General features: G+C 73.1%; 99 protein-coding genes, 1 tRNA gene and 2 pseudogenes (1 of these 102 cut by a window edge). 35 read left to right on the forward strand and 67 right to left on the reverse strand.

The window, feature by feature from the left end; genetic code table 11:
• Positions 1-461 precede the first annotated feature (461 nt).
• The 6 genes from proC to ACIQUR_RS15285 form a co-directional block, all read right to left on the reverse strand.
• The gene (proC, locus tag ACIQUR_RS15260) at positions 462-1,271 is read right to left on the reverse strand and encodes a pyrroline-5-carboxylate reductase (protein ID WP_399946565.1); all 810 of its coding nucleotides are present in this window, start codon (positions 1,269-1,271) and stop codon (positions 462-464) included.
• Between the two features lie 152 nt (positions 1,272-1,423).
• The gene (locus ACIQUR_RS15265) at positions 1,424-2,161 is read right to left on the reverse strand and encodes an ABC transporter permease (protein ID WP_403663967.1); all 738 of its coding nucleotides are present in this window, start codon (positions 2,159-2,161) and stop codon (positions 1,424-1,426) included.
• On the reverse strand, positions 2,158-2,937 hold the full coding sequence (locus ACIQUR_RS15270; protein WP_403664852.1) for an ABC transporter ATP-binding protein: 780 nt from the start codon (positions 2,935-2,937) through the stop codon (positions 2,158-2,160). Before ACIQUR_RS15270 ends, ACIQUR_RS15265 begins: the two co-directional genes overlap by 4 nt.
• 893 nt (positions 2,938-3,830) lie before the next feature.
• Complete coding sequence (locus ACIQUR_RS15275) at positions 3,831-4,640, reverse strand: nucleotidyltransferase domain-containing protein (protein WP_403663969.1); 810 nt, start codon at positions 4,638-4,640, stop codon at positions 3,831-3,833.
• Positions 4,641-4,891: 251 nt separating this feature from the next.
• Complete coding sequence (locus ACIQUR_RS15280; protein WP_403663972.1) at positions 4,892-5,404, reverse strand: hypothetical protein; 513 nt, start codon at positions 5,402-5,404, stop codon at positions 4,892-4,894.
• A 54-nt stretch (positions 5,405-5,458) separates the two neighbouring features.
• Positions 5,459-5,740, reverse strand: a complete 282-nt coding sequence (locus tag ACIQUR_RS15285; protein ID WP_403663975.1) for an SH3 domain-containing protein — start codon at positions 5,738-5,740, stop codon at positions 5,459-5,461.
• 86 nt (positions 5,741-5,826) lie between these two features.
• On the opposite strand from ACIQUR_RS15285, the gene ACIQUR_RS15290 reads away from it, so the two are divergent.
• Positions 5,827-8,088, forward strand: coding sequence for a PQQ-binding-like beta-propeller repeat protein (locus ACIQUR_RS15290; RefSeq protein ID WP_403663978.1), 2,262 nt, complete (start codon positions 5,827-5,829; stop codon positions 8,086-8,088).
• Between the two features lie 98 nt (positions 8,089-8,186).
• Here the strand turns inward: ACIQUR_RS15290 and ilvD are convergent, their stop codons facing one another.
• From ilvD to ACIQUR_RS15310, 4 genes are all read right to left on the reverse strand, one after another.
• Positions 8,187-10,037 carry a dihydroxy-acid dehydratase gene (gene ilvD / locus ACIQUR_RS15295; protein WP_403663981.1) on the reverse strand — a complete coding sequence of 617 codons (1,851 nt, stop codon included), beginning with the start codon at positions 10,035-10,037 and terminating at the stop codon, positions 8,187-8,189.
• Positions 10,038-10,170: 133 nt separating this feature from the next.
• Positions 10,171-10,803 carry a TetR family transcriptional regulator gene (locus tag ACIQUR_RS15300; RefSeq protein ID WP_403663984.1) on the reverse strand — a complete coding sequence of 211 codons (633 nt, stop codon included), beginning with the start codon at positions 10,801-10,803 and terminating at the stop codon, positions 10,171-10,173.
• Complete coding sequence (locus ACIQUR_RS15305; RefSeq protein ID WP_399946594.1) at positions 10,800-11,624, reverse strand: sugar phosphate isomerase/epimerase family protein; 825 nt, start codon at positions 11,622-11,624, stop codon at positions 10,800-10,802. The genes ACIQUR_RS15300 and ACIQUR_RS15305 overlap by 4 nt, the downstream gene beginning before the upstream one ends.
• A 157-nt stretch (positions 11,625-11,781) precedes the next feature.
• Positions 11,782-12,708, reverse strand: coding sequence for a Ppx/GppA family phosphatase (locus ACIQUR_RS15310; protein ID WP_403663988.1), 927 nt, complete (start codon positions 12,706-12,708; stop codon positions 11,782-11,784).
• A 28-nt stretch (positions 12,709-12,736) separates the two neighbouring features.
• On the opposite strand from ACIQUR_RS15310, the gene ACIQUR_RS15315 reads away from it, so the two are divergent.
• A complete protein-coding gene (locus ACIQUR_RS15315; protein ID WP_403664854.1) occupies positions 12,737-13,579 on the forward strand; it encodes a hypothetical protein in 843 nt (280 codons plus the stop codon).
• Positions 13,580-13,619: 40 nt separating this feature from the next.
• Here ACIQUR_RS15315 and ACIQUR_RS15320 read toward each other — a convergent pair whose 3' ends face one another.
• Positions 13,620-15,344, reverse strand: coding sequence for a hypothetical protein (locus ACIQUR_RS15320; RefSeq protein ID WP_403663991.1), 1,725 nt, complete (start codon positions 15,342-15,344; stop codon positions 13,620-13,622).
• A gap of 170 nt (positions 15,345-15,514) precedes the next feature.
• Here ACIQUR_RS15320 and radA point away from each other — a divergent pair, with 170 nt between their 5' ends.
• Both radA and disA read left to right on the forward strand, forming a co-directional pair.
• A complete protein-coding gene (gene radA, locus ACIQUR_RS15325) occupies positions 15,515-16,921 on the forward strand; it encodes a DNA repair protein RadA (protein ID WP_403663994.1) in 1,407 nt (468 codons plus the stop codon).
• Between the two features lie 123 nt (positions 16,922-17,044).
• Positions 17,045-18,169, forward strand: a complete 1,125-nt coding sequence (gene disA, locus ACIQUR_RS15330; RefSeq protein WP_403663997.1) for a DNA integrity scanning diadenylate cyclase DisA — start codon at positions 17,045-17,047, stop codon at positions 18,167-18,169.
• Between the two features lie 253 nt (positions 18,170-18,422).
• Here the strand turns inward: disA and ACIQUR_RS15335 are convergent, their stop codons facing one another.
• Positions 18,423-19,232, reverse strand: a complete 810-nt coding sequence (locus tag ACIQUR_RS15335) for a hypothetical protein (protein WP_403664000.1) — start codon at positions 19,230-19,232, stop codon at positions 18,423-18,425.
• A gap of 160 nt (positions 19,233-19,392) precedes the next feature.
• Between ACIQUR_RS15335 and ACIQUR_RS15340 the strand changes: the two genes are divergently transcribed.
• The 6 genes from ACIQUR_RS15340 to cseC all read left to right on the forward strand — a co-directional run bounded on the left by ACIQUR_RS15340 (position 19,393) and on the right by cseC (position 24,485).
• The gene (locus ACIQUR_RS15340) at positions 19,393-20,004 is read left to right on the forward strand and encodes a phosphatase PAP2 family protein (RefSeq protein WP_403664002.1); all 612 of its coding nucleotides are present in this window, start codon (positions 19,393-19,395) and stop codon (positions 20,002-20,004) included.
• A 23-nt stretch (positions 20,005-20,027) separates the two neighbouring features.
• Positions 20,028-20,987: an A/G-specific adenine glycosylase gene (locus tag ACIQUR_RS15345; protein ID WP_403664005.1), complete on the forward strand. Its 960-nt coding sequence runs from the start codon at positions 20,028-20,030 to the stop codon at positions 20,985-20,987.
• Between the two features lie 192 nt (positions 20,988-21,179).
• Entirely contained in the window at positions 21,180-21,740 is a 561-nt protein-coding gene (locus tag ACIQUR_RS15350; RefSeq protein WP_403664008.1) for a SigE family RNA polymerase sigma factor, read from the forward strand.
• Positions 21,728-22,393, forward strand: coding sequence for a hypothetical protein (locus tag ACIQUR_RS15355; protein WP_403664011.1), 666 nt, complete (start codon positions 21,728-21,730; stop codon positions 22,391-22,393). Before ACIQUR_RS15350 ends, ACIQUR_RS15355 begins: the two co-directional genes overlap by 13 nt.
• A 9-nt stretch (positions 22,394-22,402) precedes the next feature.
• Entirely contained in the window at positions 22,403-23,104 is a 702-nt protein-coding gene (cseB, locus tag ACIQUR_RS15360) for a two-component system response regulator CseB (RefSeq protein WP_403664014.1), read from the forward strand.
• A 64-nt stretch (positions 23,105-23,168) separates the two neighbouring features.
• The gene (gene cseC / locus ACIQUR_RS15365) at positions 23,169-24,485 is read left to right on the forward strand and encodes a two-component system sensor histidine kinase CseC (RefSeq protein WP_403664017.1); all 1,317 of its coding nucleotides are present in this window, start codon (positions 23,169-23,171) and stop codon (positions 24,483-24,485) included.
• A 205-nt stretch (positions 24,486-24,690) separates the two neighbouring features.
• Here the strand turns inward: cseC and ACIQUR_RS15370 are convergent, their stop codons facing one another.
• Positions 24,691-26,289 carry an MDR family MFS transporter gene (locus ACIQUR_RS15370; RefSeq protein WP_403664020.1) on the reverse strand — a complete coding sequence of 533 codons (1,599 nt, stop codon included), beginning with the start codon at positions 26,287-26,289 and terminating at the stop codon, positions 24,691-24,693.
• 100 nt (positions 26,290-26,389) lie between these two features.
• Between ACIQUR_RS15370 and ACIQUR_RS15375 the strand changes: the two genes are divergently transcribed.
• A complete protein-coding gene (locus tag ACIQUR_RS15375; RefSeq protein ID WP_403664023.1) occupies positions 26,390-26,968 on the forward strand; it encodes a TetR/AcrR family transcriptional regulator in 579 nt (192 codons plus the stop codon).
• A gap of 13 nt (positions 26,969-26,981) precedes the next feature.
• On the opposite strand, the gene ACIQUR_RS15380 is transcribed toward ACIQUR_RS15375, so the two are convergent.
• The gene (locus ACIQUR_RS15380; protein ID WP_403664026.1) at positions 26,982-27,671 is read right to left on the reverse strand and encodes a M23 family metallopeptidase; all 690 of its coding nucleotides are present in this window, start codon (positions 27,669-27,671) and stop codon (positions 26,982-26,984) included.
• Between the two features lie 321 nt (positions 27,672-27,992).
• On the opposite strand from ACIQUR_RS15380, the gene ACIQUR_RS15385 reads away from it, so the two are divergent.
• Positions 27,993-31,106 (forward strand): NACHT domain-containing protein, encoded by a 3,114-nt coding sequence (locus ACIQUR_RS15385; RefSeq protein ID WP_403664029.1) that lies wholly within the window; start codon positions 27,993-27,995, stop codon positions 31,104-31,106.
• Positions 31,107-31,173: 67 nt separating this feature from the next.
• Here the strand turns inward: ACIQUR_RS15385 and ACIQUR_RS15390 are convergent, their stop codons facing one another.
• A complete protein-coding gene (locus ACIQUR_RS15390) occupies positions 31,174-33,699 on the reverse strand; it encodes an ATP-dependent Clp protease ATP-binding subunit (protein ID WP_403664032.1) in 2,526 nt (841 codons plus the stop codon).
• A gap of 450 nt (positions 33,700-34,149) precedes the next feature.
• Here ACIQUR_RS15390 and ACIQUR_RS15395 point away from each other — a divergent pair, with 450 nt between their 5' ends.
• Complete coding sequence (locus ACIQUR_RS15395) at positions 34,150-34,749, forward strand: SCO3374 family protein (protein ID WP_403664035.1); 600 nt, start codon at positions 34,150-34,152, stop codon at positions 34,747-34,749.
• On the opposite strand, the gene ACIQUR_RS15400 is transcribed toward ACIQUR_RS15395, so the two are convergent.
• From ACIQUR_RS15400 to ACIQUR_RS15445, 10 genes are all read right to left on the reverse strand, one after another.
• The gene (locus ACIQUR_RS15400; RefSeq protein WP_403664038.1) at positions 34,725-35,066 is read right to left on the reverse strand and encodes an Lsr2 family protein; all 342 of its coding nucleotides are present in this window, start codon (positions 35,064-35,066) and stop codon (positions 34,725-34,727) included. The two genes, ACIQUR_RS15395 and ACIQUR_RS15400, sit on opposite strands and share 25 nt — an antisense overlap.
• Before the next feature lie 176 nt (positions 35,067-35,242).
• On the reverse strand, positions 35,243-35,800 hold the full coding sequence (locus ACIQUR_RS15405; protein ID WP_403664041.1) for an amino-acid N-acetyltransferase: 558 nt from the start codon (positions 35,798-35,800) through the stop codon (positions 35,243-35,245).
• A gap of 9 nt (positions 35,801-35,809) precedes the next feature.
• Positions 35,810-36,247 carry a BlaI/MecI/CopY family transcriptional regulator gene (locus ACIQUR_RS15410; protein WP_403664044.1) on the reverse strand — a complete coding sequence of 146 codons (438 nt, stop codon included), beginning with the start codon at positions 36,245-36,247 and terminating at the stop codon, positions 35,810-35,812.
• A gap of 130 nt (positions 36,248-36,377) precedes the next feature.
• Positions 36,378-36,545, reverse strand: a complete 168-nt coding sequence (locus ACIQUR_RS15415; protein ID WP_399946654.1) for a hypothetical protein — start codon at positions 36,543-36,545, stop codon at positions 36,378-36,380.
• A 13-nt stretch (positions 36,546-36,558) separates the two neighbouring features.
• Complete coding sequence (locus ACIQUR_RS15420) at positions 36,559-37,155, reverse strand: hypothetical protein (protein WP_403664048.1); 597 nt, start codon at positions 37,153-37,155, stop codon at positions 36,559-36,561.
• 100 nt (positions 37,156-37,255) lie between these two features.
• Positions 37,256-38,065, reverse strand: coding sequence for a type III pantothenate kinase (locus ACIQUR_RS15425; protein ID WP_403664051.1), 810 nt, complete (start codon positions 38,063-38,065; stop codon positions 37,256-37,258).
• Complete coding sequence (nadC, locus tag ACIQUR_RS15430; RefSeq protein WP_403664856.1) at positions 38,065-39,039, reverse strand: carboxylating nicotinate-nucleotide diphosphorylase; 975 nt, start codon at positions 39,037-39,039, stop codon at positions 38,065-38,067. The genes ACIQUR_RS15425 and nadC overlap by 1 nt, the downstream gene beginning before the upstream one ends.
• 26 nt (positions 39,040-39,065) lie before the next feature.
• Positions 39,066-40,766, reverse strand: coding sequence for an L-aspartate oxidase (locus ACIQUR_RS15435; RefSeq protein WP_403664054.1), 1,701 nt, complete (start codon positions 40,764-40,766; stop codon positions 39,066-39,068).
• The gene (panC, locus tag ACIQUR_RS15440; protein WP_403664057.1) at positions 40,763-41,764 is read right to left on the reverse strand and encodes a pantoate--beta-alanine ligase; all 1,002 of its coding nucleotides are present in this window, start codon (positions 41,762-41,764) and stop codon (positions 40,763-40,765) included. Before panC ends, ACIQUR_RS15435 begins: the two co-directional genes overlap by 4 nt.
• A complete protein-coding gene (locus ACIQUR_RS15445; protein WP_403664060.1) occupies positions 41,761-42,822 on the reverse strand; it encodes a Rossmann-like and DUF2520 domain-containing protein in 1,062 nt (353 codons plus the stop codon). Before ACIQUR_RS15445 ends, panC begins: the two co-directional genes overlap by 4 nt.
• A gap of 123 nt (positions 42,823-42,945) precedes the next feature.
• On the opposite strand from ACIQUR_RS15445, the gene ACIQUR_RS15450 reads away from it, so the two are divergent.
• Both ACIQUR_RS15450 and ACIQUR_RS15455 read left to right on the forward strand, forming a co-directional pair.
• On the forward strand, positions 42,946-44,139 hold the full coding sequence (locus tag ACIQUR_RS15450) for a threonine aldolase family protein (protein WP_403664063.1): 1,194 nt from the start codon (positions 42,946-42,948) through the stop codon (positions 44,137-44,139).
• A 194-nt stretch (positions 44,140-44,333) separates the two neighbouring features.
• Positions 44,334-45,896, forward strand: coding sequence for a M28 family metallopeptidase (locus tag ACIQUR_RS15455; protein ID WP_403664066.1), 1,563 nt, complete (start codon positions 44,334-44,336; stop codon positions 45,894-45,896).
• 45 nt (positions 45,897-45,941) lie between these two features.
• Here the strand turns inward: ACIQUR_RS15455 and ACIQUR_RS15460 are convergent, their stop codons facing one another.
• Positions 45,942-46,889 (reverse strand): SAM-dependent methyltransferase, encoded by a 948-nt coding sequence (locus tag ACIQUR_RS15460; RefSeq protein WP_403664858.1) that lies wholly within the window; start codon positions 46,887-46,889, stop codon positions 45,942-45,944.
• A gap of 155 nt (positions 46,890-47,044) precedes the next feature.
• Here ACIQUR_RS15460 and ACIQUR_RS15465 point away from each other — a divergent pair, with 155 nt between their 5' ends.
• Positions 47,045-48,250 (forward strand): sensor histidine kinase, encoded by a 1,206-nt coding sequence (locus tag ACIQUR_RS15465; protein ID WP_403664069.1) that lies wholly within the window; start codon positions 47,045-47,047, stop codon positions 48,248-48,250.
• 3 nt (positions 48,251-48,253) lie between these two features.
• The gene (locus ACIQUR_RS15470; RefSeq protein WP_403664072.1) at positions 48,254-48,934 is read left to right on the forward strand and encodes a response regulator; all 681 of its coding nucleotides are present in this window, start codon (positions 48,254-48,256) and stop codon (positions 48,932-48,934) included.
• A gap of 73 nt (positions 48,935-49,007) precedes the next feature.
• Here ACIQUR_RS15470 and ACIQUR_RS15475 read toward each other — a convergent pair whose 3' ends face one another.
• The 3 genes from ACIQUR_RS15475 to ACIQUR_RS15485 form a co-directional block, all read right to left on the reverse strand.
• Positions 49,008-49,619, reverse strand: a complete 612-nt coding sequence (locus ACIQUR_RS15475; RefSeq protein WP_403664075.1) for a hypothetical protein — start codon at positions 49,617-49,619, stop codon at positions 49,008-49,010.
• A 170-nt stretch (positions 49,620-49,789) separates the two neighbouring features.
• Positions 49,790-51,232: a PH domain-containing protein gene (locus ACIQUR_RS15480; protein ID WP_403664078.1), complete on the reverse strand. Its 1,443-nt coding sequence runs from the start codon at positions 51,230-51,232 to the stop codon at positions 49,790-49,792.
• Positions 51,229-51,741, reverse strand: coding sequence for a PH domain-containing protein (locus ACIQUR_RS15485; protein ID WP_403664081.1), 513 nt, complete (start codon positions 51,739-51,741; stop codon positions 51,229-51,231). Before ACIQUR_RS15485 ends, ACIQUR_RS15480 begins: the two co-directional genes overlap by 4 nt.
• 55 nt (positions 51,742-51,796) lie before the next feature.
• On the opposite strand from ACIQUR_RS15485, the gene ACIQUR_RS15490 reads away from it, so the two are divergent.
• Positions 51,797-52,939: an NADH-quinone oxidoreductase subunit D gene (locus ACIQUR_RS15490; protein WP_399946688.1), complete on the forward strand. Its 1,143-nt coding sequence runs from the start codon at positions 51,797-51,799 to the stop codon at positions 52,937-52,939.
• Between the two features lie 53 nt (positions 52,940-52,992).
• Here the strand turns inward: ACIQUR_RS15490 and ACIQUR_RS15495 are convergent, their stop codons facing one another.
• Complete coding sequence (locus ACIQUR_RS15495) at positions 52,993-53,862, reverse strand: NAD(P)-dependent oxidoreductase (protein WP_403664085.1); 870 nt, start codon at positions 53,860-53,862, stop codon at positions 52,993-52,995.
• Between the two features lie 124 nt (positions 53,863-53,986).
• Between ACIQUR_RS15495 and ACIQUR_RS15500 the strand changes: the two genes are divergently transcribed.
• Positions 53,987-54,559, forward strand: coding sequence for a TetR/AcrR family transcriptional regulator (locus ACIQUR_RS15500; RefSeq protein WP_403664088.1), 573 nt, complete (start codon positions 53,987-53,989; stop codon positions 54,557-54,559).
• A 96-nt stretch (positions 54,560-54,655) separates the two neighbouring features.
• Here ACIQUR_RS15500 and ACIQUR_RS15505 read toward each other — a convergent pair whose 3' ends face one another.
• The 4 genes from ACIQUR_RS15505 to ACIQUR_RS15520 form a co-directional block, all read right to left on the reverse strand.
• Positions 54,656-55,672 carry a hypothetical protein gene (locus tag ACIQUR_RS15505; protein WP_403664091.1) on the reverse strand — a complete coding sequence of 339 codons (1,017 nt, stop codon included), beginning with the start codon at positions 55,670-55,672 and terminating at the stop codon, positions 54,656-54,658.
• 153 nt (positions 55,673-55,825) lie between these two features.
• Positions 55,826-56,806 (reverse strand): ABC transporter substrate-binding protein, encoded by a 981-nt coding sequence (locus ACIQUR_RS15510; RefSeq protein ID WP_403664094.1) that lies wholly within the window; start codon positions 56,804-56,806, stop codon positions 55,826-55,828.
• 119 nt (positions 56,807-56,925) lie between these two features.
• On the reverse strand, positions 56,926-57,591 hold the full coding sequence (locus ACIQUR_RS15515) for an ABC transporter permease (protein WP_403664097.1): 666 nt from the start codon (positions 57,589-57,591) through the stop codon (positions 56,926-56,928).
• A gap of 3 nt (positions 57,592-57,594) precedes the next feature.
• Positions 57,595-58,272: an ABC transporter permease gene (locus ACIQUR_RS15520; RefSeq protein WP_403664099.1), complete on the reverse strand. Its 678-nt coding sequence runs from the start codon at positions 58,270-58,272 to the stop codon at positions 57,595-57,597.
• Between the two features lie 121 nt (positions 58,273-58,393).
• On the opposite strand from ACIQUR_RS15520, the gene ACIQUR_RS15525 reads away from it, so the two are divergent.
• Positions 58,394-59,359, forward strand: a complete 966-nt coding sequence (locus ACIQUR_RS15525) for an ABC transporter ATP-binding protein (RefSeq protein ID WP_403664102.1) — start codon at positions 58,394-58,396, stop codon at positions 59,357-59,359.
• A gap of 49 nt (positions 59,360-59,408) precedes the next feature.
• Here ACIQUR_RS15525 and ACIQUR_RS15530 read toward each other — a convergent pair whose 3' ends face one another.
• The gene (locus ACIQUR_RS15530; RefSeq protein WP_403664105.1) at positions 59,409-60,518 is read right to left on the reverse strand and encodes an alpha/beta hydrolase; all 1,110 of its coding nucleotides are present in this window, start codon (positions 60,516-60,518) and stop codon (positions 59,409-59,411) included.
• A 151-nt stretch (positions 60,519-60,669) separates the two neighbouring features.
• Here ACIQUR_RS15530 and ACIQUR_RS15535 point away from each other — a divergent pair, with 151 nt between their 5' ends.
• From ACIQUR_RS15535 to ACIQUR_RS15560, 6 genes are all read left to right on the forward strand, one after another.
• A complete protein-coding gene (locus ACIQUR_RS15535) occupies positions 60,670-62,562 on the forward strand; it encodes a phosphatidylglycerol lysyltransferase domain-containing protein (RefSeq protein ID WP_403664108.1) in 1,893 nt (630 codons plus the stop codon).
• Between the two features lie 74 nt (positions 62,563-62,636).
• Positions 62,637-63,512, forward strand: a complete 876-nt coding sequence (folP, locus tag ACIQUR_RS15540; RefSeq protein ID WP_403664111.1) for a dihydropteroate synthase — start codon at positions 62,637-62,639, stop codon at positions 63,510-63,512.
• The gene (locus ACIQUR_RS15545) at positions 63,509-63,958 is read left to right on the forward strand and encodes a nuclear transport factor 2 family protein (protein ID WP_403664114.1); all 450 of its coding nucleotides are present in this window, start codon (positions 63,509-63,511) and stop codon (positions 63,956-63,958) included. Before folP ends, ACIQUR_RS15545 begins: the two co-directional genes overlap by 4 nt.
• Positions 63,959-64,091: 133 nt before the next feature.
• Complete coding sequence (gene folB / locus ACIQUR_RS15550) at positions 64,092-64,451, forward strand: dihydroneopterin aldolase (protein WP_399946721.1); 360 nt, start codon at positions 64,092-64,094, stop codon at positions 64,449-64,451.
• The gene (gene folK / locus ACIQUR_RS15555; RefSeq protein ID WP_403664118.1) at positions 64,448-65,047 is read left to right on the forward strand and encodes a 2-amino-4-hydroxy-6-hydroxymethyldihydropteridine diphosphokinase; all 600 of its coding nucleotides are present in this window, start codon (positions 64,448-64,450) and stop codon (positions 65,045-65,047) included. The genes folB and folK overlap by 4 nt, the downstream gene beginning before the upstream one ends.
• A 48-nt stretch (positions 65,048-65,095) precedes the next feature.
• Entirely contained in the window at positions 65,096-65,581 is a 486-nt protein-coding gene (locus ACIQUR_RS15560; protein WP_403664121.1) for a DUF3180 domain-containing protein, read from the forward strand.
• Positions 65,582-65,694: 113 nt separating this feature from the next.
• Here ACIQUR_RS15560 and folE read toward each other — a convergent pair whose 3' ends face one another.
• The 6 genes from folE to dacB all read right to left on the reverse strand — a co-directional run bounded on the left by folE (position 65,695) and on the right by dacB (position 73,317).
• On the reverse strand, positions 65,695-66,300 hold the full coding sequence (gene folE, locus ACIQUR_RS15565; protein WP_399946729.1) for a GTP cyclohydrolase I FolE: 606 nt from the start codon (positions 66,298-66,300) through the stop codon (positions 65,695-65,697).
• 100 nt (positions 66,301-66,400) lie between these two features.
• A complete protein-coding gene (gene ftsH / locus ACIQUR_RS15570) occupies positions 66,401-68,425 on the reverse strand; it encodes an ATP-dependent zinc metalloprotease FtsH (RefSeq protein WP_403664125.1) in 2,025 nt (674 codons plus the stop codon).
• Positions 68,426-68,632: 207 nt separating this feature from the next.
• The gene (gene hpt / locus ACIQUR_RS15575; RefSeq protein ID WP_389476676.1) at positions 68,633-69,172 is read right to left on the reverse strand and encodes a hypoxanthine phosphoribosyltransferase; all 540 of its coding nucleotides are present in this window, start codon (positions 69,170-69,172) and stop codon (positions 68,633-68,635) included.
• Positions 69,173-69,247: 75 nt separating this feature from the next.
• Positions 69,248-70,282 (reverse strand): tRNA lysidine(34) synthetase TilS, encoded by a 1,035-nt coding sequence (gene tilS, locus ACIQUR_RS15580; protein ID WP_403664128.1) that lies wholly within the window; start codon positions 70,280-70,282, stop codon positions 69,248-69,250.
• Between the two features lie 237 nt (positions 70,283-70,519).
• Positions 70,520-71,650 carry a zinc-dependent metalloprotease gene (locus ACIQUR_RS15585; protein WP_403664131.1) on the reverse strand — a complete coding sequence of 377 codons (1,131 nt, stop codon included), beginning with the start codon at positions 71,648-71,650 and terminating at the stop codon, positions 70,520-70,522.
• A gap of 47 nt (positions 71,651-71,697) precedes the next feature.
• Entirely contained in the window at positions 71,698-73,317 is a 1,620-nt protein-coding gene (gene dacB / locus ACIQUR_RS15590) for a D-alanyl-D-alanine carboxypeptidase/D-alanyl-D-alanine-endopeptidase (protein WP_403664134.1), read from the reverse strand.
• A 136-nt stretch (positions 73,318-73,453) separates the two neighbouring features.
• Between dacB and ACIQUR_RS15595 the strand changes: the two genes are divergently transcribed.
• Both ACIQUR_RS15595 and ACIQUR_RS15600 read left to right on the forward strand, forming a co-directional pair.
• Entirely contained in the window at positions 73,454-73,945 is a 492-nt protein-coding gene (locus tag ACIQUR_RS15595; RefSeq protein WP_125541818.1) for an inorganic diphosphatase, read from the forward strand.
• A gap of 350 nt (positions 73,946-74,295) precedes the next feature.
• Positions 74,296-75,939, forward strand: a complete 1,644-nt coding sequence (locus tag ACIQUR_RS15600) for a threonine/serine exporter ThrE family protein (protein WP_403664137.1) — start codon at positions 74,296-74,298, stop codon at positions 75,937-75,939.
• Positions 75,940-76,049: 110 nt separating this feature from the next.
• Here the strand turns inward: ACIQUR_RS15600 and ACIQUR_RS15605 are convergent.
• Both ACIQUR_RS15605 and ACIQUR_RS15610 read right to left on the reverse strand, forming a co-directional pair.
• Positions 76,050-76,718, reverse strand: a pseudogene (locus tag ACIQUR_RS15605) (DedA family protein); the annotation flags it as partial.
• Positions 76,719-76,838: 120 nt separating this feature from the next.
• A complete protein-coding gene (locus tag ACIQUR_RS15610; protein WP_403664140.1) occupies positions 76,839-77,597 on the reverse strand; it encodes a MerR family transcriptional regulator in 759 nt (252 codons plus the stop codon).
• Positions 77,598-77,763: 166 nt separating this feature from the next.
• On the opposite strand from ACIQUR_RS15610, the gene ACIQUR_RS15615 reads away from it, so the two are divergent.
• Both ACIQUR_RS15615 and ACIQUR_RS15620 read left to right on the forward strand, forming a co-directional pair.
• Complete coding sequence (locus ACIQUR_RS15615; RefSeq protein ID WP_403664861.1) at positions 77,764-79,083, forward strand: ion channel protein; 1,320 nt, start codon at positions 77,764-77,766, stop codon at positions 79,081-79,083.
• A 23-nt stretch (positions 79,084-79,106) separates the two neighbouring features.
• Positions 79,107-79,748, forward strand: coding sequence for a PadR family transcriptional regulator (locus ACIQUR_RS15620; protein ID WP_403664143.1), 642 nt, complete (start codon positions 79,107-79,109; stop codon positions 79,746-79,748).
• On the opposite strand, the gene ACIQUR_RS15625 is transcribed toward ACIQUR_RS15620, so the two are convergent.
• The 3 genes from ACIQUR_RS15625 to ACIQUR_RS15635 all read right to left on the reverse strand — a co-directional run bounded on the left by ACIQUR_RS15625 (position 79,745) and on the right by ACIQUR_RS15635 (position 82,832).
• On the reverse strand, positions 79,745-80,287 hold the full coding sequence (locus tag ACIQUR_RS15625; RefSeq protein WP_403664146.1) for a DinB family protein: 543 nt from the start codon (positions 80,285-80,287) through the stop codon (positions 79,745-79,747). The two genes, ACIQUR_RS15620 and ACIQUR_RS15625, sit on opposite strands and share 4 nt — an antisense overlap.
• Before the next feature lie 116 nt (positions 80,288-80,403).
• Entirely contained in the window at positions 80,404-81,861 is a 1,458-nt protein-coding gene (locus ACIQUR_RS15630) for an aldehyde dehydrogenase family protein (RefSeq protein WP_403664149.1), read from the reverse strand.
• A 71-nt stretch (positions 81,862-81,932) separates the two neighbouring features.
• A complete protein-coding gene (locus ACIQUR_RS15635) occupies positions 81,933-82,832 on the reverse strand; it encodes a helix-turn-helix domain-containing protein (RefSeq protein ID WP_403664152.1) in 900 nt (299 codons plus the stop codon).
• A 305-nt stretch (positions 82,833-83,137) separates the two neighbouring features.
• Here ACIQUR_RS15635 and ACIQUR_RS15640 point away from each other — a divergent pair, with 305 nt between their 5' ends.
• Positions 83,138-83,665: an ATP-binding protein gene (locus tag ACIQUR_RS15640; protein WP_403664155.1), complete on the forward strand. Its 528-nt coding sequence runs from the start codon at positions 83,138-83,140 to the stop codon at positions 83,663-83,665.
• Positions 83,666-83,771: 106 nt separating this feature from the next.
• On the opposite strand, the gene ACIQUR_RS15645 is transcribed toward ACIQUR_RS15640, so the two are convergent.
• From ACIQUR_RS15645 to ACIQUR_RS15670, 6 genes are all read right to left on the reverse strand, one after another.
• Positions 83,772-84,011, reverse strand: coding sequence for a DUF397 domain-containing protein (locus ACIQUR_RS15645; RefSeq protein ID WP_399946760.1), 240 nt, complete (start codon positions 84,009-84,011; stop codon positions 83,772-83,774).
• Positions 84,012-84,123: 112 nt separating this feature from the next.
• A complete protein-coding gene (gene rpsR, locus ACIQUR_RS15650; protein ID WP_403664158.1) occupies positions 84,124-84,366 on the reverse strand; it encodes a 30S ribosomal protein S18 in 243 nt (80 codons plus the stop codon).
• A 62-nt stretch (positions 84,367-84,428) separates the two neighbouring features.
• Entirely contained in the window at positions 84,429-85,622 is a 1,194-nt protein-coding gene (locus ACIQUR_RS15655; protein WP_403664161.1) for a CobW family GTP-binding protein, read from the reverse strand.
• Positions 85,619-85,882, reverse strand: a complete 264-nt coding sequence (locus ACIQUR_RS15660; protein ID WP_403664164.1) for a type B 50S ribosomal protein L31 — start codon at positions 85,880-85,882, stop codon at positions 85,619-85,621. Before ACIQUR_RS15660 ends, ACIQUR_RS15655 begins: the two co-directional genes overlap by 4 nt.
• A gap of 4 nt (positions 85,883-85,886) precedes the next feature.
• A complete protein-coding gene (gene rpmG, locus ACIQUR_RS15665; protein WP_403664167.1) occupies positions 85,887-86,051 on the reverse strand; it encodes a 50S ribosomal protein L33 in 165 nt (54 codons plus the stop codon).
• A gap of 463 nt (positions 86,052-86,514) precedes the next feature.
• Positions 86,515-88,761 carry an FUSC family protein gene (locus ACIQUR_RS15670; RefSeq protein WP_403664170.1) on the reverse strand — a complete coding sequence of 749 codons (2,247 nt, stop codon included), beginning with the start codon at positions 88,759-88,761 and terminating at the stop codon, positions 86,515-86,517.
• Positions 88,762-88,996: 235 nt separating this feature from the next.
• Between ACIQUR_RS15670 and ACIQUR_RS15675 the strand changes: the two genes are divergently transcribed.
• Together ACIQUR_RS15675 and ACIQUR_RS15680 are read left to right on the forward strand one after the other, a co-directional pair.
• The gene (locus ACIQUR_RS15675) at positions 88,997-89,119 is read left to right on the forward strand and encodes a hypothetical protein (protein WP_403664173.1); all 123 of its coding nucleotides are present in this window, start codon (positions 88,997-88,999) and stop codon (positions 89,117-89,119) included.
• Positions 89,116-89,574 (forward strand): hypothetical protein, encoded by a 459-nt coding sequence (locus ACIQUR_RS15680; protein ID WP_403664176.1) that lies wholly within the window; start codon positions 89,116-89,118, stop codon positions 89,572-89,574. The genes ACIQUR_RS15675 and ACIQUR_RS15680 overlap by 4 nt, the downstream gene beginning before the upstream one ends.
• A gap of 5 nt (positions 89,575-89,579) precedes the next feature.
• On the opposite strand, the gene ACIQUR_RS15685 is transcribed toward ACIQUR_RS15680, so the two are convergent.
• Entirely contained in the window at positions 89,580-90,776 is a 1,197-nt protein-coding gene (locus tag ACIQUR_RS15685; RefSeq protein WP_403664179.1) for a DUF2786 domain-containing protein, read from the reverse strand.
• Between the two features lie 151 nt (positions 90,777-90,927).
• Between ACIQUR_RS15685 and ACIQUR_RS15690 the strand changes: the two genes are divergently transcribed.
• Complete coding sequence (locus ACIQUR_RS15690) at positions 90,928-92,742, forward strand: bifunctional 3'-5' exonuclease/DNA polymerase (RefSeq protein ID WP_403664182.1); 1,815 nt, start codon at positions 90,928-90,930, stop codon at positions 92,740-92,742.
• A 112-nt stretch (positions 92,743-92,854) separates the two neighbouring features.
• On the opposite strand, the gene ACIQUR_RS15695 is transcribed toward ACIQUR_RS15690, so the two are convergent.
• From ACIQUR_RS15695 to bldG, 14 genes are all read right to left on the reverse strand, one after another.
• Positions 92,855-94,081 (reverse strand): hypothetical protein, encoded by a 1,227-nt coding sequence (locus ACIQUR_RS15695; protein ID WP_403664185.1) that lies wholly within the window; start codon positions 94,079-94,081, stop codon positions 92,855-92,857.
• Between the two features lie 69 nt (positions 94,082-94,150).
• Positions 94,151-94,666, reverse strand: coding sequence for a SigE family RNA polymerase sigma factor (locus tag ACIQUR_RS15700; protein WP_403664188.1), 516 nt, complete (start codon positions 94,664-94,666; stop codon positions 94,151-94,153).
• Between the two features lie 120 nt (positions 94,667-94,786).
• Positions 94,787-95,266, reverse strand: a complete 480-nt coding sequence (locus tag ACIQUR_RS15705; RefSeq protein WP_403664191.1) for a GNAT family N-acetyltransferase — start codon at positions 95,264-95,266, stop codon at positions 94,787-94,789.
• A gap of 63 nt (positions 95,267-95,329) precedes the next feature.
• Positions 95,330-95,406, reverse strand: a tRNA-Thr gene (locus ACIQUR_RS15710).
• 114 nt (positions 95,407-95,520) lie between these two features.
• The gene (locus ACIQUR_RS15715; protein ID WP_403664194.1) at positions 95,521-97,089 is read right to left on the reverse strand and encodes an alpha/beta hydrolase; all 1,569 of its coding nucleotides are present in this window, start codon (positions 97,087-97,089) and stop codon (positions 95,521-95,523) included.
• 161 nt (positions 97,090-97,250) lie between these two features.
• Positions 97,251-98,462 (reverse strand): DNA polymerase III subunit delta', encoded by a 1,212-nt coding sequence (locus ACIQUR_RS15720; protein WP_403664197.1) that lies wholly within the window; start codon positions 98,460-98,462, stop codon positions 97,251-97,253.
• Between the two features lie 198 nt (positions 98,463-98,660).
• Positions 98,661-101,957, reverse strand: coding sequence for a dTMP kinase (gene tmk / locus ACIQUR_RS15725; RefSeq protein WP_403664200.1), 3,297 nt, complete (start codon positions 101,955-101,957; stop codon positions 98,661-98,663).
• Positions 101,958-102,109: 152 nt separating this feature from the next.
• Entirely contained in the window at positions 102,110-104,968 is a 2,859-nt protein-coding gene (gene topA, locus ACIQUR_RS15730; RefSeq protein ID WP_403664203.1) for a type I DNA topoisomerase, read from the reverse strand.
• A 187-nt stretch (positions 104,969-105,155) separates the two neighbouring features.
• The gene (locus tag ACIQUR_RS15735) at positions 105,156-105,353 is read right to left on the reverse strand and encodes a hypothetical protein (protein ID WP_403664206.1); all 198 of its coding nucleotides are present in this window, start codon (positions 105,351-105,353) and stop codon (positions 105,156-105,158) included.
• 91 nt (positions 105,354-105,444) lie between these two features.
• Positions 105,445-106,983: a methyltransferase gene (locus ACIQUR_RS15740; RefSeq protein WP_403664209.1), complete on the reverse strand. Its 1,539-nt coding sequence runs from the start codon at positions 106,981-106,983 to the stop codon at positions 105,445-105,447.
• Positions 106,984-107,053: 70 nt separating this feature from the next.
• Positions 107,054-107,620: a small secreted protein gene (locus ACIQUR_RS15745; protein WP_403664212.1), complete on the reverse strand. Its 567-nt coding sequence runs from the start codon at positions 107,618-107,620 to the stop codon at positions 107,054-107,056.
• Positions 107,621-107,745: 125 nt separating this feature from the next.
• Positions 107,746-110,148: a sodium-translocating pyrophosphatase gene (locus tag ACIQUR_RS15750; RefSeq protein ID WP_403664215.1), complete on the reverse strand. Its 2,403-nt coding sequence runs from the start codon at positions 110,146-110,148 to the stop codon at positions 107,746-107,748.
• Between the two features lie 248 nt (positions 110,149-110,396).
• Entirely contained in the window at positions 110,397-110,837 is a 441-nt protein-coding gene (locus ACIQUR_RS15755; protein WP_403664217.1) for an ATP-binding protein, read from the reverse strand.
• An 87-nt stretch (positions 110,838-110,924) separates the two neighbouring features.
• Complete coding sequence (bldG, locus tag ACIQUR_RS15760) at positions 110,925-111,266, reverse strand: anti-sigma factor antagonist BldG (RefSeq protein WP_399946861.1); 342 nt, start codon at positions 111,264-111,266, stop codon at positions 110,925-110,927.
• A gap of 80 nt (positions 111,267-111,346) precedes the next feature.
• Here bldG and ACIQUR_RS15765 point away from each other — a divergent pair.
• A pseudogene (locus ACIQUR_RS15765) lies at positions 111,347-112,279 on the forward strand (DEAD/DEAH box helicase); it runs 1,522 nt beyond the window's last position.

Raw genomic sequence — 112,279 nt, forward strand, 5'->3', positions numbered from 1 at the left:
TTTCCGGGCCCTCCGGGCGCTTCCTTCGTTTCCGACTCTATCAGATCTTTCCGACCCGATTTCCTCGGTGCTTTCCGGTTCCAGCGGCGTTTCCGGCGCTTTTCCCTTTCGGCGTTTCCGACTCTATCAGACTCTTTCGGGCCTGACTCCCAGTCAGCGGGTTTCGCCTTGGGGGCCGTTGGGCCCTTGAGGCGAGTGAGACAGTAGCGGATTCCCGGCCCCCGACCTAATCGGGGGCCGTGTCCTTCGGACACGGATTCCTCATTCGCAAATACGCATGAAAACGAGACGACAAAGTGCGTCGTTCGTTCGAATGGGTGCTTGCGGAATGGCTGCCCGGGGACCGACCGGAGTCGGCGCTCACGTCGGACAACTCGGAGAACACTACGGACCGGGGAGGGGCGTGTCAACCTTCGACAGCCCTTCACCCGGTCCGCGTACAGCCTGGTGGCGCGGGCCCGTCAGCCGTTGCCGGAGGCCAGCTCGCGGCTGCGGTCGCGGGCCGCTTCGAGGGCGGCGATCAGGGCCGCGCGGACGCCGTGGTTCTCCAGCTCCCGGATCGCGTTGATGGTCGTACCGGCCGGGGAGGTCACCGCCTCGCGCAGCTTGACCGGGTGCTCTCCGCTGTCGCGGAGCATCACCGCGGCGCCGATCGCGGCCTGCACGATCAGGTCGTGCGCCTGCGCGCGCGGGAGGCCGAGGAGGATGCCGGCGTCGGTCATCGCCTCGACGAGGAAGTAGAAGTACGCCGGCCCGGACCCGGAGAGGGCGGTGGCGGCGTCCTGCTGGGACTCGGGGACGCGGAGGGTCTTGCCGACCCCGCCGAAGATCTCCTCCGCGTGGGCGAGGTGCTCGGCGGTGGCGTGGCTGCCCGCGGAGATGACGGACATGGCCTCGTCGACCAGGGCGGGCGTGTTGGTCATGACGCGGACGACCGGGGTGCCGGGGGCCAGGCGCTCCTCGAAGAAGGAGGTCGGGATGCCGGCGGCGCCGCTGATGACCAGGCGGTCGGCCGGGATGTGCGGGGCCAGCTCGGTCAGGAGCGTCCCCATGTCCTGCGGCTTGACGGTGAGGATGAGGGTGTCGGCCCGCTTGGCGGCCTCGGCGTTGGAGACCGCCTCCACTCCGTAGCGGGTGCGCAGCTCTTCCGCGCGCTCGGCGCGGCGTGCGGTGACCAGGAGGTGCGAGGCGGGCCAGCCGCCTCGGATCATGCCGCTGAGCAGGGCCTCGCCGATCTTGCCGGTGCCGAGGACTGCGACTGTCTGGGTCATGCGGGCTCACCTCGCCGAACAGGTACTGCACGTGCGCCGTCTGTGCGCTGTGGATGTTGCTCATCCTCGCACCCGGACGCGGGCGTGCGGGGTGGTGTCCGGTGGGTGGGCAGGGCGCGCGGGCCGCGGCGGCGCGGGTCGGTGCCGGGGCGTCAGGGCGTACGCCGGCGCAGGGTCGCGGCGCCCAGCGCGAGGACGAGGAGTGCGCAGCCGGCGACGATCAGGGCGTCCCGTACGAAGTCGGTGGTGACGTCGGTGTGGTGGAGCACCTGGTTCATGCCGTCGACGGCGTACGACATCGGCAGGACGTCGGAGATGGCCTCCAGTACGGGGTGCATGGTGTCGCGGGCGGCGAAGAGTCCGCAGAGGAGCAACTGGGGGAAGATCACCGCCGGCATGAACTGGACCGCCTGGAACTCGGAGGAGGCGAAGGCGGAGACGAACAGGCCGAGGGCGGTGCCGAGGAGCGCGTCGAGCAGGGCGACGAGGAGCAGCAGCCAGGGGGAGCCGACGACGTCGAGGCCGAGGGTCCAGAGGGCGGTGCCGGTGGCGAGGAGGGACTGGGCGATCGCGACGGCGCCGAAGGCGAGGGCGTAGCCGGCGATGAGGTCGCCCTTGGCCAGGGGCATGGCGAGGAGGCGTTCGAGGGTGCCGGAGGTGCGCTCGCGGAGGGTGGCGATCGAGGTCACGAGGAACATCGTGATCAGCGGGAAGATGCCGAGGAGCGAGGCGCCGATGCCGTTGAAGGTGCCGGGGTTGCCGTCGAAGACGTAGCGGAGCAGGACCAGCATCAGGACCGGCACGAGCAGCATCAGGGCGATGGAGCGCGGGTCGTGGCGCAGCTGGCGCAGGACGCGGGCGGCGGTGGCGGTCGTACGGGCGAGGTTCATCGGGTTTCTCCTGCGGCGGCCGCGGCGGCGTCGACGAGGGTGAGGAAGCCTTCTTCGACGGTGTCGGTCTGGGTGCGGGCGCGGAGGGCGTCCGGGGTGTCCTGAGCGAGGATCCGGCCCCCGCGCATGAGGAGCAGGCTGTGGCAGCGCTCGGCCTCGTCCATGACGTGGGAAGAGACGAGGAGGGTGGCGCCGCGCTCGGCGGCGATGCGGTGGAAGAGGCTCCACAGGTCGCGGCGGAGTACGGGGTCCAGGCCGACGGTGGGCTCGTCGAGGACCAGCAGCTCCGGGGTGCCTAGGAGGGCGACGGCGAGCGAGACGCGGCTGCGCTGGCCGCCGGAGAGGTTGCCGGCGAGGGCGTGGGCGTGGCCGGCGAGGTCGACGTCGTGGAGGGCGCGGTCGACGGTGGCGGCGCGGCGGGCGGCGGCTGCGCGGCCGGGGTCGAGGACGGCGGCGAAGTAGTCGAGGTTCTGGCGGACGGTGAGGTCGTCGTAGACGGAGGGCGCCTGGGTGACGTAGCCGATGCGGGAGCGGAGCGCGGGGGCGCCTGCGTCGTCGCCGAGGACCTTGAGGGAGCCGGTGACCTTGTCCTGGGTGCCGACGATCGCCCGCATGAGGGTGGTCTTGCCGCAGCCGGAGGGGCCGAGGAGGCCGGTGATGCGGCCGCGGGGCACGTCGAAGTCGATGCCGTGGAGGACCTCGCGGGTGCCGCGCGTGCAGCGGAGCTGCCGGGCCTGGATGGCGGGGGCCGGGTCACCCTCGGGAGGATTATTCATCATGCGATGAATAATCCTCCCGAGGGTGTGCGGCGTCAAGGAGTGGAGCGGGGTGGCTGGCGGCGCGGGGGGCGCGCAGGCGGCGGGGGCGGGCCCGACAGGCGGCGGGTGGCACCGGCCGGGGAGGTGCCGCGGGGTGGGCCGGACCGGCGGAGATGCCGAGGGGTGGGCTGGGCGCCGCGGGGTGGGCCGGGCCCGCAGAGGTGGCGGGGGCGGTGGCACGACCGCGCAGGCGGCGGGGGGCGGCCTCAGGCGGCGGGCGGCACCGGCCGCGGAGGCGCCGCGGGGTCGGCCGGGTGATCAGCGGGGGCGGAGGGAGCGGTGGGGTGCGCACGGGCTGGTGATCAGTGGCCCCGTGGCAGCCGGCAGGCCAGCGGAGTAGGGGGGAGAGCGGGTTCGGCGGGCCAGGGGAGTCGGCAGGGCGCGGGCGGGCCGGGGTGGCCGGAGCGACCACCGGGCGTGGACGAGCCCCGGTGACCGGAGCGACCACCGGGCGCGGGCAGGCCGGGGTGGCCGGAGCGGCCACGGAGCGCGGACGAACCCCGGTGACCGGAGCAACCACAAGGCGCGGGCAGGCCGGAGTGGCCGGAGCGACCACGGGGCGCGCGGACGAGCCCCGGTGACCGGAGCGACCGCCGGGCGCGGGCGGGCCGGGGTGGCCGGAGCGACCACCGGGCGTGGGCGGGCCCGCCGGGCCGGCCCCGGTGCCGGGGGACGCGGGGAGGGGGGGCGACGGTTCGGCGGCGCGACTTGTGGGCGGCCGGCGGGGTGGTCGTCCGGTCATCCGGCGGGCTGACCGAGGTGCTCGACGGGCGCGCCTGCTGGGCGCGGGGCCGCGCGCGGCGGGTTCATGGCTTCGCCGGCCTGAGGCCCGTCCCCCTCCAGGGGTTCGTTCAGCGGCGCGGGGCGGTGGTGGGGGTCAGGGGGTCGACGGCGCCGTGCCAGGTGCGGGCGTAACCCTCGCGGAGGGGGCCGCCGGTCAGGGCGAGGACCTGGTACGCGGCTTCGAGGAGAGCCTCCGGGTCGCCGTGCTCGCAGAGCAGGCGGTGACCGTTCAGGAGGGCGGCGCCCCGCTCCGGGTCCGCCTCCAGCAGCCGCCGGGGCAGCCACTTGCCGCCACCCGTCCAGGCGCGGTGGTGGTCGAGGAGGAGGTCGGCCGCGGTACCGAGGACGGTGCCGGCCACGGCCAGGCGTTCCACCGGGTCCGTGACGTCGGCGAGGTCGTCCAGGGCGTCGGTGAGCACGTACCGCCGGGTCTCGACGGTCGCCGCGTCGAGGGCGGCCGGGCCCTGGTGGAGTTCGGCCCGCGCGAAGGCCTTGGCCCGGGCGGCCGCACCCGTGCGGTCGGACAGGACCAGGCCCTCGGCGTACATGCGCTGCATGACGCCGCGCCGGGAGGCGAGGTCGGCGGCGAAGATCTCCGCGAGGCCGCCGCGGGTGTGGACGAACAGCTCGACGAGCCGTCCCTCGAAGCGGAGGGTCTCGCGGCGGGTGTCGCCGCCGTCCTCGACGAGGACGGCGAGGTCGAGATCGCTGGTGGGGGTGGCCCGGCCGGCCGCGGTGGACCCGGCCAGGACCACGCCCAGGGCGTCGGGGAACCGTTCGGCGACGAGGCGGCGGGCCTGGTCGACGGCGTGGTGGACGGCGTGGTGGACGGCGGGGTCGACGGGCTGGTGGGCGCTGTCGGCGGCGTGCGGGCTCATGATCGCCAAGCTGCCACGGGTGCCCGTCGCGCCGCGAGTCGTTTCCCGCCCGGGCCGGGGCCGCCACGAAGCATCGGCCCGTGCCGGCCGTGCACCGGTCCGGCGGGAGGTCCGCCGGGGCAAGCGCAGGACCGGCCGGTCCGCGCGGGGGGCCCGGCAGGTGTGCGCGCCCCGGGGCGTGGGGTGGGGCGCGGCCCGGTCCGGCAGGGACCGGGCGCGCGGGCCGCGGGCCCGGCCCGCGGCAGGGGCCGTTACTTCTTGCGCTTCGGCTTGCGGGCGGCCGGGTTGCCCGTGCGGGTGGCCCGGCGGCGGGTGTACTCCGCCTGGGCGCGGTCGTACTCGGTGCGGGCCAGCTTCTCGCCGGGGGCTTCCCCCAGCGAGCGGAGGAAGTACGCGATCAGCGAGCCGATGAAGCCGATCGCCATCAGGCCCTTGAGGGAGCCGTCCTGCGAGCCCGGGACCGCACGGCGGGTGAAGGACTCCCAGGTCTTGCCGAAGGCGATCGCGCTGCACACCGCGAACATCACCACGACGGTCCACGAGACGAACGAGCCCACGTTGCCCAGCTCCAGGCCCTCGTAGGCGAAGCGCAGCAGGAACGCGCCCGCGAAGGCGGCCGTCAGCGAGCCGACGGCGGCACCGACGCGGCGCAGCGCGTAGCCGCCGTCGTGGTTCACCCAGGTGGTGCCGAAGAAGCGGATCCGCTCCGGCTGCGGGCCGGTGGGGGTCGGCTTCTGCGGGGTGTCGTCTCGTTCGTCGCTCACGTCTGCGATTATCCCCCGGCCCCCGTCGGCCCCGCCTGAGCCGAAGGTCACGAGTCAGCCGCAGCGCGGCGCGACGAAGCCGTCGCTGCCGGTCTTCACGTACGCGTCGGAGATGAACTCGCCGTTGGCGATGTTGTCCCAGATGTTGGTGGTGCCGTACGGCCCGGACACGTTGGTGCCGGTGCACTGGCAGTAGATCGACACGGAGGCGCCGTACGCGAGGACGCGGACGATGCTGTAGTTCGTGCCGGGTCCGCTCCGGACGTTGACGCGGTAGCCCGGCGCCACCGGATAGCGCGCCGCAACAGCCTCACCGGACATTCGTGTCTCCCCCATTGCTTCACGGTGCGTGACTCGCGCAGGTTAGCAAGGCTCGACTAGGCTCCACGGCGCGTCGGCGTACGAGCACACGGGGGGTGGGCATGCCGCGCTCGGCCCAACAACCGCAACCAGCTCATCCGGAACCCGAGTTCGCCGGCCAGTACCGGCTGGAGTCGGTCCTGGGCTCGGGCGGCATGGGCGTCGTGCACCTCGCTTCCTCCGCTTCCGGGCTGCGCCTGGCGGTGAAGGTCGTGCACGCGGAGTTCGCGGCGGACCCCGAGTTCAGGGCGCGTTTCCGCCAGGAGGTCACCGCGGCCAGGCGCGTCAGCGGCGCCTTCACCGCGGCCGTGGTGGACGCCGACCCGGAGGCCGAACGGCCCTGGATGGCCACGCTGTTCGTGGACGGTCCCACCCTGGCGGAGCGGGTCAAGCGGAGCCCGCTGACGGCCCCCGAGCTGTGCCGGCTGGGCGCGGGGCTCGCGGAGGCGCTGCGGGACATCCACCGGGCGGGTCTGGTGCACCGGGACCTCAAGCCCAGCAACGTGCTGATGGCGCCCGACGGCCCGAAGGTGATCGACTTCGGCATCTCGCGCCCCTACGACTACGCGAGTGACCTGCGCACCGAGACCGGGAAGCTGATCGGCACCCCGCCCTTCATGGCACCGGAGCAGTTCCAGCGGCCGCGCGAGGTGGGCCCGGCGGCGGACGTGTTCGCGATGGGGGCGGTGCTGGTCCACGCGGCGACCGGGCGGGGGCCGTTCGACTCCGACAGCCCGTACCTGGTGGCGTACCAGGTGGTGCACCACGAGCCGGACCTCGCGGGGGTACCGGAGGAACTGGTTCCGCTGATTTCCGCCTGTCTGGAGAAGGACCCGGCGGAGCGGCCCGCGCTGGACGCGCTGATCGCGCAGCTCCGGTCGGCCGCCTACCCGACCTCCGAGGTGACCCGGGCGTTCATACCGGAACCGCGGCGGCCGGGCGGGGCGCGGGCGGTCGTGGGTCCGGGTCCGGGTCCGCACGTCGGCCGGAGGCCGGGATCCGGCGCCGGCGCGGCGTTCGGTTCCGGTTCCGGTTCCGGTGACGACCCCACGCACTTGCGGAAGCCGGCGGCCGCCCCCCGGCGGGGCCGGCTCGGGCTGCCGCACGGCCGGCGGCGCCGTACCGCGCTCGCCGCGGGGGCGGTGCTCACCGCCGCCGCGGTCGGCCTGGGCGGGTACGCCTGGACGGACGCGATGTCCGGGTCCGCGCCCGGCGCCGGCTCGCCCGGGCGGACCGCCGCCGCGGCCGCCGTCCGCGCCTGGACCGTGACGCCGGCCGGCGGCTCCGGCACCGACACCGGCACGCCGGTCTGCGCGTACGCCGCCCCGCTCGGAGCCCTGCTCTGCAAGGGACCCGGCACGACCGCGGCCCGGCTGGACCCCGCGGACGGCCGGACGCGCTGGTCGGTACCGGCGGCCGGCGGGGTCCTGCGGGCGGAGCTCGACCGGGCGCCGGTCTTCGCGGGCGGCCTGGTGCACACCGTCGCCCCGGGCGGCGGCAGGCTGCAGGCACTGGACCCGGCCACGGGCACCGAGCGCTGGTCCGTGCCGCTGGACGGTCGGACGGTGGTGCACACCGGGGGCTCGCCCGGCACCGTGCTGCTGGCCTCCCCCGAGGGCCGGGTGACCGCGCTGGACCCGGCGACCGGCGGGCGGCGCTGGTCGAAGCGGCTGGGCGGGGTCGGTTCCGCCTGGGCCGCCGGCGAGGGTGCCGGCCCCGCCTTCGTGGTCACGCCGTCCGGCGACGGTACGTCGACCCAGGTACGGGCGGTGGACCCGGCGACCGGCGCGGTGCTGTGGCAGCAGCGCGCGCCGGGGCAGCTGCGGGTCGCCGGGAGCGCGGCCGGGGCGCTGTTCCTGCTGGCCAACGACCTGGCCGACGTCACCGTGGCGGTCGTACGGATCGACGGGCGCACCCGCGAGGTGCGGCGCGTGGCGCTCGCGGCGCGGGTCGACCAGGGCCAGGCCTCGGTGGGCGCGGACGGCACCGTGTACGTGGTGGGCCTCTCGGGCGGGCTCACCGCCGTACGCGTGGAGGCCGGCCGGCGGGGCGAGCTGTGGCGGTACGAGTCGCTGGCCAGCCGGGTCTCTCGGGCGACCGCCGCCGGGGACCGGGTCTACCTCTCGGCGGCGGACGGCCGGCTGATCGCGCTGGACGCGCGGCGCGGCACGCCGGTGGGCCAGACCGGGCCCCGGCTGGGGAAGGGCGCGAACCCCCTGAAGCCGACGCTGGCCGCGCCCGCCGTCACGGGCGACCGGGTCGTGGGCACGGCCCCGGACGGCTCGGTCTTCGCGGTGCCCGCGGCGGATCCCGCGGGCTGGTAGGCCCGGCCCCGCAGCCGAGGGCCGCACGACGGAGCGGGCGGGACCGGCCTCCGGTCCCGCCCGCTCGCGTCATGCCGTGGTGCCGGCCCCCAGCAGGTTCAGCCCAGCTTCGACACGTCCCGGACCGCGCCCTTGTCGGCGCTGGTGGCCATGGCGGCGTACGCGCGCAGGGCCGCCGAGACCGTGCGCTCGCGGTTCTTCGGGGCGTACACGCCGCCCAGCGCCTCGCGGCGGGCGGCCAGCGTGGCCTCGTCGACCAGCAGCTCGATCGAGCGGGTGGGGATGTCGATGCGGATCCGGTCGCCGTCCTCGACCAGGGCGATCGTGCCGCCCGAGGCGGCCTCCGGGGAGGCGTGGCCGATGGACAGGCCCGAGGTGCCGCCGGAGAACCGGCCGTCCGTCACCAGGGCGCAGACCTTGCCGAGGCCGCGGCCCTTGAGGAAGGAGGTCGGGTAGAGCATCTCCTGCATGCCGGGGCCGCCGCGCGGGCCCTCGTAGCGGATGACGACCACGTCACCGGCCTTGACCTGCTTGGTCAGGATCTTCTCGACGGCCTCGTCCTGGGACTCGCAGACCACGGCCGGGCCCTCGAAGGTCCAGATGGACTCGTCGACGCCGGCGGTCTTCACGACGCAGCCGTCCTCGGCGATGTTGCCCTTGAGGACCGCGAGGCCGCCGTCCTTGGAGTACGCGTGCTCGACGGAGCGGATGCAGCCGCCCTCGGCGTCGAGGTCGAGGGACTCCCAGCGCTCGGACTGCGAGAAGGCCGTGGCGGAGCGCTTGCAGCCGGGGGCCGCGTGCCACAGTTCCATCGCCTCGTCGGTCGCGGTGCCGGAGCGGGCGTCCCACTTCGCCAGCCAGTCCTCCAGGCCCTCGGAGTGGACCGTGTTGACGTCCTTGTTGAGCAGGCCGCCGCGGTGCAGTTCGCCGAGGATCGCGGGGATGCCGCCGGCGCGGTGCACGTCCTCCATGTAGTACGTGCCGCCGGGCGCGACGTTCGGGGCGACCTTGGCCAGGCAGGGGACGCGGCGCGAGACGGCGTCGATGTCCTTGAGGTCGTAGTCCAGGCCCGCCTCCTGGGCGGCGGCCAGCAGGTGGAGGATCGTGTTGGTCGAGCCGCCCATCGCGATGTCGAGCGCCATGGCGTTCTCGAAGGCCTCGCGGGTGGCGATGTTGCGGGGCAGGACCGAGTGGTCGTCCTGCTCGTAGTGGCGCTTGGTGATCTCGACGATCGTGCGGCCGGCCTCCTCGTACAGCGCCCGGCGGGCGGTGTGGGTGGCGAGGACGGAGCCGTTGCCGGGCAGGGCCAGGCCGATGGCCTCGGCGAGGCAGTTCATCGAGTTGGCGGTGAACATGCCCGAACAGGAGCCACAGGTCGGACAGGCGTTCTCCTCGATGCGGAGGATGTCCTCGTCGGAGACGTTCTCGTTCGACGCGTCGACCATGGCGTCGATCAGGTCCAGCTTGCGCACGGTGCCGTCGACGAGGGTGGCCTGTCCGGCCTCCATCGGGCCGCCGGAGACGAAGACCACCGGGATGTTGAGGCGCATGGCGGCCATCAGCATGCCGGGGGTGATCTTGTCGCAGTTGGAGATGCAGATCAGGGCGTCGGCGCAGTGCGCCTCGACCATGTACTCGACGCTGTCGGCGATCAGGTCGCGGGACGGCAGCGAGTAGAGCATGCCGGCGTGGCCCATGGCGATGCCGTCGTCGACCGCGATGGTGTTGAACTCGCGCGGGACGGCGCCGGCCGCGCGGATGGCGTCCGAGACGATGCGGCCGACCGGCGCGAGGTGGGTGTGCCCGGGCACGAACTCGGTGAAGGAGTTGGCCACGGCGATGATCGGCTTGCCGATGTCTTCGCTCGCTACGCCCGACGCGCGCATCAGGGCGCGCGCGCCCGCCATGTTGCGGCCGTGGGTGACGGTGCGGGACCTCAGCTCGGGCATCGGGTTCACTCCCCAGTAGCGGCGCAGTCGGAACTGCGGATACGACTGTTACGAGCCTACGCCCCGACTCCAGGATCCGGACAGGGCGTCCGGATGCCGGGATGCCGGGATCACTCCTCGGTCGGCCGCCCCGTCAGGCTTCCGTCAGGTACCGCTGGAGCGTCGGGGCCACCAGGGCGACGATCTGCTCCGGATCGGCGGAGGCGAGGGGCTCGACCTGGACGACGTACCGCAGCATCGCGATGCCGATCATGTGGGAGGCGGCCAGCTCCGCGCGGAAGGTGGGGTCGGGGACCTTCAGGTCGGCGGCCACCCGCTCCAGCAGCTTGCGCAGCACGAGGTTGCGCAGCACCTTGGCCGCCGCCTCGTGCGTGAGGGCCGACCGGATCACGGCCAGCATCGGGGCGCGGGTGACGGGGTTCTCCCAGACGCCGAGGAAGTAGCGGGCCAGCCGCTCGCCGACGCCGTCGGGGCCCTGGCCGAGGATGGCGGGCACGAGCAGGGCGGGCTCGATGCTGGTCTCGACGGCCGCGGCGAACAGCTCGTCCTTGGAGCCGAAGTAGTGGTGGACCAGGGCCGGGTCCACACCCGCGGCCTTGGCGACGCCGCGTACCGAGGTCTTGTCGTACCCGCGCTCGGCGAACTCCTCGCGGGCGGCGAGGCGGATCCGCTCCTGGGTGCCGGGCCCGCTGTCGGCCTCGGCCCGGGAGGGGCGGCCGCGGCGGCGGGGCCGGTCGGGGCCGGTGGTGTCCGAGCCGGTGGTCATGTCCGGGGCACCCGCAGGGCGGAGGCCAGGTGCAGCCGCGTGAAGGCGAGGGCCTCGGCGAGGTCGGCCTCGCGCTCGGCCGCCGACATGGCGCGGCGGGTGTTGACCTCGATGACGACGTGGCCGTCGAAGCCGCCCAGGGCGAGTCGTTCCAGCAGCTCGGCGCAGGGCTGGGTACCGCGGCCGGGGACCAGGTGCTCGTCCTTGGCCGAGCCGTTGCCGTCGGCGAGGTGGACGTGCGCGAGGCGGTCGCCCATCCGGTCGACCATGGCGGTGGCGTCGGAGCGGGCGGTCGCGGTGTGGGAGAGGTCGACGGTGTAGTGGCGGTAGTCGTCCTTGGTGACGTCCCACTCCGGGGCGTACGCGAGCATCTCGCGGTCGCGGTAGCGCCAGGGGTACATGTTCTCGACGGCGAAGCGGACGTCGGTCTCGTCGGCCATGCGCCAGATGCCCTGGACGAAGTCGCGGGCGTACTGGCGCTGCCAGCGGAAGGGCGGGTGGACGACGACCGTGGACGCGCCGAGCTTCTCCGCGGCGGACCGGGCGCGCTGGAGCTTGGTCCAGGGGTCGGTGGACCAGACGCGCTGGGTGATGAGCAGGCAGGGCGCGTGGATCGCGAGGACCGGGATCCGGTGGTAGTCGCTCAGCCGGCGCAGGGCCTCGATGTCCTGGCTGACGGGGTCGGTCCACACCATGACCTCGACGCCGTCGTACCCCAGGCGTGCGGCGACCTCGAAGGCGGTCGCCGTCGACTCCGGGTAGACCGAGGCCGTGGACAGCGCGACCTTCGCGTCCGGGATGCGCACGACTGGTTCTGCCACGGGGACAGGGTACGGGGCCCCGCCGCGCACCGTCGGGGCCACCGCCCGCTTCCGGCCGGACGGTGGCCCGTACGCCCTCACTCGGCCACCCGCGCCCCGCGCCCCACGCCCCGGCGCCGACCCCACGCCCGAGCCCCGAGCCCCGAGCCCCGACGCCCTACGGCAGGTGGTCCAGGCGGCGCAGGATGACGCCCTCCCGCAGGGCCCAGGGACAGATCTCCAGCTCGTCCACGCCGAAGAGGTCCATGGCGCCCTCGGCGACCAGGGCCCCGGCCAGCAGCTGCCCCGCGCGGCCCTCGGAGACGCCCGGGAGCCCGGCGCGCTCGGCGGCGCTCATGGCGGCCAGCCGCGGCACCCACTCCTCCAGGGACTTCCGGGTGAGCTCGCGCTGGACGTACAGGCCCTCGGCCGAGCGGGCGGCTCCGGCGATGCGGGCCAGCTGCTTGAAGGTCTTGGAGGTGGCGACCACGTGGTCCGGGGCGCCGAAGCGGCTGAACTCGCCGACGCTGCGGGCGATCTGGGCCCGTACGTGCCGACGCAGCGCGCGTACGTCCGCCGGGTCCGGCGGGTCGCCCGGCAGCCAGCCGGCGGTGAGGCGCCCGGCGCCCAGCGGGAGGGAGACGGCGCAGTCGGGCTCCTCGTCGATGCCGTACGCGATCTCCAGCGAGCCGCCGCCGATGTCGAGGACCAGCAGCTTCCCCGCGGACCAGCCGAACCAGCGGCGCACGGCCAGGAAGGTGAGGCGGGCCTCGTCGGCGCCGCTGAGCACCTGGAGGTCGATGCCGGTCTCCTCGCGGACCCGGGCCAGCACCTCGTCGGCGTTGGTGGCCTCGCGCACGGCGGAGGTCGCGAAGGGCAGCACGTCCTCGCAGCCCTTGTCCTCGGCCGCCTGGACGGCTCCGGCGATCACGCCGGTCAGCTTGTCGATGCCCTCGGGGCCGATCGCTCCCTCGGGGTCGAGCAGCTCCGCCAGGCGGAGTTCCACCTTGTGCGAGTGCGCGGGCAGCGGGCGCGCGCCGGGGTGCGCGTCCACCACCAGCAGATGGATCGTGTTCGAACCCACATCAAGGACACCGAGTCTCATGGAAGGAACGCTACTGCGATTCGGCCATATGGCCCGCCACCCCGCTTACGCTGGGGTTGTGCCAAATACGAAGAAGGCCAAGAAGCAGGCAAAAGACCCCAAGTCCCAGCAGAAGAAGCGGGACGAGGTCGCTCTGGACTTCCCGCGGGCCTGGGTCGAGTTCCCGGACCCCGCCGACGACGAGCAGGTCTTCCGGTGTGACCTGACCTGGCTGACCTCCCGCTGGACCTGCATCTTCGGCAGCGGCTGCCAGGGCATCCAGGCCGGCCGCGCGGACGACGGCTGCTGCACGCTGGGCGCGCACTTCTCGGACGAGGAGGACGAGCAGCGGGTGGCCGGGCACGTGGCGAGGCTCACTCCCGAACTGTGGCAGTTCCACGACGAGGGAACCCGTACGGGCTGGACCCAGCTCGACGAGGACGGCGACCGGCAGACCCGCCGCTGGGAGGGCTCCTGCATCTTCCAGAACCGCCCCGGCTTCCCCGGCGGCGCGGGCTGCTCGCTGCACATCCTGGCGCTCAGGGAGGGCCGGGAACCGCTGGAGACCAAGCCGGACGTGTGCTGGCAGCTGCCGATCCGGCGGACGTACGACTGGATCGACCGGCCCGACGACACCCGGGTGCTCCAGGTGTCGATCGGCGAGTACGACCGGCGCGGCTGGGGGCCGGGCGGCCACGACCTGCACTGGTGGTGCACCTCGGCGACCTCCGCGCACGGCGCGGGCGAACCGGTGTACGTCACCTACAAGCCCGAGCTGACCGAGCTGATGGGCAAGGAGGGGTACGAGGTGCTGGCCGGGCTGTGCGAGCAGCGGCTGGCCAGTCTCCTGCCGATGGCGCCGCACCCCGCGGACCCGGGCCCGGTCGCCTGACCCGGCCGCCGGGTCCAGGCCCTGCCTTTCGGATCACGGCCTAGTTCCCGCTCGGCTCGCCCGTCGGACCCGGGTCCGAGGGGGAAACCGTTCCTTCTGACGCCGAGGGCGTCGGGGTCGGGGTCGGCGTCGGGGTGTCCGAGGGGGTCGGCGTCGGGCTCGGCGTGGGGCTCGCCGTCGTCGGCGTCGGGGTCGGCGTCGGCGTGGACGGCTTGGGCGCGCCCCGGCCCTCGATCGTGAGGACCGCGCCCGAGGGGTCGACGCCGAGGCGGGAGATCCACTCCCCGGCCGGCTCCAGCGCGTGGTCCACGGTGATCCGTACGGTGAACGTTTCGCCCGGCTCCAGGACGCCCTGGCTCTGGCTGACGCCGAGCCACGGCGAGTCCCACCAGAGCCGCCAGTGGACGGGTGCCCCGCCCGAGGCGCTGAGGATGACCAGGGTGGTGCCGCCCGAGGAGACCGCGTCGACCGAGAGCCGCCCGGGCCCGCGGGTGCCGGGGGCGGTCGGCGGGGCGGTGTCGCCCGGGGTGATGACCTCGACCGACACGTCCGGGGTGCGGGCCCCCGAGGTGAAGCCGGGCGCGGGTCCGCTCCCGGCGTTCCCCGCGTTCTCGTACGTGGAGTAGGCGCCGCCCGCGGTCCGCGTGTGCCCCTCGGCCTCGGCCGCGGAGATGGCGGTGACCCCGGCGGTGCCCTCCCCGGTCAGCGGGGCTCCCCGGTACGCGGCCCAGAGGGCCAGCACCGGCGCGGCGACCACGGTGGCCACCACCGTGGTGGTGACGGCACGGGCGCGCAGCCGGTCCCGGCGGGCGGCCCGGTCCTTGGGGTCCACCGGATATCCCGCGCGGTCGAAGCGCGGGACCGCCGCGCGCCCCCGCGGCACGGTGCGCGAGGCCAGCAGTACGGCCTCCCGGGGTGCGGGCACCAGTGGCAGCGCGGCCGGGCCGAGGGCGGAGCCGGGCCAGGGCCCGCCGGCGCCGACCCGCTCGGCGACGCGGCGGCAGGTGGGGCAGTCGTCGACGTGCCGGACCAGCTCGCTGCGCAGGGCGGTGGAGAGCAGCACCTGGCTGTCGCCGGTGAGCCGGGCGACGCTGGGACAGCTGCCGGTCTCGACCACGGCGAGGGCGGCGCGGGTGCGCTCGACCTCGCAGGCGGCGCCGGCCAGGAGCTCGCGGGCGGCGGCCGGGGCCATGCCGGTCACGGCGGCCACCTCGGAGACGGCGAGGCCGTGGCGGACGGACAGTTCGAGCGCCTCGCGCTGCTCCGGGGTGGTGCCCGCCGCCTCCGGCCAGGCGAGCCGGGCCAGCTCGGCGTGGCGCTGGTCGGCCGGGTCGGGGGCGGGCGGGGGCGTGGCGCCGGCGGGCGGGGGCGTGCTGCCGGGCGCATGGGCGGAGCCTCCGGCCGTGCCGTGCGCCTGTGTGCGCTCCGGCGCACGCCGGGCGCTGTGCGCCCCGGGCCGGACCCGCCGCTGCACCGAGAGCCTCCGCAGGCAGGCCCAGCGGGCCAGCGCGTAGAGCCAGGCGCGGCGCGCGGCCTCGCCCTCGGGACAGCGGCTCGCCTGCCGTTCGGCCACGGCGAGTACGTCGCCCAGCACGGTGGTGGCCGCGTCGTGGTCGCAGAGCACCGAGAGGCAGTAGGTGAACAGGCCGTCGAGGTGCGCCTCGTGGCCGGAGGTGGGCTGCTGCTCCGGCGTGCGGGGCGCGCGCCCGTGCGCCCGGTGTGCGCCGGTGCTCTGGATGGGCTGTGCCTGACTGCTGCTTGTCACCCGGCGACCGTAGAAGCCACGCCGTGGGCGCCCTGGAAGCCTTCAGCAGTTTTAATCCTTACGGGTGAACAGATCCCTCATAAGGGGAGAGACCCCGTGACGTACGGGCCCCGGAGCCCGTTCGGGGGCTGTGGCCGGGGCTTGTCGGAGGGTGCCGATACCGTTGCGGCATGGCTGCCCGTACATCCCGTTCATCCGCCAAGGACCGGCCGTCCTACCGCTGCACCGAGTGCGGCTGGACCACCGCCAAGTGGCTCGGCCGCTGCCCCGAGTGCCAGGCGTGGGGCACGGTCGAGGAGACCGGCGCCCCCGCGGTCCGGACGACGGCGGCGGGCCGGGTCTCGACGGCGGCGGTGCCGATCGGCCAGGTCGACGGCCGGCAGGCGACGGCGCGTACGACGGGCGTGGACGAGCTGGACCGCGTGCTCGGCGGGGGCCTGGTGCCCGGTGCCGTGGTGCTGCTGGCGGGCGAGCCCGGCGTGGGCAAGTCCACGCTGCTGCTGGACGTGGCGGCCAAGGCGGCGAGCGACGCGCACCGCACGCTGTACGTCACGGGCGAGGAGTCGGCGAGCCAGGTGCGGCTGCGCGCCGACCGGATCCACGCCCTGAGCGACCACCTCTACCTGGCGGCGGAGACGGACCTGTCCGCGGTGCTGGGGCACCTGGACGCGGTGAAGCCGTCGCTGCTGATCCTGGACTCGGTGCAGACGGTGGCCTCCCCGGAGATCGACGGCGCGCCGGGCGGCATGGCGCAGGTCCGGGAGGTGGCCGGGGCGCTGATCAGGGCTTCCAAGGAGCGGGGCATGTCCACGCTGCTGGTGGGCCACGTGACGAAGGACGGCGCGATCGCGGGCCCCCGGCTGCTGGAGCACCTGGTGGACGTGGTGCTGCACTTCGAGGGCGACCGGCACGCGCGCCTCCGGCTCGTGCGGGGCGTGAAGAACCGGTACGGCGCGACGGACGAGGTCGGCTGCTTCGAGCTGCACGACGAGGGGATCACCGGCCTGGCCGACCCCAGCGGCCTGTTCCTGACCCGGCGCGACGAGCCGGTCCCCGGCACCTGCCTGACCGTGACGCTGGAGGGCCGCCGGCCGCTGGTGGCCGAGGTGCAGGCGCTCACCGTCGACTCGCAGATCCCGTCGCCCCGGCGGACCACCTCCGGCCTGGAGACCTCCCGGGTGTCGATGATGCTGGCGGTGCTGGAGCAGCGCGGGCGGATCAGCGCCCTGGGCAAGCGGGACATCTACTCGGCCACGGTGGGCGGCGTGAAGCTCTCGGAGCCGGCCGCCGACCTGGCCATCGCGCTGGCCCTGGCCTCGGCGGCGAGCGACACCCCGCTGCCGAAGAACCTGGTGGCCATCGGCGAGGTGGGGCTCGCGGGCGAGGTGCGGCGGGTGACCGGCGTACAGCGGCGGCTGGCGGAGGCGCACCGGCTGGGCTTCACGCACGCGCTGGTGCCGGGCGATCCCGGCAAGGTCCCGCCCGGCATGCGGGTGACGGAGGTGGCGGACATGGGGGACGCGCTGCGGGTGCTGCCCCGCTCGCGGGCGGCCTCTCGGCGGGCGCCCGCCGAGTAGCCGCGGGCTTGAATCGGGTCCCCTCCGGGCAAGGCTCGGGAGGGGCGCGGGACGCGCCGGTAGACTTTGGGCTGGTCCGCCCGGCCATGGCCGGGCGGCGGAACCCGCGACCGGAGGAGTGCAGTGGCAGCCAAGGACGGGGCAGCGGCACCCGGGAAGTCCGGCGCGAGCTCCAAGCACGAAGCGCTCATGCGCGCCTCGCTGAGCGCCGTCGCGCCTGGTCAGCAGCTGCGTGACGGCCTGGAGCGGATCGTCCGCGGCAACACCGGCGGCCTGATCGTCCTCGGTATGGACAAGGCCGTCGAGTCCATGTGCACCGGCGGTTTCGTCCTGGACGTGGAGTTCACGGCGACGCGGCTGCGCGAGCTGTGCAAGCTCGACGGCGCGCTGATCCTCGACAAGGACATCACCAAGATCCTCCGCGCCGGCGTGCAGCTGGTGCCGGACGCGTCGATCCCGACGGAGGAGACCGGCACCCGGCACCGCACCGCGGACCGCGTCTCGAAGCAGTGCGGCTTCCCGGTGGTCTCCGTCTCGCAGTCGATGCGGCTGATCGCCCTGTACGTCGACGGGGAGCGCCGGGTCCTGGAGGAGTCGGGCGCGATCCTGTCCCGGGCGAACCAGGCGCTGGCCACCCTGGAGCGGTACAAGCTCCGGCTGGACGAGGTCGCGGGCACGCTGTCCGCCCTGGAGATCGAGGACCTGGTCACGGTCCGCGACGTCACCGCGGTCGCCCAGCGGCTGGAAATGGTCCGCCGGATCGCGACCGAGATCGCCGAGTACGTGGTGGAGCTGGGCACCGACGGCCGCCTCCTCTCGCTCCAGCTGGACGAGCTGACGGTCGGTGTCGAGCCCGAGCGGGAGCTGGTGATCCGCGACTACGTCCCCGAGCCGACGGCGAAGCGTTCCCGCACGGTGGAGGAGGCGCTGGCCGAGCTGGACTCGCTCACCCACGCGGAGCTGCTGGAACTTCCCATCGTGGCCAAGGCCCTGGGGTACAGCGGCTCCCCCGAGACGCTGGACTCGGCCGTCTCGCCGCGCGGTTACCGGCTGCTGGCCAAGGTGCCGCGGCTGCCGGGCGCGATCATCGAGCGGCTGGTCGAGCACTTCGGCGGGCTGCAGAAGCTGCTGGCGGCGTCCGTGGACGACCTCCAGACCGTCGACGGCGTCGGCGAGGCCCGGGCGCGCAGCGTCCGCGAGGGCCTGTCGCGCCTGGCGGAGTCCTCGATCCTGGAGCGCTACGTCTAGGCCCTGTCTTTCGGATCACGCCGGGCTCGCGGGCCCTGGCACGCACGCTCGCCGCGTTGTCGTCGGTCGCCAACGCTCCGCGTTGACTTCCTCCTCCGCCTTGCGATCGCACGCACCAGACCCCGCTCCCTGATCCGACCTGATCCGAAAGACAGGGCCTAGGCCCCCCGAAGACGACCGCGCGGCCGGCCCCGGACGGGGCCGGCCGCGTTGCGTTCGCTCCCCCGGCGGTCCGGGGTGCCGTCCGGTCCCGTCAGTCCTTCTCCAGGACGAACGAGGTCTGGATGACCGGCAGGCCCGGGGCCTTGACCTCGACCAGGTAGGTGCCGGCCTCGGCCGCGCCCTGCGGCGGTGACGCGCAGGCGGCGGCGTCGCTGCCCTTGCGGTCCCATTCCACCGCGTGCGTGATGCCGGCCTTCGCGGGCACCCGGAAGTAGGCGTTCCCCGCCCCGCTGGGGCAGTCCGCGGAGGACCAGAGGGCCTTGTCGTCGCCGGCCTTCGTGATGGTGAGGACCGCGTGCTTCGGGCCGAGGTCGACCTTGCAGGTGGTGCCCGAGGTGTTGTCGGCGACCAGCTCGAACCGCGGGCGCTCGGTGGGCTCGTACGCGTTCTTCACGCTGCGCACGCTCCACCGGACGGCGCCGGGGGCGCAGTTGGGGAGCGGGGAGGCGGCCGGGACCTGGACCGCGCCGCCGCCGGGGCCGCCGACTCCCGGGTCGCCGTTCTTGCCGGCGCCCTCGTCGGTGCCGGTGCCCGGGTCCGTACCGGGGTCCGATCCGGTCTGGTCGCTCCCGGTGTCGCCGGAGCCGCTGCCGCCCGACTCGCCGCGGCCGCCCGGGTACTGACTGATCGCCGAACCGGACGGGTTCGGCCCCGGGGTGATCGGGTCGTTGGTACGGGTGCCGTTGGGGCCCTTCGCGTCCGTACTCGCCTTGTGGGAACCGGAGCTGACGGCCCATGTGGCGATGATGGCGAGGAGCGCGACGACGGACGCCAGAACGGCCCTCCGTCGCCAGTAGATGGAGGAGGGGAGCGGCCCGACCGGATTGCGCAGAGATCCCACGGAGCGAACTTTACGAGAGATCCGGTCCCGATCCGCGTCCCACCCGCCGCACGCACACGGTGTTTTGGCGATCATCATCCTGCGGTCGGAAAGCGGAACGTAAAAAACCGGTCAACGGTCGGATGCGGGCGTCCATCGGATTTGCGTACTGTCGGTGACCATGGACACCTCCGACCTCTACCGCGACGTCACGGACTTCGCGCGTTCAACCCCCGGCTGGGTGCAGTCGGTCGCCGAGCTGTGGACCGAGGCCGGCATCGTCCTCTTCGGGCTGCTCTTCGTCGCCCTGTGGTGGCGCGCCCGGCCGCTGGACCACCGCGCGCAGGCGCTCGCCGTGCTCGCACCGCTGGCGACGGCGGCCGCGTACGTGGTCTCGGAACTGCTCAAGTCGGTGGTCCAGGAGGAACGTCCCTGCCGGGCGGTGGCGGGGGCGGGGAGCCCTCTCATCAGCTGCCCGCCGTACGGCGACTGGTCCTTTCCCAGCAACCACTCCGCGATAGCCGGCGCCGCCGCGATCGCCCTGGCGGTGGTCGTCCCGCGGCTGGCCCTGCTGACCGTCCCGATGGCACTCCTGATGGCCTTCTCCCGGGTGTTCGTCGGCGTCCACTACCCGCACGACGTGGCCATGGGCCTGCTCTTCGGCGGCTCCGCGGCGGCCCTGCTGATGGCCGTGGCGGCCGTCCCGATGACCCGGGTGGTGGCCTCCGTACGCTCCTCCGGACGCCCGGCGGCTGTCTGGATCACTGGCGCGGGCCCGGCGGGACGCCCCTGAAACGTGCCAGGATGCGGAATGCCATGACTGCCATCACCGCCTCCTCCCCCGGTTCCGTTCCCGTGCCCCCGGCGGCCGGCGGCTCCGCCGCCGCGGACCTGCCCTTCGCACCGGACACCCTGCACGCCCCCGTCATCGACTGGTTCGAGGACAACGCCCGCGACCTGCCCTGGCGGCATCCCGAGGCCGGTCCCTGGGGCGTGATGGTCAGCGAGTTCATGCTCCAGCAGACCCCCGTGGCCCGGGTCCTCCCGGTGTACGAGCAGTGGCTGGCCCGCTGGCCCCGCCCGGCCGACCTGGCCGCCGAGGCTCCCGGCGAGGCCGTCCGCGCCTGGGGACGGCTCGGCTACCCGCGCCGCGCGCTGCGCCTGCACGGTGCGGCCGTCGCCATAACGGAGCGGCACGGGGGCGACGTACCGCGCGACCACGCCCAGCTGCTCGCCCTGCCCGGCATCGGCGAGTACACCGCGGCCGCCGTGGCCTCCTTCGCGTACGGGCAGCGCCACCCGGTGCTCGACACCAACGTCCGGCGGGTCTTCGCCCGGGCCGTGACGGGCACCGAGTACCCGCCCAACGCCACGACGGCCGCCGAACGCCGGCTCGCCCGCGCCCTGCTGCCCGGGGACGAGCCCACGGCCGCGGCCTGGGCGGCGGCCTCCATGGAGCTCGGCGCGCTGGTGTGCACCGCGAAGAGCCCGGCCTGCCCGCGCTGCCCGATCGCGGCGAGCTGCGCCTGGCGGCTGGCCGGCAAGCCCGAGCACCAGGGACCGCCGCGGCGCGGCCAGACGTACGCCGGGACCGACCGGCAGGTGCGCGGCAAGCTCCTCGCGGTGCTGCGCGAGGCGGTCGGGCCGGTGCCGCAGGCCGCGCTCGACGCGGTCTGGGACGAACCCGTGCAACGGGCCCGCGCGCTCGACGGACTGGTCGCCGACGGGCTCGTGGAGCCGCTGGACGGCGGCGCGTACCGGCTGCCGCTGACCTGACCTGCGGGAAGCCGAACCGGAAGGAAATCCTCCGCCCATCCGGGGAAAGCCCAGCTCAGAGGGCTGTTACACAACCTATGGCTTTCCGTGCGCCCACCGAGGTCTGGACCGCACAGCCTCGTGACAACCCGTCCGTAACTTCGAATCCGTAAGCACGGGGAGACGGACGGAACGGAACGGAGGCGGTCTGAGATGGCGCACGGCGAGGTACTCGAGTTCGAAGAGTACGTACGTACCCGCCAGGACGCGCTGCTGCGGAGCGCGCGCCGCCTGGTTCCGGACCCGACCGACGCGCAGGACCTGCTGCAGACCGCGCTGGTCCGCACGTACGGGCGCTGGGACGGGATCGCGGACAAGTCCCTGGCGGACGCGTACCTGCGCCGCGTCATGATCAACACCCGGACCGAGTGGTGGCGGGCGCGCAAGCTCGAAGAGGTCCCGACCGAGCAGCTGCCCGACGCGAGCGTGGAGGACGGCGCCGAGCAGCGCGCGGACCGCGCCCTGCTGATGGACGTCCTCAAGGTGCTCGCGCCCAAGCAGCGCAGTGTCGTGGTGCTGCGACACTGGGAGCAGATGAGCACCGAGGAGACGGCCGCGGCGCTCGGGATGTCTGCGGGAACCGTGAAGAGCACACTGCACCGGGCGCTGGCGCGGCTCCGCCAGGAGCTGGAGAGCCGCAACCTCGACATGCGCGCCCTGGAACGCGGTGACCACTACGTGCGGAGCGAGGGGCGGGAGCGTTGCGCGGCCTGAGTGGCAGAAGCCTCGAACGACGGGGCTCCTTCGCGCTGATGTCGGCGGGGACGATCGTCCTCGCCGGCTCAGTGCTGTTCGTGGTCGGCTGCACCTCGGGGGGCACCGGCCTGAAGGACGAGGGTCCGGCCAGTACGGAGTCGGTGGCGAAGGCCGCTCCGACGCCGCGCTCGTCCGGCGGGTCGCCGCCGGTGAAGAAGGTCGACGCGGTCGCGCTGCTGAAGGCGGACCCGAAGGTGAGCGCGCAGCTCAAGCAGGACCTGAAGCCGTGCGTGGGCAAGCAGTTCCCGGTGGACGTCACCTACGGCAAGGTCACCGGGAACACCTCGGACGACGTGATCGTCAACGTGCTGTCCTGCGCCGACGCGGTGGGGGTGGGCTCCTTCGTGTACCGCCTGGAGGGCGACAAGTACCAGAATGTCTTCGCCGACGAGATGCCTCCGGTCTACGCCGAGATCGACCGGGGAGACCTCGTGCTGACCCGCGAGGTCTACGGCAAGGGCGACTCCATCGCCTACCCGTCCGGGCAGGACGTGCTCACGTACCGCTGGATGGGCGACAAGTTCACCGTGCACGACCGGGTGCACACGGATTTCAGCAACACGGCCGACGGCGGCGGACAGCCCGCCCCGGCCGTCACGTCGAAGGGCTGAGTGCAGCGGATGGCCGAGACCCATGTGCTTTTCGTGGAGGACGACGACGTCATCCGCGAGGCCACGACCCTCGCGCTGGAGCGCGACGGCTTCGTCGTGACCGCCCAGCCCGACGGCCTGGCGGGCCTGGAGTCGTTCCGGGAGAAGCGCCCCGACATCGCGCTCCTCGACGTGATGGTCCCCGGCATGGACGGCGTGAGCCTGTGCCGCCGGATCCGTGACGAGTCCACCGTGCCCGTGATCATGCTGTCGGCGCGCGCCGACTCCATCGACGTGGTGCTGGGCCTCGAAGCGGGCGCGGACGACTACGTCACCAAGCCCTTCGACGGCGCGGTGCTGGTCGCGCGGATCCGCGCGGTGCTGCGCCGCTTCGGGCACGCCGGCGGCGTCGGCGGCGCGGCCGAGGAGGAGCCGGCCGGCGAGCGCGGCGTCCTGTCCTTCGGCGACCTGGAGGTCGACACGGAGGGCATGGAGGTCCACCGCGGCGGCGAGCCCGTGGCCCTGACCCCCACCGAGATGCGGCTCCTGCTGGAGTTCTCCACCGCGCCCGGCACCGTGCTCTCCCGCGACCGGCTGCTGGAGCGGGTCTGGGACTACGACTGGGGCGGCGACACCCGCGTGGTGGACGTCCACGTCCAGCGGCTGCGCACGAAGATCGGCCAGGACCGGATCGAGACGGTCCGGGGATTCGGATACAAGCTGAAGGCATGAGGGGGCACACAGAGCTCGCGTCCTGCCAGGCGCCCCTTCCCGCGTCCTGCCCGGAGCTCACAGGATGAAGCGGTTCACGCTGCGCACGGGAATCCGCTGGAAGATCAGCTTCGCCATCGCCGCCGTGGGCGCGCTGATCGCGATAGCGCTCAGCCTGGTGGTGCACAACGCCGCCCGCGTCTCGATGCTGCAGAGCGCCCGCGAGGTCCAGATGGAGCGGGTGCAGTTCATCGCGAAGAACGCGGAGGTCGTGAAGAAGACCCCGCTCGGCGCCAAGATCGACGACCCGGACCTGCCGCGCGAGCTGCGCGACAAGGTGCGCTCCGGGCGGCGCGGCTCGTACGTGCAGGAGCACGGTGGCGGGGCCGCCCCGGAGGTGTGGGCCGCGGTGCCGCTCGGCAACGGGCAGGTGCTGTCGCTGCACAACTCCTTCCAGGAGAACGCCAACCTGCTGCGGGCCCTCGACGAGGCCCTGGTGGTCGGCTCGGTCGCCGTGGTGGTGGCCGGGTCGGCGCTCGGCGTGCTCATCGGCGGGCAGATCTCGCGCCGGCTGCGCAAGGCCGCGGCCGCCGCGGGCAAGGTCGCCCAGGGGCAGCCCGGCGTACGGGTGCGCGACGCGGTGGGCGGTGTCGTACGGGACGAGACCGACGACCTCGCGCGGGCGGTGGACGCCATGGCCGACGCCCTCCAGCAGCGGCTGGAGGCCGAGCGCCGGGTCACCGCCGACATCGCGCACGAGCTGCGCACCCCGGTCACGGGGCTGCTGACGGCGGCCGAACTGCTGCCGCCCGGCCGTCCGACGGAGCTGGTCCGCGACCGGGCCCAGGCGATGCGGGTGCTGGTCGAGGACGTGCTGGAGGTGGCCCGGCTGGACAGCGCCTCCGAGCGGGCGGAGCTCCAGGACGTGGCGCTGGGCGAGTTCGTGCGGCGGCGGGTCTCGGTGGTCATGCCGGACGCGCGGGTGCGGGTCGTGGCCGACGAGATAGTGGCCACCGATCCGCGGCGCCTGGAGCGGATCCTGGGAAACCTGCTGGCCAACGCGACGCGGTACGGCAAGCCTCCGGTGGAGGTCGACGTGGAGGGCCGGGTGATCCGGGTCCGGGACCACGGGCCCGGCTTCCCGGAGGCGCTGCTCAAGGAGGGCCCGAGCCGGTTCCGTACCGGCTCCTCCGACCGTGCGGGCGTGGGGCACGGGCTGGGGCTGACCATCGCCGCGGGGCAGGCGCGGGTGCTGGGCGCCCGGCTGACGTTCCGGAACGTGGCGGCGCCGGGCGGGATCGAGCGGGAGGGCGCGAGCGCCGGCGCGGTGGCGGTGCTGTGGCTCCCGGAGCACGCGCCGACCTCCACCGGCAGTTTTCCGGTGGTCCGGCTGCCGGAGTAGCGGCGGCGGGGCGACCGGCTGGTCTCCCCCGTACGTACCGGGGTGGGCCCGGTACGTACGGGGGGCGGGCCGGGTGCGCACGGGGGGGGCCGGGTACGGCGGGCCGCCCGCCGGGGCGTACGACGTGAACGGCCCCCGGTGCCCGAGGAAGGGCACCGGGGGCCGTCTCACCAGGGGAGGTGAACCGGGGAGCCGGTCGGTCGGCTCAGTGCGCGACCGGCTGCTTCGCCAGGTCGGCGGCCTCGGCGGGGGCGGCCTTGTCCGGGCCGGCACCGCGGAGCGGGACCTCCTTGACGAACCAGGCGGTGACGAAGCCGATCACCGCGATGGCCGCGCCGAGCAGGAACGCGGAGTGCGTACCCGCGGCGACCGCGTGCTGGTAGGCCTCGCGGACCGCGTCCGGCAGCTTGGCCAGGCTGGCGGCGTCGAGCTGCGCGGAGCCGCCCGTCGCACCCGCACCGGCGGCACCCAGGCGCTCGGTCATGGTGTCCTGGACACGGGTGGTGAACAGCGAGCCCATCAGCGCGACGCCGAAGGAACCGCCCAGCGTGCGGAAGAGGGTGGCGGACGACGAGGCCACGCCCATGTCCTTCATCTCGACGCTGTTCTGGGCGACGAGCATGGTGATCTGCATCAGGAAGCCGAGCCCGGCGCCGAGCACCGCCATGTAGACGCCCGAGACGAGGCGGGAGGTGCCGGTGTCCATCTGCGCGAGCAGGAACAGGCCCACGACCATCAGCGCGCCGCCGGCGATCGGGAAGACCTTGTACTTGCCGCTGTTGGTGGTGACGCGGCCCGCGATCAGCGAGACCACCATCATCGACAGCAGCATCGGCAGGAGCAGCAGGCCCGAGTTGGTGGCGGAGGCGCCCTGCACGGACTGCTGGAACAGCGGCAGGTAGAGGACGCCGCCGAACATCGCGAAGCCGGTCAGGAAGCCGATCACGGACATCAGCGTGAAGTTGCGGCTGCGGAAGATGTGCAGCGGCATGACCGGCTCGGCCGCACGGGTCTGCGAGTACAGGAAGGCCGCGGTGGACACGACGCCGACGGCGATCAGGCCGAGGACCTCGGCGGAGCCCCAGGCGTACTCGGTGCCGCCCCAGGTGGTGACGAGCACGGTCGAGGTGATGGCGACGGTCAGCAGCGCCGCGCCCAGGTAGTCGATCTTGCTCTTGACGGTCTGCTTCGGCAGGTGCAGCACCGCCGTCACCATGGCGAGCGCCACGGCGCCCAGCGGCAGGTTGATGTAGAAGGACCAGCGCCAGCCCATGTGGTCGGTGATGGTGCCGCCGACCAGCGGGCCGCCGATCATGGCGAGTGCCATGACGCCGGCCATCATGCCCTGGTACTTGCCGCGCTCCCGCGGGGGGATGAGGTCGCCGATGATCGCCATGACACCGACCATCAGACCGCCGGCGCCCAGACCCTGGATGGCGCGGAAGCCGATGAGCTGGCCCATGTCCTGGGCCATGCCGCTGAGCACCGAGCCCACCAGGAAGATCACGATCGAGGCGAGGAAGGAGCCCTTGCGGCCGTACATGTCGCCGAGCTTGCCCCAGATGGGGGTGGAGGCGGCGGTGGCCAGCGTGTACGCGGTGACGACCCAGGAGAGGTGCTCCAGGCCGCCGAGCTCACCGACGATGGTCGGCATCGCGGTGCCGATGATCATGTTGTCGAGCATCGCGAGCAGCATCGCGATCATCAGGGCCATCAGGACCACGCGCACGCTGCGTGGCTTGGGAGCGTCTTCCACGGCCGTCGCCGCCGCCCCCGACTCGGTTTTCACTGGAACATCGCTCATGGCCACTCCCCTGGTACTTACTTGCCGACCGGCAAGTTCACTACACTGGGGAAAAGTAGACCCCTAACTAGCCGGGCGTCAAGTAAGTATCGGGAGAGACATGTCCAGCACTCCGCAGCAGCGCCGCGGCAACACGCGCCAGCGCATCCAGGACGTCGCGCTGGAGCTCTTCGCCGAGCAGGGCTACGAGAAGACGTCGCTCCGGGAGATCGCGGAGCGGCTGGAGGTCACGAAGGCGGCGCTCTACTACCACTTCAAGACCAAGGAAGAGATCCTGATCAGCATCTTCGAGGACCTGACCAGGCCCATCGACGAGCTGATCGCCTGGGCCGGCGAGCAGCCGCGCACCCTGGAGACCAAGCGGGAGCTGCTGCGCCGCTACAGCGACGCGCTCTGCACCGGGTCCCAGCTGTACCGCTTCATGCAGGAGAACCAGGCCTCGCTGCGGGAGCTGAGCATCGGCGAGACCGTGAAGCGGCGGATGTTCGAGATGGTCGAGCTGCTGCGCCAGCCCGACGCCCCGACCGTGGACCAGGTGCGCTGCGTCAGTGCGCTGTTCACCCTGCACGCCGGGATGATGTTCATGCAGCACATCGAGAAGGGCGACTCCGAGGAGACCCGCCGGGCCGCCCTCGAAGTCGCCGTCGATCTGATCACCCAGGCCCACCACCAGGCCTGAGGGAGCAGCTCGGTCAGATCTTCACGCCCGCCTTGGCGAGGAAGGTGACCGGGTTGATCGCGGAACCGTAGTTCGGCGTGGTGCGGATCTCGAAGTGCAGGTGCGGGCCGCTGGAGTTGCCCGTGTTGCCGGAGAGGCCGATCCGCTGGTCGGTGGAGACGGTCTGGCCGACGCGGACCTGGACCTTCGAGAGGTGCGCGTACTGGGAGTACGTGTTGTTCGCGTGCTTGATCACGATCGCGTTGCCGTAGGCGGGGCCGTCACCGGCGCCGTTGGGGCCGGCCTTGACGACGACGCCCTTGTGCACGGCCTTGACCGGGGTGCCGGTCGGGACGGCGAAGTCCTGGCCGGAGTGCTTGCGGGCCCACATCGAGCCGCCCTTGCCGTAGGTGGCGGACACGACGTAGTTCTCGACGGGGTTGGTCCAGCCGGCGGCCTTCTTCGCGGCGGCGGCCTTCGCGGCGGCCTTGGCCTGCGCGGCGGTCTTCGAGGCCTGCTGCGCGGCCTTCGCCTGGGCGGCGGCCTGCTCGGAGACCAGCTGGGCCGGGGCGGACAGGGCGGTGGAGACGTCCGTGGTTCCGGCGGCGAAGGCGGCGTGCCCGGCCCCGAACACCATCAGCGCTCCCAGGCCCGCGGCGACGACCGTGCTGCGGGTGCGGAAGGCGGACTGACGGACGCGGTGGGTGGCGGCGCTCTTCGACATACGGGCGGACCTCCGGGGTCTGGGAACTGCTCGGGCACGAAGCAACCCGGCGCATCGGCCGGGCTGGCTCATCCTTGGTAACAAGACCCCGACAGTTCACTCAAACCCCCCATTTACTACCGAACCTCGTACTCGGCCCGCGGGAATTCGGACCCGTTGACGGCCCCTGTCCTGGGCTTAAACCTTTTCGGAATGGGCGATTTGATCTACTAGAGCATCTAGTACGCCTTTGATCCCCTGTGCGGCTTGTCACCGTTCAGGGACCATCGGATGTCCGTTTCGGGACCAAAGACCTGCAACGCGCCACTACGCTCTCGCGTCGTGGACCCTCTCGCCCAGGCAGGCATGCGCCTCGCATCCGGTGTCATCGGCCCGATCGTCGGCAGGTTCTTCCGCATCTCGGAGGGACCCGGAGCCGCCCTCGCGAACCAGCCGGTCCGCGTCTCGGCGTACTTCTCCTTCAAGGAGAAACGCAGGCTCACCCCTCAGGACTTCGACCGGATCGCCCGCGAGCTGGTCGAGGCGGGCTTACGGGCCCCCGGCGAACGCCCCCTCCCGCCCGGCGAGGAGGCCGGCGTGGCCGCGGCCCTGGCCGCCACCCTCAGCGGCCTGCCCGGCCTGGAGCTCACGGACGCGCAGGCCGTCGAGCTCGGCCACGAGGAGCTCGCCCGCCGGCTGCGCGACCGGGCCCCGTACCTCGGCCTCTCCGAACAGGCCGGGTACTTCTACACCCGGCTGCTGGACCTCACCTGTCTGCACGTCCTGCACTTCTTCACCCAGCGCTCCCACTTCATCGCCGCCGCCCTGGTGCAGCAGAGCCGCCGCCAGAGCGAGCTGATCGCGAAGGTGGACGAGCTGGTGGCCCGCATCCCCCGCCAGGACGCGGGCGACGAGGCCTTCGAGCGGCGGTACCTGGAGTACGTCGTCCGCAAGCACAGCACCCTGACGATCTTCGGCATCGACCTCACCCGCACCCCGGGGAAGTGGCCGCTGGACGCGGCGTACATGAGCCTGGAGGCGACGGCCGGCCCGGCGGACGCGGATCCCGCGGACCAGTGGCGGTTGAACGTCCATACCGGTGAATACGAGCTGCGCGTTGCGCTCTCCGGCCCCCTCCCCGCCGACCAGGCCCTGGCCGACCGCGAGCGGGTACTGCTGCGCGGCGAGGCCGGCTCCGGCAAGACCACCCTCATCCAGTGGCTCGCCGTCTCCGCCGCCCGGCCGGTGCCCGACGAGCGCATGATGTACGTGCGGGACCGCATCCCCTTCGTACTCCCCCTGCGCACCCTGGCCCGCCACACCAGCCTGCCCTCGCCGCGCAGGTTCCTGGCATCGGTCGGCGCACCGATGGCCGGGGAACAGCCCGCGGGCTGGGAGGACCGGGTCCTGTCGCAGCGGCGCGGACTGGTCCTGGTCGACGGCATCGACGAGATCCCCGAGGCCGACCGGGTGCGGGCCCACGAATGGCTCGCCGACCTCGTCGGCCAGTACCCGGGCAACCGCTGGCTGGTCACCTCACGGCCCTCGGCCGTCCGCGACGAGTGGCTCCGCGACCAGTCCTTCAGCGAGCTGACGCTGGCCCCCATGAGCCCCTCCGACGTGGCCGCCTTCATCCAGCGCTGGCATGCGGCCGCCAGGACCGGGGAGCCGGAGGACGACACCGAGCTCGCCGGGTACGAGAGCCAGCTGCTGGCCTCCGTACGGGCCAACGGCGACCTCGGCCGGCTGGCCACCAACCCGCTCATGTGCGGGCTGATCTGCGCCCTGCACCGCGACCGGCGGGGCTTCCTGCCCTTCGGGCGCAAGGACCTCTACGCGGCCGCCCTGTCCATGCTGCTCAGCCGCCGGGACCGGGAGCGGCAGCTGAAGGTGCCCGAGATCAGGGAGGAGGCCCAGCTCCAGCTGCTCCAGCGGCTGGCGTACTGGCTGATCCGCAATGGCGCCGCGGAGATGGACCGGGCCCAGGCCGAGAAGCTGATCGAGGACGCCCTGCCCTCCCTGCCGGAGGTCGCGGCCCTGGGCGACGGCCGGAAGGTCTTCCAGCACTTCCTGCTCCGCAGCGGCCTGCTGCGGACCCCGGCCCCGGGCCGGGTGGACTTCATCCACCGCACCTTCCAGGACTTCCTGGGCGCCCGGGCGGCCCTGGACGAAGGCGGCTTCGGCGAACTGGCGCGGCACGCGGACGACGACCAGTGGAACGACGTGATCCGCATGGCGGTGGCCCAAGGCCGCCCACGCGAGCGCACCGAGATCTTCCAGGCCCTGCTGGAGCACGGCACCCCCCGGGCCACCCTGCTCGCCCTGGCCAGCCTTCCCCAGGCGGCGGAGCTCGACCCCCGCATCAGGGACGCGGTCCAGGAACGGGCGGCCACGCTCCTGCCGCCCAGGACCGCGGCGATGGCGAAGGAACTGGGCTCGGTGGGACCGATCCTGCTGGAGCTGCTCCCCGATCCCGACGAGACGGACCCCGATACCGCCCACCTCCTCGTGGACGCAGCGGCTGCCACGGGGCGGGTGGAGGCCATCGACTACCTGGAGCGGTTCTGCAATCACGCGTCGGCCCAGGTGCGCAACCACCTCGTCGAGGCCTGGCCGTGGTTCGACGCCGAGGAGTACGCCCAGAGGGTGATCAGCCAACTGCCCAGCGGCCCGGTGACCTACCAGGTGTCTTCGGACGAGCAACTCGACGCCCTCGGGCGACACGCCCCCCAGACCCAGCTCACGGTGACCGGGCAGGTGTCGTCCGCAGGTCTCGCCCGGTACGGGAGGCGGGTCCGGCTGGAGTCGCTGAATCTGCGCAACGCGGGCCTCCGTGACCTCGGCTTCCTGGCACGGCAGAGAAACCTCAAGCACCTCACCTGCCTCAGCTGTCCTGCCTTGGGCCAGCTCGACGCCTTGCAGGACGCCGCCCTCGAAAGCCTCTACATCAACACGCCCAGCCCGGAATGGCGGCGGGTGCTGGGCAGCCTGGCCCAGCTGAGGCGGCTGTCGTTCTCCGGAAGTCCCGCCGACTGGGACCTGAAGAACCTGGTGCACCCGGCAGCGCCCCTGGACGAACTCTGGCTGTATCTCAACGTGGGACTGTCCCAGGGGCTGCGGGGTCTGTCCTGGTTCCAGCAGATCCGGGTGCTGAGCCTCTACGAGGCAGCCGCTCCGGCCTCGGAAGAGGACTGGCGGGAGATCGAAGCGCTGCCCCAGGTGTACCTCCTCAGGCTCTCCCCCTCCGCCCTGCTCAAGGCACCGCGTACGACCTCCGTTCCCACGGTCACCACGCTCGCGTTCAACGACAGCGCTTCGATCACCAGGTCTGCGGTCAAGAGGATCCCTGCCCTCTTCCCCAGCCTCACCACCCTGCACCTGTCCACACCCGTGGCCGCCTTCCCCCACGCCAAGCTGCTGCCCAAGGGGATCAGGCTCACCCACAACGGCGCCTGAACCGAAAAACGGGGCGGCCCCGGAACCAGTCGGTTCCGGGGCCGCCCCGTTGTCTCACACGCGTGCGTTACGCGCCCTTGCTCAGGTCCGGGCCGCCGCCCGAGCCCGTGGCCTCGATCGGGGGCACGTCCGGCAGGGAGGACTTCTCCTCACCGCGGAAGGTGAACTTGGCTTCCTCGCCCTCACCCTCCGTGCCGACGACCACGATGTGGCCGGGACGCAGCTCGCCGAAGAGGATCTTCTCCGACAGGATGTCCTCGATCTCGCGCTGGATCGTCCGGCGCAGCGGGCGGGCGCCCAGGATCGGGTCGTAGCCGCGCTTGGCCAGGAGGATCTTGGCCTCGCCGCTGAGCTCGATGCCCATGTCGCGGTCCTTGAGGCGCTCGTCCACCTTCGCGATCATCAGGTCGACGATCTGGATGATGTCTTCCTGGCTGAGCTGGTGGAAGACCACCGTGTCGTCGACACGGTTCAGGAACTCGGGGCGGAAGTGCTGCTTCAGCTCCTCGTTGACCTTGGCCTTCATGCGCTCGTATCCCGTCTTGACGTCGCCCTGGGCCGCGAAGCCCAGGTTGAAGCCCTTCGAGATGTCCCGCGTACCCAGGTTGGTCGTCATGATGATGACCGTGTTCTTGAAGTCCACCACGCGGCCCTGGGAGTCGGTCAGACGGCCGTCTTCCAGGATCTGGAGCAGGGAATTGAAGATATCCGGGTGCGCCTTCTCGACCTCGTCGAAGAGGACGACGGAGAACGGCTTCCGGCGCACCTTCTCGGTGAGCTGGCCGCCCTCCTCGTAGCCCACGTAACCGGGGGGCGAACCGAAGAGACGGGAAACCGTGTGCTTCTCGCTGAACTCCGACATGTCGAGGGAGATCAGCGCGTCCTCGTCGCCGAAGAGGAATTCGGCGAGCGTCTTGGAGAGCTCGGTCTTACCGACACCGGACGGGCCGGCGAAGATGAACGAGCCACCCGGGCGCTTGGGGTCCTTCAGACCGGCGCGGGTACGGCGGATCGCCTGGGAGAGCGCCTTGATGGCGTCCTTCTGGCCGATGACGCGCTTGTGGAGCTCGTCCTCCATGCGGAGCAGACGCGAGGACTCCTCCTCGGTCAGCTTGAAGACCGGAATGCCGGTGGCGGTCGCGAGGACCTCGGCGATCAGCTCGCCGTCGACCTCGGCGACGACGTCCATGTCGCCGGCCTTCCACTCCTTCTCCCGCTTGGCCTTCGCCGCGAGGAGCTGCTTCTCCTTGTCGCGGAGCGAAGCGGCCTTCTCGAAGTCCTGCGAGTCGATCGCGGACTCCTTGTCCCGGCGGACGCCGGCGATCTTCTCGTCGAACTCGCGGAGGTCCGGCGGCGCGGTCATCCGGCGGATGCGCATCCGGGAGCCGGCCTCGTCGATCAGGTCGATCGCCTTGTCCGGGAGGAAGCGGTCCGAGATGTACCGGTCGGCCAGCGTCGCCGCCTGGACGAGGGCCTCGTCCGTGATGGAGACGCGGTGGTGGGCCTCGTAGCGGTCCCGCAGACCCTTGAGGATCTCGATGGTGTGGGGCAGCGACGGCTCCGCGACCTGGATGGGCTGGAAGCGGCGCTCCAGCGCGGCGTCCTTCTCCAGGTGCTTGCGGTACTCGTCGAGCGTGGTCGCGCCGATGGTCTGGAGCTCACCGCGGGCCAGCATCGGCTTGAGGATGCTGGCGGCGTCGATCGCGCCCTCGGCGGCACCCGCACCCACGAGGGTGTGGAGCTCGTCGATGAACAGGATGATGTCGCCGCGGGTGCGGATCTCCTTGAGGACCTTCTTCAGGCGCTCCTCGAAGTCACCGCGGTAGCGGGAGCCGGCGACCAGCGCGCCCAGGTCGAGGGTGTAGAGGTGCTTGTCCTTGAGGGTCTCGGGCACCTCGCCCTTGACGATGGCCTGCGCCAGGCCCTCGACGACGGCGGTCTTGCCGACGCCGGGCTCGCCGATGAGGACCGGGTTGTTCTTCGTACGGCGGGACAGCACCTGCATGACCCGCTCGATCTCCTTCTCGCGCCCGATGACCGGGTCGAGCTTGGATTCGCGGGCCGCCTGGGTGAGGTTGCGGCCGAACTGGTCCAGGACGAGCGAGGTCGAGGGCGTGCCCTCGGCCGGGCCGCCGGCGGTGGCGGTCTCCTTGCCCTGGTAGCCGGAGAGCAGCTGGATGACCTGCTGCCGGACCCGGTTCAGATCGGCGCCCAGCTTCACGAGGACCTGGGCGGCGACGCCCTCGCCCTCGCGGATCAGGCCGAGCAGGATGTGCTCGGTGCCGATGTAGTTGTGGCCGAGCTGGAGGGCCTCGCGGAGCGACAGCTCCAGGACCTTCTTCGCCCGCGGGGTGAAGGGGATGTGACCGGACGGCGCCTGCTGGCCCTGCCCGATGATCTCCTCGACCTGCTGGCGAACAGCCTCGAGCGAAATCCCGAGGCTCTCCAGGGCCTTAGCGGCGACACCCTCACCCTCGTGGATCAGACCCAGGAGGATGTGCTCGGTGCCGATGTAGTTGTGGTTGAGCATCCGGGCTTCTTCCTGAGCCAGGACGACAACCCGCCGCGCGCGGTCGGTGAACCTCTCGAACATCGTTATTCGCTCCTCAGAGCGGTCGGGCAGTTCGGGGTCGGTCCCCGCCCTGTCCTTCCGCATGCTAGTCCCGCGGGGCGGGACAGCTCATTCCAACTGCCGACATCCGTCCACGGCTCACCCCACTCGGTGGGGAAAACCAGCCTCACTCAGCCGACAACTGCTCCAACTCGATGGTGGGAGACGATGTTCCCGCAGGCCAGGCAGATACCCGTCTCTTGAGTACGCCGATGGCGAACGGGGGCCGGGTAAATCAGCGTGTCGCCCCGATCCACTAGGAATGTCTTACCCGCAGGGGCTGACACTCCATGCCCTCCACACCGGTTCCCTCCGCTACGGGCGAACACACTTGCGCACCCTCCCGATGGTTTCCCACCCGGTGGCGTTTACGGTGTGCACCGGTTCGTGCGCGGTGCGTAACCCGGAGCCGTTTCGGCAGTTGCTCGGTACATGGCCCTCACCGTCCCCTCGCCCAGGGCGCCGCTCGCGCCGGAGTCCGCGGCCGATCCGGTCGTCCACTGGTACGAGCGGGTGCTCGGGTGGCCGGTGGCCGGCGGGAATCCCGCCCAGCTGCTCACCGGGGTGCGGTTCGACGTACTGGAGCTGCCCGCGGACGCGGGGTACGCGCTGCTGGGGCGCGGGGTCCCGACGGGGCCCGTGGCCCTCTTGGGGCGCAGGATGCGGCTGCTGGTGGCCGCGGGGAGCGCCGACGAGCTGGACGGCCTGCTCGACTGGCTGGAGTGGGGCGGGGTCGCCCTGGACCTGACCGCCCTGGGTGCGGGCGGCCGGATCACCGCCCCCCGGCCCCCCGGCCGGGCGGGGGGCGACTCTGCGGGGGCCGCCGTGTGGCTGCGGCCCCCGGAGCCGGGGTGTGAGGCGGCACTGCCGGTCCTGTCAGCCCTGGGGCGGACGACCGGCCGGGGAGCTCCTCAGGGGGCTCCCGACCTCGTACGGCTGGTCGGCGCGGCGGCGACGGAATGCCACCGGGCGCGGCTGGCGCGTACGGGGGACCGGACCCGTTCGGGTCAGGCCTTGGCCTTGTTCTCGTAGGCCTCGCGGATCTCGGCGGGGACGCGGCCACGGTCGTTCACGTTGTAGCCGTTGGCCTTGGCCCACGCACGGATCTCGGCGGTGTCGGAGCTGCCGGAGGCGGCGACGGCGCGACCCTTGGTGCGGCCGGTCGCGGCACGGCCGCCGGTGCGGCGTCCGCTCTTGGTGTAGGGCTCGAGCAGGCTCCGGAGCTTGTCCGCGTTGGCGGTGGTGAGGTCGATCTCGTAGGACTTGCCGTCCAGCGCGAACGTCACGGTCTCGTCCGCCTCGCCACCGTCGAGGTCGTCGACAAGAAGGACCTGAACCTTCTGTGCCACCGGATTTCCTTTCATCGAAAATGCAGTACGCGGAAAGGAAACCGCTTTTGCCTGGAAAACACAAACCCCAGGCAGAGGTTCAGGAGGTCAACACGACGGGAAACGTGCGCGATTCGGACATAGGCCACAGGCGGGCCCCGGGCGGTAATAGGCGGCCCGATCGAGCCCTTGATCGTTCAGAGGTGCAGAAGCATCCGGCTGTTGCCCAAGGTGTTCGGCTTCACTCGTTCGAGACCGAGGAACTCCGCTACACCCTCGTCATAGGAACGGAGGAGCTCACTGTAGACATCGTGGGTGACCGGTGTCTCGCCGATCTCGACGAAGCCGTGCTTCGCGAAGAAGTCGACTTCGAAGGTGAGGCAGAATACCCGGCGGACGCCGAGCCACCGCGCGGTCTGGAGCAACTTGTCGAGCAGCTGATGGCCGACTCCGCCGCCCTTCAGTTCGCGGTCGACGGCGAGTGTGCGGACTTCCGCGAGGTCTTCCCACATCACGTGGAGAGCGCCGCAACCCACCACGAGGCCGTCCTGCTCGCGTTCCGCGACCCAGAACTCCTGGATGTCCTCGTAAAGCGTCACGGGCGCTTTGTCGAGGAGGATGCGCTGGTCCACGTACTGGTCGAGGAGTCGCCGCACGTCGGCGACATCACTGGTACGGGCCCGGCGGATCGTTACGGCTTTTGCATTCGCACCGGGAAAGTCCTGCGGAAGCGAATCGCCTTGCTGAGCGTCCATGGAGGGACGCTATCGCCCCGGCTGCGGGGGGTGTGCGCCGGCTTCCCCTTCCGGGGGACCCCCGCCCTCCTGCGCGTCGGGCTCGGCTCCGGGCTCGACGATGCGCATGGCGTCGCGCAGGGCCTCGCGCTGCTCGGGCGACATCATGCCGAAGAAGGCGACGAGGGCGGCCGCCGGGTTGTCGCTCGTCTGCCACGCCTCGTTCATGAGTGCGGCCGAGTAGGCGGCGCGGGTGGAGACCGCGGTATATCGATAGGCGCGCCCTTCGGCTTCCCGGCGCACCCAGCCCTTCTGATGGAGATTGTCCATAACGGTCATCACCGTGGTGTAGGCGATGGACCGTTCCTTCTGGAGATCCTCCAGCACTTCCCGGACGGTGACCGGGCGGTTCCACTGCCACACCCGGGTCATGACGGCGTCTTCGAGTTCTCCCAAGGGGCGAGGCACACCAGCACAATAGTGTGAGATGTCGGGAATGGCCCGGCTATTCGCGCAACGAAATGGGCGTACGCCTCGAAAGGAGTCGTACGCCCTGGTGGACCGGGGTCCGCCGACGGCCGGCGGGCCGGCCGCCGGTCTACTTGCCGGTCTGCCGGGTGGCCTCGGCGCGGGCGATCACGGCGTCGACCGCCGCGTCCTCCTTGGCCTTGTTGGCGCCACCCTGGCTCTTCACGATCGTCACGATGAGGCCGATGAAGAACGCGGCCATCACGAACGGGGGCACGAGCGCGGAAACGTAGTCCATGCCCTCAGCCTAGCTACCCCGCCGCCCGGCCTTCGGCCGGGGGCGCGGGCTTGCGGCGCGGCGGGAAGACCTCGCCCGGGGTCGGGATGGGCCGGTCCGGCCGCGGCGGCTTCGGCGCGGGCGCGGGGCGGGGCTTCTCGTCGCCGCCGCCCGGCAGCGCCATCAGCCGCACCCGGGGGGCGGGCGGCGCGGCGGCCGGCGCGAGGCCGAGCCTGGCCCGTACGGAGCGCTCGGCCAGCACCCGGCAGCGCTCCAGCAGCGCGGCGGCCACCCGGTTGCCGCGCAGCGCCCGCAGCGCCGCGAGGTCGTCCGGCACGGGCTGGTACCCGGCGGCGAGCGCGTCCTGGAGGAGTTCGAGGTACCCGGAGAGGCTGCCGGGCAGGGCCCCTCTGTACCGCCCGAGGTCCGCGAGGAGGAAGGCTCTGAGCCGCTCCGCCTCCGCGAGGGCCTCGTCGACCGAGCGCGCGAGCCGCAGGCAGTCCTGCACCTCGGAGCCGGTCAGGGCCCGGTCGGCACCGGAGTCGAGAGCGTGGGCGAGGGAGCGCCGAAGCACAGCCAGCTCAGCAGCGCTGAAGGCCATGCCGCCGCGGGAACCGTAGGGCGTGGGCATGGGCCGACGATACGCGCTAATCGGACAAAATCCCCTTACCCGGGCCACCCCGGGCGCGGCGCGGCAGGGGCCCGCCCGCGCCCGTCGGCCGCGGCCGGCGCTACGAGAAGTTCGCGACGTTGCGCTCGTAGACCAGGCGGAGGCCGATCAGGGTGAGCCAGGGCTCGTGGTCGTCGATGACGGTGGCCTCGCCCAGGACCATGGGGGCCAGGCCGCCGGTGGCGATGACGCGGACGTCGGAGGGGTCGCCGTCGGGGCCCACCAGCTCGCGGGTCATGCGGGTGACCACGCCGTCGACCTGGCCCGCGAAGCCGTAGACGATGCCGGACTGCATGCACTCGACGGTGTTCTTGCCGATCACCTTGCGCGGCCGGGCCATCTCGATCTTGCGGAGCTGCGCGCCGCGCACCCCGAGGGCCTCGACCGAGATCTCGATGCCGGGGGCGATCACCCCGCCGATGAACTCGCCCTTGGCCGAGACCGCGTCGAAGGAGGTGGCGGTGCCGAAGTCCACGACGATCGCCGGGCCGCCGTACAGCTCGACGGCGGCCAGCGCGTTGACGATGCGGTCGGCGCCGACCTCCTTCGGCTGGTCGGTCAGGATCGGGACGCCGGTCTTGACGCCCGGCTCGACGAGGACCGCCGGCACGTCGCCGTAGTACCGGCGGGTGACCTCGCGCAGCTCGTGCAGCACCGACGGCACCGTCGAGCAGATCGCGATGCCGTGGATGCCGTCGCCCAGTTCGCTGCCGAGCATCGGGTGCATGCCCATCAGGCCCTGCATGAGCACCGCCAGCTCGTCGGCGGTGCGCCGCGGGTCGGTGGACACCCGCCAGTGCTCGACGATCTCCTCGCCGTCGAACAGGCCCATGACCGTCTGGCTGTTGCCGACGTCGATCGTGAGCAGCATCAGCGGGCCTCTCGCAGGTCCAGGCCGATGTCGAGGATCGGGGAGGAGTGGGTCAGGCCGCCCACCGCCAGGTAGTCCACGCCGGTCTCGGCGTACGCGCGGGCGTTGGCCAGCGTGAGGCGGCCCGAGGACTCCAGGACCGCGCGGCCGTGGTTGTGCTCGCGGTTGAGGATCACGGCCTCCTCGGTCTCCATCGGGGTGAAGTTGTCGAGCAGGATCAGGTCCGCGCCGGCGTCCATGACCTCGCGGGCCTGGTGCAGCGTGTCGACCTCGACCTCGATCGGCAGCTCGGGGTACGCCTCGCGGACGGCCTTGAAGGCCTGCGCGACGCCGCCCGCGGCCACCACGTGGTTGTCCTTGACCAGGGCCGCGTCCGAGAGGGACATCCGGTGGTTCACGCCGCCGCCGCAGCGCACCGCGTACTTCTCCAGCGCGCGCAGGCCCGGGGTGGTCTTGCGGGTGTCGCGGACCCGGGCCTTGGTGCCCTCCAGGGTGTCGGCCCAGGCACGGGTGGCGGTGGCGATGCCGGAGAGGCGGCAGAGGAGGTTCAGCGCGCTCCGCTCACCGGTGAGCAGGTCGCGGGTACGGGCGGTCACCGACAGCAGGACCTGGCCGGCCTCCACGCGGTCGCCGTCCTCGGCGTGCCGTTCGACCTCGAAGGTCTCCTCGCAGACCATCGAGAACACGGCCTCGGCGATCCGCAGGCCCGCGACCGTGCCGGCCTCGCGGGCGGTGAAGTCCGCGGTGGCGACGGCGTCCGCGGGGACGGTCGCGACGGTGGTCACGTCCTCGCCGCCGTCGAGGTCCTCGGCGAGGGCCATGTGGGCGATGTCCTCGACCTCGACGGGGTCGAGGCCGGCCTGGGCCAGCAGCTCCGCCAGCGCCGGGTCGAGGCCGCTCTCGGCGGGACCGCAGGCGCAGTCGTCGCCGCAGCCGTCTTCGTTCTGCACGAGGGGGAGTTCGGGGGTGCTCACGGTCACTGCTCCAGGCTCAGAGGGCTTCAGAGGGCTTCGGAAGGCTCGACCGGCGGGAGGTCCGCCGTCTCGGTGGTCGTCACGACGAGCGCCCGGCGCGTCGTGGCGGAAAGGCGTACCACGAGGTGCCGCCGCCAGGCGGCGTCGTCGCGGTCGGGGTGGTCCTCGCGCCAGTGGCAGCCGCGGGTCTCCTCGCGCCGCTGCGCGGCCGCGACCAGCACCCGGGCGACGCACAGCAGGTTGGTCGCCTCCCAGGTGTCGGTGCCGGGCTCGGCCGTCTTGCCGTGCGTCTCCAGCTCGTTGAGCGCCCGGCAGTACAGGGACTCCAGTGCGTCCGCGGCGTCCCTCAGGCTCTCCGCGGAGCGCAGCACGCCCGCGCCCTCCGTCATGATCCGCTGGACCTCGAAGCGCGCGTCGCCGGGCAGCAGGGGGCCGGTCGACGGCACCGGTACGCCGGGGCCCGCCGAGGTGGGGGCGGAGGAGGCGATGTCCTCGGCGATCCGCTCGGCGAACACCAGGCCCTCCAGCAGGGAGTTGGAGGCCAGCCGGTTCGCGCCGTGCACGCCGGTGCAGGCCACCTCGCCGCACGCGTAGAGCCCCGGGACGGTGGTGCGGCCGCGCAGGTCCGTCCGTACGCCGCCGGAGGCGTAGTGCGCGGCGGGGGCGACCGGGATCGGCTGGGTGACCGGGTCGATGCCGTGGGAGCGGCAGGCGGCCAGGATGGTGGGGAAGCGCTGCTCCCACATCTCGGCGCCGAAGTGCCGGGCGTCCAGGTACATGTGCCGGGCGCCCTGCTCCTGCATGCGCCGCATGATGCCCTTGGCGACGATGTCGCGCGGGGCCAGCTCGGCCAGCTCGTGCTGGCCCACCATGAAGCGGACGCCGTCGGCGTCGACCAGGTGGGCGCCCTCGCCGCGCACCGCCTCCGAGACCAGCGGCTGCTGGCCCTCGGCGTCCGGGCCGAGGAACAGCACGGTCGGGTGGAACTGGACGAATTCGAGGTCGGAGACCTCGGCACCGGCGCGCAGCGCGAGCGCGACGCCGTCCCCGGTGGACACCGAGGGGTTGGTGGTGGCCGAGAAGACCTGGCCCATGCCGCCGGTCGCGAGGATCACGGCGGGGGCGTGGACGGCGCCGACGCCGTCGTGCTGGCCTTCGCCCATCACGTGCAGGGTGACGCCGGCGGTGCGGCCGGCCGCGTCCTGGAGCAGGTCGAGGACGAGGGCGTTCTCGACGGTCTCGATGCCGGAGGCGTGCACGGCCTCCACGAGCGCCCGGGAGATCTCGGCGCCGGTCGCGTCGCCGCCCGCGTGCGCGATGCGCCGGCGGTGGTGGCCGCCCTCGCGGGTCAGCTCGATCTCCCCGGTCTCCTCCGAGGTGTCGAAGACGGCGCCGGTGGCGATCAGCCGCCGTACGGCGTCGGGTCCTTCGGTGACCAGGACGCGTACCGCCTCCTCGTCGCACAGCCCGGCGCCGGCGACCAGCGTGTCGTCCAGGTGCTGCTCGGGGGTGTCGCCCTCGCCGAGCGCGGCGGCGATGCCGCCCTGCGCCCAGCGGGTCGAGCCGTCGTCCAGCCGGGCCTTGGTGACCACGACGGTACGGCGGCCCGCGGCCGCGCAGCGCAGCGCGGCCGTCAGGCCCGCCACGCCGGAGCCGACGACCACGACGTCGGCCTCGATCGCCCAGCCGGGGGCGGGGGCGTGCAGTCGTATGCCGGTGGTGGTCACGTGTGCGCTCCGAACTCCACGGGGATGTTGTCGATCAGCCGGGTCGTGCCGACCTTGGCGGCGACGGCCAGCACGGCCGGTCCGCGGTGGTCGTCGCCGACCTCGGTGAAGTCCGCGGGGTCGACCAGGGCGAGGTAGTCGAGGACGAGCGGCGGCTCGGCCGTGGCCGCCTCGTTCAGCACGGCGAGCGCGGCGGACCGCACCGCCGAGGGCAGCCCGGCCGCGGCCACGGACACGGCGTGCGCGTCGGCCGAGGCGCGGGCCTCGCCCATCTTCGCGAGGGCGGCGGCGCGCTCGTCCGTCGCGGGCGCGGAGGAGGCGCGGGCGGCCAGCGCGGCCTGGGCGGCGAGCCGGTCGCGGCCGGCGAACAGGGCGCGGGAGAGCGCGAGCGCGGTCTCGCGCTCGGTGCCGGAGAGGTAGCGGTTGCGGCTGGACAGGGCCAGGCCGTCGCTCTCGCGGACCGTCGGCACGCCGACGACCTCCACGGGGAAGTTCAGGTCCCGGACCATCCGGCGGATCAGCGCGAGCTGCTGGGCGTCCTTCTGGCCGAAGAGCGCGGTGTCCGGGCGGGTGAGGTGGAGGAGCTTGGCGACGACCGTGAGCATGCCGTCGAAGTGGCCGGGGCGGGTGGCGCCTTCGAGCCGCTCGCCCATGGGTCCCGCGGTGATGCGGACCTGGGGCTCGCCGCCGGGGTAGACCTCGTCGACGCCGGGGGCGAAGACCGCGTCGGCGCCGGCCGCCGCGGCGACCTCGACGTCGGCGTCGAGGGTGCGGGGGTAGCGGTCGAGGTCCTCGTTGGCGCCGAACTGGAGCGGGTTGACGAAGACGGTCACCACGACCTGGCCCTCGTCGCCCGCGAGTTCGCGCGCGGTGCGGACCAGCGTGGCGTGCCCCTCGTGCAGGGCGCCCATGGTCATGACGACCGCGCGGCGGCCCTTGAAGGGGAGGCCGTGGAGCTCGTCGGCCGTGCGGAGCACCGGCGGGAGCTGGCGGTTCATCGGTCCCCTCCCTGGGATCCGTGGGGGTCTTCGGGTCCCGGGCCTTCGGGGCCCGGTCCGCCGGAGGCCGGTCCGTCGGAGGCCGGTCCGCCGGAGGCCGGTCCGCCGGAGGCCGGTCCGTCAGGGTCCTGACCGCCGGGGGCGAGTCCGCCCGCGGCGGCCGCGTCGCCGCTCTCCGCGAGCACGCCGAGCAGGTCCTCGGCCAGCTCGGGCTTGAGCAGCCCGTGCGCGAGGGCGCGGTCGGCGGTCGTACGGGCCATCGCCAGGTATCCGGCGACCGTGCCCGGCGCGTGCTTGCGCAGCTCGGCGACGTGCGCGGCGACCGTACCGGCGTCGCCGCGGGCCACCGGTCCGGTCAGGGCGGCGTCGCCGGAGCGGAGGGCGTTGTCCAGGGCGGCGCCGAGGAGCGGTCCCAGCATCCGGTCGGGGTGCTCGACACCGGCCGTGCGGAGCAGTTCCATGGCCTGGGCCACCAGGGTGACGAGGTGGTTGGCGCCCAGCGCGAGGGCCGCGTGGTAGAGCGGACGGGCCTCCTCGGCGATCCACTCGGGCTCGCCGCCCATCTCGATGACCAGCGCCTCGGCCGCGAGCCGCAGCTCCTCGGGGGCGGTCACGCCGAAGGAGCAGCCGGCCAGCCGCTGGACGTCCACGGCCGTGCCGGTGAACGTCATGGCCGGGTGCAGGGCGAGCGGCAGGGCGCCGGCCCGCCGCGCGGGGTCCAGCACGGCGGTCCCGTACCGGCCGGAGGTGTGCACGAGCAGCTGTCCCGGGCGTACGGCGCCGGTCGCGGCCAGCCCTTCGACCAGGCCCGGCAGGGCGTCGTCGGGGACGGTGAGCAGCACCAGGTCGGCCAGCGCCAGCACCTGGGCCGGCGGTACGAGGGGCACGTCGGGCAGCAGGGCCGCGGCGCGGCGCCGGGACGCGTCGGAGACGCCGGAGACGGCGACCGGACGGTGGCCGGCGAGCTGGAGCGCGGCGGCGAGTGCGGGGCCGACGCGGCCCGCGCCGACGACTCCGACAGTGAGCCGGGCGGGGCGGGGCTGCTGTGTTGCGTTCACGCGGGGCGGGCCTTCCGTTCCAGTCCGCGGGGGGTACCGGACGATACGTCGCCATGCTATCCGCTGGGCCGGACGCCGGATTTTCCGTGGCCGGGGCCGCCCGGGCGGGAGATCATCGCCCCTATGACCGATCGTGTGGACGACGCTTCCGGGCCCGTGGCGGCGGAGGACTCCCCCGGGGTCCCCGGTGACGAGGAGTGGTGGCGGCGCCGGATCGCCGCCTGGCGGGCCTCCGAACGGGTGCTGACGCGGGGTGCCGTACGCCCCACCGTCGGCGAGGAGCTGGCGGCGCTGGCCGCGCACGCGGGCGAGGTCTACGACCTGGACCTGACCGTGGACACCTACGGCGACGGGGTGGTCGCCGAGCTGGAGCGGCGGGTGGCGGAGCTGCTGGGCAAGGAGGCGGCGGCCTTCTTCCCCTCCGGGACGATGGCGCAGCAGGTGGCGCTGCGCTGCTGGGCGGGCCGTACGGGCAACCCGGTGGTGGCCCTGCACCCGATGGCGCACCCCGAGGTGTGGGAGGGCGAGGCGCTGTCGGTGGTGTCGGGGCTGCGGGTGGCGCACCCGACGACCGAGGCGCGCCAGCCGACCGCGGAGGAGGTGCGGGGCATGTCGGAGCCGTTCGGGACGCTGATGGTGGAGCTGCCGCTGCGCGACCCTGGCTTCCTGCTGCCCTCGTGGGAGGAGCTGACGGAGCTGGTGGAGGCGGCCCGCGAGCGGGAGGCGGTCGTCCACTTCGACGGGGCGCGGCTGTGGGAGTGCACCACGCACTTCGGGCGGCCCCTCGCGGAGATCGCCGACCTGGCGGACAGCGTGTACGTCTCCTTCTACAAGTCGGTGGGCGGCCACTCGGGTGCCGCGCTGGCGGGCCCGGCCGCGCTGGTGGAGGAGGCCCGGGTGTGGCGGCACCGGTACGGGGGCCAGCTCTTCCGGCAGTTCCCGCAGGCGCTGGCGGCGCTGGTGGGCCTGGAGCGGGAGCTGCCGAAGCTGCCGTCGTACGTGGCGCACGCCAAGGTGGTGGCCGAGGCGCTGCGGGAGGGCTTCGCCGAGGCGGGGGTGCCGTGGTTCCGGCTGGTGCCGGAGGTGCCGGCCACGCACCAGTTCCACGTCTGGCTGCCGTACGAAGCGGAGCGGCTGTCGGAGGCCGCGGTGCGGCAGGCGGAGGAGACCCGGACGACCCTGTTCGCCCGGTTCTTCCCGGGTGGTCCGGTGCCGGGTGTGTCGCTCACCGAGGTGACCGTCGCGGAGGAGGCCCTGGCGTGGTCACCGGCCGAGGTGCGGGCGGCCGTGGGGGAGTTCGTACGCCGGATCGGCTGACGTTTGCGCCCGAACTGTCCAGTACCGGGTGCGCTCTTGTCACTCCCGTAACAGTGTCGACGTACCGCTATCTGGAATTCATAAACCGGAATCAGTGAAAACTCTGGCCAGAGTGGCGGGTTGATGTCTAACGTGCGTCCACCACTCCCCCCACACAGTGCGCGCTTCCTCCTGCCTGTCGTGAAAGGACCTCCATGCCCTCACGCCGTATAGCCGCAGCAACCGCCGCCCTGGCAGCCGCGGCCCTCGTCTCCCCGCTGCTCCTCGCGGGTCCCGCCGGCGCCACGCCGGGTGCGGACAGCCCGAGCTGGGCCAACAAGGGGGACGCGCTGGCCAGGAAGCTGGTCAAGGACGCCACGGCGAAGGACGCCTTCAAGCACCTGAAGGTCTTCCAGTCGCTCGCCGACTACAACAACGGCACCCGCGTGGCCGGTTCGAAGGGCCACGAGCAGTCCGCCAAATACATCGAGGCCGTGCTGAAGGCCGCCGGCTACAAGCTCTCCCGCCACGAGTTCGACTTCGTCTACACGGAGACCCTGGCCGAGACCCTCAAGGTGGTCTCCCCCGCCGAACGCGACGTGGCCATCAAGCTGATGACGTACACCGCGAGCGGCCCCGAGGGCGGCGTCACCGCCGGCCTCGCCGTGGCGCCCGTGGACGCCGACAACACCAACGGCTGCGAGCCCGGCGACTTCGCCGCCGGCTCCTTCACCGGCAAGATCGCCCTCATCAAGCGCGGCGGCTGCACCTTCGCCACCAAGCAGGCCAACGCCGCCGCCGCGGGCGCGGTCGGCGCGATCATCTACAACAACACCGCGGGCGGCCTCAACGGCACCATCGGCGACCCGACCCTCGGCAAGATCCCCACCGGCGGCATCACCCAGGCGGACGGCGAGGCGCTGGCCGCCGAGGCCTCCGCGGGACCGGTGACCGTCACCCTCGACGTCCGCGAGCTGCGCGAGAACCGCAAGACGTTCAACGTCGTCGCGGAGACCCCGGGCGGCGACGCCGACAACACCGTCTTCCTCGGCGCCCACCTCGACTCCGTCGCGGCCGGCCCCGGCATCAACGACAACGGCTCCGGCTCGGCGGGCATCCTCCAGGTGGCCCTGAACCTGGCCAAGTCCAAGGAGAAGGTGAAGAACAAGGTCAAGTTCGCCTGGTGGTCCGCGGAGGAGTTCGGCCTCCTGGGCTCCGAGGCGTACGTGGCCTCGCTCTCCGAGGAGCAGAAGAAGCAGATCAAGCTCTACCTGAACTTCGACATGATCGCCTCGCCGAACGCCGCGTACTTCGTCTACGACGGTGACGACTCGGACGCCACCGGCGCGGGCCCCGGCCCCGAGGGCTCGGCCCAGCTGGAGAAGGGGATCAACGACTTCCTCGACTCCAAGAACATCCCGCACGAGGGCACCGACTTCACCGGCCGCTCCGACTACGGGCCGTTCATCGAGGTCGGCATCCCCTCCGGCGGCACCTTCACCGGCGCCGAGGGCATCAAGACCGAGGCCCAGGCCGCGAAGTTCGGCGGCCAGGCGGGCGTCGCCTACGACGTGAACTACCACGCCCCCGGCGACGACATCAACAACATCAACCTCAAGGCGTTCGACGTCAACATCGACGTCATCGCCGACGCGGTCGGCCACTACGCCTACGACCTGGCCCCGCTCAGCAAGCCGGTCGTCTCCGTCCCGACGGACGGCGACGCGGGCAGCGGCGGCGGCCTGCACGACGGGCACGACCACGGCGTGACCGAGTAGGACCTGTGGAGGGGCCGGTGCCACGCGGTGGCGCCGGCCCCTCCGTCATGCGCCCGGTACGTCCCCGCCCGCGCCCAGCACGTGTCCGATGCCCCGGGCCTCCAGCAGCCACCCGAAGTCCCCCAGGCCCCCGCGGGCCGTCAGCTCCGCCGCCTCGCCGGCCGCCGCGAGCGCCCGTACGTACCCCGCCGGATCCGTGCCGGCCAGGGACAGCGGCGGCCGCGCGCCCGACACCCCCAGCTCCGCCAGCGCCTCACGCTGGGTCAGCAGCAGCGCCCCGGGCCCGGCACAGGCGTCCAGCGCCACGTGGGCGGTGATGTCGCAGCTGCCGTCCGGCACCGGGCGCACCTCGCGGCCCTCCCGGAAGCCGGTGAGCGTGCCGTACGGCGGGCGGGCCTCCCGCGCGTGGGCGTAGTCCACGGCCACCGCCAGCCCCCGCTCCAGCGTGCCCGCGGCCGCAGCCCAGGCCTCGTCCCGGGACCGGCCGACCTCGGCGCGCTCTCCCTCCGGCCACCACCGCTCCAGCCACTCCAGGTCCGCGCCGGCCACCGGGTCGCCCGGGGTCTCCGTGCCGTCCGGGGCGACGAGGACGTACCGGCCGCCCTCCACCACGTCGAGCGGCACGTTGTCGAGCCACTCGTTGGCGAAGAGCAGTCCGGTGGTGCCGGCCGGCGGCTCGGCCAGCCAGGTCACGCGCGGGTCCAGCCCCGCGGGCCGCGGGGCGCGCTCGACGGCGTACGGGCGCACGCGCGCCGCCCGCTCCGGGCCCAGCGCGGCCAGCACCCCGGCCAGCAGCTCGCCCCGCCCGGCGGCCATGTCGACGAGGTCCAGCGCCTCCGGGTGCCCGAGGGCCTCGTCCACCCGCAGCAGCAGGGCGGCGACGGCCCGCGCGTACAGCGGGGAGGCGTGCACGGAGGTGCGGAAGTGGCCCGCGGGGCCCGGGCCACCGGGACGCACGTAGAAGCCGCCGGGGCCGTACAGCGCCTCGTCCATCGCCCGCCGCCAGCTCCGCACGGGTCCTCCTCCTCGCTCGGTGATCACCCCACAAAGGCTAGGTGTGCTCTCCACCTTCGGGAGTACGCGTCCGCGGGGTGGATCGCTCCTCCGGTTGACTCCGGCACCCATCCCCCTTCCCTACTCTGGGTTACGTGCAGCGCTTCTACGACTTCCTCCGCAGACACCCGACGGGCGTCGACAGCTTCTGGGCTGTGGTGCTCTTCGGGATCTCCACCCTGGAGGTCGCCTCGCTGAGCGGCAGCACGGCCCACCGCCTGCTGGCGATGGTCCCCGTGGCCGCCCTGAGCACCGTCGTGGCGCTGCGCCGCAAGCACACCGCGGCGATGCTGTGGCTGACCATCGGCGCCGGCGCCTTCCAGCTGGCCGTGGGCGTCGAGCCGCTGCTCGCGAACCTCGCCATGCTGGTCATCCTCTACACCGTCGCCGCGGCCGCCGAACTGCCGCGCTGGGTGTCGCGCACGGCCCTCGGCTTCGGGGTACTCGCCTCGCCGCTGGCCGCCGTCCGCTGGGGCTTCAACAAGTCCGATCCGGCGAACGACATCTTCCTGACGGTGATGATGATGGTGCCGTTCGCGCTGGCCTGGGTGCTCGGCGACTCGGTGCGGACCCGGCGCGCGTACTTCGCGCAGCTTGAGGAGCGGAACCGGCGGCTGGAGAAGGAGCGCGAGGCGCAGGCGAAGGTGGCGGTGGCCGCCGAGCGGGCGCGGATCGCGCGGGAGCTGCACGACGTCGTGGCGCACAACGTCTCGGTGATGGTGGTGCAGGCCGACGGGGCGGCGTACGTCATGGACGTGGCCCCCGAGCAGGCCAAGGAGGCCCTCCAGACCATCTCCGGCACCGGCCGCCAGGCGCTGGCCGAGATGCGCAGGCTGCTGGGCGTGCTGCGCACCGGCGAGCCGCAGGAGTCCGAGGACTACGTGCCGCAGCCGGACGTCGAGCAGATCGAGGTGCTGATCGAGCAGGTCCGGCAGGCCGGGCTGACGGTCGACTTCCAGGTGGAGGGCACCCCCCGGCCGCTGCCGAGCGGCGTGGAGCTGACGGCGTACCGGATCGTGCAGGAGGCGCTCACCAACACGCGCAAGCACGGCGGGCCGGAGGCGGAGGCGAGCGTCCGGCTGGTCTACTTCGACGACGGCCTCGGCCTGCTGGTGGAGGACGACGGGCGGGGCGCGGCGCACGAGCTGTACGAGGACGGCGGCGCCGACGGCGCCGGGCACGGCCTGATCGGCATGCGGGAGCGTGTCGGCATGGTGGGCGGGACGCTCGACGCGGGTCCGCGGCCGGGCGGAGGCTTCCGGATCAGCGCGCTGCTGCCGCTGAAGGGGAAAGGAAACTAGGAGATGTCCATCCGCGTGATGCTGGTCGACGACCAGGTCCTGCTGCGTACGGGCTTCCGGATGGTGCTCGCCGCCCAGCCGGACATGGAGGTCGTGGCCGAGGCGGGCGACGGCCTGGAGGCGCTGGAGGTGCTGCGGGCGACCAAGGTCGACGTGGTGCTGATGGACGTCCGCATGCCGCGGCTCGACGGCGTCGAGGCCACCCGGCGGATCTGCGAGCCGGAGACCCACCCGAAGGTCATCATCCTGACCACCTTCGACCTGGACGAGTACGCGTTCTCCGGGCTGAAGGCGGGGGCCAGCGGCTTCATGCTGAAGGACGTCCCGCCGGGCGAGCTGCTGGCGGCGATCCGCTCCGTGCACAGCGGCGACGCGGTCGTGGCGCCCTCCACGACCCGGCGGCTGCTGGACCGGTTCGCGCCGATGCTGCCGACCACCACCGCCGAGCCGCAGCACAAGGAGCTGGAGCGGCTGACCGAGCGCGAGCGCGAGGTCATGCTGCTGGTGGCGCAGGGTCTGTCGAACGGCGAGATCGCGGCGCGGCTGGTGCTGTCGGAGGCCACGGTCAAGACGCACGTGGGGCGCATCCTGACGAAGCTGGGCCTGCGCGACCGGGTGCAGGTCGTCGTCCTCGCGTACGAGACCGGGCTGGTGAAGGCCGGGAGCGGCGGGGCGGGGCAGTAACCGGGCCGGCCTCGGGCCGTCCGCACGGGTGCCCCCGGACCGGCCCGGTCCGGGGGCACCCGTGCGCCCGGGGTCAGAAGCGCTGGACGAACTCGCAGCCCGGGACCACGGTGTCGAGGCTCGCGTTGTCGGCGATGGCGATGTCGAAGCCCGAGCCGCACTCGACGCGGTCGTAGCCGAGGTTGCGGGAGATCAGGGTGTCGTTGCCGGCCCGGCCGTTGAAGGTGGTCGGGGTGGGGCCGGCGTCCCAGCCGTCGGTGTCGGTGAGCCGGTCGGTGCCGTTGCCGCCGAGCAGGATGTCCTGGCCCGACCCTCCGTCGAGGTCGCTGGCGATGGCGGTCTGGTTGTCGGCGCGGTCGTCCTCGTCGCCGAGGGTGGCGCGGATCCGGGTCACGGTGGCCGCCGTGCCGCAGCGGGCGCTGTTGGCGTTGATCCGTACGCACCCGGGGCCTGGGGTGAGGGGGCTCGCGGCGTCCGTGACGACCAGCTGGCCGGACACGGTGCTGAAGGTGACGTCGTTCGCCTCGCCCGGCAGGGCGGAGTACCGGATCTCGCTGCCGCTGCGGGTGACCAGCGACGGGCTCGCGCTGGCCGGGCCCGCCACGGCGAGGGTGAGGGCGAGAGCGGCGGCGGCCGGGGCGGCCACGCGGAGGGCGGTGGTGAGGCGGGAAGAGCGCAGGTTCATGGTTCGGTCCCTTGGTTGCCGGTGCGGATCGGGTCGTGGATCCGCCGGGACTGGCGCTACCCGGAGTGACGGTTTCGCTCATCAGATCAACACACGGTTACCACGAGTGCCGCAGAGGACCCCTCGTCCGGCCCGCCGCCGACCGGACCAGCCGCGCCCGCCCGGGGCCCTCAGGTCATCCAGCGCTCCGGACCCGCCGTCAGGCGGCCCGTACGGGAGCGGGCGGCCTGCGCGGCCAGCACCCCGGCGGCCTCGGCGGACCCACGGAGCCGGGCGGTGACCGTGCCGTTCGCGCCGTGGTCGACGTGGACGTCCGCCACGTCCCGGGCCCGCTCCCAGGGGCCCTGGGTCAGCCGTACGCTCTGCACCTTCGCGTGCGGCACCAGCTCCGTACGACGGCACAGCCGCCCGTGCCGCACCGCGAACACCTCGGGCGAGACGGCCAGCCCGTACCCCTTCCACCACACCGGCACCACCCAGCGCGCCCGGCGCCCGGGCGGGGCGGTGAAGGCCAGCGCAGCCAGGTCCACGCCGGGCAGCACCCGCGCCACCACGGCCTCGGCGGCCTCCCGGGGGGCGACCGGCACCAGCAGGCCGTTCTTCGACCCCGCCACCGCGAGTTCGACCCGCACCCAGCCGCGCCGGCGCCACAGCAGCGGCTCGACCAGCCGCACCATCTGCACCCGCCCGGGGGGCACCGTCTCGTGCGCCCGGTCCAGCAGCCCGTGGTCGAGGCGCAGCCCGTCCGGCGACTCGGCCACCGTCCAGTCGTACTCGGCCAGGAAGCGGCCGGCGCTGGCCGCCCACGCGGCTCCCAGGACCGGCAGCAGCACCACCAGCGCGGTCCAGACGCTGCTGGTGAGCCGCCACACCACGAACGGCGCGACCACCCCGGCCACCACCGACGCCACGACCGACAGGCTCAGCACCAGCGAGAGGGCGAGCTGCCCCGGCTGGACGCGCAGCAGCTCGCGCACCGGCGCCTCGCCGACCTGCGCCGCCTCCGCGGGCGCGAACCCGGCGGCCCGGGCCAGCAGTTCGGCGCGCAGCGCCCGGGCCTCGCGCTCGCCCAGGAAGGCCAGCTCGTCCTTGTCCTCCGTGCCGACCACGTCCAGCTTCAGCTTCGCCACGCCCGCCACCCGGGCCAGCAGCGGCTGGGTGACGTCCACGGCCTGGAGCCGGTCGAGCCGGATGTGCGCGGTGCGCCGGAACAGCAGCCCGGTCCTGATCCGCAGCTCCGTGTCGGTCACCGCGAAGTGGGTGAACCACCAGCTCAGGAACCCGTACAGGGCCGCGGCCGGCACCGCGGCGGCCACGATCAGCGCGCCCCTGCCCGACGAGAGGCCCGCGCCCCACTCCTGGACCCGCTCTGGGTTCTGCATGGCGAGGCCCGCCACCAGCGCCACCGGCGCCCAGGCCCGCCGGAAGGGGGTGACGGGGTGCAGCCGGCGATCCCCGGCCCCGGCCGGCCGGGGATCGGCCGGACCCGTCCGGGTCCCTTCCCCGGAGCCCGCAGCCGTCGGCGCGCCTCCCCCGGACCCCGCAGCCGTCGGCGTCCCTTCCCCGGACCCCGCACCCGTCCCCGTCCCCGTCTCCTGCTCGGGCCCCGTCACAGCCCCGCCGACCGCGCCTCGCCCAGCTCCGTGAGCCGGTCCCGCAGCCGCTCGGCCTCCGCGGGGTCCAGCCCCGGGATCCGCGCGTCGGAGGCCGCGGCGGCCGTGTGCAGCTGTACCGAGGCGAGCCCGAACCGCCGCTCCAGCGGGCCCGAGGTGACCTCCACCAGCTGCATCCGCCCGTACGGGACCACTGTCTCCTCCCGCCACAGCACGCCCCGGCTGATCAGCAGGTCGTCGGCCCGCTCCGCGTACCGCCAGGACTTCCAGTTCCGCCCCAGCACCACCCAGCCCCACACCAGCAGCCCCAGAGGCAGCAGCGCGAACAGCGCCCAGCCGGCCCCGGCCAGCACCCCCGGCAGCACCGCCACGGCCACCGTCAGCGCGCCCAGCCGCACCACGAGCAGCAGCCTCCGCAGCGTGAGCAGCCCGCCGGGCAGCCCCACCCATTCCGGCCCCGCGTCCCCCGGACGGCCCGCAGGCCCCGACCCCGTCGTCCCCGTCTCCATCCACCCAGCGTAGGGCTGCGGCAACCCGTACCGCGGGTACTGAGACACTGTCCCCATGACGGAGACCACGGTCGGCATCGGCGGCGCGGCGGAGAGCACCGACATGGTGCTCAACATCGGGCCTCAGCACCCTTCGACGCACGGCGTGCTGCGCCTCCGGCTCGTCCTGGACGGCGAGCGGATCAGCAGCGCGGAGCCCGTGGTCGGCTACATGCACCGCGGCGCCGAGAAGCTCTTCGAGGCGCGCGACTACCGCCAGATCGTCATGCTGGCCAACCGCCACGACTGGCTGTCCGCCTTCTCCAACGAGCTGGGCGTGGTCATGGCCGTCGAGCGGATGCTCGGCATGGAGGTCCCCGAGCGGGCCGTCTGGATGCGCACCCTGCTCGCCGAGCTGAACCGGGTGCTCAACCACCTGATGTTCCTCGGCTCGTACCCGCTGGAGCTGGGCGGCATCACCCCGATCTTCCACGCGTTCCGCGAGCGCGAGGAGCTCCAGGCGGTCATGGAGGAGATCTCCGGCGGCCGCATGCACTACATGTTCAACCGGGTCGGCGGTCTCAAGGAGGACCTGCCGCTCGGCTGGCTGGGCCGCGCCCGCGCCGCCATCGCCGACGTCCAGAGCCGGATGGACGTGTACGACGACCTGGTCCGCGGCAACGAGATCTTCCGCGGCCGGACCCGCGGGGTCGGCGTCCTGCGGGCCGAGACGGTCCACGCGTACGGGGTGAGCGGGCCGATCGCCCGCGCCTCGGGCGTCGACTTCGACCTGCGCCGCGACGAGCCGTACCTGGCGTACGGCGAGCTCCAGGACACCCTCAAGGTGGTCACCAGGACCGAGGGCGACTGCCTGGCCCGCTTCGAGGTGCTGCTCGACCAGACGCACAACGCGCTGGACCTCGCCGTGGCCTGCCTCGACCGCATGGAGCAGCTGCCGCCCGGACCGGTCAACCAGCGGCTGCCGAAGGTCCTCAAGGCGCCCGAGGGCCACACGTACGCGTGGACCGAGAACCCGCTCGGCCTCAACGGCTACTACCTCGTCTCGAAGGGCGAGAAGACGCCGTACCGCCTGAAGCTGCGCTCCGCGTCCTACAACAACATCCAGGCCCTGGTGGAGCTGCTGCCCGGCACCCTGGTCGCGGACATGGTCGCGATCCTCGGCTCGCTCTTCTTCGTCGTGGGCGACATCGACAAGTAGCCGGGCCCCGAGGGGCCGGGCCGCCCGGCCCGGCCCCTCGGGCCGTCAGGCGGTCAGGCCGCCGCGGGCGCCCGCAGCACCCGTACCAGGTGGGTGCTGCTGTCGGAGCCGTGACCGGCGGCGACGCCGCGCCGGAACAGCTCGGCGTGGGCCGCGAGGACCGAGGTGTCGTTCCCCGAGTCGGCCACGGTGTGCAGTACGTGCTCGATGCTGGCCAGGCACATCGTCAGCCGGTCCACCGCGCCGCCGTGGTCGCCCGCGTCGACGCGGGGCGCGTAGAACTCCAGGAACCCGCGCATGCTGTCGGCGGTGTACGTGGCGTACGGCAGGAAGTCGGCGGCCGTCAGGCCGTTGGCCTCCGCCAGCGCCACCGCCTGGAGCCAGCCGGTCATCGAGCTCCAGAACACCACCATGTTGAGCTGGTAGTAGAGCGCCGCCAGGCCGGGCTCCTCGCCCCGGAAGTCGGGGGTGGTCAGCACTTCCAGATCGGCGCGCAGGGCCTCGTACAGCTCGCGCGGACCGCTGTAGAAGGCGGAGGACTCGGGCTTGCCCATGCCCGAGGGCGGGATGTTCATGGCGCCCACCAGGTACGAGGCGCCCCGCCCGGCCGCCCACCGCGCGGCCGCCCGCACCTTCTCCGGGCTGTCGGACGACAGGTTGACCAGCACCCGGCCCGAGAGGTCGGCCTCGCCGAGCGTCGGGTACATCGCGTCGGTGTCGATCAGGCTCAGCAGCACCGGTCCCCCGGCCGCCAGCGCCTCCCCCACCGAGCCGGCCACCGTGGCACCGCGCGCGGCCAGGGGCTCCGCCTTGGCGCGGGTGCGGTTCCAGACGGTCACCTCGTAGCCGGCGGCCAGGTAGGCCTCGGCCATGGCCTGACCCATCGGGCCCAGACCGATCACGCTCACAGCTCGCTTGCCCATGACTCTCCCCTTGAGACACTCGTGAAGCACCACTAGAACGAACGCTCTATCCAGAGCATGGGGCAGACCGTAGCACAGGCTCTAGAGCGAACGCTCTATTTAGTGAATGGGGTACGCTGCGCCCATGACACTGGGGACACGGGACCGCCTGGTCAGGACCGCATCACGGCTGATGCAGCACCAGGGGTACGAGAACGCGCCGATCAAGCAGATCGTGCGCGAGGCGGAGGCCACCCTCGGCTCGCTCTACCACTTCTTCCCCGGTGGCAAGCAGGAACTGGCGGTGGCCGCCGTCCAGTTCGGCAACGAGGAGTTCGCGGCGCTGCTCCGCGAGGGTCTGGAGTCGGAGACGGAACCGGCCGAGGCGGTACGGGCCGTCGCCACGCGGCTCGCGCGGGCCCTGCACTCCTCGCAGTGGGCGGACGGCTGCCCGGTGACGGCCACCGCGCTGGAGACCCTGGACCGGCTCCCGGACATCCAGGAGGCCTGCGCCCGCGCCTTCCGCGACTGGCAGGCCATCGTGGCGGAGCGGCTGGTCGCCGGCGGGATCGCCGAGGCCGACGCCCGGCAGCTGGCCGTGACCGTCATCAACACCCTCGAAGGCGCCGAGGTGACCGCCCAGGTCACCCGGGACGAGGCGCCGCTGCACACGGCGGGCGAGCACCTGGCCCGGCTGATCGGGACCTACACGGGCTAAGGCGGGTCCGGCCCGCCGGGGCGGCGGGCGACGGGGACGCCCGAGAGGGTGCGGCGGCCGAACTCCAGCGCCCGGCCCCGCGCTTCGGGCGGGGGCCTAGGAGATCGCCGTGCGCAGGGCGCCGACGTCGATGGCCTCGGTCTCGTCGTGCGCGGTCAGGTCGATGACCTGGCCGACGGCCCGGTGCCCGGCCTCGCGCGGCTTGAACTCCGGGTCGGCCGACTCCGCCTTGTGGACCGCGAGGGCCTCGGCGCCGACCACGTCGGCCAGGTCCTCGTTCTGCACGGCCTCGATGGCGGCCTTGGCCTGGGCCGCGGTCTTGGTGCCGAAGAAGTCGAAGCCGCCCTCCACGCGGGAGGCCGTACGGGAGCCCGCGTACGGGGCGACCACGGCCTGCCGGCGGCGTTCGGGCAGCGTCGGGGCGCCGGGGCGGGCGTGCTCGCCCTCGGGTGCGGCCGGGGCGTCGGAGCCGGAGCCGGCCCCGTCTCCCGCGGTGGCCGCGGTGCCGGGCCGGGTGCCGTTGCCGCCGCCGGGCCGCGGAGCGGGCAGCGCCGCCGGGATCCTGCCCGGGCCCACCGCCCTGGTCTGCTTCTTCGCCTGCGCCTCGGCCTTGCGGGCCAGCGCGGCCATCGCCGCGTGCGCGCGGGCGTAGCCCACCGGGGTCGGGGCCCCGGCTGCCGTGCGCTCCTCGGAGGGGGCCGGCAGTTCCTTGGCGCCCGCCGGGGCCGAGACCTCGATGGCGAGCAGGCGGCGCCCCTCCAGGGCGCTGGCCCGCTCGGTCTCCGCGGTGGCGTAGCGGCGCAGCAGGGCCGCGTGCTCCCCGCGCAGGCCCGCCAGTTCGACCCGCTTGGCCCGCAGCTTGGCGTCCAGCCGGGCCCGTACCGCGCGGGACTCCTCCAGCTCGGACTCCAGCTCCGCGATGCGGTCCTCGCTGCGCCACTCGTCGCGCACCCGCTCACGGGTCAGCTCGGCGACGCGGCGGCCCGCGGCCCGGTCCCAGTTCCGCATCACGACGGCGCCGGTCACGCCGGCGGCCGAGGTGAGGGCGACCAGGAGGCGGAGGGCCACCGGTTCCGCCAGCAGCCAGGCGACGGCGGCGCTCGTGAGCGACACACCGGCGACTGTCGTGGGGGTCAGCAGCCTGTGCAGGGGCGGCGAATGGCGGTGGCGTCCACGTGGCATGGCCTGAAATTTACAGTGCGTGGGCATGCCGTGGGGTAACCGCCCGGCAATCTGTTCCCAGGCGGTTACCCCTCAGCGGAAGGGCTACTTCGCAATCAGCCCCTTCTCCGTCAGGTACGCCTCGGCGACATCGGCCGGTTTCGCCCGCTCCGCGTCGACCTTGCGGTTGAGTTCCACGAGATCCGCCGTGGTCAGGACCTTGGTCAACTTCCCGAGGGCGGCGGCGATCTCGGGACTTCCGGCATCCTTCGCATTCACCACCGGAAGGACGTTGTCGGCATTCTGCAGCTTCTTGTCGTCCTCCAGCAGGACCAGCCCGAAGGAGTCCAGCGTCGCGTCGGTGGTCGTGGTGAGAACCAGCTGGTCAACGCCGTCCTTGACGGCCTGCTTGGCCTGCGGGGTACCGACTCCCTTGGGGTCGATACCGGAAACATCGATTCCGTATGTGGCCTTCAGACCCACGGCGCAGAAGGGCCGTACCGCGCATTCGTCACCGGCCGCGATCTTCACCTTCAGCTTCGACCTGCCGAGGTCCGAAAGGGTCTTCAGGTTGTTCTTCCGGGCGAATTCCCCGCTCACCGCGAAGGCGTTCTGGTCGACCGCCCCGCCGGCCGGAAGGGCCTTCAGCCCCAGCGGGCCCGCGAGCTTCTCCAGGGCGGCCACCGTGGCCGCCACGTCACTCGACGCGACCGGCTTCTCCTCGGGTGCCTTCGGGCCGTTCACCTTGGCATTCAGGAACTCGGCGAGCGTGGCCGCGTATTCCGGCACGACGTCGATCTCGCCCTTCTCCAGGGCCGGCTCGTAGAGCTCGCGGTTGCTCACCGTCTTGATCGAGGTGCCGTACCCGGCGTCCTCCAGCACCCGGGCGTAGAGCTCGGCCAGCACGTTGGACTCGGTGAACCCGGCCGCGCCGATGACCAGCGAGCCCTTCCCGCCCGAGCCGGCCGGGGCCGAGGAGCCGCCCGCCTTGCTCTTCTCCAGGCTCTCGCCGCCGCACGCGGCGAGCGAACCGGTCAGGGCCAGCACCCCGAGTGCGGCGCCGAGCAGGCGCGTGGTCTTGGACATGAGGACTCCGATCACAGCAGGGGAACGAACAGCGGAAGGCCGGGGGCGGCGGGGTCCGCGGAGGCGCGGGAACACGGGTCTGGGGACAAGGGCCACGGGGTACGGGCCACGGGCGCGAGTCAGCGGCGGCGGTCCGGCCACAGCAGCCGGTCGCCCAGCACCAGCACCCCCTCGACGACCAGGGCCAGCAGGGCCACGAGCAGCGCGCCCGCCACGACCTGCGGGGTGTCGTACGTGGTGAAGCCGGCGGTGATGATCCGGCCGAGACCGCCCTGGCCGACCATGGCCGCGATGGTGGCCGTGGCCACCACCTGCACGGCGGCGGACCGCAGCCCCGTCATCACCAGCGGCCTGGCCAGCGGCAGTTCGACCCGCCGGAACACCTGCCCGCCGGACATGCCCATGCCCCGGGCGGCCTCGACCACGCTCCGGTCCACCTCCCGCACGCCCACGTACGCGTTCGTCAGCAGGGGCGGCACCGCGAACAGCACCAGCGCCGTGATCGTCGGGAGGTACCCGGCGTTCCGCAGCGGGGAGACCATGAACAGCGCCAGCACCGCGAACACCGGCACCGCGCGGCCCACGTTGGACACCTGCGCGGCCAGCGAACCGCCCCGGCCCACGTGGCCGAGCCACAGGCCGACGGGCAGCGCGACCGCGCAGGCCACCGCGAGGGCGACCCCGCTGACGTACACGTGCTCCGCCAGCCGGTGCCACACGCCCGAGTCCCCCGACCAGTGGCCGGGGTCACTCAGCCACCGCCAGGTCCCGGCGGGTACGGACATCGCTCAGGCCCCCTTCGCCGCACGGGTCCACGGCGTCACCAGCCGCTGCACGCCGAGCAGCAGCAGATCGGCGGCCAGCGCCAGCAGCACGCACAGCACCGAGGCGGTCAGCACCTGCGCCTTGAACGAGCTCTGCACGGCCGGCGCGATGAGGTTGCCGAGACCGCCCTGGCCGACGATGGAGCCCACCGTGGTCAGCGCCACCGTCGAGACGGTCGCGATGCGCACTCCGGCCAGCAGGGCGGGCAGCGCCAGCGGGAGTTCCACCTGCCACAGCAGCCGCCCCGGCCCGTACCCCATCCCGCGGGCGGCCTCCCGGACCTCCTCCGGCACGGCCTCCAGCCCCGCCAGCACGTTCCGCACCAGGATCGTCAGGGAGTACAGCACCAGGCCGGTCACCACGAGCGCCGCCGACAGCCCGAAGACCGGCAGCAGCAGCGAGAACATCGCCAGCGACGGCACCGTGTAGAGCAGGGTGGTCACGGTCAGCACCGGCGCCGCCCACCGCCTCCCGCGCCGCGCGAGGAGCGCGAGGGGCACGGACACGGCCACCCCGATCAGCACCGAGACCAGCGTGATCCACACGTGCTGCAACGTGGCGTCGGTCAGCTCCTGGCTGCGCGACCGGACGTACTCCCAGCAGATCCAGTCGTTCGCGACCAGGCAGTTCGGCGCTGCCATCCCTTCACCCCCCGTCTGTCTCCCGACCATAACCCCGGTCACCGACAACACCCGCGATCCTTCGCACGCGGGCAACACTCCCTTCACACGAGGCCGTCCGGGATGCGCGAGGATGGCACGCGTGATCCGATTCGAGCAGGTGAGCAAGCGGTACGACGACGGCACCACCGCCGTCGACGACCTCTCCTTCGAGGTGGCGGAAGGCGAACTCGTCACCCTCGTCGGCCCGTCGGGCTGCGGGAAGACCACCACGATGAAGATGGTCAACCGGCTCATCGAGCCCAGCTCGGGCCGGATCCTCCTCGACGGCCACGACATCGCCGACGCCGACCCGGTCGAACTGCGCCGCCGCATCGGCTACGTCATCCAGCAGGTCGGCCTCTTCCCGCACAAGACCGTGCTGGAGAACACCGCCACCGTCCCGCACCTGCTGGGCGTGAAGAAGGACCGGGCCCGCGCCCGCGCCGCCGAGCTCCTCGAACTCGTCGGCCTCGACCCCGCGGTGCACGGCCCCCGCTACCCCGAGCAGCTCTCCGGCGGCCAGCGCCAGCGCGTCGGCGTGGCCCGCGCCCTCGCCGCCGACCCCCCGGTGCTGCTCATGGACGAGCCCTTCGGGGCGGTGGACCCGGTGGTCCGCGAGCGCCTCCAGAACGAGTTCCTCGCCCTCCAGCGCACGGTCCGCAAGACGATCCTGCTCGTCACCCACGACCTGGAGGAGGCCGTCCGGCTCGGCGACCGGATCGCCGTCTACGGGCAGGGCACCATCGAGCAGTTCGCCGCCCCCGCCGAGGTGCTGGGCTCCCCCGCCACCCCGTACGTGGCCTCCTTCGTCGGCGCCGACCGCGGCCTGAAGCGGCTGGCGGTCACCCCGGTCGGGCGCGCCGACCTGGAGCCCGCGGACCCGGGCGACGGCGTTCCGGGCGTACGGATCCCCCTGGGCGCCTCGCTGCGGGAGGCGCTCGCCCTGCTGCTCCAGGAGGACTCCGGGCGGGTGGGGGTCACGGATCCCGGCTCGGGCGCGCTGGTCGGCGTACTCACCCCGCTGTCGGTGCACCGCGCGCTGCGCCGGGCCTCGGCGGACGCCTGAAGCCCGGACACCGGGGCCGGGGCCCGGGCCCCGGCCCTGGATGCGGGCCTCAGGCCTGGATGCGGCCGCTCATCCACACCAGCATCGGCGGTATCTCGCGGCGCCAGGTGTTGAAGTTGTGGCCGCCGCTGTCGAGGATGATCGACGAGACGCGGTCGGGGGACTTCACGTCCGCGATGAACTTCTTCGTGTCGCCCAGGTTCCCCTCGCCCGTCTCCGAACTGGTCACCAGGAACGAGGTCTTCGCGGGCTGCTTCGCCTTCAGGCTGGTCAGCAGGTTCGCCCGGGCCCGCAGGGCCTTGTCGCCGTGGAAGAGGTCACCGGTCGTCGGGTCCTCGGCGGCCTTGTAGTACGCGGACAGGCCCGCGGCGGCACCGAAGGTCTCCGGGTGGTGGATGCCCATCTTCAGGGCGCAGTAGCCGCCGGTCGAATTGCCGATGAAGCCCATGTTCCGGGCCTCCTTGCCCACCCGGTACGTCTCGGTGACGGCCTTGGGCAGGTCCTTGGCGAAGAAGGTCTCGGTCTGCGGGCCACCGGGTATGTCCACGCACTCGGTGTCCCGCGGCGGCGCCACCGTCGGCCGCAGCATCACCAGGATCATCGGCTGCATCTTCCCCGCCTTGGCCTGCTTGTAGGCCGTCATCGGGTAGTTCAGCCCTTTGATCAGGTTCTCCGCGGTGCCCGGGTAGCCGGTCAGCACGATCGACGCGGGGAAGTTCTTCCCCGCGTACTGCGGCTGGAAGTACTCGGGGGGCAGGTAGACGTACGCCGGGCTGGTGATCTTCGACTTCTCCCCGGCGACGACCACCTTCTGTATCTGGCCGCCGACCGCCGGCCGGGCACCGCCCGGCACGTCCAGCTTCTGCGTACCGACGACCTTGATGTCCTTGCTGCCGGCCGAGTGGTCGACGACCACCCCCGGCTCCGTCTCCTGACCGAGCAGATCGGCCCACGAGCCGTAGAACAGGAAGGACTTGTTCGCCGCGAGCCCCACAGCGGAGAACAGCGCCAGCTGCGTCGCGAGCAGCAGCGCCACCCGGCCGAGCACCGCACGCCACGTGCGGCCCGACAACCGCGGCCAGAACCAGACGGTCGCCGCGAACAGCAGCACTCCCGCGGCGACGGCCAGCGCCAGAACCGTATTGCTGGTGAGACCCATGATGCAGTCAGCGACTTTCTGAAGGCGGGACGAGTTTTTTCTTCTTGCGTCAGTGAACCCGCTCCCGCTCTGTGCCGTCCTAGTGGTCGCACATGTCCGGAAGCCGCCGTGGCCTTCGGTCACAGGATCTCTCGCGGAGCTGCAGGAAGCGATGTCTAGCAGGATAGATGGCGATAAGTCGGGACAGGTTCCGAGCAAGGTGCGCCGCTTCCTCCGCGGCCCACGTCCCGAGTCCGTACCCCGTCTCGTCGGCGCGGCCTGCACCCTCGTGGGTCTGCTCGACATCGCCGCGGGCGTCTTCCCGCGGTTCCGGCACAGCCGCGTCCACGCCGTCGCCGAGGTGCTCCCCGGCGCCCTCGGCCCCTTCGCCGCGGCCCTCGCGATCAGCGCCGGCGTGCTGCTGCTGCTCCTCGCCCACGGGCTCAAGCGGCGCAAGCGCCGCGCCTGGCGGGCCGCCGTCGTGCTGCTGCCGGCCGGCGCCGTGGCGCAGTTCACGTACCGGCACTCCGTCATCGGCGTCCTGATCGCCGCCGCGCTCCTCGCGCTGCTGCTGCGGCACCGGAGTGAATTCGACGCCCTGCCCGACCCCCGCAGCCGCTGGAAGGCACTGGCCAACTTCGTGCTGATGAGCGCCGGGTCCATCGGCCTCGGCCTGGTCATCGTCAACTCGCACCCGCGCCGCGTGATCGGCGACCCCGGCATCGCCGAGCAGCTCGCCCACGTCGTCTACGGCCTCTTCGGCATCGAAGGCCCCGTCGCCTACGCCGGACGGGTGAGCTGGACCGTCGGCTACTCCCTCGGCGCCCTCGGCATGCTGACCGCCCTCACCACCATCTACCTCGCCTTCCGCCCCGAGCACCCGGCCGCCCGCCTCACCGAGGACGACGAGTCCCGGCTGCGCGAGCTGCTCGCCCGGCACGGCGGCCGCGACTCCCTCGGCCACTTCGCCCTCCGCCGCGACAAGGCCGTCGTCTTCTCCCCCAGCGGCAAGGCCGCCGTCACCTACCGCGTCGTCTCCGGCGTGATGCTCGCCTCCGGCGACCCCATCGGCGACGTCGAGGCCTGGCCCGGCGCCATCGAGCGCTTCATGGAGGAGGCCCGCGCCCACTCCTGGACCCCCGCCGTCATGGGCTGCAGCGAGACCGGCGGCGAGGTCTGGACCCGCGAGACCGGCCTGGACGCCCTGGAGCTCGGCGACGAGGCCATCGTCGACGTCAAGGACTTCTCCCTCGGCGGCCGCGCCATGCGCAACGTCCGCCAGATGGTCAAGCGCATCGAACGCAACGGCTACACGACCAAAGTGCGCCGGGTCGCCGAACTGACCGAGGACGAGCTGACCGCCGTCCGCGGCGCCGCCGAGGCCTGGCGCGGCACCGACACCGAGCGCGGCTTCTCCATGGCACTGGGCCGGGTCGGCGACCCCGGTGACGGCGACTGCGTCATCGTCACCGCCCACCGCACCGAAGAGGGCGACACCAGCCCCTACGGCGACCTCAAGGCCATCCAGCACTTCGTCCCCTGGGGCCAGGACGGCATGTCGCTCGAGCTGATGCGCCGCGACCGCTCCGCCGACCCCGGCATGAACGAGCTGCTGATCGTCGCCGCCCTCGCCGCGGCGCCCCAGCTCGGCATCGAGCGGGTCTCGCTGAACTTCGCGATGTTCCGCTCCGCGCTCGCCCGCGGCGAGAAGATCGGCGCCGGCCCGGTGCTGCGCATGTGGCGCGGCCTGCTGGTGTTCCTCTCCCGCTGGTTCCAGATCGAGTCGCTGTACAAGTTCAACGCGAAGTTCCGCCCCCGCTGGGAGCCCCGCTTCGTCGTCTTCCGCACCACCCGCGACCTGCCCCGCATCGGTTTCGCCGCCATGCAGGCCGAGGGCTTCGTCACCCTCGCCCTGCCCCGGCTCTTCCCCCGCCGCCGCCCCGCGCGTCAGCCGCGGCCCTGCCAGCACCTGACCGCCGCCCCGGCACCGGCCGCCGGAAACCCCGTGCCGGCCAGGACGGCCCGTACCCGGACCGCCGAGGAGTGCGAGGTCCAGGCTGCGTGAACGGGACGCGCGTACGGCGCCGGCGCGAGGTCCGGGCTGCGTGGGGCCACCCCGACGGCCCTACCCTTGATGCCATGAACACGTTGCCGGGAGCGGACGCCAGGGGCCGGGTCACCGGCCTGCCCGAGTGGGACCGCTGTGCGGTCATGGGGGTCGTCAACGTCACCCCCGACTCCTTCTCCGACGGCGGCCGCTGGTTCGACACCACCGCCGCCGTCAAGCGCGGCCTCGACCTCGTCGCCCAGGGCGCCGACCTCGTCGACGTCGGCGGCGAATCCACCCGGCCCGGCGCCACCCGCGTCGACGCCGACGAAGAGCTGCGCCGGGTCGTGCCCGTGGTCCGCGGCCTCGCCTCCGAAGGCGTCACCGTCTCCGTCGACACCATGCGCGCGGCGGTCGCCGAACGCGCCGTCGCGGCCGGCGCCGTCCTGGTCAACGACGTCAGCGGCGGCCTCGCCGACCCGCGCATGATCCCCGCCGTCGCCGACACCGGCGTCCCCTTCGTCGTCATGCACTGGCGCGGCTTCAGCGAGGACATGAACAGCCGCGCCGTCTACGACGACGTGGTCGCCGAGGTCACCGCCGAGCTCCGCGCCCGCATGGACGCCGTCGTCGACGGCGGCATCGCCCCCGAACGCCTGGTCGTCGACCCCGGCCTCGGCTTCGCCAAGCAGGCGGAACACGACCTCGCCCTGGTCGCCCACCTCCGCGAGCTGCGGGCCCTCGGCCGGCCCGTCCTGGTCGCCGCCTCCCGCAAGCGCTTCCTCGGCCGGGTGCTGGCCGGCGCCGACGGCGCCGCCCCGCCGCCCGCCCGCGAACGCGACGCCGCCACCGCCGCCGTCTCCGCCATCGCCGCCCACGAAGGCGCCTGGGCCGTCCGCGTCCACGAGGTACGGGCCACCGCCGACGCCGTCCGCGTCGCCCGCGCCGTCGAGGGCGCCGCCCGGTGACCCGTCCCCAGTCCGACATCGACGCCGTCGAGCAGGCCAACACGGCCTTCTACGAGGCGATGGAACGCGGCGACTTCGACGGCCTGTCCGCCCTCTGGCTGGACGACGAGATCTCCTGCGTCCACCCCGGCTGGCCCGCCCTCAGCGGCCGCGGCGAGGTGCTCCGCTCGTACGCGCTGATCATGGCCAACACGGAGTACATCCAGTTCTTCCTGACCGACACCAAGGTCACCGTGATCGGCGACACCGCCGTGGTCACCTGCACCGAGAACATCCTCAGCGGCGGCCCGGCCGAGGACGGCGGCGAGCTCGGCCCGCTCGTCGGCCAGCTCGTCGTCGCGACGAATGTGTTCCGACGCACACCCGAGGGGTGGCGCGTGTGGTCCCACCACGCCTCTCCCGTACTCACCGAGTCCGAAGAAGACGAGGAAAACGACCCCTCCTGACCCCCATGGGCAAGCGGTGCCGTCCTTCGCAGGTAGATTCGAAGGAGGACGACGCCGACCGCACTCGGCGTAGGCCCAAGGTCCCGGGCAGTCCCGGGGCCGGAAGAACCTACGAAAAGCAGGAGTGATTCGCGTGGATCGTGTCGCGCTGCGCGGCCTCAAGGCCCGCGGGCACCATGGCGTCTTCCCCCGGGAGCGCGAGGAAGGCCAGACCTTCATCGTCGACCTGGTGCTGCACATCGACACCCGCCCCGCGGCGGCCGACGACGACCTGGCGAAGACCGTCCACTACGGCGTGGTGGCCGAGGAGGTCGTCGACGTGGTCCAGGGCGAGCCCGTCGACCTGATCGAGACCCTCGCCGAGCGGATCGCCCAGCAGTGCCTGAAGCACGAGGCGGTCGCCGAGGTCGAGGTCGTCGTCCACAAGCCGGACGCGCCGATCACGGTCCCCTTCGACGACGTGACCATCACCATCACCCGGAGCCGCGGATGAACCACGCCCAGAGCGATCCCACCGTCCAGCCCGTGCCCGCCTCCGTGGTGGAGACCGTCGACGCGGCGGACGTGACGCTGTCCAACCCCAAACTCGCCGTCGTCGCCCTCGGCTCCAACCTCGGCAACCGCCTGGACACCCTCCAGGGCGCGATCGACGCCCTCGGCGACACCCCCGGCGTCCGGGTCAAGGCCGTCTCCCCCGTCTACGAGACCGAGCCCTGGGGCGTCGACCCCGGCACCCAGCCCTCGTACCTCAACGCCGTCGTGATCCTCAAGACCACCCTGCCGCCCAGCTCCCTGCTGGAGCGCGGGCAGGCCATCGAAGAGGCCTTCGACCGGGTCCGCGAGGAGCGCTGGGGCCCCCGCACCATCGACGTCGACATCATCAGTTACGCCGACGTGCTCTCCGAGGACCCGGTCCTCACCCTCCCGCACCCGCGGGCCCACCAGCGCGCCTTCGTGCTGGCCCCCTGGCACGACATGGACCCGGCGGCCCAGATCCCCGGCCACGGCCCGGTGGCCGCCCTGCTGACCGCACTCGGCACCGCCGGCGTCGCGCCGCGCGCCGACCTGGAACTGCGCCTGCCCGAATAGTCGTTAGCCTGTGGACTGCCGGAGGAGCGGAAAGCGGGGAACGGCAACGTGAAGCAACTGAGGCTCAAGGTCCTGGCCGGGATCTTCGTGATCGCCGTGGTCCTGGCCTGGTCCGCCGCGAAGCTCTGGAACGCGTACGGCAGCCTGCCCGGCGTGCCCCTCGCGGCACCCATCGTGCTCGCCGTGATCGCCGTGGTCCTGCTGGCGACCGCCCTCTCGCTGCGCGCCCGGCTGAAGGCCCAGCGCGAGCGGCGGCCCGGCGCCAAGGGCGTCGAGCCCCTGATGGCGGCCCGCGCGGTGGTCTTCGGCCAGGCCAGCGCGCTGGTCTCGGCGGTCGTCAGCGGCCTGTACGGCGGCGTGGGCCTCTTCCTGGCCACCGAGGCCCTGGAGGTCCCCGCCCGCCGCGACCAGGCCATCTACGCGGGCTTCGCCGTCCTCGCCGGCGCCGCCGTCATCGCCGCCGCCCTCTTCCTGGAGCGCGTCTGCCGCCTCCCGGACGACAACGACGACGACAAGGCCGCCGCCCGGGCCTGACCCCTGACCGGTCCACCCGGCCGAGGGGGCGTCCGTCACCGATCCGCCACGACGCCGCCCCTGACCGGAATGTTCCGGTCAGGGGCGGCGTCGCGGCAGGGCCGACGATCCGGCTAGCGCGCCATTATCAGGCTCATCGCCTCGTTGCGGGTGGCGGGGTCGCGGAGCTGGCCGCGGACGGCCGAGGTGGTGGTCTTGGCGCCCGGCTTGCGGATGCCGCGGACCGACATGCACATGTGCTCGGCCTCGATGACGACGATCGCGCCACGCGCCTCGAGGATCTCCATCAGGGAGTCCGCGACCTGCGTGGTCAGGCGCTCCTGCACCTGCGGACGGCGGGCGTAGACCTCGACGAGGCGCGCCAGCTTCGACAGCCCGGTGATCTTGCCGCTCTCGGCCGGGATGTAGCCCACATGGGCGACACCGTGGAACGGGAGCAGGTGGTGCTCGCACAAACTCACGATCTCGATGTCCTTCACCAGGACCATCTCGTCGTGCCCGAGGTCGAACGTCGTCGTCAGGACGTCCTCCGGCCGCTGCCACAGGCCGGCCAGGATCTCCCGGTACGCACGCGCCACGCGGGCCGGGGTCTCCAGGAGGCCTTCGCGGTCCGGGTCCTCGCCGACCGCGATGAGCAGCTCGCGCACGGCGGCCTCGGCGCGCTTCTCGTCGAACTCGCCGATCGTGCCCTCGCCGTCCAGGGTCACTGGGTCGGTCATCTGTGCCTCGTTCCTGTCTACGTCACACGGGCATACGAAAATGCCGCGCCCCACCAGGCTAGAACCTGGTGGGGCGCGGCATCCATTCCGGGGGCGGAGGTCACGCCTCGGGGCGGTCCTCCGGAGCCACCTCGATGCCCTTCTCCGTGGAGACGGTGCCGGTCGAGGTGCCGTTCGCCGAGTTCGTCAGCTGGAGCTCCTTGGGAGAGAGCACCGGCGGGCGGGTCGACGGGGTGCGGCGGGAGGAGCCGGTCCACGCGGGGCGGGCCGGGCGCTTGACGATGGTCGAGAAGATCTCGGCGATCTCCTCCTTGCCCAGCGTCTCCTTCTCCAGCAGCGCGAGGACCAGGTTGTCGAGGACGTCGCGGTTCTCGACGAGGATCTCCCAGGCCTCGTTGTGCGCGGTCTCGATGAGCTTCTTGACCTCTTCGTCGACCAGCGCCGCGACCTCTTCCGAGTAGTCGCGCTGGTGCGCCATCTCGCGGCCCAGGAACGGCTCGGTGTTGTCGCCGCCGAACTTGATCGCGCCGAGGCGCTCCGTCATGCCGTACTGCGTGACCATCGCGCGGGCCGTGGCGGTGGCCTTCTCGATGTCGTTCGCGGCGCCGGTGGTCGGGTCGTGGAAGACCAGCTCCTCGGCCGCGCGGCCGCCCAGCATGTACGCCAGCTGGTCGAGCATCTCGTTGCGCGTCGTGGAGTACTTGTCCTCGTCGGGCAGGACCATGGTGTAGCCCAGTGCCCGGCCGCGGGACAGGATCGTGATCTTGTGGACCGGGTCGGAGTTCGGGGAGGCCGCCGCGACCAGGGCGTGTCCGCCCTCGTGGTACGCGGTGATCTTCTTCTCCTTGTCGGACATGATCCGGGTCCGCTTCTGCGGGCCCGCCACGACGCGGTCGATCGCCTCGTCCAGCATGTGGTTGTCGATGAGCTTCTTGTCCGAGCGGGCCGTGAGGAGCGCGGCCTCGTTCAGGACGTTGGACAGGTCCGCACCGGTGAAGCCGGGGGTGCGCCGGGCGACGGCCGCGAGGTCGACGTCCGGGGCGACCGGCTTGCCCTTCTGGTGGACCTTGAGGATCTCCAGGCGGCCCTGCATGTCGGGGCGGTCGACCGCGATCTGCCGGTCGAAGCGGCCCGGGCGGAGCAGTGCCGGGTCGAGGATGTCGGGCCGGTTCGTGGCGGCGATCAGGATGACGCCGCCCTTCACGTCGAAGCCGTCCATCTCGACGAGGAGCTGGTTGAGGGTCTGCTCGCGCTCGTCGTGGCCACCGCCGAGACCGGCACCGCGGTGACGGCCGACGGCGTCGATCTCGTCGACGAAGACGATCGCCGGGGCGTTCGCCTTGGCCTGCTCGAAGAGGTCACGGACCCGGGAGGCGCCGACACCGACGAACATCTCGACGAAGTCGGAACCCGAGATCGAGTAGAACGGGACGCCCGCCTCGCCCGCGACGGCGCGCGCCAGCAGGGTCTTGCCGGTGCCGGGCGGGCCGTAGAGCAGCACGCCCTTGGGGATCTTGGCGCCGACGGCCTGGAACTTGGCCGGCTCCTGCAGGAACTCCTTGATCTCGTGGAGTTCCTCGACCGCCTCGTCGGACCCCGCCACGTCGGCGAAGGTGGTCTTCGGGGTGTCCTTGGTGATCAGCTTGGCCTTGGACTTCCCGAAGTTCATCACCCGGGATCCGCCGCCCTGCATCTGGTTCATCAGGAACAGGAAGACCACGACGATGAGGACGAACGGCAGCAGGGAGAGCAGCACGCCCAGGAACGGGTTGGTCTTGTCCGGCGTGACGGAGTAACCGTCGGGGATCTGGCCCCCGTCGGACTTGGTCTGGAGGTCCTGGGCGATCTGGACGCCCTGGTCCCCGATGTAGTTGGCCTGGAACTTGCTGCCGCTCTCGTCGTCGAGCTTCTGGCCGTCCTTCAGCTCGATCTTGATCATCTGAGAGTCGCCGGTGGTCAGGCTCGCCTGCTTGACCTGGTTCTGGCTGATCGCGCTCAGAACCTTGCTGGTGTCCACCGACTTGTAGCCGCCACCCGAGCCGACGACATTCATCAACACGACCACGGCGAGGACGGCCAGCACGATCCACATGACCGGCCCACGGAAGATTCGCTTCACGTCCATCCATACGGGGCGGTGATCGCCCCGTCCCTCCTGCCCGTAGGTAAATGCTGCTGTGAGTAAAGACTGTTCTTCGGAAGGTACCCCAGCATTGTCACCCGTGGCCTGATGGGACGGCTGACAAATCCGCCTTCGCATGCTCCAACGGCGGGAACGCGGGAGGGGTTCCCCGGCGGCGCGGAGCCGCCGGGGTGTCGTGCAGCGTGGCCGTCAGCCGCCGTAGACGTGCGGGGCGAGCGTGCCCACGAACGGGAGGTTGCGGTACTTCTCCGCGTAGTCGAGGCCGTAGCCCACGACGAACTCGTTCGGGATGTCGAAGCCGACCCACTTCACGTCGATCGCGACCTTGGCCGCGTCGGGCTTGCGGAGCAGCGTGACGACCTCGAGGGAGGCCGGCTCGCGCGAGCCGAGGTTCGACAGCAGCCAGGACAGCGTCAGGCCCGAGTCGATGATGTCCTCGACGATCAGGACGTGCTTGCCCTTGATGTCGGTGTCCAGGTCCTTGAGGATCCGGACCACGCCCGAGGACTGCGTGCCCGCGCCGTACGAGGAGACGGCCATCCAGTCCATGGTGAGCGGGGTGGACAAGGCGCGTGCCAGGTCCGCCATCACCATCACGGCGCCCTTGAGGACACCGACGATGAGCAGGTCCTTGCCCGCGTACTCCGCGTCGATCTTCGCGGCCAGCTCGGCCAGCTTCGCGTCGATCTCTTCCTTGGTGATGAGCACCGACGCGAGGTCGCTGCCCATGTCCTTCTCGTCCACCCGTATCACTTTCGTTGTCGGCCGGGGTTCCGGGGAGGCCCCGGAGGACTCAGCCGTGCTTCAGCCCTGCCGGATGACAAGTCTGCCACCCTGCCGCCGGGCCTCGACGCGGCCGGGCAGGTTGATGGCTCCCTGACCGCGCCATCCGGTGATCAGCCGGTCGACTTCCTCGATGTGACGGGCGAAGAGCGATCCGGCGGGGGAACCGGCCGCGACGACCGCCCTGCGCAGCACCCGGCGGCGTACGGCCGGGGGCAGGGCGTAGAGCTTCGCGCACTCCAGCTGGCCGGCGTCGTCGCGTACGGACGTGTCGGCCTGGGCGGCCCAGGAGTCGAGGGCGTCGGCGTCGTCCCGGGAGAGCTGGGCGGTGCGGGCGAGCGCTTCCACGACGCCCTTGCCGAGGGCCTTCTCAAGGGCGGGCAGGCCCTCGTGGCGCAGCCGGGAGCGGGTGTACGCGGGGTCCGCGTTGTGGGGGTCGTCCCAGACGGGGAGGGACTGGACCATGCAGGCCTTGCGGGCGGTCTGCCGGTCGATGTTGAGGAAGGGGCGGCGGTAGCGGCCGACGGCGCCCGATCCAGTGCCGGCGGACTTCTCGGCCATTCCGGACAGGGAGCGGATGCCGGAGCCGCGGGCGAGGCCGAGCAGCACCGTTTCCGCCTGGTCGTCGCGGGTGTGGCCGAGCAGGACGGCGGCGGCGCCGAGCCGCTCGGCGGCCTCGTCGAGGGCGGCGTACCGGGCGTCGCGGGCGGCGGCCTCGGGTCCGCCGTCCCGGCCCACGCGGACGGCGACGGATTCGACCGGGTCGAGGCGGAGCGCGGTCAGTCGGGTGACGACCTCGGCCGCGCGCAGGTCCGAGCCGGGCTGGAGCCCGTGGTCGACGGTGATGCCGCCGGCGCGGACGGAGAGCTTGGGGGCCTCGAAGGCGAGTGCGGAGGCGAGTGCCATGGAGTCGGCGCCGCCGGAGCAGGCGACGAGCACCAGGGGGCGGGTGGCGCCCGTGGCGCCGGGGTGGCGCTGCTCGTGGTCGGTGAGGACGTCGTGGAGTACGCGGCGGACCGCCAGGCGTATCGCCGCGACCGCAGGATGGGGACCCATGTCCGGTGCCCTTCGGTGGAGTTGGGATGCCTCGGGGTGGTGCTCGGGTGGTGCGCTCGGGAGTGGGCCCGGAGTCGGGGTCCGGAGCCTGGACCCGGAGACCGGGACGTCACTCAGAGTGCGTCGATGGTGACAGAGCCGAGCCGTTCCCTGAGCATCGCACGCCTATCCACGGCTCACGGTCCCTCGGATGGGTGATGCTGAGCCGCTCTGGGAGACATCAGTGGTCGCTTTGCGTCACTCCGGTTCACTCGCCTTACGGTGCACCCGCTGGACCCAGTCGGACGGGCTGGCGATCTCCGCCTTGGTGGGGAGGGTGTTCGGGGAGGTCCAGACGCGGTTGAAGCCGTCCATGCCGACCTGGTTCACGACGGCGCTCACGAAGCGTTCGCCGTCGCGGTACTGGCGGAGCTTGGCGTCGAGCCCGAGGAGCCTGCGCAGCGCCGCGTCGAGCCGGCCGGCGCCGCTGGCCCGGCGCTTCTGGAACTTCTCGCGGATCTCCGCGACGGAGGGCACCACCTCGGGCCCGACGCCGTCCATGACGAAGTCGGCGTGGCCTTCGAGCAGGGACATCACGGCGGTGAGGCGGCCGAGGATCTCGCGCTGCTCGGGGGTCTGGACGACCTCGACGAGCGAGCGGCTGCCGTCCGCCGCCTCGTCTTCGGGTCGGGCGCCGGCGAAGGCCTGGGCCGCTTCGCGGAGCCGCTCCAGGACGGTGGAGGGGTCCATTTCGGTGGCGCCGAGGAAGGCCTGGATCTCGCCTTCGAGGTGGTCCCGCAGCCAGGGCACGGCGGTGAACTGGGTGCGGTGGGTCTCCTCGTGCAGGCACACCCAGAGGCGGAAGTCGTGCGGGGCGACGTCCAGCTCCCGCTCCACGTGGACGATGTTGGGCGCGACCAGCAGCAGCCGTCCGCCGCCGGCGGCCGAGCCGGGCAGGTCGCGGCTGACGGGGGCGAAGGTCTCGTACTGACCGAGGACGCGGGACGCCAGGAAGCTGAGCAGCATGCCCAGCTCGACGCCGGTGACCTTGCCGCCGACGGTGCCGAGCACGCCTCCGGTGCTGCCGCGGCGCTCCTGCATCTTGTCGAGCAGCGGTTTCAGCAGTTCCCGGAAGCCGGCCACGTTGGCCTTGGCCCAGCCCGCGCGGTCCACGACGAGCACGGGGGTGTCCTCCACCGGCGCGTCCTCGGGCATCATCCGCACGAAGCCGCGCACGTGCGCCTCGGCCGCCTTGGCGTGCCGCCGCAGCTCGGCCACGACGGCCCGCGCCTCGTCCCGGGTGACCTCAGGGCCGGGCCGGACCAGCCGGGTCGCGGTCGAGACCGCGAGGTTCCAGTCGACCATCTCCGCACCACCGATGCTCGTCATACGTCAACCGTACGTGGACGAACGGCCATCCGTAGAGGGGTGCGGCCTCACTGCGTCGTGGTGGCGACGGCCGCGGCGAGGCGGTCGAGGGCGGGCTGGGCGGCGCCGGGACCGGGCGTGCCGTCGGCGAGGAACGCGAAGGCCAGCAGGCGTCCGGACGGGTCGACCACGGTGCCGGCCAGGGAGTTGACGCCCTTGAGCGTGCCGGTCTTGGCGCGGAGCAGTCCGGCGGCCGGGGAGCCGTCGGCGTTGCGGGCACGCAGGGTGCCGGTGAAGCCGGCCACCGGGAGGCCGGTGAGCACCGGCCGCAGTTCGGCGCGGGCCGGGTCGGCCGCGCGGGCGAGCAGGCCGGTGAGCTGGGCGGCGCTGACCCGGTCGTGCCGGCTGAGGCCGCTGCCGTCGGCGAAGCGGGCGCCGCGCAGGTCGACGCCGAGGGCGCGCAGCTGGGCGGTGACGGCGCGCTCGGCGCCCGCGAAGCTGGCGGGCTGTCCGGCGGCGAGGGCGGTCTGCCGGGCCAGCGCCTCGGCCAGGTCGTTGTCGCTTTCGGTCAGCATGCGCTCGACCAGTACGGAGAGGGGCGCGGACGCGGTGGCGGCCACCGGGGCGGCCTTGGGGGCGGGTCGGCCGGGTGCGGGGCCGGCGGTCACGCGTACGCCGCGGTCGCCGAGCAGACCGGCGAACGTGCGGGCGGCGGCGGCCGCCGGGTCCTGGGCGCGGGGGGCGGGGCCGGCCGCGGAGCCGTCCAGCCGGCCCTCGTCGGCCATCAGGGCGCTCACCGGGGCGATGTTCTCGTTGCCGGCGCCGATGGGGTGGGTGGCGGGTCCCGAGTAGAGGGCCGCGTCGTAGTCCACCCGTACGGAGGTCACGCCGCGGGCCCTGAGCTGCCGGGCGGTCTGGTCGGCCAGCTCGACGAGGCTGCCGCCGGTGGCGCCGGGGCCGCCGGCGGCGCGCAGGGCGGCCGGGGGCGCGGCGGGGCCGGGTGCCGGGACCAGGGGGCGGGAGGAGACGGGGGCGGGGGTGCCGGCGGCCGGAGTGGGACGGGCCGGGGCGGCGGAGGGGGCCGGCGGGGCACCGGGGGTGCCGGCGGCCGGTCCGCCCGCGCCGCGGGGGGTGCGGGCGGTCAGGGTCGGGTCGCCGCCGCCGACCAGGACGACGCGGCGGGCGTCGGGGTCGGCGAGCACCCGGGTCTCGATGCGGTACTCGGCGCCCCGGGCCGCGAGGACCGCCAGCGCGGTCGCGATCTTGGTGGTGGAGGCGGGGGTCATGGGGCGCGCCTCGTCGGACCCGTACAGCACCCGACCGGTGGCCACGTCCACGACGCAGGCGGTACGGGTGGTCCCCAGCCCGGCGTCGCCGAGCAGCGGGGCCAGCGCCTTCGCGAGCGCGGTCGCCTTGGCCGGGGTGACCGCGGCGGTACCGAGGCCCGGCAGCACCCCGGGCGCGCTGGGCGCCGCCACGGGCTCCGGGAGGCCCGCCGGGCCCCTGCCGGGACCGGCCGGGAGGCCGTGATCTGCGCCACCCGTGCGGCCCTGGGCCGCTGCCCGGTCCCGCTCGGCCTTACGCTGGCCCGAGTCCCAGGGCCCGGCCGCGGCAACGGCGCCGACCGCCAGGGCGAGGCCCGCCACGGCCGACCCCGCGGCGAGCTGCCACGTCCTTGTCAGCGGCACCTCGGACCAGCCCCTTTCGCGATCACACGACTGCGTGAGGGACACTTAACCACTGCGTCTTGCCGCGAGCATGGCACCCCGGCCCCCGGGTGGACGCGCTGTCACTCGAAGCAACGTGATCATGGAGGAGCAGGACGTGGAGTTCGACGTCACCATCGAGATCCCGAAGGGTTCGCGGAACAAGTACGAGGTGGACCACGAGACCGGCCGGATCCGTCTGGACCGTCGCCTCTTCACCTCGACCAGCTACCCGACCGACTACGGCTTCGTCGAGAACACCCTCGGCGAGGACGGCGACCCGCTGGACGCCCTGGTCATCCTGGACGAGCCGACCTTCCCCGGCTGCCTGATCAAGTGCCGTGCCATCGGCATGTTCCGCATGACGGACGAGGCGGGCGGCGACGACAAGCTGCTCTGCGTGCCGGCCTCGGACCCGCGGGTCGAGCACCTGCGCGACATCCACCACATCTCCGAGTTCGACCGCCTGGAGATCCAGCACTTCTTCGAGGTCTACAAGGACCTGGAGCCCGGCAAGTCCGTCGAGGGCGCCAACTGGGTCGGCCGCACCGAGGCCGAGGCCGAGATCGAGCGCTCCTTCAAGCGCCTCCAGGAGCAGGGCGGGCACTGACCCCTTCTTGGGGCTCTTTCGCCTCCGGGCGCCTCGATGCTGGGGCCGGTGACCCACCCGGCTCCCGCAGGGAAGCGCTCGCGGTCTGCACGCACCGCGCACCGGCCCCAGCGCGCCCTTCGGCTCTTCCGCCCGCGCGGTCGTCGGCGGGCGGACGGCCGGTAGGACCCGCATCCGGTCTGTGACGGCTGGTACGACCCGCAACCGGTCTTCGACGGGCGGCACTCCGATCTCCGGAGTGCCGCCCGTTCGCGTGCCCGGCAGCGTTCCCACCTGGAGGGATCCCCTTTCGCCGTGGACGAAACGGTTCCGCATACTGATACCCGGGGCGGCCAGGGACAGGAGTGCGCGTGGCGGAGGCCGAGGGGGCAGAGGACCGCAAACCGCGGTCGGACGAGGCGCGGAGCGCCTTCGCAGCACCGGAGGGCGTCGAGTCCGCCCCGGTGCCGGAGGACGAGCAGCCGACCTCGGAGTTCACCGTTCCGGACGGGCTGGAGACCCTCGCGGCCGAGCCCGAGGGCTCCGCGTTCGCCCCGCCCCGGACGTACAGCGCCCAGCACTCACCGCCCGCGTACACCGGCGGCCAGGACTTCCCCCTCGCCCGGATGACGGAGTCCCCCTGGCAGGACCGGATGCGCACGATGCTCCGGATGCCGGTGGGCGACCGGCCGGTGACGGAACCGGCGCAGCGGCACGGCGAGGCCGGTCCCGCCGTGCCCCGCGTGCTCGACCTGGCCCTGCGCATCGGCGAGCTGATGCTGGCCGGCGGCGAGGGGGCCGAGGACGTCGAGGCCGCCATGTTCGCGGTGGCCCGCAGCTACGGCCTGGACCGCTGTGAGCCCACGGTCACCTTCACGATGCTGTCGATCACCCACCAGCCCTCCCTGGTGGACGACCCGGTGTCGGCCAACCGCACGGTGCGGCGCCGCGGCACGGACTACACCCGGCTGGCCGCCGTCTTCCGGCTGGTGCACGACATCAGCACGCCCGAGATCGACGTCTCCCTGGAGGAGGCGTACCGCCGGCTGGCGGAGATCCGCCGCAACCGCCACCCGTACTCCGGCTGGGTGCTCACGGCCGCCGCCGGCCTGCTGGCGGGTGCCGCCTCCACGCTCGTCGGCGGTGGCGTGCTGGTCTTCTTCGCCGCGGCGCTCGGCGCCGTGCTCGGCGACCGGCTGGCCTGGATCTGCGCCGGGCGCGGGCTGCCGGAGTTCTACCAGTTCGTGGTCGCGGCCATGCCGCCGGCCGCGATCGGGGTGGCCATCAGCCTGCTCGAATGGGACGTGAAGGCCTCCGCGGTGATCACCGGCGGGCTGTTCGCGCTGCTGCCCGGGCGGGCCCTCGTCGCGGCCGTGCAGGACGGCCTGACCGGCTACTACATCACCGCCTCGGCCCGGCTGCTGGAGGTGATGTACCTCTTCATCGGGATCATCATCGGCGTGCTGGTCGTGCTCTACCTGGGCCTGCAGCTGCACACCTCGCCCAACCCCGAGGAGGTCCTGCGGATCACCGAGCGCCCGCCGGTCCAGATCGCGGCCTCGATGGTGCTGGTCTTCACCTTCGCGATCCTGCTCCAGCAGCCCTGGTCCACGGTCTGGGTGGTGACCCTCAACGGCGGCGTGGCCTGGGTGACCTTCGGCGCGCTGCACTACGCCGGCGGGATCCCGCCGGTGCCGTCCACCGCCGTCGCCGCCGGCCTGGTGGGCCTCTTCGGCCAGCTGTTCTCGCGCTACCGGCACGCCACGGCGCTGCCGTACGTGACCGCCGCGATCGGCCCGCTGCTGCCGGGCTCGGCGACGTACTACGGCCTGCTCTCGATCGCTGAGGGCAGGCTCGACAAGGGCTTCGCCTCCCTCACGAACGCGGCCGCCCTGGCCCTGGCCATCGCGATCGGCGTCAACCTGGGCTCCGAGGTCTCCCGCCTCTTCCTCCGCCTCCCGGGCCGCGCCTCCGCGGAAAAGCGCCAGTCGGCCAAGCGCACCCGCGGCTTCTAGCGGCCGCGCGGGGCCGCGCACGCGGAAGGGCCGGGACGCCCGTGGCGTCCCGGCCCTTCCGGGTACCGCTTCCGTGCCCGCTAGCGGCGGGCGTGGCGGCCGCGCTGGGAGGGCTGGGCGGCGCTGCCGTCCGCGGCCTCCTGAGCCGGGTTGTTCCTGGCCTCCTTGCGGGCCTTCAGGACCTCGAAGACGACCGGGATGACGGAGATGAGGACGATCAGGACGAGGATCGGCTCGATGTTGTTCTTGATGAAGCCGAACTGGCCGAGCCAGTAGCCGGCGATCGTGACGCCCGCGCCCCAGCCGATGGCGCCGACGAGGTTGTACGTGAAGAACACGCGGTACTTCATCCGGCCGGCGCCCGCGACGATCGGCGCGAAGGTGCGGACGATCGGCACGAAGCGGGCGAGGACGATGGCCTTGGGCCCGTACTTCTCCACGAATTCGTGCGCCTTGTCCAGGTTCTCCTTCTTGAAGACCTTGGAGTTCGGGCGGCTGAAGATCTTGGGGCCGAAGTACTTGCCGATCAGGTAGCCGACCTGGTCGCCGAGGACGGCGGCGGCCACGATCAGCGTGCACACCAGCCACAGCGGCTGCTTGATGTACTCGCCGTTCGCGACCAGCAGGCCGGCCGTGAACAGCAGGGAGTCGCCGGGGAGGAAGGCGAAGAGACCCGACTCGGCGAAGACGATCACCAGGATGCCGATCAGCCCGAAGTGGGAGATCAGATAGTCCGGCGACAGCCACTCCGGGCCGAGCGCGAGCGTCGTCGTGTACACGTGTTCCGGACTCCTGGGTTCGGGGGCGGCGGCGCTGCCTTGCAGTGGGGGTGCCTCAATTATCAACGCACCCGACCCCCGCCCGGTTCCAGGTTCCGGGCAGGGGTCTTTGCCATTCGATTACTTTTCGCGCCGGGCGGCGTTCGCGTCGATCGCCTCGCGGAGGTAGACCGCGAGGCCCGGGCGGATGCGGTCGTACGTGGCCGTGAAGCGCGGGTCCGCCACGTACATCTCACCCAGACAGCGGTGCATCTCGTACGAGCAGTCGTAGCTGTGCCCGATCCAGCCGCGGTGCTCCTCGGCGAGGTCCATCGCCGGCTCGGAGCCGGCCGGGACGCCCTCCTCCATCAGGGCGGCGAGCCGTCGGGCGATGCCCTCGTGCTCCGCCATGAAGCGCTGCCAGTCCTCCTTGGTGTACTGCGCGGCCCGCTGCTGAGACTGCCGGTACGCCTCGGTGTTCCCCCAGCGCTGCTCGGCCTCGGCCGCGTACTGGTCGGGGTCGAAGTCCCCGAAGGCCTCGAACTTCTCCTCCGGGGTGAGGTTGATGCCCATCTTGTCCGCCTCCATGGCGAGTTCCACGGCCGCCGCCATCTCCTTCAGCCGGTCGATCCGGTCCGTCAGCAGCGCGTGCTGCCTGCGCAGGTGCTCCTGCGGGTCGGTGTCCGGGTCGTCCAGGAGGACCGCGACCTCGTCGAGCGGGAAGCCGAGCTCCCGGTAGAACAGGATCCGCTGGAGCCTGTCGAGGTCGGTGTCCTCGTAGCGCCGGTGCCCGGCGTGGCTGCGGCCGCTCGGGGAGAGCAGGCCGATCTCGTCGTAGTGGTGCAGCGTGCGCACCGTCACTCCGGCGAAACCGGCGACCTGGCCCACGGAGTAGCTCATCTTTCCGCTCCTGTCGTTCGGTACGCGCTCCAGCCTGGGTCCTCACGTCGCGTGAGGTGCAAGTCGGCCGACGCCCACCGTCCGAGTTGCTCTTTTTCGACCTGCTTGATCCGGTTTCCGCCTATACGGTGATCCGGTGGCCCCCACCTCTGCGCGACCCGCACCGATGCTGGCCAGGCTGGCCCTGCCCGCGCTCGTCGTGGGCGTCGGCTGCAGCCTCCTGCTGATCGGTGTGAGCGAGGCCGCCGACGCCCTCCAGTCGGTGCTCTGGGAAACCGTGCCCGACGCCCTCGGGATCGGGCGCTACTCCGTCTTCTGGATGCTCGTCGTGCTGACCGCCACGGGCCTCGCGGTGGGCCTGGTCGTGTGGCGCGTGCACGGGCACGCGGGCCCCGACCCGGCCACCACCGGGCTGGTCGACCCGCCGCTGGCGCCGGGCGTGATTCCCGGGCTGCTGCTGGCGAGCATGCTGTCGCTGGCCGGCGGCGTGAGCCTGGGCCCCGAGAACCCGATCACGGCCGCGAACATCGCGCTGGCCTACTGGGCGGGGATGCGGCTGCTGCCGGGCGGCTCGGCGAAGCTGTGGGCCTCGCTGGCCGCCGCGGGGACGATCGGTGCGCTGTTCGGCACACCGGTGGCGGCGGCGCTGGTGCTGTCGGAGTCGCTGGCCGCGAGCGCGGGTCGGCCGTCCGCCCCTCCCGGGGAAGGGGACGCCGACGCGGCCACCCGGGACTGGGCGGTGTGGGACCGGCTCTTCGCACCGCTGGTGGCGGCGAGTGCCGGCGGGCTCACGACCACGCTGATCACCGAGCCGGTGTTCCAGGTCGACCTCCCCCCGTTCTCCGGACCCCACTGGGGCGACGTGGTGGCGGCGCTCGTCGTGGCTCCGGTGGGCGCCGTGCTCGGGCTGCTGGGGGTGTACGCCTTCCCGTACTTCCACCGGGCCTTCCACGCCCTGCGGCACCCGGTGCTCATGCTGACCGCCGGTGGCGTCGTCCTGGGCCTGCTGGGCGCGCTGGGCGGCCACCTCACCCTCTTCAAGGGGCTGGAGCAGATCGGCGAGCTGACCGAGTCGCACCACTCGGCGGGAGCCCTGGTGGGGATGGCCCTGGTGAAGGTGGCCGCGCTGGTGACGGCGTCCGCCGCCGGGTTCCGGGGCGGGCGGATCTTCCCCGCGGTGTTCGCGGGCGTCTCGCTGGGGCTGGGCATCAGCGAGCTGGTCCCCGAGGTGCAGCCGGCCGTGGGGGTGAGCTGCGCGGTCCTCGGCGTCCTGCTGGCCACCACCCGCGAGGCCTGGCTCAGCCTGTTCACGGCCGCCGTCCTGGTCCCGACCGTGGACCTGCTGCCGCTGCTGTGCCTGGCCTCGCTGCCGGCCTGGCTGCTGGTGACGGGCCGGCAGCAGATGCGGCTGAAGCCCGACGGGAGCGCGTACGGGGCCCGGCCGGCCGAGGTCCGGCCCGGCCCGGAGGACAAGCACCCGGCCTGATCCGGACGGCCTAGCCTGTCCGCATGTCCGCGATCCGTCTTCTCGTCCTCGGAGCGGTCCGCCAGCACGGGCGGGCGCACGGCTACCAGGTGCGCAACGATCTGGAGTTCTGGGGCGCGCACGAGTGGTCGAACGCCAAGCCCGGCTCGATCTACCACGCGCTCAAGCAGATGGCGAAGCAGGGCGTGCTGCTGGCGCACGAGGTCGCGCCGAGCGCGGCCGGCGGCCCGCCCCGCACCGAGTACGAACTGACGGACGCGGGCCGCGCGGAGTACCTGCGGCTGCTGCGGGAGGCGCTCGCCGGCCACGGGCAGCACCGCGACGCCCTTTCGGCGGCGATCGGCTTCATGGTGGACCTGCCGCGCGCGGAGGTCCTCGTCCTGCTCCGGGAGCGGCTGGAGCGGCTGGCCGCCTGGCGGGCGGCCGTGACCGGCCGCTACCTGCCCGAAGAGGGGCCGGAGCGGCTCGGTCACATCGGCGAGATCATGGACATGTGGCTGCACACGGCCGACGCGGAGGCGGCCTGGACCCGCGGGCTGGCCGAACGGATCGAGGGCGGGGCGTACGTGTTCGCCGGCGAGGGCGAGCCCTTCGTGGGGGTGCTCCGGGAGGGGGAGGAGAACCCGTACGCCACCGGGGACGGCCCGGTGGCGGACGCCGGCTAGGCCGTCTCCGCCGCCTCGGCGACCAGTTCGAACGCGGTCTTGCCGTCCAGCGACTCGCGGATGATGTCGGCGTGGCCGGCGTGCCGGGCGTGCTCCTCCACCAGGTGGAGCAGCAGCCAGCGCATCGAGACCTTGCCCTCCTTGGGGAACCAGGGGGCCGGCGGCAGCGGGAAGGTCTCGTCGAGGCTGGGCACGGAGTGGATGAACTCCTCCAGCTCCGCGACGACGCCGTCCCAGAAGGCCAGCACCCCGGCCACGGTCTCGTCGCCGACCAGCCGGAAGCTGTCGCCCCAGGTCTCCTCGGTGCGCTGCCGCTCGTTGGGCCGCTGCTGCGCGAGCCGGAGCCAGTTCAGCTCGGTCTCGGCCACGTGCTTGAGCAGGCCCGACAGGGACAGCTCGCTGGCGCTCGGACGGCTCGCGGCCTGCTCGGCGGTCAGGCCGAGCACCGAGCGGCGCAGGGCGCCGCGCTGGGCCTCGGCGAAGGCGAGCAGTGCGCCGCGCTCGTCGCCCTGGGCTTCCGCGGGAACGTGGGTGACCATGACCGGTCCTTCCGTAGGGCTTGGTGTCGCTGCCGGCCGCTCCGGCCGACAGGAAAGACGCTACGGGGGCTTGCGGTCAGGATCTGTCCTCAATGGCGCGCGTTCCGCGACGGGTTTCAGAACGGGAAGCGCGAGCGGCCGTGCTGGATCGAGATCCACTTCTGGGTGGTGAACGCCTCGATGGTGGCCTCGCCGTTGAGCCGCCCCATGCCGGAGGCCTTCTCGCCCCCGAAGGCGGCCAGCGGCTCGTCGCCGATGGTCGAGTCGTTCACGTGGATCATGCCGGTCTCGATGCGCTTGGCGAAGCGGACACCCCGCTCCACGTCCCGGGTGTGCACGGCGCCGCTGAGCCCGTACGGGGTGGCGTTGGCCAGTCGTACGGCCTCGTCCTCGCCGTCGAAGGGGACCAGCAGGGCCACCGGCCCGAAGATCTCCTGGCCCAGGAGCGGCGAGTCCTCCGGGATGCCGGTCAGGACGGTGGGTTCGACCAGGTTGCCGCGCGTAGCGCCGCGTACGAGTGCGGTGGCGCCGGCCTCCAGGGCCCGGTCCACGAGGGCGGTGAGGGCCTCGGCCTGGAAGGGGTTGATCAGCGGCCCGATCTGTACGTCGGGCTCGTGCGGGTCGCCGGTGTTGAGCGAGCGCACCCGCTTGACGAAGCGCTCGGTGAAGTCGGCCTCGACGGAGCGGTCGACCAGGATGCGGTTGGCGGCCATGCAGACCTGGCCCTGGTAGACGAAGCGGCTGAAGACGGCCGCGTCCACCGCGTAGTCGAGGTCGGCGTCGTCGAGGACGACCAGGGCGCTGTTGCCGCTGAGTTCGAGGACGGTGCGCTTGAAGTGGCGGGCGGCGACGGCGCCGACGTGGCGGCCGACGCGGTCCGAGCCCGCGAAGGAGATCACCCGGGGCACGGGGTGGGTGAGGAGGGCGTCGCCTATCTCGGCGATGTCGGTGACCAGGACGTTCAGCAGGCCGGCCGGCAGACCGGCGTCCTCGAACAGCTTGGCGATCACGCCGCCGCCGACCACCGGCGCGTTCTGGTTCGGCTTGATGACCACGGCGTTGCCGAGCGCGAGGGCGGGGGCGACGGACTTCAGCGTGACGAGGAAGGGGAAGTTGAAGGGGCTGATGACGGCGATCACGCCGACGGGCAGCCGCTCCACGCGGTTCTCCTTGCCGTCCACCGGCGAGGGGAGGATCCGCCCCTCGGGCCGGACGGCGAGCTGGACGGCCTCGCGGAGGAACTCCTTGGCCAGGTGGACCTCGTACTCCGCCTTGGGACGGGTGCCGCCGAGCTCGTCGATCATCGCCTCGACGATCTCGGCCTCGCGCTCCTCGGTGAGCTTCAGCACCTTCTCCAGCACGGCACGTCTGGCGTACGGGCTGGTCTCGGCCCAGGTCCGCTGGGCGCGGTCGGCGGCGCGGTAGGCCTGGTCGACCTGCTCGACCGTGGCCACGGTGATGGCGGCGAGCTTCTCGCCGTTGTAGGGGTTGACGTCGATGATGTCCCACGAGCCGGTTCCGGCCAGCCATTCGCCGTCGATGTACTGGTGAGCCAGCTCGGTGAATATGGACATGTCATCCCTTACTGCGAGCGCGCACCGTTGCGCTGCACTGGAGCCTGAATGGCCGTCATCCTACTTGTGTGTCAAGACAGTTGGAGCAGACCGCGGAGAAGATCCCGGGTGGCGTCCGGGTCCGGGCAGTCGTGCTGGAGGCGCTCCATCGCCCGGTCGTACTGGGCCACCTCGTCATCCTTGTCGAGGTAGAGCGCGCTGGTGAGCTGTTCGAGGTAGACGATGTCCTGGAGGTCGGACTCCGGGAAGCGCAGGAGCGTGAAGGCCCCGCTCTCGCCGGCGTGGCCGCCGAAGCTGAAGGGCATGACCTGGAGCCGTACGTTGGGCCGCTGGGAGATCTCGATGAGGTGCTCCAACTGGCCCCGCATGACCGCCCGGTCGCCGTACGGACGGCGCAGGGCCGCCTCGTCGAGCACCGCGTGGAAGAAGGGGGCGTTCTCGGAGACCAGCGTCTTCTGGCGTTCCAGGCGCAGCGCCACCCGCCGGTCGATCTCGGCGGCGGAGGCCCCGGGCATGCCGCGGCTGACGACCGCGTGCGCGTAGGCCTCGGTCTGGAGCAGACCGTGCACGAACTGCACCTCGTAGATGCGGATGAGCGAGGCCGCGCCCTCCAGACCGATGTACGTCTGGAACCACCCGGGCAGCACGTCGCCGTAACTGTGCCACCAGCCCGCCGCGTTGGCCTCGCGCACGAGACCGAGGAGCGACTCGCGCTCCGCGCCGTCGGTGACCCCGTAGAGCGTCAGCAGGTCCTCTACGTCTCTTGCCTTGAAGCTCACCCTTCCCAACTCCAAGCGGCTGATCTTCGATTCGGACGCACGGATCGAGTAACCGGCCGCCTCACGGGTGATCCCACGGGATTCACGCAGTCGCCGCAGCTGTGATCCCAGGAGGATGCGACGCACCACGGAACCGCCCCCTGCCGGGGACCCCCATGCCTCTCCTGTGGTCACTTCTCCTACCCTCCCCATCGCTCGTGCCAGTCGGCGGGACCCCCGTACCCCGAGCCCCGCAGTCTGCCACCAAAACGCATCGGCCCGTACTCGTTCTGTAACGGAATCCGCGCTCCCGGAAAAGAAGTCCGTAAGTAGACGTAGGAAGAAATGAGCTTGAACCATCACGGGAACGGACAGCCCGGGCGCGTGCACGTGCATCTGCCCTTGCATCTGCCCTACGCATTCGGAACCATGGTGCCGCGCACCTGCGTGCAATCCGCGCGGGCGCAAGGCGCCACCCCGCAGTACCGCTCCGTCCGCGACTCCCGGGAGTGCCTCGCATGGGGACGAATGGATCGACCATGCTCGAGCCTTTACGGCAGGGGCTGCCCCCGGTCGACCCCACGGCCGTCTCCGGGTCCGCGTCCTGCGCCCTGCCCGCCAGGTTCGAAGCGGTGCGGGGCGCCCGCTCGTTCACCCGCTCGACCCTGGGCCAGTGGGGCCTCGACGACCGCTTCGACGACGTCGCGCTCGTGGTCTCCGAACTCGTCACCAACGCCCTGCGGCACGCGCTGCCCGGGAGCACCGGCGGGAGCTCGGAGCACGAGTCCCACGTACGGCTGCACCTGATGCGGTGGAGCACCCGGCTGGTCTGCGCGGTGCGCGACCCCAGCGAGGACTCGCCGACGGGGACGGGGGACGAGGGCTTCTCCGGCTTCTCGCCCGAGCGGACCGAGGAGAACTGCGACCTGGAGTCGGGGCGCGGACTGTTCCTGGTGGACTCGTACAGCGACAGCTGGGGCTGGCACCCGCTCGCGGGGCGCCTGACCGGCAAGGTGGTCTGGGCGCTGTTCCGGCTCCACGACTAAGGCGCGTACGCGCCGCGCCACCGCGCCGCGCGGAACGCGGAGCGGCGGAGAGCACACGGGAAACGCCCGGCCTGGTGTGGAGGCCGGGCGTTCTTCGTGTGCGGGGTCAGGGCGCGATCAGATGGTCGAACTCGCCGTCCTTCACCCCGAGCAGCAGTGCCTCTATCTCGGCCGGCGTATAGACCAGCGCCGGACCGTCCGGGTGCCGTGAATTGCGGACGGCGACGTTCCCCCCGGGCAGTTTCGCGAACTCGACGCAGGAACCCTGCGAGTTGCTGTGCCTGCTCTTCTGCCAGACCACCCCGTCGAGTGCTGTGGCGGCCATGCCGTTGTACGCGTGGTCCACAGGAAGCCCCCGATAGTGCAGATGTCAACTGCACCGGATCATAGCTGTGTTCACATGCCGCTGCATGGGCAGATGCACGTGCACGCGGGGTGTTCCCCTGGTCACGCGGAGGTCAGCGACTCCCCGAACCGTAGGGCAAAAGTGCCATTTCCCGGGCGTTCTTGATGGCCTTGGCGAGTTGGCGCTGCTGCTGGACCGTGATCCGCGTGACGCGGCGACTACGGATCTTGCCGCGGTCGGAGATGAATTTCCTGAGGAGATCCGTGTCCTTGTAGTCGATGTACGTGATCCCCGCCGCATCCAGCGGGTTGGGGCGGGCCTTCAGTGGTTTGCGTGACGCGTCGCGCCGGGGCATGAATTCATTCCTCCGGGTGTCGGGAGTTCTCGGGTAATCGGAACCAGGGGGCCGGACCGGATTCAGGCGACGGGGTCGAGCAGCCCGTCGAAGGCGCGGGGCAGGGCCTTCCAGCCCTCGGGCCCGGTCGCGTACTCGTCGTCCGTCAGCAGGCAGGAGTCCAGCAGCCGGGCCAGCCCGTCCCGGTCGAGGGCGGGCGAGGTGAAGACCAGGTGCTGGCAGCGGTCGCCGTGCACGGGGTGCCAGTCGAGGGACGCGGCAGCCCGCCGCACCGGCGGTACGAGTTCCCAGGCGGCCTCCGGCAGCGAGGCGAGCCAGGGGCCCGCGCCCTCCACGCACAGCGCGCCGCCCGCGGCGTCCCACGCCAGCAGGGTGTCGGGCCGGTCGGCCAGCCAGAACCGCCCGCGGCTGCGGGCCGCGGCGCAGGCCAGGTCCTCCAGCGCCGCGTACAGCCGCTCCGGGTGGAACGGCCGCCGGCGGCGCCAGACGAGCGTGCCCACCCCGCACTCGTCCGCCTCGTGCGGCAGCAGCGCGCAGGCGGGATGCTGCCGGGCGGCGGCGGCCGCCACGTCGAACCCGGCGTGGGACCCGCCGTGGGACCCGGCGGCGAGGGCGGCGTCCGGCTCGACCCCGGCGAGGGCGGCCAGCTCGGGCGCACCGGCCGGGACGCGCAGGGCGGTGGGGTGCAGCTGCGTCAGCAGCGCCCGGTCCGCATCGTCGGCGCCCTCGCCCTCCACCACGGCCAGCACCGGCGCGTACTCCAGCTGGCGGGCGAAGGTGTCCGCCACCGTGCGCCGGTCGGTCGCCGCGGCGGCCAGCCCGGCGTCGGCGAGGTCGTCGCCGTTGCCGAGGCAGGGCAGCAGCAGGGCGGTGTCCACGGCGGTGACGACGTTGCCGAGCACGAGGCGGTCGCCGGCGTGGGCGGCGATCACCTCGGCCATGGCCCTGGGCTCGACCGAGTCCCAGAGCTCCACGACGGCGAGCCGAGTGAGCCCGGCGTCCGCCAGCCGCACCAGTTCCGGGACCAGGTCCTCGCGCAGCGCGCAGCAGGCGCAGTCGTTGACCAGCGGGGCATCTCCCGAGGCCTGCTCGCCGGACGCGTCGCGGAGGGTGCGCCGCACGGTGCCCTCCGCGGCCGTGGCCAGGTCGTGGTGGAGCGCGACGCTGCCGGGGACGACGCGCAGCAGCCCCTCCACGGCCTCGGTCCTGGCCGCCGAGTGCAGCCCGCCGACGATGACGACGGGCAGCCTCCTCACGCGGGCCCTCGGCCGCTGCCGTACCGGCGCTGGAAGCGCTCGACGCGGCCGGCGGTGTCGAGGACGCGGGCGGTGCCGGTGTAGAAGGGGTGGCTCGCCGAGGAGATCTCGACGTCGACCACGGGGTACGTCCCGCCGTCCTCCCAGGTCACGGTGGCCGTGGTGGTGGCGGCGAGGGTCGAGCGGGTCAGGAAGGCGAAGCCGCCCGCACGGTCGCGGAAGACGACCGGGCCGTAGGCGGGGTGGATTCCGGGCTTCACGGGCTCAGCGCTCCTCACGGAAGTCGACGTGCCGGCCGGCCACCGGGTCGAACTTGCGCAGGACGAGCCGGTCGGGGTCGTTGCGGCGGTTCTTGCGGGTCACGTAGGTGAAGCCGGTCCCTGCGGTGGACTTCAGTCTGATGATCGGTCGGTGCTCGTTGCGGGCCATGCCACCACCCTAAACGAAAACGGTTCCCATTTCCAATAGTCCCTCGCCACGCCCCGGCCCGGGCGCAGCCCGAAGCAGGGTCCGGGCGCAGCCCGTGGCCAGATCGCAGCCCGCCGGGACCGGGTGCAACCCGAAGCGGGACCGGGCGCAGCCGGAGGCGGGTCCGGGCGCAACCCGAAGGTGGACCGGGCACAGCCCAAGGCCAGGGCACAGCCAGAGGGTCCGGCGGATCCCGAGGCCAGGGCGACAGCCCGAGACGGGACCGGGCGCAGCCCGAAGCCAGGGCACAGCCCAGCGGGACCGGGCGGAGCCGGCGGGGTCCGGGCGCAGCCCGAGGCGGGTCCGGGCGCAGCCCGAGGCGGGTCCGGGCGCAGCCCGAGGCGGGTCCGGGCGCAGCCCGAGGCGGGTCCGGGCGCAGCCCGGTGAACGGGAGAAGGGTGGGGTGGGGTGCTTTCCCGGGGCGTCAGGGGCGCAGGGCCTCCGCCACCGCGTCCAGCGCGTCCGCCAGCTGCACGGACGCCGTCCGCAGCGCCCCCTCCGGCAGCACCGCCACCGCCCCCCGCACCTCGGGGAACTCCGGCACCCGCCGCTCCCGCACCGCCCGGCCCGCCCGTGCGGTCTCCGCCTCGACGGCCGCCGCCAGCGCCTCCACCTCGGCGGCGGCAGCCGGAGCCTCCCCGCCCCCGGGTACGGGCGCGGAGCCCCGTACCCGCCCGCGCCCCGGCGCGGCCCCCGCGCCCGGCCCCGCCTCGACGCCCGGGCCGGCATCCCCCACCGGCACCGCCTCGGCGCCCGGGGCCGTGTCCCGCGCCGGCACCGCCTCGGCGCTCGGGGCCGCACCCTCGTGCGCCCGCACCGACTCGGCGCCCGGCGGCGGCTGCGGCGGGTGGAGCGGTCTGTGCGCTTCCAGCAGCATCGCGTGCCGGGCGCACGCGGCCAGCGCGGCGGCGGCGTCGTCGGCCGCGGCCCGGGAGAGCCCCCGGTGCCGGACCGGCTCACCGGCGGCCCGCGCCACCGCCTCCTGCCACGCGACCCGCGCCGCCCGCGCGTCCAGCAGCGCCGCCCGGACCGCCCCCGCGTCGGCGACCGGCACCGCGTACTGCCGCAGCACGGCCGCCGCGTACCGCCCGTCCGCCGCCAGCCAGTCGGCCAGCCGCGTGCGCAGCCGGGGCGTCTCCCAGGCCGGGTACAGGGCGTACCCCAGCATCGCCAGCAGCCCGCCGACCAGCGTCAGCGCGGCCCGGTCCGGCACCGTCTGGTCCCACCGCGTACCGCCCATGCCCAGCAGGAAGACCACGTACCCGGCGACGCAGGCCTGGCTGACCACGTACCCCGTGCGCATCAGGGCGTACATCAGCCCGGCGCACGCCACCGCCAGCAGGCCGGACACGTACATCCCCGGCTCCGCGACCTGCACGACCACCGTGGCGAGCCCGACGCCGACCAGCGTGCCGCCGAACCGCGCGACCGCCCGGGAGTACGTCTGCGTGAAGTCCGGCCGCATCACCATCACGGAGGCCATCGGCGCCCAGTACCCGTGCCCGAACGGCAGCCACTGCCCGATCAGGTACCCCGCGGAGGCGACCACCGCCACCCGCGTCGCGTGCCGCAGGACCGGTGAGCCGGGCCGCAGTTCGACGCGGACCGCCCGCACCACCAGCGGCACCAGGCGCGGCAGCGTCGGCCGGAGCATCGACTCCTCGAAGCGCGCGGTCCGCCCGGTACCCGGCTCGGCGGTCTCGACGACGTCGTCCAGCAGCACCGCCAGCCGCGCCGCGGCCCGCCGGGCCGGCCCGGCCAGCAGTTCCCCGGTGTCGGGCGACTTGAGCACCGCCAGCGCGGGCCCGGGCAGCGCCACCGGCTCCCCGCGCCGGATGCCCCGCGCCGCCGCGTCCAGCACCGTGGCCGCCGCGCCCAGCAGTTCACGCACCCGGTCGCGGGCGGGACCCTCCGCGGGGGCGCCCACCGACGGGTCGGCCAGCAGCGCGAGCACGGGCCGGATGCGTTCGGCCAGGCCCCGGGCGCCGTGCAGCTCCGCCGGACGCCGACGGGCCTGACGCGGCGTCACGGTGGCCGCGTCGCGGGCGGCCATCAGCGGGGCGGGGTCGAAGACCGCGCGGGGGTCCTCCCGCAGCCGCCGGGCGTAGTCGGCCTCGGCGGCCAGGGCGTCGGCGAGCGCGTCGCGCTGGGCGCCCCACCTCCGCACCGGGAACAGCACGATCAGCAGCGCCTGCACCACCCCGCCCAGGGCGATCATCGCGGCGTGGCCGGCGGCCTGGGCCACGGAGGTCGGCAGGGTGACCGTCACCAGCATGATCGCCACGTTGCCGGAGGCGATGATCCCGGCGGTCGGGCCGGCGGCCCACATCAGCCCGGACACGAACGTCCAGAGGGCGAGCAGGGCGAGGAAGGCGACCGTGTGGGAGGCGCCGACCAGGTAGCCGACGAAGGTGCTGACGGCCAGCGTCAGCCCCGACGCGAGGGCGAGCACGGGGCGCGGGCGCCAGCTGCGCTGGAAGGTCGCGACGGCGGCCTGGAAGGCGCCGAAAGCCGAGCTGGCGGCCGCGCCCGGGCCGAGGAGGGCGAGGCCGAGACCGATGACGAGGGCGAGGCCGGCGGCGGCGCGGACGGCGACGAGCGGCTCCAGGCGGGCGCGCTCGACGGTCATCCCGGATCGGGCGGTCTCCTTCAGCGCCCGCAGCCAGCTCATGGGGCCGAGCGTACCGGTTGGTCATTAATTGAGCTGGTTTGCGGCATCCGGTGACGGCTCTTCAGGACTCCTTCGGGTTTGTACGTTCCCGCTCCGCGGTGGTTGCATGGCCCGGGCCCGCCCAGGCCTGCCCGCGCCTGCCCCCACCCACACACACCCGCCCGACCGCACACCGGGCGCACACCGGCCCCCGCGCCGGCCCCTGACCCCACACCCGCTCCAGGAGGAGCCCCGCATGATCAGGAACGCCCTCGGACCCCGGCACCTGACGCTGCGGGCCCTGCGGTCCGACGACCCCGGCGCCCCCGGCGCCCCGCGGCGCGACTCCCCGCGCACCGGCGAGGAGACCGGCCGGTGAGGCGCGTCCCGCGCGGAGCGACCGGCTTTTGGGGCCACGGCGAAGAGCCGCTCGCCACGACCGACCGGACCGCGTTCCTCCGTACCTGCCATGACGTCGCCCGCCGGACCGGGGCCCGCGTCACCGCCGTGGACACGGACCCCGTGGCCGTCTTCGACGCGGTCGCGCTCACCCGTCACGCGGAGACCCACGTCGTGCTCCGCCACGAGCACCTGCCGCTGCTGGCCTTCACCGCCTCCCCGCCCGTCCCGGGCCCGCCCGTCACGGGCTTCGTCGAACCCCCGCCCTGGGCGGCCGACTTCGAGCCGCTCGGTCTGCGGTCCCTGACGGTGGACGAGCTGGCCACGCCGCTGAGCCGCGTCGACCTGGGCGCGCTGGCGGACGCCGAACTCGCCCAGGTCCGCCACTGGCGGCCGGGCGTGCTGAGCGAACTGCTCTTCAACTCCTGGGACTGAACGGGTCAGCCGCGGTGCAGACCCTTGCGCCCCGTACCCATGTCCGCGCGGTCGGCGGCCGCCGTGCCGTCCAGCCAGCCGGCCTCGTCGGTGGCCCCGCGCAGGCGGGTCGTGGTCGTCCGCGGGAACATCTCCTCCGCCCGCGAGGTGACCGCCACGTCCCGCGCGGCGAGCACCGGCAGGAGCGCGCCGTCCGCGGCTCCCGCGTCCTCGACGACGTGCTCGGCCGTCTCCGCAAGCCGGTGGCCGACCCGGGAGGCGTAGGCGAGGAAGAAGGACTGCCGGAAGGTCTTGGTGCGCTTGCGGCCGCCGGCCCGCTGCCCCGCCTCCGCCCGCGTCATCGCGTGGGTGCCCTGCACCAGCAGGGAGGTGTAGAGGAGTTCCACCGCCTCCAGGTCGCTCTCGAAGCCGACCACCGTCGAGAAGCCGTAGGCGGAGTTCCACACCGCCCGGCAGCGGTTCGCCGTGGCGACCGCGTCCAGCAGCACCGCCTTGGCCTCCTCGTACGGCGGCTCGACCCCGATCCGGCAGGCCCCCGGCACCTGCCCGGGCCTGGCCACCGCCGCCTCGTCGAGGGTGTGGCGGGCCATCAGCTCCTGGGCCTTCGCGCTGAGCGCCTCGGCCTCCTCCGGGTACGGGGTGGCCTCGGCCTTCGCGAGCAGCGCCCGGATGCGGCCGAGGGTCTTGGGGTCGCCGTGCGCCACCGGCAGCGCCGCCAGCGGGTCGCCGGGCAGCGGCCCGACCGGCTCCACCGAGGGCAGCCGGACCAGCAGCCGCAGCGTCTCCAGGACGGCCGTGGCGAGGGTGAACCGGTCCGCCGACTCACGCCGGGCGGCCTCGGGCGCGTACCGCTCGTCGCCGCCCCACCAGGCCTCGGCCGCGCCGAGTTCCTCGAGCTGGGCGGTCCACCGCCCGGTCAGCTGCCCCGCACCGTACCGGCGGCCCTCGGCGGCGATCAGGTCGAGGGCGATGCGGGCGTGGCGTTCGTCCAGGTCGCGCCGGACCAGCCGGAGGACGTCGGCGGGCTGCCAGCCGCGCTCCCAGGCCTGGCGTACGTACGCGGAGCCGCGCCGCAGCAGCTCGCGCCCGGTCTCCGGCCAGGCCCCCGCGTCGGCGGCCAGCAGGGAGGCGCCGGTGTCCAGGCCGGTGTCGTCCAGGGAGGAGAGGGCGGCGGCGAAGGCGCGGTCGACGGTCTCGTTCACGTACCTCAGCGTCGCACTGCGGCGGCGAACGGGAACACCCGGCCACCCCGTCCACCCGCCCGGCCCGTCCACACCCTGTGGACAAAAAACCGCCCGCGTCCCGGCCCGGCCGCAGCGCCCCCTGTCAGTCCCCCCTGCCACACTCGCACTCATGAGCGACCGCGAGCGGTGGGCCCTCGCCGAGGCCGGGGGTGAGGACGGTGACCGCGGTGGGCCCGGCGGCGGTACGGGCGCCGACGGTCCCGTACTGGTCGCGCCCCTCACCCCGGACGGCCGCCCCGCCGCCCCCGTGCGCACCGTGCCCGGTCTCCCCGCCGCCCTGGACCTCGCGCCGCCCGGCACCCGGTGGGTCTGGCGCGCCACGCACGAGCTGTACCCCCGCATCCTGGCGGCCGGTGCCCGCGTCGACCGCTGCTACGACATCGAGGACGCCGAGCTGCTCCTCCTCGGCCACGAGGGCCGCTCCGGCGAGCCCCGCTCGGCCGCGGCGGCCTGGGCCCGGCTGACCCACTCCCCCGTACCCCCCGACCCCCCGCAGCGCACGCCCGAGCGCGGCACGCAGTCCAGCCTCTTCAGCCCGGCGGCCACCACGCCCGTGCCCTTCGACGCCCTGCTCGCGGTCTACGCCGACCAGCTCCGCCGGCACGACACCACCGCCCACCCCGACCGCCTCCACCTGCTCACCGCGGCCCAGTCGGCCGGCGCCCTGGTGGCCGAGGAGATGAACGCGACGGGCCTGCCCTGGCGGGCCGACGTCCACCGGGCGGTACTGACCGAACTGCTCGGCGAGCGCTACGCGGGCCGTGGCGAACCGCGCCGGCTCGCCGAGCTGGCCGACGAGGTCTCGGCGGCCTTCGGGCGGCGCGTGCGCCCCGAGCTGCCCGCGGACGTCATCAAGGCCTTCGCGGAGGCCGGCATCCGGATCAGGTCCACCCGCCGCTGGGAGCTCCAGGAGATCGACCACCCCGCGGTCGAGCCCCTGATCGCGTACAAGAAGCTCTACCGCGTCTACACCGCGCACGGCTGGTCCTGGCTCCAGGACTGGGTGCACGACGGCCGCTTCCGGCCGGAGTACATCGCGAACGGCACGGTCACCGGCCGCTGGGTCACCAACGGCGGGGGCGCGCTCCAGATCCCCAAGGTCATCCGGCGGGCCGTGGTCGCCGACCCCGGCTGGCGCCTGGTGGTCGCCGACGCGGACCAGATGGAGCCCCGGGTGCTGGCCGCGATCTCGCGCGACCCGGGGCTGATGGAGGTCGCCGGCCAGCCGGGCGACCTGTACAAGGCCGTCTCCGACCGGGCCTTCTCCGGCGACCGCGAGACCGCCAAGATCGCGGTGCTGGGCGCGGTGTACGGCCAGACCTCGGGCGACGGCCTGAAGAACCTCGCCGCCCTGCGCCGCCGCTTCCCGCGTGCGGTCGCGTATGTCGACGAGGCGGCGAAGGCGGGCGAGGAGGGCCGCCTGGTACGCACCCACCTGGGCCGCACCTGCCCGCCGGCCGCGGGCACGGGGACGGACGGCCCCGACGAGGCGGGCCTCCCCCAGGACGACCCGGCCGGCTCCGCCGACCCCGGCGGCTCCGGCTCCGGTTTCGGCTCCGGCCCCGGCTCGTACGGCCGCACCGGTTCCGAGGACGGCGCCCCGGACTGGACCCCCGGGTACGCCTCGACCAACGCGCGGGCCCGCGGCCGTTTCACCCGTAACTTCGTGGTCCAGGGCAGCGCCGCCGACTGGGCGCTGCTGATGCTGGCGGCCCTGCGCCGGGCGACCGCCGGGATGCGGGCCGAGCTGGTGTTCTTCCAGCACGACGAGGTGATCGTGCACTGCCCCGCCGAGGAGGCCGCGGACGTGGCGGAGGCGATCCGCGCGGCCGGTGACCTGGCCGGGCGGATCGCCTTCGGGCAGACCCCCGTGCGCTTCCCGTTCACGACGGCGGTCGTGGAGTGCTATGCCGACGCGAAGTGAGACCGGGCTCCGCGTCCCCCGCGGCGGGCCGCCGCGTCCCCCGCGCACCGGCCCGCCGCAGCCCCCGCGGACCGGGCACCCGGGCGCGCCCGGGACCAGGAGCCCCGGGGTCCTACTTCCACGTGTCGCTGGTGGCGATCGCCTTCAGCTGCTCCATCGTCAGCGCGGGCGTGTCCCGCGTCGCCTCGGTGTGCTGCGTGGCGGAGTTGAAGGCCGAGACCACCACGCGCAGCCCGTTCGGGCGCAGCGTGTCGACGGACCACCAGACGACGCCCTGGCCGCCCTTCTCGCCCACCTTCTTCTCCGCCTTCACCTTGGTGCCGTCGGGCAGGGTGGTCACCTCCCCGCTGCCGAAGAGGTCCTTGGCCACATCGCCCATGTTCGGCTGGACGTTGATCTGGACCAGCGACCTGCCCTTGCCGTCGTCGAGCACGAGGAAGGTGTAGTCGGGGCCGTCGTCGCCCTTCTCCACGACCTTCAGGCCCTGGGGCAGCAGGGACTTCAGCCGGCCCTGGACGTTGCCGCCGGCCGGCGTCTGCACCGGCGGCTCGATCAGGGCCGCGGGGAGGTCCTCCAGCGCGGCGTGCCAGCGGTCGGAGGTCACCAGGGCCTTCATCTGCGCCATGGTGAGGGGCGGGTCGGCACGGGTGATGCCCGAGTCCTTCTCGGCGGGCGCGTTGTGCTCGTTGGCGTCGATCAGGTAGCCGTCCCTGGTGGCCAGCGTGGCACGCCAGTCCTTGGTGTCGCTGCGGCGGTCGGGGTACACGTACCCGCGGAAGAGCATCAGGCGGGCGCCGCCCGGCAGGGTCTCCTCCGTGCAGCCGTCGTGCGGGACCTGCGTGGTGCTGGGGCACTCCGTCATCTGCCGGAACATCTGCCCGCTGGGGTCGATGCGGGTGAGCACGACGGAGACCTGCGACCGGCCCTTCCCGTCGTCGAAGACACCGGAGACGTAGGGGGCCTGGTCCTTGGAGCCCCGCGCCCGCGTGTCCGTCAGGGTGCCGGCGGGCAGCAGCCCCTTCAGCGTCGCGACCAGCATCTCCGGGGTCACCGCCCCGCTGCCGCCGCGCTCCGGCACGCCCGGGTCCTTGCCGTTCCCCGAGCCCCCCGCGGCCACGGTCGCACCGCTGCCGGAGCCGCCGAGCAGTCCGCCGGAGTACGCGCCGACGGTGGCCACCAGGGCGAGCGTCAGCGCGCCGCCGGCGACGGCCGCGACCCGGCGGCGCGCCAGCCGGCGCCGTCCGCGGCGCTCGCCGCCGTCGAGCAGCGCCTGCTGGTCGGCGCTGAATCCGTCCCCGGTCTGCCGGAGAGCCTGTCCGAGATCGTCTTCAAAGGGCATGCGGAACCACACCTTCAGGGCGTAGGAGGAAAAGGGAGCGGAGGGAGCGCCGACGGCGCGTGGCGCCGGTCAGTGCATGGCGAACTCGGCAAGGCTTCCGCCGAGTTGGTCGCGCAGCCGGGAGAGCGCGCGGGTGCAGCGGGTGCGTACGGCGGCGGAGCTGACGTTCATCACGTCGGCGGTCTCCTCGATGCTGCGGTCCTCCCAGTACCGCAGCACGATCACCGCCCGGTCCTTGGGGGCGAGTTCCCCGAGCGCCCCGAGCAGCGTGATCCGCAGCGCCGGGTCCGCGCCCGCGGGGGCGGCGTCGGTGTCCGGGAGTTCACCGTGCGGCCGCTCGGAGGAGGAGCTCCGGCGACGGTGCGTCAGGAACGCGCGGACGAGCACGGTCTGCGCGTACGCGGCCGGATTGTCGATCCGCGAGAGGCGCCGTCCCCAGAGCGCGTACATCCGCCCCAGGGTCTCCTGCACGAGATCCTCCGCGAGATGGGTGTCACCGCTGGTCAGCAGGCACGCAGAGCGGTACAGGTGCCCGGTGCGCGCGGCGGCGAACTCGCGGAACCCGTCCGTACGGGACCCACTCATCCCTCCCCCTCCTTACGGGGGCGCACCCCCGCAGCGCACCCACACCCACTAGGACGCGCCGAACCCCACCGGATGTTTCACCCCGTCCCGCAGAACTTCAGCCGGCTCCCCGGCCCCGGCTCAGCGGAACCCGTGGAAGTACACGTGGAACTTCTCGCGCACGAAGCCCTCCGCCTCGTACAGCGCCTGGGCGGTCTCGTTGTCGTACGCCGTCTCCAGCTGCACGCCGGCCACCCCGGCCGCCCGCGCCCGCTCCAGCACGTCCCTCAGCAGCGCCCGCCCGGCCCCGCTCCGGCGCCCGGAAGGGGCCACGAACAGGTCGTACAGCACCCAGACCGGCCGCATCTCCAGCGAGGCGAAGGTCGGGTACACCTGGGCGAAGCCCACGATCCCGGCCCCGTCCCGCTCCGCGACCAGCACGGTCGACTCACCCTTGGCCATCCGCTCGGCGAGGTACGCGCGCGGCCGCTCCGGATCCTCGACCGGCACCTCGTAGAACTCCAGGTACCCCAGGAACAGCCCGGTGACGGCATCAAGATCCGCCTCCCCGGCCACCCGCACGGAGACCTGCCCACCCTCAACCGCAGTCACGTCGCTCATCCCCCCATCCTCCCGGACAGACCAAGAAGCCCCAGCCCGGACGGATCCGGTCTGGGGCTTCGCTGGAGCCGCCTTCGGGATTCGAACCCGAGACCTACGCATTACGAGTGCGTTGCTCTGGCCAACTGAGCTAAGGCGGCAAGCTGCGGAGAGAGAACTTCCCCGGTAGGGAGGTTCGCATCAGCAGCGGCGCCAAGTCTACAGGGTTATTCGGGGTGCCTCGCACCAGGTGGGCGGGAGGGCTGTCCGGGTGGTCAGCAGCGCTTGCCGTCCTGGGGCGGGGTGCCCTCCAGGAGGTAGCGGTTGATCGTGCTGTCGATGCAGTCGCTGCCGCGCCCGTACGCCGTGTGGCCGTCGCCGTCGTACGTGAGCAGCACGCCCGAGTCGAGCTGGCCGGCCAGCGACCGGGCCCACTTGTAGGGGGTGGCCGGGTCGCGGGTCGTGCCGACGACCACGATCGGGGCGGCGCCCTTCGCCTCCAGGCGGTGCGGGGTGCCGGTGGCCTTGACCGGCCAGTACGCGCAGTTCAGGGAGGCCCAGGCGAGGCCGGCCCCGAAGACCGGCGAGGCCTTCTCGAAGGACGGCAGGGCCGCCTGCACGTCCTGCGGGCCGCGGAAGGCGGGCGGGAGGTCGAGGCAGTTCACGGCGGCGTTGGCGAACATCAGGTTCTGGTACGTGCCGTCCGCCTCCCGCTCGTAGTAGCTGTCGGCCAGTGCCAGCAGTCCGGCGCCGTCGCCGTTCATGGCGTCGGTGATCGCCTGGCGCAGCTGCGGCCAGGCACTCTCGTCGTACATGGCGGCGATCACGCCCGTCGTGGCGAGCGACTCGCCGAGGGTGCGGCGCTCGCCGGTGCCGACCGGCTGGGCGTCGAGCTTGCGGAAGAAGTCCTTGAGCCGGCGGCCCATCTCGTCCGGGTTGCCCTGCCCGAGCGGGCAGTCCGGCTGGGCCGCGCAGTCCTTGGCGAAGGACCGGAAGGCCGTCTCGAAGCCCTCCGTCTGGTCGCGGTTGAGGTCCACCGCGGGCCGGGACGGGTCCATCGCGCCGTCGAGGACGAGGCGGCCGGCGCGGGAGGGGAAGAGGTCGGCGTACGTCGCGCCGAGGAAGGTGCCGTACGAGGCGCCGACGTAGTTCAGCTTCTCGTCGCCGAGCACGGCGCGCAGCACGTCCATGTCGCGGGCGGCCTCGACCGTCGACACGTGCGGCAGCACGGTGCCGGAGCGCTGCGCGCAGCCCTGCGCGAACTTCTTGAAGGCCTCGACCAGCGCCGCCTGCTCGGCCGCGTCGTCCGGGGTCTGGTCCACCTGGGTGTACGCGTCCATGGCCGGGCCGGTCAGGCACTCGACCGGGGCGCTGCGGGCCACGCCGCGCGGGTCGACGGCGACCATGTCGTACCGGGCGCGGACCGGGGCGGGGTAGCCGATGCCTGCGTACGCCTGGAGGTAGCCGATCGCGGAGCCGCCGGGGCCGCCGGGGTTGACCAGCAGGGAGCCGAGGCGCTTGCCGGGGCCGGTGGCCTTCTTGCGGGCCACGGCGAGCTCGATGTCCTTGCCGCCCTGGGAGGCGGGGCGGGCGTAGTCGAGCGGGGCCTTCATGGTGGCGCACTCGAAGCCGGGGACGCCGCAGGGCCGCCACGTCAGCTTCTGCCGGTAGTACGGGGCGAGGGCGGCCGGGGTGGCGGCGGGGTCGGCGCCCGGGGTGGACGCGCGGCCGGGCCCGGAGGCGGCGGCGCCCGGCGCGGAGCCGCCGGTGGTGCAGCCGGACAGGAACAGTCCGGCCGCCGCGATCACGGTCCCGGTGGTACGCAGCACGCGCCTGGTGTCCATCCCCGGAGCGTAGCCCGCACGGCCCGCGGGGGCCGATTCCCGGCCCGTACGAGTGAATCCGGACGCACGACGCTGCCGAGGCGCTCCCGCGGGGGGGGCCGGTCCCGGGCGCCCCCGGGCGGGCCGGGACGGGCGGGGTCCGGTCCCGGGCTGGACCGGGGTCAGCCCGCGCGCAGGGCCATCGTCATCGCCTCCACCGCGAGGAGGGGCGCCACGTTCCGGTCGAGGGCGTCGCGGCAGGCGATGATCGCGTCGATGCGGCGCAGGGTCCGCTCGGGTCCCGAGGCCCGCGCGATGCGCTCCAGGTCCTGCCGTACGTCCTCGTTGGCCAGCGGCAGGGCGGAGCCGAGCTGGAGGGCCAGGACGTCGCGGTAGAAGCCGGTCAGGTCGGTGAGGGCCAGGTCGAGGCTGTCGCGCTGGGTGCGGGTGCGGCGGCGCTTCTGCTTCTCCTCCAGGTCCTTCATGACGCCGGCCGTGCCGCGCGGCATCCGCCCGCCCGTCCCGGCGGCGGCGCCCATCGCGGCGCGCAGCTCCTCGGTCTCCTTGGTGTCGACCTCCTCGGCCACCTGCTTGGCGTCCTCGGCGGCGGCGTCCACCAGCTGCTGGGCGGCCTTGAGGCAGGCGCCCACGTCGTCCACGCGGAGCGGCAGCTTCAGCACCGTCGCCCGGCGCTCCCGGGCCGCCCCGTCGGTGGCGAGCCGGCGGGCGCGGTCGACGTGGCCCTGGGTGGCCCGGGCGGCGGCCAGGGCGACCGGCGGCTCGACGCCGTCCCGGCGCACGAGCAGGTCGGCGACGGCGTCGACCCGGGGCGTGCTGAGGTTGAGGTGGCGGCAGCGGGAGCGGATGGTGGGCAGCACGTCCTCCACGGAAGGCGAGCACAGCAGCCACACCGTGCGGGGCGCGGGCTCCTCCACGGCCTTGAGGACGGCGTTGGCCGACTTCTCGTTCAGCCGCTCGGCGTCCTCCACCAGGATCACCTGCCAGCGGCCGGTGGCCGGCGAGGTGTAGGACTTGCGGACCGTGTCGCGCATGTCGTCGACCAGGATCTGGCTGCCGACCGCGACGACCGTGGAGACGTCCGCGTGCGTGCCGACCATGATGGTGTGGCAGCCGTCGCAGAACCCGCAGCCGGGTGCGGCGCCGAGCGCGCGGTCCGGGCTGGTGCACTGGAGGGCGGCGGCGAAGGCACGGGCGGCGGCGGCCCGGCCGGAGCCGGGGGGGCCGGTGAAGAGCCAGGCGTGCGTCATCTTGGAGCCGGTGGGCGCGGGGGCACCGCTCCCGGCGGCGGTGACCAGCGCGTCGGCGTCCCGCGCAGCGGCCTCCAGCTGCGCCGTGACGCGCTCCTGACCCACGAGGTCATCCCATACGCCCATGCGCCCGTCCTTTCATGCCGCCCCCATTGTGTCCCCTGCCACCGACAACCCCGCCCGGGACCGTGGGGGCCCGGCCGTTGCCGTGGCCCGCGGGGACAAGCGGGTACGCGGTCCACGGCAGCCTGCGTCCGGTCCGCGAGCGCCCACCACCGCGGCGGCCCCGCGGCCGGCCCGGGGCCGCGGCGCCGCGGCCCCGGGTCAGCGGCGGCGGCCTCGGCGCGGGGTGTCGTCCTCGTCGTCGTCCGGGTGGGAGCCCAGCAGTTCGTCGGCCAGGGTCGGGAGGTCGTCCAGCGGGGTCTCCTCCGCCCAGTCCGGGCGCGGACGGCGCGGGCGGCCGGTGTCGTCGAGCTGCGGCAGCTCGCGCGTCCGGTCGTTCGCGCCTGCCGGCGCACCGCCCCGCGGCGCCTCGTCGCGGAAGATGCCGGGCGGCACCCGGTCCACCGGGTCCGTGGCCCGTACGGGCGGCAGCACGGCGGTCTCGTCCACCGCGCGGTCCTCCCGTACCGGGGGCAGCACCGATGTCTCGTCCTCGGCGCGGGCCTCGCGGACCGGCGGCAGCACCGCCGTCTCGTCGACCCCACGGTCCTCCCGTACCGGCGGCAGCACCGAGGTCTCGGCCTCCGTGGCCGGCACCTTCGGCACCGGGACGGTCTGGGTGATCTCCTCCGGATCCACGACCGGCGTCTCGACCGTGACGGCCTCGTCCGGAGCCACCCGTGCCGGGGCCTCCGCCTTGGTCATCGCGACCTTCGGAGCCGCCCCCGCGCCGCCACCCGTGGCACCACCGGCGGCACCGGCACCCACAGCCCCGGCAGCCGCACCGGCCGCGTCCGCGGCCGCCTTCGCCGCTGCCGCGGCGGCCGCCGCCTCCGCCAGGCGGCGCGCCTCCTCGGCCTTCACCAGTGCTTCCTCGGCCCGCCGCTGCTTCTCGCGGCGCCGCTCCTCGGCCTCGGCCCGCAGCCGGGCCTCCTCCTCGGCGGCCAGCCGCAGGCGCTCCGCCTCGGCCGCACGCGCCTTCTCCTCCGCCTCGCGCCGGGCCCGCTCCTCCACCGCGGCCCTGCGCGCCGCCTCGGCCTCGGCTTCGGCCTCGGCCCGCAGCCGGGCCTCCTCCGCCTGTCGCGCGGCCTCCGCCTCGGCGGCCCGGCGCGCGGCCTCCTCGGCCTTGCGCGCCGCCTCTTCCTCCGCTGCCCTGCGGGCGGCCTCTTCCTCCGCCGCCTTGCGCGCGGCTTCCTCCTCGGCGGCCTTGCGTGCCGCCTCCGCCTCGGCGGCCTTGCGCGCGGCTTCCTCCTCCGCGGCCTTGCGGGCGGCCTCCTCGGCGGCCCGGCGGGCCTCCTCCTGCGCCCGCACCTCGGCCTCGGACAGCGGCAGCATCCGGTCCAGCCGGTGCCGGACGACCGTGGTCACCGACTCCGGGTCCTGGCCGGCGTCCACCACCAGGTAGCGGCCCGGATCGGCCGCGGCCAGCGTCAGGAAGCCCGAGCGCACCCGCTGGTGGAACTCCGCGGGCTCGGACTCCAGGCGGTCCGGCGCCTCGGTGAACCGCTCGCGCGCGGTCTCGGGCGACACGTCCAGCAGCACGGTCAGGTTCGGTACCAGCCCGGTCGTCGCCCAGCGCGAGATACGGGCGATCTCCGTCGGCGACAGGTCGCGCCCGGCACCCTGGTAGGCCACGGAGGAGTCGATGTACCGGTCCGTGATGACGACCGCGCCGCGCTCCAGCGCGGGCCGCACCACCGTGTCCACGTGCTCCGCCCGGTCGGCGGCGTACAGCAGCGCCTCGGCGCGGTTCGACAGGCCGGCGGACGACACGTCCAGCAGGATCGACCGCAGCCGCTTGCCGATCGGGGTGGCCCCGGGCTCGCGCGTGACGACCACCTCGTGGCCCTTGCTGCGGATCCACTCCGCGAGGGCGTTGACCTGCGTGGACTTGCCCGCGCCGTCGCCGCCCTCCAGGGCGATGAAGAAGCCCGTCGCGGCCGCCGCCTGGGACGGCTCGCCGCCGACCAGGGCCTCCTTGAGGTCGCGCCGCAGCGGCACGCCGGACCGGTCGTCCGCCCGCGCCAGCACGATCACCGCGACCGGCAGCAGCAGCGCGCCGGCCAGCATCAGCCCGAAGGCAGCGCCGCCGTGCGCGAAGACGAAGGCGCCGCTGGCCAGCCGGTGCGGGCCGATGGCGGCGGCGAAGAGGGGCGCGCCGACCGCGCCGAGGGCCACGGCCACCCGTACGACCGCGTGCAGGTGGGCGGTGACCCGGGCGCGGCGGAACTCCTCGGTCTCCTGGTCGATCAGGATGTGCCCGGTGTTGGCGGCCACGCCCGCGCTCGTACCCGCCACCAGTGCCAGGAACAGCACCGTCGCCGTGTCCGGGACCAGGCCCGTCACCAGCATGGCGAGCCCGGTCAGCGCTATCGCGAGGGCCAGCAGGCGGCGGCGCGACAGGCCCGGCAGCACCTTGTTGGCCTGGCTGGCCCGGATGCCGGCGACGGTGCCGCCGGTCAGGGCCAGCACGAGCAGCGCGTACGCGACCGGACCGCCGCCGAGGTCGTCGGCGTGCAGCGCGGCCAGGGCGACGGCGCAGGACACGGCCCCCGCGATGGCCGCGCAGGCCAGCACGAGCAGCGGAACGGCGCCGGTGCGGCCCTTCTCGGGACGGTTCCCGGCGGCCGGGCGGCGCAGGCCCTCCAGCGGGGAGCGGGGCCGCGGGGTCTTGGTGTCCGGCAGGACCAGCGGGATCAGCAGCGAGACGGAGGCGGCGAAGAGCCCGGCGGCCACGTACGAGCCGAGGGCGGCCGGGTTCTCGGCGAACCATTCGATCCCGATGCCCAGCGCCCGCCCGACCAGCCCGGCCACGACCAGCGCGGCGGCGGCGATGGGCAGTGCGACGAAGCCCGTGCGGAGCGACAGCCGGCGCAGCGCGTCGAGGTGGTCCGGCAGCGGGCGCACCGTCGCGCCCTCCGGCGGCGGGGCGGGCAGCAGGGCGGGGGCGGCGCTCTCCTTGGCGAGCGTCCACAGCCGCTCCGCGACACCCGAGACGAACGTCGTGACCAGCAGGAACGTCAGCGCCTGGGCCGGCACCCAGGCCAGCCACAGCGGCGCGACGACGAACAGCGCGATCCGGAACCCGTCGGCGCCGAGCATCGTCCAGCGGCGGTCGAGCCGGCCGCCGGGGGCGATGAGTCCGGCCAGCGGGCCGAGCAGCACGGCGCCGCAGAGCAGGGTGGCGAAGATCCGTACGCCGAAGACGGCGGCGACGGCGAGGGCCGCGCCGCGGTAGCCGCCGCCGAAGGAGTCCTCGGAGACGGCGGCCTGGAAGGCGAGGAGCACCAGCACGAGCACCGCGAGGGCGTCGCCGGTCCCGCTGACCAGCTGGGCGCTCCACAGCCGCCGCAGCGCCGGTGTGCGCAGCAGCGCGCGCACGGCTCGCTCACGTGAGTCTGCGGCTAGGGCTTCGTCGTAGGTGGGGTTCACGACCGTTGGCTGCTCGGCTCGCGTCATCCGCCCAGCCTATCCGCTGCGCTCGGCTGTACGTTTCCCGCGCGCACTTCCGGGCCCCCGCCGCGCCCGGCCGGACACGGCAGGGCCCCGGCGGTCGCAGGGGTGCGGCCGCCGGGGCCCTGGTGACGCGGTGCGGGTGCGGCCCGTGCGGGTCAGTCCTCCGAAGGGGCCGCGGCCGCCTTCTTCGCCGCCGCGGTCTTCGCCGCGGCGGTGGTCTTCTTCGCCGCCGACGCCGTCGTCGTCTTCTTCGCGGCCGTCTTCTTCGCGGCGGCCGCCGTCGTCTTCTTGGCCGGCGCCTTCTTGGCCGCGGCCTTCTTCGCGGGCGCCTTCTTCGCCGCCTTCTTGGCCGGTCCCTTCGCCCGCTTCTCCGCCAGCAGCTCGTAGCCGCGCTCCGGCGTGATCGTCTCGACGTCGTCGTCCCGCCGCAGCGTGGCGTTCGTCTCGCCGTCCGTCACGTACGGGCCGAAGCGGCCGTCCTTCACCACGACCGGCTTCTCGCTGACCGGGTCGACGCCCAGCTCCTTCAGCGGCGGCTTGGCCGCGGCCCGGCCCCGCTGCTTCGGCTGCGCGTAGATCGCCAGCGCCTCGTCCAGCGTGATCGTGAAGAGCTGGTCCTCGGTCTCCAGCGACCGCGAGTCCGTGCCCTTCTTCAGGTACGGGCCGTAGCGGCCGTTCTGCGCCGTGATCTCCACGCCCTCCGCGTCCGCGCCGACCACGCGCGGCAGCGACATCAGCTTCAGCGCGTCGTCGAGCGTGACGGTGTCGAGGGACATGGACTTGAAGAGCGAGGCGGTCCGCGGCTTGACCGCGTTCTTGCCCGTCTTCGGCGTGCCCTCGGGCAGGATCTCCGTCACGTACGGGCCGTAGCGGCCGTCCTTGGCGACGATCTCGTGCCCGCTGGCCGGGTCCTTGCCCAGCGGGAACTCGCCGCTCGGCTTCGAGAAGAGGTGCTCCGCGTACTCGACCGTCAGCTCGTCCGGCGCCAGGTCGTCCGGCACGTCGGCCCGCTGGTGGCCCTCCGCGTCCTTCTCGCCGCGCTCGATGTACGGGCCGTAGCGGCCCACCCGCAGCACGATGCCCTCGCCGACCGGGAAGGAGGAGATCTCCCGGGCGTCGATCGCGCCCAGGTCCGTGACCAGCTCCTTCAGGCCCCCGAGGTGGTCGCCGTCGCCGTTGCCGGCCTCGGCGGCGCTGCCGGCGCCCGTGGCCTCGCCCGAGCCCTCGCCGAAGTAGAAGCGCTTCAGCCACGGCACGGACTGGGCCTCGCCCCGCGCGATGCGGTCGAGGTCGTCCTCCATCTTGGCGGTGAAGTCGTAGTCGACCAGCCGGCCGAAGTGCTTCTCCAGCAGGTTGACCACGGCGAAGGACAGGAAGGACGGCACCAGCGCCGTGCCCTTCTTGAACACGTAGCCGCGGTCGAGGATGGTGCCGATGATCGAGGCGTACGTCGACGGGCGGCCGATCTCGCGCTCTTCGAGCTCCTTGACCAGCGAGGCCTCGGTGTAGCGGGCCGGGGGCTTGGTCGCGTGGCCGTCGACGGTGATCTGCTCGGCGGTCAGCGCGTCGCCCTCGGCGACCTGCGGCAGGCGCCGCTCGCGGTCGTCCAGCTCGGCGTTCGGGTCGTCGGCGCCCTCGACGTACGCCTTCATGAAGCCGTGGAAGGTGATCGTCTTGCCGGAGGCGGTGAACTCGGCGTCGCGCCCGTCCGCGGCGCGGCCGCCGATCCGGACGGTGACGCTGTTGCCGACCGCGTCCTTCATCTGGGAGGCGACGGTCCGCTTCCAGATCAGCTCGTAGAGGCGGAACTGGTCGCCGGTCAGACCGGTCTCGGCCGGGGTGCGGAAACGATCACCCGACGGACGGATGGCCTCGTGGGCCTCCTGGGCGTTCTTGACCTTGCCGGCGTAGACGCGCGGCTTCTCCGGCAGGTAGTCGGCGCCGTACAGCTGCGTGACCTGCGCGCGGGCGGCGGCGACGGCCGTCTCGGAGAGGACCGTGGAGTCCGTACGCATGTAGGTGATGAAGCCGTTCTCGTACAGCTTCTGGGCCACCTGCATGGTCGCCTTCGCGCCGAAGCCCAGCTTGCGCGACGCCTCCTGCTGGAGGGTCGTCGTACGGAAGGGGGCGTACGGGGACCGGCGGTACGGCTTCGACTCGACGGAGCGGACGGCGAACGAGGTCTCGGCGAGCGCGGCCGCCAGGGCCCGGGCGTTCGCCTCGTCCAGGTGCAGGACGTCGCTCTTGAGCTGCCCGTTCGGGCCGAAGTCGCGGCCCTGCGCGACGCGCCGGCCGTCGACCGTGTTCAGGCGGGCGACCAGGGAGGACGGGTCGCTGGGGTCGCCGGCGCGGCCCGTGGAGAAGGTGCCGGTGAGGTCCCAGTACTCGGCAGAGCGGAAGGCGATGCGCTCGCGCTCGCGCTCGACGACGAGGCGGGTGGCGACGGACTGGACGCGGCCGGCCGACAGGCGCGGCATGACCTTCTTCCACAGGACCGGCGAGACCTCGTAGCCGTAGAGGCGGTCGAGGATGCGGCGGGTCTCCTGGGCGTCGACCATGCGCTTGTTCAGCTCGCGCGGGTTGGCGACGGCGTCGCGGATCGCGTCCTTGGTGATCTCGTGGAAGACCATCCGGTGGACGGGGACCTTGGGCTTGAGCACTTCCTGGAGGTGCCACGCGATGGCCTCGCCCTCGCGGTCCTCATCGGTGGCGAGGAAGAGCTCGTCGGACTCGGCCAGCAGCTCCTTGAGCTTCCTGACCTGCGCCTTCTTGTCCGCGTTGACGACGTAGATCGGCTGGAAGTCGTGCTCGACGTCCACACCGAGGCGGCGGACCTCACCCGTGTACTTCTCCGGCACCTCGGCGGCGCCGTTCGGGAGGTCGCGGATGTGCCCGACGCTCGCCTCGACGACGTACCCAGGGCCGAGGTAGCCCTTGATCGTCTTCGCCTTCGCAGGAGACTCGACGATGACGAGTCGGCGGCCGCCCTTTGCGGTCTCGCTAGTCGGGGACAACTTGGCTCTTCTCTCCGGTCGGCACTCGGTCGCAGTACGGCGACGCTGCGGAGTGTGACGGTACAACCCGCCCCCGTGTCAAACGGCACAAGCCCGCAACGGCCACTCGAACGGTAACCCGACTAGTGCCATTCCTGCCGCCCGGATACCGCCGTGCCGTCACCCCGGTCCGCCGCCGGACCCGCCCTCAGGGCCTGGCGAAGCACCAGACCCCGAGGGCCACGGACACCGCGCCGGCCAGTGCTGCCACGGGCACCGCCAGGCCGGGGCGCACACCTTCCGCAACCGGCTCGCGCCGCACGGCGCACGCCCCCGTCCAGAGCAGCATCCCGGCTCCGAACAGCGTGAACACCACGCCGGCGAAGATCGCTGGACCGCTCTCCATGCTGTGCTCCCGTCCCCTCGGGCCCCCGGGCATCCCCCGTGGGCGGGAGCCTGGCAGGGCCCGGGGTACGGCGGGCGAACCCCGGGTGAACTCAGTTCGTCCCGATGCCGGGAGCGGGTTCCAGGAATCCCTGCTCGACGAGCATCCGGATCGCCTCGGGCGTCCGGTCGCGCAGGACGACGGGGTCCTCCTGCATCAGCTGGGCGATGGCGTCGAGGATCCGCCCGGCGCTGAGCGAGCCGTCGCAGACCCCGGCGAAGCCCGCCCCGACGGTGTCCACGCGGGTGGCGCGGCGCATGCCGCGGTGCTGGCGCAGCACCACGTGCTCGGGGTCCTCGGCGCCCGGCGCGCCGACCTGCTCCTGCACCACTTCTCCGGCCATCCGGAAATGGCCTTCGAGCAGGGCCGCGTCGTCGTGCGCGCGCAGGTAGTCCTGCCGCTCGAAGTGGGCGCGGACCGTGTCCCCCAAGGGCTGCTCGACGGGGTGCGGCCACTCCTCGACGACGATGGAGGGGCGCTCGGCCGCGGTCTTGCGCAGCGTGATCCAGCCGAATCCGACGGCCTTGGTCTTGCGGGCCTCGAACTCGTCCAGCCACTCCTCGTACCGCCGGGCGTACTCGGCCGGGTCGGTGCGGTGGTCGCCGGCGTCGCGCAGCCACAGCTCGGCGTACTGGGTGACGTCCTGCACCTCGCGCTGCACGATCCAGGCGTCGCAGCCGGCCGGGACCCAGGAGCGCAGCCGGTCGGCCCAGTCCTCGCCCTCGACGTGCTGCCAGTTGGCGAGGAACTGCGCGTACCCGCCCTCGTTGAGGTGCTCGCCCGCCTGCCGGACGAGGGTGCGGCACAGGTCGTCGCCGCCCATGCCGCCGTCCCGGTAGGTGAGCCGGCCCCCGGTGGGGTTCTCCGCGCCGGAGGCCTGGGGAGAGATCACGAAGGGCGGGTTGGACACGATCAGGTCGTACGTCGCCCCGCCGACCGGCTCGAAGAGGGAGCCCTCCCGCAGCTCGGCCGCGGGCGCCCCGGAGAGCGCAAGGGTCAGGCGGGTGAATTCCAGGGCGCGCGGGTTGACGTCGGTGGCGGTCACCCGGGTGGCGTGCTGCGAGGCGTGCAGGGCCTGGATGCCGGATCCGGTGCCGAGGTCGAGGGCCGTGCCGACGGGGGTGCGGACGGTGATCCCGGCCAGCGTCGTGGAGGCGCCGCCGACGCCGAGGACCACGCCCTGCGCCTTGCTGCCGATGCCTCCGGCGCCGCCGACGGCGCAGCCGAGGTCCGAGACGATGAACCAGTCCTCGCCGTCCGGGCCGCCGTACGGGCGTACGTCGACCCGCGCGCGGATCCCGTCGCCGTCCCGCTCGACCCAGCCGTCGGCCAGCGCCTCCGCCAGCGGCAGGGCGGCCTCCGCGGCCTCCGCCGGGACGGAGTCCTGGAGCAGGAACAGCCGGGCGAGGGTGGGGAGCGGGCCGTCCCCGCGGGTCGCGCGGGCGGCGGGCACCGTCTCGCTGCGGGCCAGCGCGGCGTAGGCGGGTGCGCCGAGCAGGTCGAGCAGCCCGTCCGCGGTGAACCCGGCGGAGAGCAGGGCCTCGCGGAGGGCGGCGGCGTGGTCGGGCGAGGGCAGGCTGGGGGTACTCACCCGCCCATTGTGTCCGCTCCCGCCGTCAATCCGTACGACGTGCCGGCGACGGGTCGCCGCCCCCGGGGCCTCAGCCCTGGGACGGCGCCGGGGTCGCGGCGCGCTGGCAGCTCTCCTGGTTCTTCATGGCCTTGCCCAGCTCGCCCGACTGGAGCTTGGTCAGGGCCTCGTTGCCGCTGTTGCTGAGCTTGGAGAGCTCGTCGGCGATGTTCTTGAGGCCGTCGGCGAACTTCGCCTGGTCCTTCGGGTCGAGCGCGTCGACCTTCACCTTGAGGTCGGCGTAGGACTTGGAGATCGCGTTGAGCTCGGCGACGGCGTCGGCCTGCGTCTTCTTGCCGTCCTCGGCCGGCGGGACGCCGGCGCCCGCGACGGCGGTGCCCATCTGCTTGTACGCGTCCGAGAGGGACTGGAACGCGGCCGAGTCGGTCTTCTGCACGACGTCGGCCTTGCTCTGGTCCGTGGTCTCCTTCTGGATCGCGGCGTTCGCGGCCTGGATCTTCTGGACCTGGGGCTCGACCTGGTCGCAGACCTTCTTCGCCCAGTCGTTGACCTTCTTCTCGCCGTCGTCACCGCAGCCGGACAGTGCGAGTACCAGTACCGCACCGCCGGACAGGGCGGCCGCAAGCTTCTTGTTCACCGGATTGGTCCCTTCCAAGGCTCTCGGCCCCGGAACATACACCCCGCACCGTACCGGCTCACACGAAGCGGGCGGACGGCGCGTCACCACGCACCGTCCGCCCGTAGTTGGGCCGGGGTCCCCGGTCAGGAGGAGGCGACCGCCGCGTCGGGCTGCTGCGCGACGCGTTCGGCGGTGCCACCACTGTCGTCGCCGACGGCGATGCCGCGGCGCTTGGAGATGTACACCGCGCCGACGATGACGATCAGCGCGACCGCTGCGACGACCCCCCGCACGGCGGGGCTGGCGTCGTCGCCGTAGCTGAACTGCACGACGGCCGGGGCGATCAGCAGCGCCACCAGGTTCATGACCTTGAGCAGCGGGTTGATCGCGGGTCCCGCGGTGTCCTTGAAGGGGTCGCCGACGGTGTCGCCGATCACGGTGGCGGCGTGGGCCTCGCTGCCCTTGCCGCCGTGGTGGCCGTCCTCGACCAGCTTCTTGGCGTTGTCCCAGGCACCGCCGGAGTTGGCGAGGAAGACGGCCATCAGCGTGCCGCAGCCGATGGCGCCGGCCAGGTACGAGCCGAGGGCGCCGACGCCGAGCGTGAAGCCGACGGCGATGGGCGCCATCACGGCGAGCAGGCCGGGGGTGGCCAGCTCGCGGAGGGCGTCCTTCGTGCAGATGTCGACGACGCGGCCGTACTCGGGCTTCTCGGTGTAGTCCATGATCCCGGGGTGCTCCCGGAACTGGCGGCGCACCTCGTAGACCACGGCGCCCGCGGAGCGGGAGACGGCGTTGATGGCCAGCCCCGAGAACAGGAAGACCACGGCGGCGCCGAGGACCAGGCCCACCAGGTTGTTGGGCTGGGTGATGTCCATGTTCAGGCCCAGCTCGCCGGCCTTGGCGCTGACGTCCTTGACGGCCGTGGCGATCGCGTCGCGGTACGAGCCGAAGAGGGCGGCCGCGGCGAGGACCGCGGTGGCGATGGCGATGCCCTTGGTGATGGCCTTGGTGGTGTTGCCGACCGCGTCGAGGTCGGTGAGCACCTGGGCCCCGGCGCCCTCGACGTCGCCGGACATCTCGGCGATGCCCTGGGCGTTGTCGGAGACCGGGCCGAAGGTGTCCATGGCGACGATGACGCCGACGGTGGTGAGCAGGCCGGTGCCGGCGAGGGCGACGGCGAACAGCGCCAGCATGACCGAGGTGCCGCCCAGCAGGAACGCGCCGTAGACGCCGAGGCCGATGAGGAGCGCGGTGTAGACGGCCGACTCCAGGCCGACGGAGATGCCGGCCAGGACGACGGTGGCGGGGCCGGTCAGCGAGGACTTGCCGATGTCCCGGACGGGGCGGCGGGTGGTCTCGGTGAAGTAGCCGGTGAGCTGCTGGATGACCGCGGCGAGCACGATGCCGATGGCCACGGCGACGAGCGCGAGGATCCGCGGGTCTCCGTCGTGGGCGGTGATCGTGCTGTCGGTGACGCCCTTGAGGTCCGCGTAGGAGGACGGCAGGTAGGCGAAGGCGGCCGCGGCGACCAGGACCAGGGAGATCACGGCGGAGATGAAGAAGCCGCGGTTGATGGCGGTCATGCCGCTGCGGTCGGTGCGGCGCGGGGCCACGGCGAAGATGCCGATCATGGCCGTGATCACGCCGATCGCGGGGACGATGAGCGGGAAGGCGAGTCCTGCGTCGCCGAAGGCGGCCGTGCCGAGGATCAGCGCGGCGACGAGCGTGACGGCGTACGACTCGAAGAGGTCGGCCGCCATGCCGGCGCAGTCGCCGACGTTGTCGCCCACGTTGTCGGCGATGGTCGCGGCATTGCGCGGATCGTCCTCCGGAATGCCCTGCTCGACCTTGCCGACCAGGTCGGCGCCGACGTCGGCGGCCTTGGTGAAGATTCCTCCGCCGACTCGCATGAACATCGCGATCAGCGCGGCGCCGAGGCCGAAGCCCTCCAGGACCTTGGGCGCGTCGGCGGCGTAGACGAGCACGACGCAGGAGGCGCCGAGCAGTCCGAGGCCGACGGTGAACATGCCGACCACGCCGCCGGTACGGAAAGCGATCTTCATCGCCTTGTGTGCGACGGAGGTCAGGTCCTTTTCGGGTTCTCCCTCGGCGGGAGTCGCCTCGCGGGCGGCCGCGGCGACGCGGACATTCGCGCGGACGGCGAGACGCATGCCGATGTATCCGGTGATCGCCGAGAAGATCGCGCCGATCAGGAAGAAGGCGGAACGTCCGGCGCGCTGCGACCAGTTGTCGGCGGGGAGCAGGAAGAGCAGGAAGAACACCACGACGGCGAATACGCCGAGGGTGCGGAGCTGGCGTCCCAGATAGGCGTTGGCGCCTTCCTGAACCGCTGCCGCGATCTTCTTCATGCTGTCGGTGCCCTCGTCGGCGGCGAGCACCTGGCGTACCAGGAGCTGGGCTACGACGAGCGCGGCCAGGGCCACGGCCGCGATGACGAACACGATGAGCCGGTTGTCATCCGTGAGTACCGCCGCCGCGAGCCCGGCGGTGTGGGCTGGCTCGAGAGGGGTGAAGAGCCCCGTCATTCGTCCTCCTTGACGTGAAGAGCTCAAAAGATGTGGACGGATTGTAGGGAGCTACACCTGATCAAAACAGTACGCGGGAAACGGAATTGGCCTGCTCTTGCTCCTCAGCAAATGATCGCGTCACGCCATTACCCTCGAAAGAGGTAATGGGGCAAAAGCATTGACGCCTGATCAATGATCTAGGGAAATGAAAAAGGCCCTGCTCAGCAGGGCCTTGAATAAGATCCGACGGTACGACCGGAAAGATCTCAGTGCACTTCGGGAACGGCCGTGGTCGGCCAGCTCATGCGGATCACGCCGCCCGATTCGCCGCTGGTGACCTCGACGTCGTCGACCAGTCCGCTGATCACGGCGAGACCCATCTCGTCCTCGCCGTCCGCCTCCGGCTCGGCGGCTCCGCCCGCCTGCGCGGACGCGGAGTCCCCGCCCCCGGAGGGGCCGGGGACCTCGTCGGCGACCTCGATGGAGAAGACCTTCTCCTCTTCGGTCAGCAGCACCCTGACGGGCGCGGAGACCTCGTGGCTGCGGTGCAGCCCGACAGCACGGGAACAGGCCTCGCCCACGGCGAGCCTGACCTCGTCGAGCAGGGCCTCTTCCAGACCGGCACGACGCGCCACGGCGGCCGCGACCAGCCGGGCCGTGCGGACGTGCTCGGGCTGGGCGCTGAAACGGAGTTCAACGGTGGCCATGCGGTCCCCCTCGGACGTCTAGGGCGTGCTGTACAGGGGCCCGGGCCGGCCGGCCCGGTGCCCCCGCTCCTTGATCCGGGCGACGCGTCAGTCGGTGGCGTTGACCGCGTCTTCCACCGTGGTGTGGATCGGGAACACCTTGGTCAGACCGGTGATGCGGAAGATCTTGAGGATGCGCTCCTGGTTGCAGACCAGGCGCAGGGAGCCCTCGTGCGCGCGGACGCGCTTCAGGCCGCCCACGAGCACACCGAGGCCGGTGGAGTCGAGGAAGTCCACCCGCTCCATGTCGACAACCAGGTGGTAGCTGCCGTCGTTCACCAACTCGACCAACTGCTCGCGCAGCTTGGGCGCGGTATACACATCAATCTCGCCACCGACCTCGACGACCGTGCGGTCGCCGACAGTGTGAGTCGACAGGGACAGGTCCACGGATCCTCCAGCACCTTGCTATCGAGCGGCGCCCCCCAGGGGCATCCCCCCCGAAGGTAGGGGACGGATTGGCAGCCGCGATGGCATTCAATCACTTACCGGCGGGCGTGCACGACGCCTTCGGACCTATTGTCCCGCACGCCAGTGACACACTCGACTCCAATGGCCAGCAATCATCGTCCCGGGCACCACACGGCGGCCGCGGACACACGACCTGCCCCCGGAACGGTTCTGGACCGGCTCTCACGGGGGCCGGGCCGTGCTGCGCGCATCACCCATACGGAGCATCTGCCCCCGCGCGAGGGCCGTCATGCCGTCTGGCCCGACCGCATTCGAACTGATGTCGTCGCGGCCATCCAGGCGGCCGGCATCGAACACCCCTGGGCCCACCAGGCGGAAGCCGCCGAGCGCGCGCTGGACGGCGAGTCGGTGGTGGTGGCCACCGGCACCGCCTCGGGCAAGTCCCTGGCCTACCTCGCGCCCGTCCTGTCCACCCTCGCGGACGGCGCCGCCGCCCCGAACGGCCGCGGCGCGACCGCCCTGTACCTGGCGCCCACCAAGGCCCTCGCCGCCGACCAGCGGCGCGCCGTACGCGAGCTGGCGGCCCCCCTCGGCAACGCCGTCCGCGCGGCCGTGTACGACGGCGACACGCCCGTCGAGGAGCGCGAATGGGTGCGCCAGTACGCCAACTACGTGCTGACCAACCCCGACATGCTGCACCGCGGGATCCTGCCCGCCCACCCCCGCTGGTCCTCCTTCCTCCGCTCGCTGCGCTACGTCGTGATCGACGAGTGCCACACCTACCGCGGCGTGTTCGGCTCGCACGTCGCCCAGGTGCTGCGGCGGCTGCGCCGCCTGTGCGCCCGCTACGGGGCGGACCCCGTCTTCCTGCTCGCCTCGGCCACCGCCAGTGACCCCTCCGTCGCTGCGAGCCGCCTCACCGGCCTGCCGGTCACCGAGGTCACCGACGACGCCTCACCCCGCGGCGAGGTGGTGTTCGCCCTGTGGGAGCC

This window comes from Streptomyces sp. NPDC101132 (assembly GCF_044759225.1).
Lineage (GTDB): Bacteria > Actinomycetota > Actinomycetes > Streptomycetales > Streptomycetaceae > Streptomyces.

Excerpts from the sequence above, each read along its gene's own strand:
- proC (WP_399946565.1), bottom strand. The coding sequence starts at position 1,271 with ATGACCCAGACAGTCGCAGTCCTCGGCACCGGCAAGATCGGCGAGGCC.
- ACIQUR_RS15265 (WP_403663967.1), bottom strand. The coding sequence starts at position 2,161 with ATGAACCTCGCCCGTACGACCGCCACCGCCGCCCGCGTCCTGCGCCAG.
- ACIQUR_RS15270 (WP_403664852.1), bottom strand. The coding sequence starts at position 2,937 with ATGAATAATCCTCCCGAGGGTGACCCGGCCCCCGCCATCCAGGCCCGG.
- ACIQUR_RS15275 (WP_403663969.1), bottom strand. The coding sequence starts at position 4,640 with ATGAGCCCGCACGCCGCCGACAGCGCCCACCAGCCCGTCGACCCCGCC.
- ACIQUR_RS15285 (WP_403663975.1), bottom strand. The coding sequence starts at position 5,740 with ATGGGGGAGACACGAATGTCCGGTGAGGCTGTTGCGGCGCGCTATCCG.
- ACIQUR_RS15290 (WP_403663978.1), top strand. The coding sequence starts at position 5,827 with ATGCCGCGCTCGGCCCAACAACCGCAACCAGCTCATCCGGAACCCGAG.
- ilvD (WP_403663981.1), bottom strand. The coding sequence starts at position 10,037 with ATGCCCGAGCTGAGGTCCCGCACCGTCACCCACGGCCGCAACATGGCG.
- ACIQUR_RS15300 (WP_403663984.1), bottom strand. The coding sequence starts at position 10,803 with ATGACCACCGGCTCGGACACCACCGGCCCCGACCGGCCCCGCCGCCGC.
- ACIQUR_RS15310 (WP_403663988.1), bottom strand. The coding sequence starts at position 12,708 with ATGAGACTCGGTGTCCTTGATGTGGGTTCGAACACGATCCATCTGCTG.
- ACIQUR_RS15315 (WP_403664854.1), top strand. The coding sequence starts at position 12,737 with ATGGCCCGCCACCCCGCTTACGCTGGGGTTGTGCCAAATACGAAGAAG.
- radA (WP_403663994.1), top strand. The coding sequence starts at position 15,515 with ATGGCTGCCCGTACATCCCGTTCATCCGCCAAGGACCGGCCGTCCTAC.
- ACIQUR_RS15340 (WP_403664002.1), top strand. The coding sequence starts at position 19,393 with ATGGACACCTCCGACCTCTACCGCGACGTCACGGACTTCGCGCGTTCA.
- ACIQUR_RS15345 (WP_403664005.1), top strand. The coding sequence starts at position 20,028 with ATGACTGCCATCACCGCCTCCTCCCCCGGTTCCGTTCCCGTGCCCCCG.
- ACIQUR_RS15350 (WP_403664008.1), top strand. The coding sequence starts at position 21,180 with ATGGCGCACGGCGAGGTACTCGAGTTCGAAGAGTACGTACGTACCCGC.
- cseB (WP_403664014.1), top strand. The coding sequence starts at position 22,403 with ATGGCCGAGACCCATGTGCTTTTCGTGGAGGACGACGACGTCATCCGC.
- cseC (WP_403664017.1), top strand. The coding sequence starts at position 23,169 with ATGAAGCGGTTCACGCTGCGCACGGGAATCCGCTGGAAGATCAGCTTC.
- ACIQUR_RS15370 (WP_403664020.1), bottom strand. The coding sequence starts at position 26,289 with ATGAGCGATGTTCCAGTGAAAACCGAGTCGGGGGCGGCGGCGACGGCC.
- ACIQUR_RS15375 (WP_403664023.1), top strand. The coding sequence starts at position 26,390 with ATGTCCAGCACTCCGCAGCAGCGCCGCGGCAACACGCGCCAGCGCATC.
- ACIQUR_RS15380 (WP_403664026.1), bottom strand. The coding sequence starts at position 27,671 with ATGTCGAAGAGCGCCGCCACCCACCGCGTCCGTCAGTCCGCCTTCCGC.
- ACIQUR_RS15390 (WP_403664032.1), bottom strand. The coding sequence starts at position 33,699 with ATGTTCGAGAGGTTCACCGACCGCGCGCGGCGGGTTGTCGTCCTGGCT.
- ACIQUR_RS15395 (WP_403664035.1), top strand. The coding sequence starts at position 34,150 with ATGGCCCTCACCGTCCCCTCGCCCAGGGCGCCGCTCGCGCCGGAGTCC.
- ACIQUR_RS15405 (WP_403664041.1), bottom strand. The coding sequence starts at position 35,800 with ATGGACGCTCAGCAAGGCGATTCGCTTCCGCAGGACTTTCCCGGTGCG.
- ACIQUR_RS15415 (WP_399946654.1), bottom strand. The coding sequence starts at position 36,545 with ATGGACTACGTTTCCGCGCTCGTGCCCCCGTTCGTGATGGCCGCGTTC.
- ACIQUR_RS15420 (WP_403664048.1), bottom strand. The coding sequence starts at position 37,155 with ATGCCCACGCCCTACGGTTCCCGCGGCGGCATGGCCTTCAGCGCTGCT.
- ACIQUR_RS15425 (WP_403664051.1), bottom strand. The coding sequence starts at position 38,065 with ATGCTGCTCACGATCGACGTCGGCAACAGCCAGACGGTCATGGGCCTG.
- panC (WP_403664057.1), bottom strand. The coding sequence starts at position 41,764 with ATGAACCGCCAGCTCCCGCCGGTGCTCCGCACGGCCGACGAGCTCCAC.
- ACIQUR_RS15450 (WP_403664063.1), top strand. The coding sequence starts at position 42,946 with ATGACCGATCGTGTGGACGACGCTTCCGGGCCCGTGGCGGCGGAGGAC.
- ACIQUR_RS15455 (WP_403664066.1), top strand. The coding sequence starts at position 44,334 with ATGCCCTCACGCCGTATAGCCGCAGCAACCGCCGCCCTGGCAGCCGCG.
- ACIQUR_RS15460 (WP_403664858.1), bottom strand. The coding sequence starts at position 46,889 with ATGGACGAGGCGCTGTACGGCCCCGGCGGCTTCTACGTGCGTCCCGGT.
- ACIQUR_RS15470 (WP_403664072.1), top strand. The coding sequence starts at position 48,254 with ATGTCCATCCGCGTGATGCTGGTCGACGACCAGGTCCTGCTGCGTACG.
- ACIQUR_RS15475 (WP_403664075.1), bottom strand. The coding sequence starts at position 49,619 with ATGAACCTGCGCTCTTCCCGCCTCACCACCGCCCTCCGCGTGGCCGCC.
- ACIQUR_RS15485 (WP_403664081.1), bottom strand. The coding sequence starts at position 51,741 with ATGGAGACGGGGACGACGGGGTCGGGGCCTGCGGGCCGTCCGGGGGAC.
- ACIQUR_RS15490 (WP_399946688.1), top strand. The coding sequence starts at position 51,797 with ATGACGGAGACCACGGTCGGCATCGGCGGCGCGGCGGAGAGCACCGAC.
- ACIQUR_RS15495 (WP_403664085.1), bottom strand. The coding sequence starts at position 53,862 with ATGGGCAAGCGAGCTGTGAGCGTGATCGGTCTGGGCCCGATGGGTCAG.
- ACIQUR_RS15500 (WP_403664088.1), top strand. The coding sequence starts at position 53,987 with ATGACACTGGGGACACGGGACCGCCTGGTCAGGACCGCATCACGGCTG.
- ACIQUR_RS15510 (WP_403664094.1), bottom strand. The coding sequence starts at position 56,806 with ATGTCCAAGACCACGCGCCTGCTCGGCGCCGCACTCGGGGTGCTGGCC.
- ACIQUR_RS15515 (WP_403664097.1), bottom strand. The coding sequence starts at position 57,591 with ATGTCCGTACCCGCCGGGACCTGGCGGTGGCTGAGTGACCCCGGCCAC.
- ACIQUR_RS15520 (WP_403664099.1), bottom strand. The coding sequence starts at position 58,272 with ATGGCAGCGCCGAACTGCCTGGTCGCGAACGACTGGATCTGCTGGGAG.
- ACIQUR_RS15530 (WP_403664105.1), bottom strand. The coding sequence starts at position 60,518 with ATGGGTCTCACCAGCAATACGGTTCTGGCGCTGGCCGTCGCCGCGGGA.
- ACIQUR_RS15535 (WP_403664108.1), top strand. The coding sequence starts at position 60,670 with ATGTCTAGCAGGATAGATGGCGATAAGTCGGGACAGGTTCCGAGCAAG.
- folP (WP_403664111.1), top strand. The coding sequence starts at position 62,637 with ATGAACACGTTGCCGGGAGCGGACGCCAGGGGCCGGGTCACCGGCCTG.
- folK (WP_403664118.1), top strand. The coding sequence starts at position 64,448 with ATGAACCACGCCCAGAGCGATCCCACCGTCCAGCCCGTGCCCGCCTCC.
- folE (WP_399946729.1), bottom strand. The coding sequence starts at position 66,300 with ATGACCGACCCAGTGACCCTGGACGGCGAGGGCACGATCGGCGAGTTC.
- ftsH (WP_403664125.1), bottom strand. The coding sequence starts at position 68,425 with ATGGACGTGAAGCGAATCTTCCGTGGGCCGGTCATGTGGATCGTGCTG.
- hpt (WP_389476676.1), bottom strand. The coding sequence starts at position 69,172 with ATGGGCAGCGACCTCGCGTCGGTGCTCATCACCAAGGAAGAGATCGAC.
- tilS (WP_403664128.1), bottom strand. The coding sequence starts at position 70,282 with ATGGGTCCCCATCCTGCGGTCGCGGCGATACGCCTGGCGGTCCGCCGC.
- ACIQUR_RS15585 (WP_403664131.1), bottom strand. The coding sequence starts at position 71,650 with ATGACGAGCATCGGTGGTGCGGAGATGGTCGACTGGAACCTCGCGGTC.
- ACIQUR_RS15610 (WP_403664140.1), bottom strand. The coding sequence starts at position 77,597 with ATGAGCTACTCCGTGGGCCAGGTCGCCGGTTTCGCCGGAGTGACGGTG.
- ACIQUR_RS15615 (WP_403664861.1), top strand. The coding sequence starts at position 77,764 with ATGCTGGCCAGGCTGGCCCTGCCCGCGCTCGTCGTGGGCGTCGGCTGC.
- ACIQUR_RS15620 (WP_403664143.1), top strand. The coding sequence starts at position 79,107 with ATGTCCGCGATCCGTCTTCTCGTCCTCGGAGCGGTCCGCCAGCACGGG.
- ACIQUR_RS15625 (WP_403664146.1), bottom strand. The coding sequence starts at position 80,287 with ATGGTCACCCACGTTCCCGCGGAAGCCCAGGGCGACGAGCGCGGCGCA.
- ACIQUR_RS15630 (WP_403664149.1), bottom strand. The coding sequence starts at position 81,861 with ATGTCCATATTCACCGAGCTGGCTCACCAGTACATCGACGGCGAATGG.
- ACIQUR_RS15635 (WP_403664152.1), bottom strand. The coding sequence starts at position 82,832 with ATGGGGAGGGTAGGAGAAGTGACCACAGGAGAGGCATGGGGGTCCCCG.
- ACIQUR_RS15640 (WP_403664155.1), top strand. The coding sequence starts at position 83,138 with ATGGGGACGAATGGATCGACCATGCTCGAGCCTTTACGGCAGGGGCTG.
- rpsR (WP_403664158.1), bottom strand. The coding sequence starts at position 84,366 with ATGCCCCGGCGCGACGCGTCACGCAAACCACTGAAGGCCCGCCCCAAC.
- rpmG (WP_403664167.1), bottom strand. The coding sequence starts at position 86,051 with ATGGCCCGCAACGAGCACCGACCGATCATCAGACTGAAGTCCACCGCA.
- ACIQUR_RS15670 (WP_403664170.1), bottom strand. The coding sequence starts at position 88,761 with ATGAGCTGGCTGCGGGCGCTGAAGGAGACCGCCCGATCCGGGATGACC.
- ACIQUR_RS15675 (WP_403664173.1), top strand. The coding sequence starts at position 88,997 with ATGATCAGGAACGCCCTCGGACCCCGGCACCTGACGCTGCGGGCCCTG.
- ACIQUR_RS15690 (WP_403664182.1), top strand. The coding sequence starts at position 90,928 with ATGAGCGACCGCGAGCGGTGGGCCCTCGCCGAGGCCGGGGGTGAGGAC.
- ACIQUR_RS15695 (WP_403664185.1), bottom strand. The coding sequence starts at position 94,081 with ATGCCCTTTGAAGACGATCTCGGACAGGCTCTCCGGCAGACCGGGGAC.
- ACIQUR_RS15700 (WP_403664188.1), bottom strand. The coding sequence starts at position 94,666 with ATGAGTGGGTCCCGTACGGACGGGTTCCGCGAGTTCGCCGCCGCGCGC.
- ACIQUR_RS15705 (WP_403664191.1), bottom strand. The coding sequence starts at position 95,266 with ATGAGCGACGTGACTGCGGTTGAGGGTGGGCAGGTCTCCGTGCGGGTG.
- ACIQUR_RS15715 (WP_403664194.1), bottom strand. The coding sequence starts at position 97,089 with ATGGACACCAGGCGCGTGCTGCGTACCACCGGGACCGTGATCGCGGCG.
- ACIQUR_RS15720 (WP_403664197.1), bottom strand. The coding sequence starts at position 98,462 with ATGGGCGTATGGGATGACCTCGTGGGTCAGGAGCGCGTCACGGCGCAG.
- tmk (WP_403664200.1), bottom strand. The coding sequence starts at position 101,957 with ATGACGCGAGCCGAGCAGCCAACGGTCGTGAACCCCACCTACGACGAA.
- ACIQUR_RS15735 (WP_403664206.1), bottom strand. The coding sequence starts at position 105,353 with ATGGAGAGCGGTCCAGCGATCTTCGCCGGCGTGGTGTTCACGCTGTTC.
- ACIQUR_RS15750 (WP_403664215.1), bottom strand. The coding sequence starts at position 110,148 with ATGACGGGGCTCTTCACCCCTCTCGAGCCAGCCCACACCGCCGGGCTC.
- ACIQUR_RS15755 (WP_403664217.1), bottom strand. The coding sequence starts at position 110,837 with ATGGCCACCGTTGAACTCCGTTTCAGCGCCCAGCCCGAGCACGTCCGC.